The sequence below is a fragment of the Paenibacillus sp. VTT E-133280 genome, assembly GCF_002264385.1.
GTDB lineage: Bacteria > Bacillota > Bacilli > Paenibacillales > Paenibacillaceae > Paenibacillus_AQ > Paenibacillus_AQ nitricinens.
Genome location: NZ_NFUX01000003.1, coordinates 1 through 115343, shown reverse-complemented (window position 1 = coordinate 115343; position 115343 = coordinate 1). Strand labels below are relative to the sequence as shown.

88 protein-coding genes and 2 pseudogenes (1 of these 90 running past the window's edge) are annotated in these 115343 nt (G+C 42.2%); 13 read left to right on the top strand and 77 right to left on the bottom strand.

Features of this window, described 5'->3' with window-relative positions:
• From CA600_RS02420 to CA600_RS02350, 15 genes and pseudogenes are all read right to left on the bottom strand, one after another.
• Window positions 1-372, bottom strand: partial view of a GH39 family glycosyl hydrolase gene (locus CA600_RS02420; protein WP_094868744.1) — the start only. It extends 2160 nt beyond the left edge of the window; the window shows 372 of its 2532 coding nt (coding positions 1-372); the start codon lies at window positions 370-372; the stop codon falls past the left edge of the window.
• A 143-nt stretch (window positions 373-515) separates the two neighbouring features.
• A complete protein-coding gene (locus CA600_RS02415; RefSeq protein ID WP_256989692.1) occupies window positions 516-2363 on the bottom strand; it encodes an ABC transporter ATP-binding protein in 1848 nt (615 codons plus the stop codon).
• The gene (locus CA600_RS02410) at window positions 2350-4089 is read right to left on the bottom strand and encodes an ABC transporter ATP-binding protein (protein ID WP_094868743.1); all 1740 of its coding nucleotides are present in this window, start codon (window positions 4087-4089) and stop codon (window positions 2350-2352) included. The genes CA600_RS02415 and CA600_RS02410 overlap by 14 nt, the downstream gene beginning before the upstream one ends.
• Window positions 4090-4100: 11 nt before the next feature.
• Window positions 4101-4586, bottom strand: coding sequence for a nitroreductase family protein (locus tag CA600_RS02405; RefSeq protein ID WP_094868742.1), 486 nt, complete (start codon window positions 4584-4586; stop codon window positions 4101-4103).
• Window positions 4573-4956, bottom strand: coding sequence for a hypothetical protein (locus tag CA600_RS02400; protein ID WP_094868741.1), 384 nt, complete (start codon window positions 4954-4956; stop codon window positions 4573-4575). Before CA600_RS02400 ends, CA600_RS02405 begins: the two co-directional genes overlap by 14 nt.
• 129 nt (window positions 4957-5085) lie before the next feature.
• On the bottom strand, window positions 5086-6525 hold the full coding sequence (locus CA600_RS02395) for a DUF6179 domain-containing protein (protein ID WP_094868740.1): 1440 nt from the start codon (window positions 6523-6525) through the stop codon (window positions 5086-5088).
• A complete protein-coding gene (locus CA600_RS02390) occupies window positions 6525-6992 on the bottom strand; it encodes a DUF6323 family protein (protein WP_094868739.1) in 468 nt (155 codons plus the stop codon). The genes CA600_RS02395 and CA600_RS02390 overlap by 1 nt, the downstream gene beginning before the upstream one ends.
• A 231-nt stretch (window positions 6993-7223) precedes the next feature.
• Entirely contained in the window at window positions 7224-13829 is a 6606-nt protein-coding gene (locus CA600_RS02385) for a GH92 family glycosyl hydrolase (RefSeq protein ID WP_094868738.1), read from the bottom strand.
• 26 nt (window positions 13830-13855) lie between these two features.
• The gene (locus CA600_RS02380) at window positions 13856-14650 is read right to left on the bottom strand and encodes a carbohydrate ABC transporter permease (RefSeq protein ID WP_373455870.1); all 795 of its coding nucleotides are present in this window, start codon (window positions 14648-14650) and stop codon (window positions 13856-13858) included.
• Between the two features lie 29 nt (window positions 14651-14679).
• A pseudogene (locus CA600_RS02375) lies at window positions 14680-15650 on the bottom strand (carbohydrate ABC transporter permease).
• Between the two features lie 60 nt (window positions 15651-15710).
• Window positions 15711-17021, bottom strand: coding sequence for an ABC transporter substrate-binding protein (locus tag CA600_RS02370; protein WP_373455869.1), 1311 nt, complete (start codon window positions 17019-17021; stop codon window positions 15711-15713).
• Between the two features lie 167 nt (window positions 17022-17188).
• A complete protein-coding gene (locus CA600_RS02365; RefSeq protein WP_094868736.1) occupies window positions 17189-17971 on the bottom strand; it encodes a response regulator transcription factor in 783 nt (260 codons plus the stop codon).
• A 17-nt stretch (window positions 17972-17988) separates the two neighbouring features.
• Window positions 17989-19314, bottom strand: coding sequence for an extracellular solute-binding protein (locus CA600_RS02360; protein ID WP_094868735.1), 1326 nt, complete (start codon window positions 19312-19314; stop codon window positions 17989-17991).
• Between the two features lie 24 nt (window positions 19315-19338).
• Window positions 19339-21120 (bottom strand): sensor histidine kinase, encoded by a 1782-nt coding sequence (locus tag CA600_RS02355; RefSeq protein WP_094868734.1) that lies wholly within the window; start codon window positions 21118-21120, stop codon window positions 19339-19341.
• 140 nt (window positions 21121-21260) lie between these two features.
• Window positions 21261-21902 carry a formylglycine-generating enzyme family protein gene (locus CA600_RS02350; RefSeq protein WP_179281500.1) on the bottom strand — a complete coding sequence of 214 codons (642 nt, stop codon included), beginning with the start codon at window positions 21900-21902 and terminating at the stop codon, window positions 21261-21263.
• Between the two features lie 185 nt (window positions 21903-22087).
• Here CA600_RS02350 and CA600_RS02345 point away from each other — a divergent pair, with 185 nt between their 5' ends.
• The gene (locus CA600_RS02345) at window positions 22088-22534 is read left to right on the top strand and encodes an OsmC family protein (protein ID WP_094868732.1); all 447 of its coding nucleotides are present in this window, start codon (window positions 22088-22090) and stop codon (window positions 22532-22534) included.
• A gap of 132 nt (window positions 22535-22666) precedes the next feature.
• Window positions 22667-24559: a squalene--hopene cyclase gene (gene shc / locus CA600_RS02340; protein WP_094868731.1), complete on the top strand. Its 1893-nt coding sequence runs from the start codon at window positions 22667-22669 to the stop codon at window positions 24557-24559.
• A 15-nt stretch (window positions 24560-24574) separates the two neighbouring features.
• On the opposite strand, the gene CA600_RS31495 is transcribed toward shc, so the two are convergent.
• The 6 genes from CA600_RS31495 to CA600_RS02310 all read right to left on the bottom strand — a co-directional run bounded on the left by CA600_RS31495 (window position 24575) and on the right by CA600_RS02310 (window position 31050).
• The gene (locus CA600_RS31495) at window positions 24575-24805 is read right to left on the bottom strand and encodes a hypothetical protein (RefSeq protein WP_218832754.1); all 231 of its coding nucleotides are present in this window, start codon (window positions 24803-24805) and stop codon (window positions 24575-24577) included.
• Window positions 24693-24929 (bottom strand): MerR family DNA-binding transcriptional regulator, encoded by a 237-nt coding sequence (locus CA600_RS02330; RefSeq protein WP_094868730.1) that lies wholly within the window; start codon window positions 24927-24929, stop codon window positions 24693-24695. Before CA600_RS02330 ends, CA600_RS31495 begins: the two co-directional genes overlap by 113 nt.
• 819 nt (window positions 24930-25748) lie before the next feature.
• Window positions 25749-27305 (bottom strand): stage V sporulation protein B, encoded by a 1557-nt coding sequence (gene spoVB, locus CA600_RS02325; protein ID WP_094868729.1) that lies wholly within the window; start codon window positions 27303-27305, stop codon window positions 25749-25751.
• A 149-nt stretch (window positions 27306-27454) separates the two neighbouring features.
• Window positions 27455-29143, bottom strand: a complete 1689-nt coding sequence (locus CA600_RS02320; RefSeq protein WP_094868728.1) for an ABC transporter substrate-binding protein — start codon at window positions 29141-29143, stop codon at window positions 27455-27457.
• An 89-nt stretch (window positions 29144-29232) separates the two neighbouring features.
• A complete protein-coding gene (locus tag CA600_RS02315) occupies window positions 29233-30099 on the bottom strand; it encodes a carbohydrate ABC transporter permease (protein ID WP_094868798.1) in 867 nt (288 codons plus the stop codon).
• A 21-nt stretch (window positions 30100-30120) separates the two neighbouring features.
• On the bottom strand, window positions 30121-31050 hold the full coding sequence (locus CA600_RS02310) for an ABC transporter permease (protein ID WP_094868797.1): 930 nt from the start codon (window positions 31048-31050) through the stop codon (window positions 30121-30123).
• Window positions 31051-31439: 389 nt separating this feature from the next.
• Between CA600_RS02310 and CA600_RS02305 the strand changes: the two genes are divergently transcribed.
• On the top strand, window positions 31440-32312 hold the full coding sequence (locus CA600_RS02305; protein WP_094868727.1) for an AraC family transcriptional regulator: 873 nt from the start codon (window positions 31440-31442) through the stop codon (window positions 32310-32312).
• A 139-nt stretch (window positions 32313-32451) separates the two neighbouring features.
• On the opposite strand, the gene CA600_RS02300 is transcribed toward CA600_RS02305, so the two are convergent.
• Window positions 32452-35241: a glycoside hydrolase family 3 C-terminal domain-containing protein gene (locus tag CA600_RS02300; protein WP_094868726.1), complete on the bottom strand. Its 2790-nt coding sequence runs from the start codon at window positions 35239-35241 to the stop codon at window positions 32452-32454.
• A 199-nt stretch (window positions 35242-35440) separates the two neighbouring features.
• On the opposite strand from CA600_RS02300, the gene CA600_RS31665 reads away from it, so the two are divergent.
• From CA600_RS31665 to CA600_RS31655, 3 genes and pseudogenes are all read left to right on the top strand, one after another.
• A complete protein-coding gene (locus CA600_RS31665) occupies window positions 35441-35719 on the top strand; it encodes an ArsR/SmtB family transcription factor (RefSeq protein WP_306440370.1) in 279 nt (92 codons plus the stop codon).
• Window positions 35716-35931, top strand: coding sequence for a rhodanese-like domain-containing protein (locus CA600_RS31660; RefSeq protein WP_256989691.1), 216 nt, complete (start codon window positions 35716-35718; stop codon window positions 35929-35931). The genes CA600_RS31665 and CA600_RS31660 overlap by 4 nt, the downstream gene beginning before the upstream one ends.
• Before the next feature lie 58 nt (window positions 35932-35989).
• Window positions 35990-36082: pseudogene (locus CA600_RS31655) on the top strand (hypothetical protein); the annotation flags it as partial.
• Between the two features lie 141 nt (window positions 36083-36223).
• Here the strand turns inward: CA600_RS31655 and CA600_RS02285 are convergent.
• The 8 genes from CA600_RS02285 to CA600_RS02250 all read right to left on the bottom strand — a co-directional run bounded on the left by CA600_RS02285 (window position 36224) and on the right by CA600_RS02250 (window position 51468).
• Entirely contained in the window at window positions 36224-37552 is a 1329-nt protein-coding gene (locus CA600_RS02285) for a family 43 glycosylhydrolase (RefSeq protein ID WP_256989690.1), read from the bottom strand.
• Between the two features lie 37 nt (window positions 37553-37589).
• On the bottom strand, window positions 37590-38432 hold the full coding sequence (locus CA600_RS02280; RefSeq protein WP_094868723.1) for an NAD-dependent epimerase/dehydratase family protein: 843 nt from the start codon (window positions 38430-38432) through the stop codon (window positions 37590-37592).
• 38 nt (window positions 38433-38470) lie between these two features.
• Window positions 38471-39694: an enolase C-terminal domain-like protein gene (locus tag CA600_RS02275; RefSeq protein ID WP_094868722.1), complete on the bottom strand. Its 1224-nt coding sequence runs from the start codon at window positions 39692-39694 to the stop codon at window positions 38471-38473.
• 227 nt (window positions 39695-39921) lie between these two features.
• On the bottom strand, window positions 39922-45882 hold the full coding sequence (locus tag CA600_RS02270) for an S-layer homology domain-containing protein (RefSeq protein ID WP_094868721.1): 5961 nt from the start codon (window positions 45880-45882) through the stop codon (window positions 39922-39924).
• Window positions 45883-45969: 87 nt separating this feature from the next.
• Window positions 45970-47532, bottom strand: coding sequence for an extracellular solute-binding protein (locus tag CA600_RS02265; RefSeq protein ID WP_094868720.1), 1563 nt, complete (start codon window positions 47530-47532; stop codon window positions 45970-45972).
• Window positions 47533-47585: 53 nt separating this feature from the next.
• Window positions 47586-48470: a carbohydrate ABC transporter permease gene (locus tag CA600_RS02260; protein WP_094868719.1), complete on the bottom strand. Its 885-nt coding sequence runs from the start codon at window positions 48468-48470 to the stop codon at window positions 47586-47588.
• Window positions 48471-48526: 56 nt separating this feature from the next.
• On the bottom strand, window positions 48527-49453 hold the full coding sequence (locus tag CA600_RS02255; protein WP_094868718.1) for an ABC transporter permease: 927 nt from the start codon (window positions 49451-49453) through the stop codon (window positions 48527-48529).
• A gap of 209 nt (window positions 49454-49662) precedes the next feature.
• Entirely contained in the window at window positions 49663-51468 is a 1806-nt protein-coding gene (locus CA600_RS02250; protein WP_094868717.1) for a cache domain-containing sensor histidine kinase, read from the bottom strand.
• Between the two features lie 130 nt (window positions 51469-51598).
• Here CA600_RS02250 and CA600_RS02245 point away from each other — a divergent pair, with 130 nt between their 5' ends.
• Window positions 51599-54328 carry an alpha-mannosidase gene (locus CA600_RS02245; RefSeq protein ID WP_256989689.1) on the top strand — a complete coding sequence of 910 codons (2730 nt, stop codon included), beginning with the start codon at window positions 51599-51601 and terminating at the stop codon, window positions 54326-54328.
• Window positions 54329-54390: 62 nt separating this feature from the next.
• Here the strand turns inward: CA600_RS02245 and CA600_RS02240 are convergent, their stop codons facing one another.
• The 8 genes from CA600_RS02240 to CA600_RS02205 all read right to left on the bottom strand — a co-directional run bounded on the left by CA600_RS02240 (window position 54391) and on the right by CA600_RS02205 (window position 63902).
• Window positions 54391-56019 carry a response regulator transcription factor gene (locus CA600_RS02240; RefSeq protein ID WP_094868716.1) on the bottom strand — a complete coding sequence of 543 codons (1629 nt, stop codon included), beginning with the start codon at window positions 56017-56019 and terminating at the stop codon, window positions 54391-54393.
• 221 nt (window positions 56020-56240) lie between these two features.
• Entirely contained in the window at window positions 56241-57719 is a 1479-nt protein-coding gene (locus CA600_RS02235) for an Lsa family ABC-F type ribosomal protection protein (protein WP_094868715.1), read from the bottom strand.
• A gap of 316 nt (window positions 57720-58035) precedes the next feature.
• Window positions 58036-58536: a DinB family protein gene (locus CA600_RS02230; RefSeq protein ID WP_094868714.1), complete on the bottom strand. Its 501-nt coding sequence runs from the start codon at window positions 58534-58536 to the stop codon at window positions 58036-58038.
• 51 nt (window positions 58537-58587) lie between these two features.
• Window positions 58588-59382, bottom strand: coding sequence for a creatininase family protein (locus CA600_RS02225; protein ID WP_256989688.1), 795 nt, complete (start codon window positions 59380-59382; stop codon window positions 58588-58590).
• A 199-nt stretch (window positions 59383-59581) separates the two neighbouring features.
• Window positions 59582-60130, bottom strand: a complete 549-nt coding sequence (locus CA600_RS02220) for a CueP family metal-binding protein (protein WP_094868712.1) — start codon at window positions 60128-60130, stop codon at window positions 59582-59584.
• A gap of 218 nt (window positions 60131-60348) precedes the next feature.
• Window positions 60349-61215, bottom strand: coding sequence for an SDR family oxidoreductase (locus CA600_RS02215; RefSeq protein ID WP_094868711.1), 867 nt, complete (start codon window positions 61213-61215; stop codon window positions 60349-60351).
• 183 nt (window positions 61216-61398) lie between these two features.
• A complete protein-coding gene (locus CA600_RS02210) occupies window positions 61399-63150 on the bottom strand; it encodes a sensor histidine kinase (protein WP_094868710.1) in 1752 nt (583 codons plus the stop codon).
• Complete coding sequence (locus tag CA600_RS02205) at window positions 63147-63902, bottom strand: response regulator transcription factor (protein WP_094868709.1); 756 nt, start codon at window positions 63900-63902, stop codon at window positions 63147-63149. Before CA600_RS02205 ends, CA600_RS02210 begins: the two co-directional genes overlap by 4 nt.
• A gap of 250 nt (window positions 63903-64152) precedes the next feature.
• Between CA600_RS02205 and CA600_RS02200 the strand changes: the two genes are divergently transcribed.
• Window positions 64153-65124, top strand: a complete 972-nt coding sequence (locus CA600_RS02200) for a M23 family metallopeptidase (protein ID WP_256989687.1) — start codon at window positions 64153-64155, stop codon at window positions 65122-65124.
• A 171-nt stretch (window positions 65125-65295) separates the two neighbouring features.
• On the opposite strand, the gene CA600_RS02195 is transcribed toward CA600_RS02200, so the two are convergent.
• A complete protein-coding gene (locus CA600_RS02195; protein WP_094868707.1) occupies window positions 65296-66084 on the bottom strand; it encodes a helix-turn-helix domain-containing protein in 789 nt (262 codons plus the stop codon).
• Window positions 66085-66304: 220 nt separating this feature from the next.
• Between CA600_RS02195 and CA600_RS02190 the strand changes: the two genes are divergently transcribed.
• Window positions 66305-67180, top strand: coding sequence for a deoxyribonuclease IV (locus CA600_RS02190; protein WP_094868706.1), 876 nt, complete (start codon window positions 66305-66307; stop codon window positions 67178-67180).
• Between the two features lie 35 nt (window positions 67181-67215).
• Here the strand turns inward: CA600_RS02190 and CA600_RS02185 are convergent, their stop codons facing one another.
• From CA600_RS02185 to CA600_RS02140, 10 genes are all read right to left on the bottom strand, one after another.
• A complete protein-coding gene (locus CA600_RS02185) occupies window positions 67216-67539 on the bottom strand; it encodes a hypothetical protein (RefSeq protein WP_094868705.1) in 324 nt (107 codons plus the stop codon).
• Between the two features lie 101 nt (window positions 67540-67640).
• Window positions 67641-68861 carry a GNAT family N-acetyltransferase gene (locus tag CA600_RS02180; RefSeq protein WP_094868704.1) on the bottom strand — a complete coding sequence of 407 codons (1221 nt, stop codon included), beginning with the start codon at window positions 68859-68861 and terminating at the stop codon, window positions 67641-67643.
• 113 nt (window positions 68862-68974) lie between these two features.
• Complete coding sequence (gene nhaC / locus CA600_RS02175; RefSeq protein WP_341134726.1) at window positions 68975-70363, bottom strand: Na+/H+ antiporter NhaC; 1389 nt, start codon at window positions 70361-70363, stop codon at window positions 68975-68977.
• A 242-nt stretch (window positions 70364-70605) separates the two neighbouring features.
• The gene (locus CA600_RS02170) at window positions 70606-73122 is read right to left on the bottom strand and encodes a hypothetical protein (protein ID WP_094868702.1); all 2517 of its coding nucleotides are present in this window, start codon (window positions 73120-73122) and stop codon (window positions 70606-70608) included.
• Between the two features lie 22 nt (window positions 73123-73144).
• Window positions 73145-74494 carry an ABC transporter substrate-binding protein gene (locus CA600_RS02165; RefSeq protein ID WP_256989686.1) on the bottom strand — a complete coding sequence of 450 codons (1350 nt, stop codon included), beginning with the start codon at window positions 74492-74494 and terminating at the stop codon, window positions 73145-73147.
• A gap of 38 nt (window positions 74495-74532) precedes the next feature.
• On the bottom strand, window positions 74533-75693 hold the full coding sequence (locus tag CA600_RS02160; RefSeq protein WP_094868701.1) for an efflux RND transporter periplasmic adaptor subunit: 1161 nt from the start codon (window positions 75691-75693) through the stop codon (window positions 74533-74535).
• A gap of 20 nt (window positions 75694-75713) precedes the next feature.
• A complete protein-coding gene (locus CA600_RS02155; RefSeq protein WP_179281498.1) occupies window positions 75714-76547 on the bottom strand; it encodes a carbohydrate ABC transporter permease in 834 nt (277 codons plus the stop codon).
• Window positions 76548-76605: 58 nt separating this feature from the next.
• Window positions 76606-77487 carry a carbohydrate ABC transporter permease gene (locus tag CA600_RS02150; protein WP_179281494.1) on the bottom strand — a complete coding sequence of 294 codons (882 nt, stop codon included), beginning with the start codon at window positions 77485-77487 and terminating at the stop codon, window positions 76606-76608.
• A 154-nt stretch (window positions 77488-77641) separates the two neighbouring features.
• Window positions 77642-79108 (bottom strand): DUF4179 domain-containing protein, encoded by a 1467-nt coding sequence (locus CA600_RS02145; RefSeq protein ID WP_094868699.1) that lies wholly within the window; start codon window positions 79106-79108, stop codon window positions 77642-77644.
• 20 nt (window positions 79109-79128) lie between these two features.
• Window positions 79129-79623: an RNA polymerase sigma factor gene (locus CA600_RS02140; RefSeq protein WP_094868698.1), complete on the bottom strand. Its 495-nt coding sequence runs from the start codon at window positions 79621-79623 to the stop codon at window positions 79129-79131.
• Between the two features lie 184 nt (window positions 79624-79807).
• Here CA600_RS02140 and CA600_RS02135 point away from each other — a divergent pair, with 184 nt between their 5' ends.
• Entirely contained in the window at window positions 79808-80563 is a 756-nt protein-coding gene (locus CA600_RS02135) for a DeoR/GlpR family DNA-binding transcription regulator (protein WP_094868697.1), read from the top strand.
• A 58-nt stretch (window positions 80564-80621) separates the two neighbouring features.
• Here the strand turns inward: CA600_RS02135 and CA600_RS02130 are convergent, their stop codons facing one another.
• From CA600_RS02130 to CA600_RS02115, 4 genes are all read right to left on the bottom strand, one after another.
• Window positions 80622-81695 carry a Gfo/Idh/MocA family protein gene (locus tag CA600_RS02130; RefSeq protein ID WP_094868696.1) on the bottom strand — a complete coding sequence of 358 codons (1074 nt, stop codon included), beginning with the start codon at window positions 81693-81695 and terminating at the stop codon, window positions 80622-80624.
• A gap of 18 nt (window positions 81696-81713) precedes the next feature.
• Window positions 81714-82529 (bottom strand): sugar phosphate isomerase/epimerase family protein, encoded by an 816-nt coding sequence (locus CA600_RS02125; RefSeq protein WP_094868695.1) that lies wholly within the window; start codon window positions 82527-82529, stop codon window positions 81714-81716.
• Window positions 82530-82673: 144 nt separating this feature from the next.
• Window positions 82674-85058, bottom strand: coding sequence for a polyprenyl synthetase family protein (locus tag CA600_RS02120; protein ID WP_094868694.1), 2385 nt, complete (start codon window positions 85056-85058; stop codon window positions 82674-82676).
• 165 nt (window positions 85059-85223) lie between these two features.
• A complete protein-coding gene (locus tag CA600_RS02115; protein ID WP_094868693.1) occupies window positions 85224-86327 on the bottom strand; it encodes a saccharopine dehydrogenase family protein in 1104 nt (367 codons plus the stop codon).
• Window positions 86328-86455: 128 nt separating this feature from the next.
• Between CA600_RS02115 and CA600_RS02110 the strand changes: the two genes are divergently transcribed.
• A complete protein-coding gene (locus CA600_RS02110; RefSeq protein WP_094868692.1) occupies window positions 86456-87541 on the top strand; it encodes a helix-turn-helix transcriptional regulator in 1086 nt (361 codons plus the stop codon).
• A 199-nt stretch (window positions 87542-87740) separates the two neighbouring features.
• On the opposite strand, the gene CA600_RS02105 is transcribed toward CA600_RS02110, so the two are convergent.
• From CA600_RS02105 to CA600_RS02035, 15 genes are all read right to left on the bottom strand, one after another.
• Complete coding sequence (locus tag CA600_RS02105) at window positions 87741-88274, bottom strand: hypothetical protein (protein ID WP_094868691.1); 534 nt, start codon at window positions 88272-88274, stop codon at window positions 87741-87743.
• A 152-nt stretch (window positions 88275-88426) separates the two neighbouring features.
• Complete coding sequence (locus CA600_RS02100) at window positions 88427-88768, bottom strand: DUF1801 domain-containing protein (protein WP_094868690.1); 342 nt, start codon at window positions 88766-88768, stop codon at window positions 88427-88429.
• A gap of 170 nt (window positions 88769-88938) precedes the next feature.
• The gene (locus tag CA600_RS02095) at window positions 88939-92838 is read right to left on the bottom strand and encodes a discoidin domain-containing protein (protein WP_094868689.1); all 3900 of its coding nucleotides are present in this window, start codon (window positions 92836-92838) and stop codon (window positions 88939-88941) included.
• A gap of 311 nt (window positions 92839-93149) precedes the next feature.
• Window positions 93150-93812 (bottom strand): GNAT family N-acetyltransferase, encoded by a 663-nt coding sequence (locus tag CA600_RS02090; RefSeq protein ID WP_179281493.1) that lies wholly within the window; start codon window positions 93810-93812, stop codon window positions 93150-93152.
• 149 nt (window positions 93813-93961) lie between these two features.
• Entirely contained in the window at window positions 93962-94306 is a 345-nt protein-coding gene (locus CA600_RS02085; protein WP_094868687.1) for a DMT family transporter, read from the bottom strand.
• 17 nt (window positions 94307-94323) lie between these two features.
• On the bottom strand, window positions 94324-94650 hold the full coding sequence (locus CA600_RS02080; protein WP_094868686.1) for a DMT family transporter: 327 nt from the start codon (window positions 94648-94650) through the stop codon (window positions 94324-94326).
• A gap of 13 nt (window positions 94651-94663) precedes the next feature.
• On the bottom strand, window positions 94664-95197 hold the full coding sequence (locus CA600_RS02075) for a TetR/AcrR family transcriptional regulator (RefSeq protein ID WP_094868685.1): 534 nt from the start codon (window positions 95195-95197) through the stop codon (window positions 94664-94666).
• Window positions 95198-95286: 89 nt separating this feature from the next.
• Window positions 95287-95763 (bottom strand): GNAT family N-acetyltransferase, encoded by a 477-nt coding sequence (locus tag CA600_RS02070; protein WP_094868684.1) that lies wholly within the window; start codon window positions 95761-95763, stop codon window positions 95287-95289.
• A 45-nt stretch (window positions 95764-95808) separates the two neighbouring features.
• A complete protein-coding gene (locus CA600_RS02065) occupies window positions 95809-96909 on the bottom strand; it encodes a serine hydrolase domain-containing protein (protein WP_179281492.1) in 1101 nt (366 codons plus the stop codon).
• Between the two features lie 136 nt (window positions 96910-97045).
• Window positions 97046-97231 carry a hypothetical protein gene (locus tag CA600_RS31075; protein WP_094868682.1) on the bottom strand — a complete coding sequence of 62 codons (186 nt, stop codon included), beginning with the start codon at window positions 97229-97231 and terminating at the stop codon, window positions 97046-97048.
• Entirely contained in the window at window positions 97228-98532 is a 1305-nt protein-coding gene (locus CA600_RS02055; protein ID WP_094868681.1) for a Ger(x)C family spore germination protein, read from the bottom strand. The genes CA600_RS31075 and CA600_RS02055 overlap by 4 nt, the downstream gene beginning before the upstream one ends.
• On the bottom strand, window positions 98529-99629 hold the full coding sequence (locus CA600_RS02050; RefSeq protein WP_094868680.1) for a GerAB/ArcD/ProY family transporter: 1101 nt from the start codon (window positions 99627-99629) through the stop codon (window positions 98529-98531). Before CA600_RS02050 ends, CA600_RS02055 begins: the two co-directional genes overlap by 4 nt.
• On the bottom strand, window positions 99626-101329 hold the full coding sequence (locus tag CA600_RS02045) for a spore germination protein (RefSeq protein ID WP_179281491.1): 1704 nt from the start codon (window positions 101327-101329) through the stop codon (window positions 99626-99628). Before CA600_RS02045 ends, CA600_RS02050 begins: the two co-directional genes overlap by 4 nt.
• A gap of 168 nt (window positions 101330-101497) precedes the next feature.
• Window positions 101498-102592 carry a phosphotransferase gene (locus tag CA600_RS02040; protein WP_179281490.1) on the bottom strand — a complete coding sequence of 365 codons (1095 nt, stop codon included), beginning with the start codon at window positions 102590-102592 and terminating at the stop codon, window positions 101498-101500.
• A gap of 89 nt (window positions 102593-102681) precedes the next feature.
• Window positions 102682-104238, bottom strand: coding sequence for an ABC-F family ATP-binding cassette domain-containing protein (locus tag CA600_RS02035; protein ID WP_042188035.1), 1557 nt, complete (start codon window positions 104236-104238; stop codon window positions 102682-102684).
• 232 nt (window positions 104239-104470) lie between these two features.
• On the opposite strand from CA600_RS02035, the gene CA600_RS02030 reads away from it, so the two are divergent.
• Entirely contained in the window at window positions 104471-105055 is a 585-nt protein-coding gene (locus CA600_RS02030; protein ID WP_094868677.1) for an AAA family ATPase, read from the top strand.
• Window positions 105056-105235: 180 nt separating this feature from the next.
• Here CA600_RS02030 and CA600_RS02025 read toward each other — a convergent pair whose 3' ends face one another.
• From CA600_RS02025 to CA600_RS02000, 6 genes are all read right to left on the bottom strand, one after another.
• Complete coding sequence (locus tag CA600_RS02025; RefSeq protein ID WP_094868676.1) at window positions 105236-106123, bottom strand: RsiV family protein; 888 nt, start codon at window positions 106121-106123, stop codon at window positions 105236-105238.
• 1 nt (window position 106124) lies between these two features.
• A complete protein-coding gene (locus CA600_RS02020) occupies window positions 106125-106637 on the bottom strand; it encodes an RNA polymerase sigma factor (protein ID WP_094868675.1) in 513 nt (170 codons plus the stop codon).
• Between the two features lie 89 nt (window positions 106638-106726).
• Window positions 106727-108739 carry an acyltransferase family protein gene (locus CA600_RS02015; protein WP_256989685.1) on the bottom strand — a complete coding sequence of 671 codons (2013 nt, stop codon included), beginning with the start codon at window positions 108737-108739 and terminating at the stop codon, window positions 106727-106729.
• 137 nt (window positions 108740-108876) lie between these two features.
• Window positions 108877-109950 (bottom strand): stalk domain-containing protein, encoded by a 1074-nt coding sequence (locus CA600_RS02010; RefSeq protein ID WP_094868674.1) that lies wholly within the window; start codon window positions 109948-109950, stop codon window positions 108877-108879.
• 291 nt (window positions 109951-110241) lie between these two features.
• Window positions 110242-111228 (bottom strand): phosphotransferase enzyme family protein, encoded by a 987-nt coding sequence (locus CA600_RS02005; RefSeq protein WP_094868673.1) that lies wholly within the window; start codon window positions 111226-111228, stop codon window positions 110242-110244.
• Between the two features lie 199 nt (window positions 111229-111427).
• A complete protein-coding gene (locus CA600_RS02000; protein ID WP_094868672.1) occupies window positions 111428-111979 on the bottom strand; it encodes a YdhK family protein in 552 nt (183 codons plus the stop codon).
• A gap of 175 nt (window positions 111980-112154) precedes the next feature.
• Between CA600_RS02000 and sleB the strand changes: the two genes are divergently transcribed.
• Window positions 112155-112793: a spore cortex-lytic enzyme gene (gene sleB, locus CA600_RS01995; RefSeq protein ID WP_094868671.1), complete on the top strand. Its 639-nt coding sequence runs from the start codon at window positions 112155-112157 to the stop codon at window positions 112791-112793.
• Between the two features lie 46 nt (window positions 112794-112839).
• On the opposite strand, the gene CA600_RS31650 is transcribed toward sleB, so the two are convergent.
• From CA600_RS31650 to CA600_RS01980, 3 genes are all read right to left on the bottom strand, one after another.
• The gene (locus tag CA600_RS31650; protein WP_306440369.1) at window positions 112840-113031 is read right to left on the bottom strand and encodes a hypothetical protein; all 192 of its coding nucleotides are present in this window, start codon (window positions 113029-113031) and stop codon (window positions 112840-112842) included.
• A gap of 29 nt (window positions 113032-113060) precedes the next feature.
• Window positions 113061-113594: a GNAT family N-acetyltransferase gene (locus CA600_RS01985; protein ID WP_094868669.1), complete on the bottom strand. Its 534-nt coding sequence runs from the start codon at window positions 113592-113594 to the stop codon at window positions 113061-113063.
• 387 nt (window positions 113595-113981) lie between these two features.
• Window positions 113982-114998: a zinc-dependent alcohol dehydrogenase gene (locus CA600_RS01980; RefSeq protein WP_256989684.1), complete on the bottom strand. Its 1017-nt coding sequence runs from the start codon at window positions 114996-114998 to the stop codon at window positions 113982-113984.
• Window positions 114999-115343: the final 345 nt, after the last annotated feature.

Below are 115343 nucleotides of genomic sequence, written 5' to 3'. Positions count from 1 at the left end.
CATGAGCTGACGCATGTTATCTAAGCCATTTTGCTTCTCAGGACCGGCTTCTGCAGAATAACATTCAAAGCTGATCTTTTCCACATTGTGGATGTGCTGCTTAAGATAGGTTGTAGGGATTTGAAAGGTAGCGATGATATTCTCATCTAATCCGATAACTTCATGCACGTAACACTGGTTAATGAGTAGCATATCCCCTTCTTTAAGCCTATATTGACGGTTTCCGGTCGAAACCTCTAGATTACCAGACAGCACAAAAATCAGCTCCACACTCGTATGCCAATGATTCGGCACAAAGCTGACGCTATGTAAAGAAACATCAAACGGTAGTTTGCCTTCTGTCTCAAGCTGCTCATAGCTGGAATGGCTCACATAATCACTTCCTTGTTTACATTATCTTGTTGTAGCATACAATGTCGCGTTTCGGCGGTCAATTCGATGGTCTGTGGTCACCTCTCTAACAAAAAAACACTGATCCAAGTCAGTGTTTTTTCAACAGCCATATAATTATTTCTTTAAATCGCTCGTTTGAACTGGGTATTGTATAACTCGTAATAGGCGCCCTGCATTGCAAGAAGCTCCTCATGATTTCCTTGCTCAGCAATTCCTCCACCCTGGATCACGAGTATACGATCTGCGTCCTGAATCGTACTAAGCCTGTGGGCAATTACAAAGCTTGTTCGACCCTTCATCAAATTCTTCATTGCCTGTTGAATGTGCATTTCCGTACGTGTGTCTACGCTACTGGTTGCTTCATCAAGAATTAATATGGCAGGATCAGCTAAAATTGCGCGAGCGATTGTTAACAGTTGGCGCTGTCCATGACTAAGATTACTACCTTCTGCATTAAGAAGGGTCTCGTAATCATGCGGCAATCTTTTGATAAAAGCATCCGCATTGGCTAGCCGCGCAGCTTGCTCAATCTCTTGATCGGTCGCATCAAGTCGGCCAAACCGAATATTCTCACGAATGGTTCCCGAGAATACATGCGCATCTTGCAGCACCATCCCTAGCTGACTACGAAGTGAATTTTTATCTACCTCTTGGATGTCACGGCCATCAATCCGGATGGCACCTCCGTTCAAATCATAGAAACGACTCAGCAGGTTAACAATAGTTGTTTTACCTGCTCCTGTTGGGCCAACAAGCGCAATTTTCTCCCCAGGTTTGGCTTCAAACGTAACTCCAGACAGAATCGGTGTATCCAATTTGTAAGCAAAGGAAACGTCCTGGAAAACAACCTCCCCTTTTAGCCTTGGCAGATTCTCACTTTCTTCATCCCCATATTCGGACGGCATCTCCAAAACTTCAAACACACGCTCCGCTCCGGCAATTGCAGATTGGATTAAATTGTACTGGTTAGCAAGATCAGAAATGGGTCTACCGAACTGTTTGGAATAGGTAAGGAAGCTAACGATTATACCTACTGTAGCCATGTTATGGAAGGCCATCCAGCCCCCAACCCCGGCTATGATCGCAAATCCAAGATTATTAATCATGTTCATCACGGGTCCCACTAGTCCAGATACGATTTGTGCCTTAATGCTGACCTTGTTCAGCTCTCCGCTGATTTTGCGGAATCGCTTAACTTCCGCTTCTTCTCTATTGTATTGTTTGACCACTTTTTGTCCGCTGATGGTTTCTTCGATAAACCCGCCCAGTTCACCTAAATGCCGCTGCTGATTTCGAAAATAAGTTCGGCTTAAACCTATAATTTTACGACTAGCCAGTAGTACGAGCGGAATTGTGATTAGTGAAACTACGGTCAAAGGAACGTTCAGCATGAACATTATAACGAGCGAACCGCTTAGCGTAATCAAACTATTTAACAACTGGGTTACACTCTGATTGAGTGTGCTGGATACGCTCTCTATATCGTTCGTTGCCCGGCTCATCAGCTCTCCATTAGCTCGTGTGTCAAAAAACTTAATAGGTAGCTGCTGATACTTGCTGAACAGATCACGACGCAGCTCAAATACGGTATTCTGTGAAACAGATGTCATGACGTATGCTTGCACCCAAGCAACTACACTACCTAACCCATAAATGCCAATAAGTAGAATACAAAACCGCACAAGACCATGATAATCATGCGGAATAACCGCAGTATCAATCGCTTTACCGATGAGATACGGTCCGATCAATGAAAGAAGTGCATTCAACACCGTAAATACATACACAATAATTAACCCGAACCGTTGGCGATTCAAGTAAGTCCAGATGCGTTTAAGCGTACTTGCTTGATTCTTGGCGCGGACGATTGGTACAGCGCCGCCGCGTCCGGGGCCTGATCCCGGTCCTGGGCCGAATCCGCCTGGTCGATTGAAAGGAGTGGTGTTCATGCCGTTATTAGACTTTGACATAAGGCATCTCCTCCCCCTTTATCTGCGACTTCCAGATATCTCTGTATATTTCACTGCTGCTCATAAGTCCATCATGTGTACCTTGTATAGCGATTCGACCGTTTTCTAGAATTAATATGCGGTCCGCATCAATCACAGAGGTGACACGTTGAGCTATTAAAATATTTGTACTGCTATGTAGCCGTGTTTTTAACATTTGTCGAATTCGCGACTCTGTCGCCGCATCAAGGGCGCTAGTACTGTCGTCCATGATTAGGATTGTTGGCTGTATTAACAAAGCCCTTGCAATCGAAAGCCGCTGCTTCTGCCCACCAGACAAGTTAATCCCTCTTTGACCAAGCACTGTATCATAGCCTTCTGGAAGTTCTATAATAAAAAGATGCGCTTCAGCGGCAATTGCTGCTTGTTCCACTTCTTCATCTGTAGCCTCCGGTCTGCCATAGCGGATATTATCCCGGACTGTTCCACTGAACAGAATAGCCTGCTGCATAACATAACCGATCCTGCGACGCAATTGTTCCAAAGAAATTTGCCGAGTGTCGGAACCATCAATCGTAATAGATCCAGAGGATACATCATAAAGACGAGGAATGAGGCTAACCAAGGTTGATTTACCAGCACCAGTGGCTCCAAGGATGGCTACGGTTTCACCTGGCTCAGCAGTGAAATTGATGCGATCTAACACAAGGTTCTCATCCGCAGGGTCATAGGCAAAGGAAACGTTGTCAAATACAATTCGACCGTTAGATATAGCATCTTTCTTAGCATCGGTTACTTCTGTAATCTCGCTGATTGTGGACAACACTTCATTCTCCCGATCTGCGGAGACTTTTGCACGCGAGAAGAATATGAGCATATTACTCAGCATTAACATGGACATCAATAGTTGGGTGATGTAGTTAATAAAGGCGATCAACTGACCTACCGGAAGCGTGCCATTCCAGCTCTGCGCCCCTCCAAACCAAAGGACAGCTACAATACTTGCATTGAGCACTAGCATCATGAGCGGCATATTTAATGACATTAGGCGTACCGCTTTTATCGCAGTCTCTGTGTAATCCTTGTTGGCTGTATTAAACCGTTTCTCTTCATGTTTGCCACGAACAAATGCTTTGACTACACGGATGCCCGATAAATTCTCCTGCAATACGGTATTGACTCCGTCTAATTTAGTTTGCATTTTCTCGAACAAAGGAAAAGAAAGTCGAATTAACCCATACAATATGGCAACCAGCAATGGCATGGCAACGACAAGAATGAGCGTCAACGTAGGACTAATCCGGATGGCCATCACCAAACTACCAATCAATAGCAATGGAGATCGGATATTCCGCAAAATCATCTGGACAAAGGTTTGTAGCTGCACCACATCATTTGTTAAACGAGTAATTAACGAACCTGTCTTCAATTGATCCAGATTCTTATTTGAGAATTTCTGAATATGTTCAAACAGATTGATCCGTAAATCATTACCGAAATTTTGAGAGGCGATACTTGAAAAAACGGTACAGCCCACCCCACCCAATAGACCGATCAATGCCACTCCAAGCATGATCAATCCAGTCGAATATATATGTGATACATCCTTCGTCATAATCCCATGATCCACAATGCTCGCCATTAATGTAGGTTGAAGCAAATCCATAGACACTTCGATCATCATCATAAGTGGTGCTAACACAGACCACACCCAATATGGCCTTAAGTAACTCTTAAGTTTCCACATTCCATCACCTTTTAAGATAAATATGTGATTTTTGATTTCATCGGTGTTCTTGGCTTAGCATTTGGAACTTCCTCTGGATATCCAATACCAAATAGTCCAATCACATCGTAATCTTGCGGAACACCTAGAATTTCACGATTATGAGGCAAAGCACCTAAAGAAGCCCAATAGGCACCAACCCCCACTTCATGTGCTGCTAATAAAAAGTTCTGTGCGAAACAAGCGGCAGCCATAACATTCTCGTCACGTTCAAACGCTGTTGCACCAGGTTTAGATAAGATAGCAAGAACGACAGGAGCGCTTCCAAAATTCGTCTTATGCTTTAATTTAGCTCTCGTATCAGGCCCGATAAATAGGAGTTCCCAAGGTTCATTCATACGATGGTTTGGAGCATAACTAGCTGCTTCCAGCCATTTCAATAAATCATCCTCATGAATGGAATCTGCCTTAAATTGCTTAATACTTCTACGTGTTTTAATAAGATCAATGGTTTTCATTTTCAGGATCAATCTCCTCTTTTTTAGTATCGCAAACCGTCTTCTCTTCAGTTGTTACTTCGTGAATCTGAAAAATATGAATAAACTCTTCAATGATCGCTTCTGTTGCCTTCAGTTCACCGCTAATCACTTGCTTGATCGAATCCAGCTCCGGTGTTTGCAGCTGCCGCTGTAAAGTGGCTCGATTCACATTAAGCTTTTCCAAAAATGCTAGAGCTCTGCCGCGACGAAAAGTTTGAGCACTTTTTGGGGGACCATCCATAGAATCCATCCCATGTCTGCCCATATGCTCACGATCTCTATGCTCACCACGGTCTTTTTGTTCCCCATGTTCTCGATGGCCGCGTTTTCCGAAATGTCCATCACGCATATTAAACCCTCCTTTGTTGTATACATATGTATACGAGTCGCTTATGTATACAAATGTATACGTGCAAATGAAATCTGTCAAGTTATTTTGGAACACCATACTTACTTTTAATGTTTGTCTTTGATCAGATCAATAGAAATTAATTTCTTCATAATCAATCATATGGATGAGTTTCTCAATGGATTGAAGTCGATCTGGGCTTAACCTCTGCATAAATTCAATGAAGTGCTTCTTCCATTCCTCTTCGCTTCCGGCATGTTCTGATACCATTGCTTGAAAACTCAAAAATCCGGTCCGCAGATCTTCGTAAAAAACAACCTTAGCCAAGATTGTCAACTCCATGCCGCCGAAAAGTACGAATAACGCTTCATATTCATCTCCGTAAAGACTATCCGATTCAAAAACATCCAAATAATCGTGAAGAGAATTCAGATTGAATTTGATGAGCTGGGCTTTTCTATCTTTCTTATCAATTTGCGTGACGTCAACCAACAATTTTCGTAGTTTAATATCACTCAAGCGATCTTTTAGGTTTAAAGAAAATTCAACAGGTTTAATTCTCTCTTCTTGCTGGGTAATAATGAGTCCCTGCAAACTGCAGGAATTAGCTGCATTGACGATCCGCTGCACCATCTGGTTCCTGTGTAAATTCATGTAATCTTTCATTCTCGGATCGCTGATATTCAGATCATTCAGAAGACTTCTGATTGCTTCGCCAACAATGATATCCACTCGATCTGGAGTCACTTGAGTTAATAACCGTTCTATTTGCTCAAATTGATAAGCCGAAATCTTAACCTGACCTGTATTTCCACCTGATAAAACGGAAAAAACAGCACTATTCAACATCAATTCATAAATATTAAACAATTCGATCCGGTAATCAAATTTACACATTTTTCCAAAACTCTCCAACGTATTGAGAAGATCACCTTGGCTGAACAACTGACAAAATTTCGTTTCCATATACAGACGTTCTAAATATTGTTTAATGTAAAAGACGCCCTGAAAACGCATATCATCGATCGCAAGCGGATAATCAATACTTGCCATAGTATTATGAGCATCAAAGATAATTCTGTATTTCTTCATAAAAATAGGCAAGGATTCATTAATGGTCATATTATAGGCGTCAACCGGAACATTCAGCTTATCTTCTTTGACTAGTTTATAAATTTGTTTCGATTCTTCAAAACATGTACTTACAGTCTCGATTCCTTTTTCATAGCTACTTTGTATATCAACCGTTTTTAGAGAAGTCATTGCCTTCTCTGGAGTTCCCAAGCTAAGGAAATAGGCATCAATTGCGTATAACATGGAAGTTAGAAGACTTTCTGCCGTTTCCGTGGGAACTGAAGAACTCTCTCCTTTAGTGTAGCGTTTGATCAGATTCTGCAGGACGAGCATGAGCCTATTTTGGATGTTGTAAATTTCCTGACGGTTCAGCAATCCATTACGAAGTCCTTCGTTTAATAAGGACACCGTATACTGATTTTGTTTGAGATTCTTTCTTTCAATGATTCCTCGCTCAACTAATGTTTGAAAATCGTTGTAATTCATCGATCCCATTAGTCATCATCCCCTTCAAGAGCCTCATATAGCTGTATCTCACTTCTGAAGACTTCTGCGTACTCCTCAAGCTTACTTTTCAGTAAATTCAGAGAACCTCCGCAATCTCCGTCAAAAAGCTCTCTCATCATCTCGATCATCCTACAGTCACCGATCTTCTCTTCGGTTTCATTTTTTATATAGTAAAAAATTTCGTGAAGCTCATTTAATGTGAAAAGATAGTCGTCTTCATTGATATAGGGAGAAGCGGAAAATAACTCAATGATCTCCTTGGTGACCTCTATACTTAGTTCCACACGTCCATAGTTGTTAAGCACCTGGTTTCTGGTATTCATCATTTGCCGTACTTCATCAGGTGTTAAAATAAGTCCATATTCTTTTGTTTTCTCATTTAGTTCAAGGATCTGAACCACCGCTAGTTCCTCTATAGAAGAATTTAAGGAATTGAATATTCGCGATAAAAACATAATTCCCCTCCCCCCACCACTTTTGCTGAATATCCTTGAGAAAACAGTTAAATGCTCCGAAAACAGTAGTTGACAACACAATAATATTGTGTTATAATATTTAAATTATTTTCGCATATATAATATATTGTTAATTCCTTATTTTGTCAACAAAAACATCACAAAAGAAGACCTCTGAATGTATCAGAAGTCTTCTTTTTTAATGAATTACGCAGCCCATCTTAATAACAGTTAGAAAATTTCCAACAAATTATAGATCACTTGAGCTGCCTCCGCACGAGTCGTAATGCCTTTCGGATCAAAATTGCCTGAATCACGCCCTTGAATCAATCGCAGTGATACAGCCGCATTTACATCATCGGCAGCCCATGCTGCAATTTGCGCTGCATCTGTAAACAAACGGCTTGAACCTTCGGCCTTGCTCCCTTTAACCGCCTCATATGCACGTATGATCATGACAACCATTTCCTCACGCGTTATCTGAGCCGTTGGATCAAATCTGGAAGTACCTTTACCTTTTACAATGCCCTCTGCTACTGCGACCGCGATCGCTTTCGCATACCAATCGGTTGCTTTGATATCTGTAAAAGTTGGTTCACTTGTATCATTTGTTCCCTTCAGCTGGAGCGCTCTGACAATCAGTGCAGTAAATTCAGCACGAGTCACACTGCGCTGTGGCTGGAAGCTAGTCAATGATGTACCCGTAATAATTTGCTTCGCCGCCAATTCTTTAATGATGTTAGCAGCCCAGTGTGTAGAAGGTACATCAGCAAATTTCTTTGTCAGCTCAAGAGCGATATACTTACCAGATTGATTAATCTCGCCAACAATGTTGTTATCAGCGCTTATCCCACTAATATATTCCAGTAATCCATTATTCCCAATCAAGTAAATACCCGTTAATGGCGAAAGGATCGAAGGGTCCAAATGGAACCGAATTGTGATGCGCGGATCGAATTTATCCAGCGTTGTTATGACTCCAGCTTTGCCGATCAGCGCCAGACTCACATCATATCCTTGCCCGGCTGAACGGATATCTGCATTCATCGTATTTTTGCCTGCAGCCATCGCTCCATTCACTTCAGATTGTGTAAGTGACGTCAGCTTTAAAGATATGCTGCTGTTTTGCAGATCCGTTGCACTAAGCTCGCCGCTTAGCTGCTTAAACAGTTTGGCAGGAATAACGATCGTGAAGTTATCCAGCTTCACTTCCAGCTTGCTATCGCCTAGTAGGTTAAAGGTATCGGAAGGAAGTATTAATTCTTTAGTTCCAGCTGGCATCTCAAGAGTTGCAGTTCCGTTGATGGGGACAATTTGTGCCGGCTTAATTGTCACCTCACCTACCTTACCCTTTTCTTCAGTAGGAGGTGTTGTTGTAGATGTATTCCCTCCCGGACTAGGGCTCGAAGGATTTGGATTGGACGGTTCCGGGTTTGAAGGACTGGATTGAACCGTAAAGTTTACTTTATAAAAGAACTTCGTACTGCCGTCTTCTGCTGTTACTTCGATCACCGAAGTTCCCGGCAGGCGATCCGTGGCCGTCACATTCACTGTTGCCTTCGAATCCGTCGGATTGGCGGTTAACGTAGGTACGTTTACAGTACCCGCAGGCAGAACAACTTCATACGTATCCACGCTGCTATCGAATCCTGCCAAGGCTGTACCGTCGATCATAATGCCGCTTAACGTGGCGTCACTGTTTTTCGTTGGCTCCGGTTCTTGCTCCTGGACCGTAAAGTTAATTCTGTAGCTAAGCTTTGTGATGCCGTCTTCCGCTGTTACCTCAATCGTTGTCGTGCCCGGTAAATGATCCGCAGCAGTCACAATCATCGTCGCATTGGGATCATATGTTGTAGCTGTTACCGTAGGAACGATTTCACTACCGGCTGGTAAAATAATATCATAGGTATCCTTGTTGCTGTCGAACTCTTGTAAACCTGTTCCATCCATTGAGATCCCGCTGAGCGTAGCATCTGTTCCATAAGGTACATCTGCTAAATGATAAATCCGAATATCGTCGACGTACCCTCGAAAATCACCGGTATGTCCTGTGGCATTAAATGATATGAGGATTTTGTCGGCAACTTTACCTGCGGCAACCTCTCCGATCTTAGCAGATACGGTATTCCAGGTATCCAGCTTTAATACCTCACCCTGAGCTAGTGGATTCAGAGGGGTTCCATTCTGATCCACTGCGTTTAGATCATGCAGATAAGTTCCATCATCAAACAAGATGTCCATCGAAATATAGGCACTTAGCTCTCTTTTATGCTCAAGCTGTGTAATGGCATCAGGTCCTTCTGGATGAATTCTGTATGTGAGCACCGTGGAGGGCTCAATCACAAATCCAGCTTCGAATACCGGATTATAAGAATAACTAGCTTCGGTAACCGTTACGTTGCCTGAATACAATAAAGCAGAATTCGTTATTCCTTGTTCTTGATCAATATCCACGCTGCCGGCTTTGGATTCCATCCCACCGATATTGCAGCACCATCCATTAACATTGTGTGTTTCTAGCCTGAAGTTGTTCCATGCCGGTAGTATATCTCCTGTTTCCAGCCCTGTTGAGAAGTCTACTTCATGGGGTAGATCATTTCTGCTCCATGCCGTTACAACAACATCAAAGGTCTTAGTCTGACTAACAGCTCCCTTGCTTATTATCACTGTTAAGGTGACTGTTCGATCTGGTTGACCGACATCCGGACGCTTTACGACTTCACCCTTATCGCTTAAAACCGAAGTGTCAGCGCTGCTCCAGGTAAGTGTCGTTCCCTGCATACCAAATTTCGGAAGCTCAATTCCTGTTGTGATATGACTTACATCCCCGAGCTGTAATGAGGTCATTGCGATAGCAACCGCGTTCTCATCACTCACATCATTGCCTAAAAGCTCGATTTCGGCCAATGCTGTACTAGTTCCACCGTTCGTTTCTGTAATCTCTAACTGGTAGCGAGAGTACTCTGCTTCACCAGTGATTGCAAAAGCACGCGTATATTGGCGCCACTGGAAGCTTTCATCCTTTCTAGCATCAAGGGTGTCCCAAGTGACCCCATCGTTTGAACCTTTGAGCACCCAGCTCTTGGGATCGCTCTTTTCGCTTCCGAGGCCGGAAGAAGTCAAGGTATACATACTAATCTTCTCTGGACCTGCGGTAAATTGATATTGAATAGTAGGATTTGTGCTATTAATCGATACCGTGCTGGCTGAATTATTGTCAAACAAATTCTTCAGAGAAACCGTAGAGGTTCCAGCATTATCCGTGACCTTCCCTAAACCTTGGGAAATCAACTTATCAGTACGATCACGTATAGGACGTGGTACGTCAGTGCCAGTGGTGAGTGATGGTGAAGCATTATCATCTCCACTCCCCCACTTCGAAGGCGTTGCACCCATATCGAAATCAAGTGTTGCACCATTTAATAGGTCGGAATGGAGCAGATAGTTTTTGCTGTAATCCACTCCGTTGAGCTTTAAGCTCTGCACATATTTATGGGTATTACTATTGTTTGGAGCATTAATAACGATTTGCTTACCATTTTCCAGATTGATCGTTGCTTTTTTAAATAAAGGTGCTCCAATCGCATATTCTGGACTTCCCATCTTCAACGGATAGAAGCCCATCGCACTGAAAATATACCATGCCGACATTTCACCGTTATCTTCATCTCCAGCATAACCTTGACCGATCTCACTGCCGATATATAACCGGTCAAGCACTTCTCGAACCTTCTCCTGTGTCTTCCATGGCTCCCCGGCATCGTTGTACATATAAGGAATATGATGGGATGGTTGATTACTATGTCCGTACTGCCCCATCCTTACATCTCTTGCTTCTCTCATTTCATGTATTAAACCGCCGTATGTTCCCGGGTATTTCGCCGTTTCTGGAGTGCTGAAGAATTCATCCAGCTTGTTGCTTAGTTCTTCTTTACCACCATATAAATTGGCTAGTCCCTGCCCATCTTGGGGCACATGAAAGGCCATATTCCAGCCATTCGTTTCGGTGTAGTCTCCTGAGCCTCCGCCCCAAGCTTCTGGATTGAAGCTAGCTGCCGTATCTCTCCATTCCCCATTACTAGAACGTCCATTAAAAAAGCCCAGATTAGGATTAAACATATTGACATAGTTTTGAGCGCGATTGATGTAATATTGATAATCGTCTTTGTAATGAGCGTTATAGGGATCAGAGGTATCATTTTTCTCGGCTAACGCTTTAGCCAGATTAGCAATCCCGAAATCATTGATATATCCGTCCATCGCCCAAGACATGGCTTCTCCCAGATTGTTATAACTCGTATATCCATTAAATACAGAGGTATTCATCCCTTTGCGTCCTACATTAGCGTTAGGAGCGTTGGTAGCCGCATCCCTAAGCGCAGCCTGATAGAAGCTCTGCACGTCAAAATCTGTAGCCCCTTTCAAATACGAATCAGCAAAAGCAACATCCGCACTGGTGCCCACCATAATGTTCGCATAACCCGGAGAGGACCATCTGGAGATCCAGCCACCGTCTTTATATTGCTGAACGAATCCATCGATTAGTTCGCTATCCTTAGATGGGGTCAGCAATGCGTAAGCTGGCCAAGTTGTGCGGTAAGTATCCCAGAAGCCATTATTCACAAAAGCTTTCCCTTCAACTATCGGAGCACAGGTTTCCGTCTCAGTACTTCCACTACAAGTTCCCGTTGCAGATTGGTTAGCATGCTTGTATATTGGATTCCCAGCACTGCCAACGTTCTCATATGCAGAGTTCGGCCATAAGTAGAGTCGATATAGATTGGAGTATAAAGTTACTAACTGATCCTCCGTTGCTCCTTCAACCTGAATGATTCCAAGCAGCTGATCCCACTGCGTTTGTGCTTTCTCTTTAATCTTGTCAAAGGAGTCTTGAGCTGTAATCTCTTGATTTAAGTTGTTTTTTGCTTGTTCTACGCTAAGTAGTGAAGAGGCGATTCTCATCTCCACAACCTTATCGGTTGTAGTATCAAATTTATAGTAACGAGATACGTTAGCTCCTCCACCGTTTGCGGTAGGATTTCCTTTGGCTACTACAGGCTTATCGAATGTTGCATAATAAAACATACGTGTAGCGCCATTAGAATTGCCACTCTTTTGATCTGAATAACCTTGAATCGATCCATCCGCATTTAGAGTCATTCCACCACTATTGCTTTGATTATCAAATATCAGGTTGGAGCTGTTGCCTGTAAAAGTAAACCGGAACATCGCAGCGTGATCTGTAGGTGTAAACTCCGTTTTGATACCGTTTTCAAAAGTAACTCCGTAATAATATGGTTTCGCTGTTTCATTAGCATGTTTAAATTCCAGTTGCCGTGTTGTACGATTCGCGCTAGGTGTACCTGCCGTATCGGATGGCATGACCTGGAAGGTCTGACGATCACCCATCCAAGGACTTGGCTCATGGCTCATCGCAAAGGCTTGAATAACAGGTAGATTGTTGGCACTATTATTCAGGTTATAGGCATAAGCCCAATCTGATCCGGCATCTGTTTTTGGAATCCAAAAGTTAAAGCCATGCGGGACAGCAACAGCCGGAATATTATTGCCTCTAGAGAAGGAGCCGTTCGATTGTGTCCCTCTAAGAATATTTACATATTCTGAAAGTCGTGAGTGAGAGCTCTCAACGGGATTCCCTTCAATTTTAATATCGTCAATCGTTCCTTTAAACCCTGTTCCTTTTTCAGCAGCGGGATTATCGTAAGCGATCAGTATCCGTTGGATGGTTTTTCCGGCAGCTACATCGCCGATCTTAGCGCTTTTGAAATTCCACTGGTTATTATATAACGTTTTAGACTTCCCTTGATCTTGAGGATTGAGTTTGATTCCATGCTGGTCTACCGCACCTAGCTCATGCAAATAGGTCCCGTCTGCGAAGAATAAATCTACCGATGTATAGGTGCTCGTATATAACGTCTGATCTTTATCTGTAAACTCCGGCGCAATATAATAGGAGAGTTCTGTAGAAGGAGTTACTAGGATATCTGTATCGTAAATTTTATTGTACGCATATGCTCTTCCGTTCACGGTATTCGTACCAGAGATTGTGATCGCTTTTAAACCCGTCCAACCCGTACTTGTTTTAGAGGTATATAGGCTTGTCGGGCCGTTAGTAACAGAAGCTTTCATGTCTACGGAGACTGGCTCTGGCTGGTCTATTCCATTAGATAAAGCTATTTCCGCTAGCTGCAACAAGCTTTCCCCATTATTTTTGGTAATATCGAACTTATAATATAAATATGGAGTAATTTGATTTGGAATATCATAGATTTGACGTTGGTAACGGTTCGGAAAACTCACATCCGTTCGCGTATCTAATAATGTCCATGTCGCATCATCATTAGAGCCATAGAGTTTCCAATCTTTCGGGTCTCTCCCATTCGCATCATTAGCTGAGGTTAAGGCATATTTGGTTATGGTATCTGCTGCCTGCAATTTGAACTTTATCCAACCGGTTGAGGTTCTGGTCAGCCACTTGGTTGTTTCTGTACCATCTATCAATTTATCTTTCGTTTCGTTGGGAGGATTTTCACCGTTAACCTGAACATCCACTATATTTTTTGTAATATCCCCTTGAATTCCTGTAAAAGGTAGATTTCCATCCACACCAAAAGTCATTTTTTCCTTATTTGCGTTTAGTTCTGTGGTATTCTCAATGGGCTTCACGTCACTGGCTTCAAAAGAACTGAAGAAATTCGTAGCATCAACAGTGGGCGCAGCATTGGCTATTTCGATCGGTGAAATGGGAATACTCCCTATCAGTAAAGAGACTGTAGAAGCAATAGTGAACAAAACCCTAAATCGGCGTTTATTCATGTACACAACCCTCCAATGAAGAAATATCAGCCTTTAATTGAACCCGCAAGCAATCCCTTAATAAAGTATCTTCCTAGGAAAATATAAACCAGCAACGTCGGCAACGCGGCAAGTAACGCACCTGCCATCTGCACATTCCACTCCACAATCTGGCTTCCGGACAAGTTTTGTAGAGCCACCATGATGGGTTGCTGCTTCTGCGATGTGAGCGTGACCGCGAACAAAAACTCGTTCCATACACTCGTAAACTGCCATATTCCCACCACCACGAAACCGGAAATCGACAGCGGGAAGATTACATTTTTATAGATTCCGAAAAAGCCATTGCCATCAATTTGCGCTGCTTCCAACAATTCGTTAGGAATGCCTACGTAGAAATTGCGGAACATCAATGTACAAATCGGCAACCCGTATACCACATGCACAAGAATCAAACCCGGAATTGTATTATAGAGCTCAATCGATTGCAGAAACTGAATTAATGGAATGAGAATACTTTGATAGGGAATAAACATACCGAATAACATTAATGCGAAGAGAACATCTGAGCCTTTAAAACGCCACTTAGAAAGCACATAACCATTCATTGAACCCAATAAAGAGGAGATTAATGTTGCGGGAATGGCCAAATAAAAGCTGTTGATCAGATTCGGAATGAGCTTATTGTAAGCTTCACGATAACCCGAGAAATTTAGTGCAGAAGGCAACTTCCACATTTGATCCAATGTAATTTCATTCAAGCTTTTGATACTCGTAACCAGCATGACATAAACGGGAACCAGAAAGACCGCAGCAAGCACAGTTAATAGGATATATTTCATGGTTCGATTGAACCGTGACTTGGCCATGGTTAAGGTCTCTCCTTTCTGAAACCGGAAATTAAATAAGGGACAATGAAGAGAGAGACAAACAGCAGCATAATAATCGCGATTCCTGCACCCTGAGCGTAATGATTCCCTCTGAAGGTGGTCTCGAACATATACATACCGGGAACATCGGTAACGAACATAGCTCCTGGGCCTGTCATCGCATAGATTAAGTCAAATATTTTCAGAGAGATATGTGCCAAGATAATAATCAAGCTCATAGAGATGGGTTTCAACTGAGGAATAATCACTTTGCGGAAAATTTGCCCTTCTGTGGCGCCATCCACCCGTGCCGCTTCGCGCAAGTCATCAGAGATCGCCCGTAAGCCAGCCAAATACATCGCCATGGCAAATCCCGTCATTTGCCAGACGGCAGCGATCACAACAGCGATTACTGCGATCGGCAATCCAAATTGAATTTGTCCTAGATGTAAAGAAGGAATGATGGTTGTACTTACATACCAGTTGGGTACATCTTTAAGCCCTAACCCACTAAGGATCAGATTGACTCCGGTTTTAGGAGAAAGGATCCACTGCCAGACCACGCCTGTAACGATAAAAGATAATGACATTGGAAAAATAAATACATTTCGGAAAAAGGCTTCCCCATGAATTTTCGAATCTACCATTCTAGCAAGAAAAAGACCCGTGAACATGATAAGGCAATAAATAGTACTGTGAATGCCAACGTATTCCGTAAATCAGACTGAAAACGGAAATCCTGAAACAAAAAACGATAATTATCAAGGCCAATAAAATGATTAGTCTTCACCAATGTATTCCAGTCAGTCAGAGATACAAAAGCCGTTCTGCCGATAAATCCGTATACAAAGATACCAATAACAATCAATGAGGGCAAAATCATTAGAATAGGAAGACTTTTCGTGAGATTCCAGCCTCTACGAGGCTTGGGGGAAGGCTGAATAGGAAGCTCGGCAGTTGTTATTTCACTCATATCTTCACTCCTAAGAAGGAGGGCCAGGAACGCAAGCAGAACGTCCTGACCCTTACTGTTCTACTTGATTTCTGTGCTTTGCGCCTGCTTCAGAGCTTTTAAGGCCTGATCGACATCTCCATTCGTTACGAAAATATTAACGACCTGATTAGCTTGTGTGGTGAAGCCTTCTGGCGCAGCAGAACCGTGCGCCATACTAGGAGCTAGTTTACTAACTTTGAAATCCTCGATCGTCTGTTGCCCATAAACATCATATTTGTTTTTGTCAGCATCGATCCGTGCAGGTATGGAGCCCTTCAGCGGATTAAACACATCCTGGCCTTCGACAGAACCTAGAACTTTTAACCACTCTTTCGCCGACGCTTCATTCTTAGCACCCTTAGGGATCGCGAATGTGTCAGTGATGACCATAAACATGCCTGATGTATTAGGCGTCGGCGTCCAGCCAAAATCTTTGTTTGCTGTTAGTTGAAGATCTGTGGTGAAGTAACCTTTCGCCCAGTCCCCCATAATGTTCATGGCAGCATCCCCTTTAGCAACCAATTGGGCGGCATCCTGCCAGTTCCGTGCAGCGTGATCGTTGTTGATATAGGTCATCATTTTCTTAAATGTCTCTAAAGAGCTCTTAACCTTAGCGTCGTCAAAAGAAAGTTCTCCCGTCCATAGTTGCTTGTAGCCGTCTGCCCCGAGTTCTCCAAGCAGGATATTCTCGAACACCATTGTTGCTGTCCACGGTTCTTTATCCCCTAGAGCAAGCGGCACAATTCCTTTTGCTTTAAGCGCATCCGCAACTGCAAAGAATTCATCAAAGGTGGTTGGAGCTTTCAAATTGTTGTCGTCAAATATTTTTTTGTTATAGAACACTACATTTCCCCGATGGATATTAACGGGCACCGAGTAGATATTCCCATCCTGACTGACAAGATCAATCAGATCTTTCGGGAACTTATCCATCCAGCCTTCTGACGCGTACAAATCGTTAAGAGGAATTACTTTGTCGGCTGCTACCCAACCGGAGTTTAGCTCCGAGCCGCCATGAACCTGGAAGGCATCCGGTGGATCTCCGCCTTGCATTCGACTGGCGAGCACTGCTTTGGCATTCGTTCCTGCTCCACCAGATACCGCTGAGTTAAGCACTTCAATATCCGGCTGCTTACCTTGAAACTCTTTGATCAGACCTTTAAGACCCGCTTCTTCCCCTGCTCCGGTCCACCAGCTGAAAATTTCAACCTGCTTTTTTTCTTCAGGTTTAGCCGGTGCAGGAGTGGATTCCACTTTAGATGAGGTTGATTCTGGAGATGGAGATGGCGAAGCGGAAGATGATTGATTCGAATTGCCGCCACCACAACCCGACAGCAGCATACCGCCCATGGCTACAGTTGTAAGCATTAGACCCAGTTTGCGTTTCACTTGATTACCCCTTTCAATCCACCGTATTGTAAACGCTTTACACTACTCATATTAATGGATTGAAAGGATTGAAATAATGTGGTGATTCTATCTTTTCTTCCGCTTTTTCACCCTAAGTCCCCCCGGCTCTATGCATTTCTTTTTCTGTAATCTCCTGGTGACATGCCTGCATTCTTCTGAAACCATTCACTGAAGTAACGTGGATTGGGATAACCAACGGCTTCTCCAATCTGATAAATTTTCAAATTGCTGTCGACCAGCATTGCATATGCTTTGTCCATTCTAATTCGGGATAAATAGTCGCTGAACACTTGCCCGCTCTCTTGACGAAATAAGCGACTGAGATAATTGGGAGTCACGAACAGCTCCCCCGCTATATGTGACAATGAAATATCTTCCGCATAATGTACTTGGATAAATTGCAGGGCTTTTTTGATTAGATAAGAGCTGGGTTCCTCTACCGGTTCAACTGCCGTAAGCGCAGATGATTCCTCGCCATCCTGCTTGCACAAGGCTTTAGCCTTCATAAGAGCGATTTCAATTTCTTCCACATCCGCGGGCTTAAGCAGGTAATCCACAGCTCCCAGTCGCAAGGCCTCCTGAGCATATTTAAAATCTCCATAACCACTGAGGAAAATAACCTTAATCTGTGATAATTTACTGGAGGGATCATTCCTCGCCTTCTCGCGTAACCGAGCTACCAGCTCAAGACCTGTCATATTGGGCATACGAATATCGGACAGAAGGATATCGGTCGAATCTTTTTCCAGATAATCTAGCGCTTCATTTCCATCTTGAAAAACTTTGACCAACTCAATACCAAGCTTCTCCCATTCGATATGCTCACTTAATCCTTCACGAATCCAAGCCTCATCATCGATAATCATTGCCCGACATGTTGTATTAGTCATTTATGCTCCACCTCTAATTATTTATTGGCACGTGCGCCCAATCGACGCAATTCAATCGCTGCCTCCCGAAAAGCATCCTTTGGCTCCTCATAAAGTGTTACGATTTTGGCCAAAGCCCTTTCCACGGTATCCACCATAGCTGGATAATAGGTAATCGATGGTTCATTCTTGGCCCATTTCATCGAATCTAGAATTAATGCGAAATCTGGACGTTTCTCTTGAAGATTAGGATCACTGAGCAGTGAACGTCTGGCAGGTACACCCCCGGCAAGCGTATAAATTCGTCCACCCCGTTTACCCGTAGAATAATCGATAAACTTCCACGCCAAATCCTTATTGTTGGAACTGGAATTCATCGCCATGGTCCAGCCATGCTGGAATGGGATATGTTTTACTACTCCCTGCTCATCTCTCATTCCAGGAAGCAAAGCAACTTTAATGACATCTTTATAACGACTATCGCTCGACTTGATCATTGGGTAAGACGAATTCCAATATGGAGCAGCCATCGCAACTTCTCCAGATAACAGCGCATCTCTTGTTTTAACGAAATCCCAAGATAACAAATCGTCAGGAATAATTTTCTCGCGAATAAGACGTGCCAGATAATCACCAGCTTGGATCGAAGATTTCGAATCCAGCAGCACTTCTCCGCTATCCTCATCCAGAAAGTCACCACCAAATGACCACAACAGGGAGGCGAAAATTTTCGACCTCTCCTCCGGCACAATGGCCGGCATGACTAACCCCCACTTTGTCGGCGATTGTTGATTCTCAAGCTGCGAGAAGTTCCTTGCAAGCTCATATACTTCATCCCAAGTTTCAGGGGGATTAGGGATCAAATCACTGCGGTAATATAAAAAATGTGTACTGATATCCGTAGGCAGCGCATAGATAGAATCCTGATATTTATAGACAGCCAAAAAATCATTCAGGTCCATTCCTTCTGGATCTGTTCTCTGTGCTTGATAGATGTAATTATCCAGCGGTACGATCGCTTTAGCTGACGCGAACTGTGCGATTGAAGTATTGGGCACGAATACGATATCGAAATCGTCCGAGCCCGCTAGCAATTGGGTTCCTACAAACGTGAAATAACCCTCTCGCCCCAATTCAACAAAATCAACCTTTATGCCCGTTTCTTCCTCAAACGGTGTGAGGAGCTGGCGTAATGCTGCGGACTCAGTGCCCGTACGGATCAACACTTTGATTCTTTTGGAGGGTTCCTGAAGTACTGCTGTAACATCCGTGTCCAAGTCCAGAAGAATCAATCCACTAAACGCCCATACAAGCAACAGTATAAAAGAAATAATAATTAACCTATTAAATTTCCAGCGGCTCACGTTTCCAACTCCTCTGTATCCGAATTAATGATATTCTTCGAAAGGAATACATATGGTCACCACTGTTCCTTCAACCTCGTCTGCTTCGATTTGTAATCCGAATTCCGGGCCAAATGCTAAAGAGATGCGTTTCTGTACGTTCCGCAGCCCTAAATGTTCACTGTTGGCATGATCAAATTGCAGCTTCACATGCTCCATATCGATTTTCTCACCTGTGTTGTGTATCGCAATATAGACGCGGTTCTCCTGCTTGAATGTCCTGATCGTTACTTTTCCACCTCCGCCAATCTTGGATATGCCATGTTCAAGCGCATTCTCAACAATTGGCTGTAAAATTAACGGCATAATCCGGCTATTCAAAGTCTCAGGATCTAAAGTGATCTCGTACTGCAGCTTGTCACGGTAACGGAAGGACTGGATCAACAAATAATTTTCAATATGATCCATCTCCTTCTGCACTGTTGTCCATTCTGACTCCGCATTTAATGTGAACCGGAAAAATCGACCCAGTGCGGTGACAAGCTTGCTGATGGAATCGGCTTTATACTTTTTAGACATCCAATAAATGGTATCCAAAGTATTGTACAGAAAGTGGGGTTGAATCTGCATCTGTAGTGCTTGAAGTAGAGCCTCGCGTTTTTCCTTCTCCTGCTGCTCATTCTCTTGAATAAGTTGTTGAATCCGAAGCATTAACCGATTAAAATTTCGCTGCAGAATGCTGATTTCCTGAATGGAGCCCTGAATCTCTTCTACATGCAATTGATCAAAGGAAAGAAACGGCATCAGCTTGGCCAGCTTAATTACAGGCCTTGAGATCGCAGTGGCCATTAGAATTGAAATAATAGTGAAAATAAGCGCTCCAAGCCCACCCATGACCAGCAAATATTGTAGAATTTTAAGATTGGGTCGCATCAGCTCTTCAAGTGGAACCACTGCAGTCATCTTCCATCCACTAACGGTTGACGTATCGTAGGCCATCAGCCATTTTTGAGAAAACTTCACGACTCCCGTCCCTTGCAAGGAAGAAGAATTTACAGCTTCAGCAATATCAGGCTCATCAAGCAAAGGTGAACGCTGCTGATAGATCTCATCTCCATTTGCATCGGATACGATTAAAGTCCCTGTTGAGCCAATCTGGATATTATCCAAATTCTCCTCAATAAAACGATCGTTTAATTGTATAAAAAGGTATCCCCGCACTTCGGATGTATTACTGTCGATTATCTGTCGCGCTGCAGTAACTGAGTTTCGTACCGGCGTATCGAAGCCATTTTTGCCCCTGTAGATAGCCCATTCATCACTGTACCAGCTCATTTGCAAGGGATGCTTTTGAACTTCCTCTACGATATGTTGATAGTTATCGATATTGACTTGTGAGTAATTTTGAAAGGCGCTGTCAGATGAAAATACGGTTTTGTTAGGGGTAATCAAATATACGGCGCGAATAAGATCCAATCGACCTCTGAACAGGTCGGAATAGACCAGTTCTTTGAACTTCTGATTCGCTTCCATAAGCAGATAAGGGGTATTGTATGAGGCATCCAGAAAATCGAGCGAATGTTGATAAAGCAGCGGCCAGGTAAGTCTATCAATTTCCGTAAGATCCGACTCAAGCACCCGCTGGGTCTGACTGACCGTTTGCAGTAAGTATTGACTAACTTGCTTCTGATAGATTTCATTTTCTTTCTCGTAGATGATATAGGTGATTACAACCAAAGGAAACAACATAAGGAGCAAAAAAACAGTAAGCAACATCGTTCGGATAGAAATAGGCCTATTAAGTAAAAAGATAGTCGCTCCCTCCATTTTATCCAGCTAAAATGTAATCGCTTCCAATAGTACAACTTTTAAATAGTTTTCTCAACACAGGATTTTGTCGGATATTGACTTGTTTTCATATATGCAAAAAAAACCCTTATCTTCAATGCTGAGATAAAGGATCTTCCTTAAAGTTCATAAGATCGTGCAAGACGAAATCCAAGATCATCTACACTAAATGTTGGATGGCTGCGACGACGACATGTAGCTCCACAACCCCTGGCTTCCTCAGCCCAGCTCCCTCCTCGAAAAATGCGATAGGAGCCATACACTTGTTCATCATATAAATCCCAGCACCACTCCCAAACATTCCCTAGCATATCGTAAAGTCCCCATGCATTCGCTTCTTTCGTCCCTACTGTATGGCGTTCGCCCTCTGAATTATCATGATACCAAGCAATCTTATCAAGCTCTCCGTATTGATAACTAGTTGTGCCTGCTTTACATGCATATTGCCACTCTGCTTCTGTTGGAAGTCGATAGCCATCAGATGCCTTATCCCAAATAATATGTTCTCCATCATCGCTACTAACATAAGCTTCTTTCAAACCAGCCCTGCGGGAGAATTGATTACAAAAGGAAATGGCATCATGCCAAGAAATATTGACAATGGGCTTTAGCTCTCCGGTTACAGCGTTGTTAGTTATAACATTATACAGATCCATAGTTACAGGAAAAGGCGCTAGAAGAAACGGCTTTATCTCTGCTCTCCAGCTACTTTTAACTCGATCGTCCCTTAGTTCTACTTCTCCTGCTGGAATTCTAGCCATGGGATAATCCAAGTCACTATTCATATCAGCCGACACTTTATCTACCTCCAATAAAATAATCAAGTATTGACAGGGTGTAAAGAATAGAATTATAATCTAAACAATTCCTAGAAAAATACTATGAATTAAACAATATTCCAAGGATCTACTCTTAATTGGTTTCCCAGAAGAAGGAGTGTAGACAAATGCCAAATGTTCAAACTTTCAAAGCTACTGCACATTTACAAGATGGGGTTAGGGTCATTACTAAAGCAAGACAATTCGAGCTTGTCATCGACGAACCACAAAATCTTGGGGGCACCGATACAGGCATGAATCCTGTTGAAGCTTTGCTTGCTTCTTTAGGGGCCTGCCAATCCATTGTGGCACGAGTTTATGCCTCTAAATTTGAGGTAGAGCTTGAAGATTTCAGAGTAGATGTTGAAGGTGATTTGGATCTCGATGGATTCTTCAACCGTTCTGATGTTCGCCCTGGCTATTCAGATATTCGCTATACATTCTACATAAAGACCCCATCCCCTGCCGAGAAGGTCGAACAATTTGTACAATTTCTAGAGAGCAAATGCCCTGTAGGTGACACCATTGCTGCTCCGGTGAATCTCAAGCTGAACCGAATCGTGATTGAAAATTAATCAAACCATTGATTAGCTATCATAATTTATAGGACTGTGAGGTTGCATAAGCAACTTTACAGTCCTTTTTCATTTCACTCTCTCTTCCATCATATAATACTAAAAATGAAGGACTGCGGAGGTACCTAAGGAATGAATCCTATACTGAGCACAGTAGATAATGAGATCGAGCGTTTAACAGCATTCCTGATTGATCAACAGCAGCAAGATGGATCTTGGCATTTTTGTTTTGAGAATGGGATCGTTATCGATGCGTATATCATCATCCTCTTTCGGATATTGAATGTGCAGAATGAAGATCTGATCCGACAGCTACATGATCGTATTCTTGCGGAGCAACAGTCCGCTGGATTCTGGAAATTGTATAAAGATGAAAAAGACGGAAACTTATCTACCTCGGTTGAAGCTTATTACGCCCTTCTCTACTCTGGGTACAGTAAAGTGACAGATGAGCCGATATTGCGTGCTAAGCATTATATTCAATCCAAAGGTGGGATTGGAAAAGTTACTAGCATCCTAACTAGAGTCATTCTCGCAGCTACAGGACAGAGCAAATGGCCTTTATCAATCTCTTCGATACCGTTGGAGGTACTGTTATTCCCAACTTATTTTTCTATTAACTATTTCGAGTTCTCCGGCTATTCAAGAGTACATCTCACGCCAATGCTGATTATGGCCGATCGGCGTTTCTCGATCTCAACCGCTAATGCTCCTGATCTGTCTAATCTCATTGACACTCGTATTGAAGAAGATGAACCAGCTCCTCGGGGATATGAGGAAATGAATGACGTTATTCAATCTGGACTAAGCCGACTTCTTGGAAGTCCCCGTTACATTCACGAAGCCGCCCGTGCCAAAGCAGAACAGTTCATGCTCCAGCGAATTGAATCTGACGGAACCCTTTATAGTTATGCAACCAGTACAATTCTTATGGTGTTTGCATTGCTGGCTCTGGACTATGATCAGCAGCATCCTCTGATTACGAATGCTATTCATGGACTTACCTCAATGCAGTGCCGTTCTGACGCTAAAACAACGATACAAAACTCTCCGTCCACAGTGTGGGATACGGCTCTAATTTCCTATGTTTTACAGGAGGCTGAAATACCCGATATTCATGTCGCTATTAGACAGGCTGCTTCGTATCTACTGTCCAGACAGCAGTATAAAACTGCCGATTGGAGCATCCATAATCCGGATACGATTCCTGGAGGATGGGGATTTTCCGAGTCCAATACGATCAATCCAGATGTAGATGACACGACTGCAGCGTTGCGGGCCATCCGAAGCTTAGCAGTTACCCAAACAACTTATCAGGAATCTTGGAATCGCGGACTGAATTGGGCCCTATCCATGCAGAATAATGACGGTGGCTGGCCAGCATTCGAAAAAAACACCAATAAAGAAATGCTTACTTGGCTCGCAATCGATGGCGCTAAATCTGCTGCTATTGATCCCTCAGAAGCGGATCTTACCGGGCGTACCTTGGAGTATCTTGGAAACTTCGCCGAACTAGATATGCGACACAAATTCATTAAACGAGGTGCCAAATGGCTGACCCAACATCAGGAGAAGGATGGCTCATGGTACGGAAGATGGGGCGTTTGTTATATTTATGGGACTTGGGCTGCCTTAACAGGAATGCGGGCCGTTGGCCTGCCTCCTGAACATGATGCATTGCAAAAAGGAGCAAATTGGCTCCTTAGCATCCAAAACTCGGATGGGGGTTGGGGGGAATCTTGTCACAGTGATCGGTTATTGCGATATGTACCATTGGGTGAAAGCACCCCTTCTCAAACGGCTTGGGCGCTTGACGCACTCATCGCTGTTCAGCCAGAACCAACACCTGCAGTAAATCGAGGCATTAAAAAGCTTATCGCATCTATACGCGAAGACGATTGGAAAAGCTCTTATCCGACAGGAGCCGGTCTTCCCGGTAATTTTTATTCCAATTATCACAGTTACCGTTATATCTGGCCTTTACTCACACTGAGTCACTACAGAACGAAATACGGTCAAGAATAACACAGAGTTCTATAACTAGTCTTGATCTGCTCCACTTCTTAACTGTCTTATTAAAGCTTGAATCGCCCCCATGTGCAGCCCTTCATGCAAAATCGTTCTTATCAGTACCTGTTCAATAGTATGCATCCCCATTTCAGTAGGAGCGAACTCTTCCTCTAGGCGATCTTGATACAGCTCCTGAATGACATGTGGCTGTTGCCGCAAAAGCGGAATGAGTTGAGTGATAGTGTTGACCCGTACCCTCACGTTCTCCAGACGGCATGAGCCCTATGCTCTCATAATATCGAATCGTTCGTGGAGTTACTCCAGCTCGTTTGGTTAGTTCTCCAATTCTCATACGAGTATTCAAATTATTCACCTCTATAAACATGATGTTTACGTTACATTCAGAGTAGAGATTCCATGTATGGAGGTGTCAATAGATCTAACTTTAGATAGTAAAAAGACAATCTGGTAGTGTTCTGGTTGCGTTCTTCAGTACTAGAGAATCTCTGCCTGATGTTTCGATTTGCGGCGGCTTTCTGGAGTGTATGCAGCAAGTACTATTTGACTGTAGCTAGGCTCTGAATAGTTGATGAACCCGGGCAAGTAACTGTATTCTGTACAACTATTCCGTATGCAAGTAGACAACTTCGGACTTTAACTGTATTTTATACAACTAAAATCGAGTGAATTCACCTATTTGGCTGTAAATCAGGAGAATAGTTGTATGAAGTACACTTATATCCATTCGTTGAGCGATTTAAAGGATTATAGTTGTACTAAATACAGCTAAACGTCTCGCTCATCTCACTTTCACCCTCTGCTCCCGTCAGCTCACCAAAACGTTTCATAGAAACGTTGAGCTTCTCTTATTTCATCGCCTTAGTCAGCTAATGGACCCATCTGCTGTTTGGAAAGCAGCATTCCAGCCAAGTAGATCAGTGATAAAACACAGTGACACGGCGGTACGCCGAGCCCATCTTTTATAAGCACTGGTGTAAGTCGTCAGATTTAATGGGTTGTGAAGGGTTACTTGGGTAGTGAACTTTTCTGGCACTTGGCTGAACGATGGTATCAACCAGTGGTGTGCTGTCACGTCACATGCATTCTTTTATCGCCTGCAGCGAATTTGCCATCTGCATATTCATTCATTCATCAGCAGCATTACTCGATTTACATTGGTGCGCGAACCCGAAACTACTCTCTTTCAAGAAACAGGTGTAATCGTTGGAGGCTTCGCTGCTCTTTCCCAAGCATGGGTGACTTGCAATGTTGCTGCGTAGGTGATCAACGAAACGAATAGCGCTCCGGATAGTTCAAGGAACTGCCCCAGAGCCATTCGTTCCAGAATACCGTGAGCCGTCAACCCGCAGATCGTCATGACAATCCCTCCTGCACCCACCTTGAATACAATGCGAAAATCAAAATAAAATCCGATCGTTCCTGCCACAGACAAAAAATTCAACAGTGTCAGAAGCATGAGTCCCAGTCCGAACCCTATAGCAACCCCTTGGATTCCAATATTAGAACCGAGAACAAAGATCGTAATCACTTCAAAAACATTCGTAAGAATATGGTTCCACATGACGGTTGAGGCTTTCCCCAAACCAAGCAGAATCGCTTGCAATGGCGCTCCAAAATAATAAAGTAAAAACAAGGGTGCAATCAGCCTTAGCAGCTCACCTGCTTCTGGCGAATGATAGATCATAGTAGTTAATGGTACAGCCCATAAGTACAGGATGATTGTACATGGGAGACCTACAATAAGCGCCGATCGCATAGCCATATCCATCCGACTATGCATAAGCTTACTATTATTGCTCACACTCGCTTCGCTTATTGCCGGTATTAATGCAGTGGACAACGATTGTGTGAAGAAGCTGGGAAGAAACAACATCGGGAGAGCATATCCCGCCAGAAGTCCGAATTGCTTGGTCGCCATCTCAACACCTACACCAAACAGGACTAGACTTTTCGTAATCAGCAGTGGGAGAAACGCATGATAGATGGAATGAATAAAACCGCTGCCTGTCATCGGTAAGCCGATGCGCAGCAGATCTCTCAACGTACTGTCTCCCTTGGGTGAAAGACTTGATGGAGGCGGTGGGGAGGTTTTGATCTTCCCTCGATTTGCCCATTTGAAGACAGAAAACAAATAGAGCAAACCAAAACCTTCGCCGATCACGGAAGCCGCCATAGCGCCCGCAGCTGCATAGACAATCCCATAAGGCAGCAAAACGTTGACAACACCGATAATGACAATGATTTGCGCCAAATTCTCAATAATATCCGAAAAGGCCAGCGGGTTCATGTTCTGTTTCCCACGAAAATAACCTTTCAGTACAGCTGACATCGCAATAATTGGAATGATCGGCGTTATAGCGACCATAGCATAATACGCCCGCTGATCGGCTAGAAAAACCGACGCGATCCATTTGGAACCAAATAGAGCCACCAAAGTTAGTATAATGCTCAACGTACCCGTAATACTTAAGGATACTGTGAGAATACGCTTCACTCGCGCTTCATCCTGCTTAACCTCAGCTTCTGAGACAAGCTTTGAAATCGCAACAGGTAGCCCCAGCTCTGTCAGCGTAATAAACAAGGGAAGCAGTGGATGAGCAATCATAAGCAGCCCTACCCCCTCGGCTCCCAAGAAACGTGCCAGCAAGACGCCATTCAAAAATCCGAGCCCTTTTGTAAAAAATGCCGACACGGTTAAAATGAACGTTCCACGAATAAAGCTTTGTTTACGCATCGCCATTTCTACGCATCTCCACCTATGGTTTGTCCTGTCCTACTTTCTAACTTATTCGAACAAACGCTAGGACATGCAGACAAGTATTTGTAAAGTATATAATCTGCAAAAAGCCCGACACACCAACTATGGTGTATCGGGCTTTTCCTCATATTTTAGTATCCGAGCAGACTCTTGGTTTTGTTGAAAATTTCATTAGCCATTTCTGCGTAACGTGAACTTCCATTAGCTTCTGTAGCTGAAACATAGGCATCCCATTTCGATAGGCTCTCCTGACCTGTTATGAATTTCAAGGTCATCGTACTAACATAGTCCATTAAAGGGGTTGAAATCAGGTTCATTTCCTCACTCTCGTCAGGCGTACCCATGATAGGTGGTGCGATAGCACGTGGCTCACGAGTGGCAAAAATCCGGTCATTATAGTCTTTTTCTCCTGGTGTCATTTTGGATAACTTCAATTTGGAGGAACCTCCATAAGCGAATACCCCGCCGCCAAATCCGAAATCAACATTCAGTTTCTTCGTTGCGGTATCGTCATTTAATCCATTATACGAAACATCCGGATTCAGCTTGATGGTGCCATCAGCATCTTTGGTATAAGTCTCTCCTTCAACCCCCCATAAGCTGAGCGTCTGCCCTTCATCGGAGTACCATAACCAATCTACAAAACGAAGCATTTTAATAAAATTCTCTTCGCCAAGATCCTTTAAAGCGTTCTGACTGATCATAACGCCGTTTTCTAGTCGGGAGGTTTCGATTTGCAGCTGCCCTTTTGGTCCACCTGGTTGAACAATCATATACAGATCACTGTTCGGGTCCTGCATTTTGGTTTTAAAATCAGCCAGCAGCTGGTAATTGCCGTTAATCACAAAGCTGTCGCCTTTAAAAAACTTAGAGCGGGCAGTATCATCTTCTTGTGTAAAGGACTCTGGATCCATAAGCCCCTCATTAATCAGTTTATTAAAATAGGTCAAATAATCTTTAAACTCATTCGTGGAGTTGGCAAAATAAAATTCCTTTTTAGCCTCATCAAACTTCATTCCGTTCGCAAGTCCCCAGCCGCCAGTTACACCATATGGAACAGCAGCAATATTCAGCGTAGATTTCCCTTGGAATTGATCAGAGAATACATAGTCCTTACCTGTATACGCTTTCACTTTCTTCAGTGCTTCATAGAAATCTTCATATGTCCATTTGCCTTCTTCTGCTTCTACATCTACCCCTGCTGCTTTAAAAATATCTTTACGAATGATGTAGGAATAACCACCACCAGCTACTTCCCAAAGACCAGGCAATACATAATATTTTCCGTCCGCTTGCAATTTGACTTTCAGATCTTCTTCGAGATTCCACTGCTTAACAGCCTTCATGTAATTAGGCATATACTGTACCCAATCACTTATGGCTACAATTTGCCCACTAGGAATAAAGGCAGCTTCCTCATAAGTTTTTGGGATAATATAAGGGGCGTCTCCACTATTGACTAACAGTGACTTTTGATTTTCATATTCAGAACGGGCGGTTATAGATAAGTCGAAGCTTACGTTTGTTTTTTCCTTGATCGCACTCCATAGCCTCCAATCTTCTTTATACGGATAACCTTCATTGTCACTAAACATCATTGAGTAGGTCACAGGTTCATTAGAATTAAATGTTTGATCCTCTCCAAATTTGTAATCCAGTGTCGCTTCTTTATCAGGAGTATTCTCTGCTGTATTATTTGCCGATGCTGAAGGAGGTGGAGATGCATTGTTTTTCTCATTACTTGAGCACCCCGTCATACCAAATGCTAACACTAGCGCCATAGTGACCCCTAAAAATTTACTGCTTCTTGTTTTATTCATCCCTAACCTCCTAAAAAAATTTGTGAACGAGAGCTTACTTGGTAAACTTGGACTCTATCTTTGATCTATATCCAGGAAGTAAATCCCCGTTACCCTTTTACAGAACCGATCATCATCCCTTGCACGAAGTACTTTTGCACAAACGGATAGATACAAAGGATCGGCAATGAGGTGAGAACCATAGCTGCTGACTTCACAGTTGCTGCAATCTGATTGGCGGTTTCGGAGGTTGCTCCGACCTCGGTTGGACTGATGGCGTTCTCAATAATTTGCCGTAAATATAATGCCACTGGCCATTTATCCTTTGATTGCAGGTACAGTGAAGGACCGAACCAGTTATTCCAAATGCCTACCATCACAAACAGCACCATCGTTGCTATAATCGGCTTGGACAAAGGCAATGTTATTCTCATAAAAATTCCGTAAATATCCAGACCATCCACTTTAGCCGCTTCTTCCAGCTCATTAGGCAAACTTGCGAAAAAGGTCTTCATCAAAATGACATTAAAAGCGCTGATCGCTCCAGGAATTACAATTGCCCAGATGGAATCCCTCATGCCTAAGGTTTTGGCAATCAAAATGTAGTTAGGGATCAGACCCCCTCCGAAATACATCGTAAAGAGCACAAAGGGAATGAAGAACTTATTCATGCGCAATTTATCCTTGGAGAGTGGATAGGCTAAAATAGCGGTAGCCGTCACTGAAATCAATGTCCCAACAACCGAATACAGAATGGTATTGCCGTAATACTTAAAAAAGTCAGGCTTACTCAAAATGATCTCATACGTTTTGGTTGTGAAGCCTACCGGATAGAAGCTAACCTTACCCGCATATACGGCGGCTTCCGAGCTAAACGACTGAGCTATCAAATAGACAAATGGATATAGGGTGAAAAATACAACAATCGCCATTATGAATCCGTTTACAATAGTAAATGTACGAGAGGATATGAACATCTTCACGCCAAGCTCTCCTTTCTACCACAAACTCGAGTTTGTAGTTTTTTTCGAAATTTGGTTTGCGATTGTAACCAGGATCAAGCCGATAACGCCTTCAAATAACCCGACGGCTGTAGCAAAACTGAAATTACCACCGGTAATCCCCATTCGATATACATAAGTAGAAATAACATCTGCTGTTTCATAGGTCAGCGGATTGTACAATAGCAAGATTTTCTCGAAATTGGAACCTAAGATCCCGCCAATATCCAGAATAAGTAGCGTCATAATGGTTGGTAGAATACCGGGAATCGTTACATGAAGCGCCAGCCGAAAACGGCTTGCTCCATCGATTTTAGCCGCTTCGTACAGTTCGGTATTAATGCTGGTCATAGCTGCTAAATAAAGAATCGTCCCCCACCCTAACCCCTGCCAAATCCCTGATGTGACGTAGATCGTCGGAAACCATTGCGGCAACGAGATAAAGGCTATTTTACTAAAGCCCAGATTAGCCAGCAGCGCGTTGATTGGTCCATTTAAAGACACCATTTCCTTGATCATGCCTGCCACAATAACCATCGAAATAAAATGCGGTAGATAGGATATGGTCTGCACGAGTTTCTTCACCCGCATGCGCACCAGCTCATTTAGAAGCAGAGCGAAGATGAGAGTTAACGGAAATCTGAAACATAAATAAGTGACACTCAATACCAAGTCATTCTTAAATGCTCTCCAAAAGGTAGGATCATTCATGAATTTGCGGAAATAGGATAACCCTACCCATTCCGAGCCAAATAAATTGGGTCCCCCTCTGTATTTTCGAAAGGCAATTACATTCCCCAGCATCGGCGCATATTTGAAGATGAGAAAATAGAGTACGGGTATAACCAGAAACGAATACAGCTTCCATTCCTTTCTGACGTGCATCCAAAGTGAGCTTGTGTGCACTGCCTTGTTTCCGACTGCCATGACATCGCCACTTTCCTTTTTATAATGTATATTCGTTGTTAGCTGAACTGAGTGTTCAATTAGCCGATTCTCAGCTACATAACAGGATGCCAATCCTTCAAAATCAATAAGGTCGGTCATCATTAGTTCTGTTGTTGTATAAATCTCATCCTCCTCATTAAAGAAATATTATGAAATAAATAGATAATTTACCAATAACGTGTTATTATTTTGAATGCGGTTTCAATGGCTTTATTATATCGGCTTTATTTTTACTGTTCTTCGTGAATTTTGCTTTTGACTGATCAAATATTGCTAAAATACACAATCCGTTATGAATGTCTTTTACGAAATCTTTGATTTGATTAGAATCTATCAAATGATTTGAACAACGAAAGGACGGGATACTGATGATCGAAACGCTGCATGGAGCGATGGAAACAGTCTCCTATAACGAGCATTTCGGAATTCGTATTTATTTAAATCAAGAAGCTGAGAATTACCCCATCCATTGGCATACCGCCGCTGAGGTCATCATGCCCCTCGAAAATACTTATACCGCCGTCATCGACAGCACCGAGTATAAGCTTAATTCGGGTGATATTCTCATCATTCCCTCGGGGCAGCTACATCAGCTCTATGCACCTGAGTCCGGTAAACGGCTCATCATGCAGTTTGATTGCTCCATACTTTTCAACCTAAATGGCTTAGACTCTACTTTTCATTTGCTTCGCCCATGCTTAGTTATTACAGCGGAACAGAATAAGGAGCTACATGGTTCACTCAAACCCCTGCTGTTGAATCTGATGAATGAGTATTTTAGCCAATATCTGTTTAAGGAAGCTGCGGCATATTCCATACTGGTTCATTTTTTTGTCGTTTTAGGACGAAATTTCATGGGTAAGGAGCGTCACTTTTATCATGTAAAACAGCAAAATCAGCATAAATACATTGATAGGCTTCTACAAGTCTGCAATTTTATTAATGAGCACTGTACGGAGAACATTCAGGTGGAAGAACTCGCAGAGATTGCTGGGTTTAGCAAATATCACTTTATGCGTTTATTCAAACAATTCATGGGAATGTCCTATTACAGCTATATCAACCAGCATCGCATCATGCATGCAGAGAAGCTGCTTATCGATCCGAATTTATCTATTATGGAAATTGCCATGAATTCCGGATTTGAGAGTCTTCCCACCTTTAACCGCGTGTTCAAAAATTACAAAAAATGCACGCCAACAGAATACAAAGGTCTTTACGGAAATCATTCACAGCATTAATGACGTGACCTACTCCCATCAGAAGTGGTTACTAGCGGTTCCATGCAACAATAGGTACAACAAAAAAACCGCGAAAAATATCGCGGTTTTTAGAAATAAACGGTATTAACGATCTATCTAATAATAAAACACGTGATACCTAGTCGACTTTATTGAATTCAATCCAATCGATCTGCAAACCTGGTTTGATGAACTCTAATTTCATATCATAAAGACCTGCTTCAAGCTCAACTTTCACAAGCTTTTGTCTAATCCATTGACCTTCAGTACCATTCGTTTGAATGGTTGTCATCAATTGATCATTCACAGACACATTGCATGCACTTTGAGCCAGTTCAGGTTCGGTTGACATGATATGCACCAGGATACGGTATTGACCAGCCTGTTCTACTTTAAAGCTAGTCGATCCTTCTACGACAGGTTTAACCTGTGGATTTTGAGATAACGATTGAGCTTGTTGTTCAGAAAGTGAAGGATTAGCTTTGAAGGACTCCACTGTTTCTACGATTTCCTGTTTTCTCGAGAATACAGGTGCATTCATGATAAACTCACAAATGTTTTTAGCAGAACGTTGCAGCTCTCCACGGGTTAACGTACCATTTTCCAAGGACTCAATGGTGTTATCATTCCATCCGTTAATTTCCGCACCATAGTTAGGTACAACCATATAGAGGTCGTTTTGTGCACGAATCATCCAGTTTGTAAATTTACGATCTGCTGGTCCGCCATTAACGACATCATTCATGATCGCCCACCAGTCTGTCATTACAATCCCTTTAAAGCCCCACTCCCCGCGAAGGATCGTGGTGTTCAAATCATAATTAGAAGCCGCCCAATGTCCGTTAACTGGATTATAGGAAGTCATGATAGAATTCGAACCGCCCTGCTTCACCGCGATTTCAAAACCTTTTAAATAAATCTCACGAAGCGCACGTTCAGACACTACGGCGTTTACCTTACTGCGGTGCTTCTCCTGATTATTACAAGCGAAATGCTTCATCGTAGCGGTAGAGCCGCCTTTCAGAATACCGCGAGTACATGCAGCAGCAAACACTCCAGAGATCAACGGATCTTCTGAAAAATACTCAAAGTTACGCCCATTAAGCGGACTGCGTCGGATATTAAGGCCAGGTCCAAGCAAGGAATCAACGTTATTTCTTAACAATTCTTGTCCTTCCAGAACATAAAGTTCTTCGACCAAATCCGCATTCCATGTAGCTGCAAGAAGTGTTCCGATGGCAACTTGAGTCGCCTTAGCACCGCTATCCATACGAATCCCTGAAGGACCATCAGCTGTAGCTGCAACCGGAATTCCGAGATTAAATAAACTGTCACTTACGCCTCCAAATGCAGAGGCCGTTCCCGGTGTAACTAAAGGACTGCTCATGCCTTCGCCCCGTACAATTGCAGCCAAATCCTCATCGCTGAGCTGGGCAATAAAGGCTTCCATACTAACCTTCTGTTCATATACGTCTCTTAATTTATATCCTTTATTACCTGTTTGTGAGATCGTCTCTGGAAGATTAGTTTCAATTCGCTCAGCTAACGAAATCTTACGTTTAGGAACTTCAACATAAACAATCTCGTACGAACCGTCCGACTTCTGAGTGCCTGGCATCATTCTCGTGAAGCTTTCTGTAGGCGCAAGAGCTTCTTGCAGTTGCTCCACAACTTGAAGAGTTTCTACAACGTAGCCATCTTTACCCTCAACGCCGACTGCTACCACTTGTTTAACACTAGTTCCCACATACAAGCGGTATGTACCTTCTTCGAGAACATAGGCAGAAGCATGCCCTGTCACGCCTGCGTCATCATAAGATGCCATCGACTGAGCTGAGAAACTCACGGTAAGGCGCTGAGCTTCACCTGGTTCAAGGACTTTTGTCTTACCGAATGACACCAGAGCTTTAACTGGTTTACCGAGCTTACCTTGCGGAGCTTCATAATAGACCTGAACAACCTCTTTACCAGCAAAGGTAGTTCCTGTATTGGTAACGGTTACGCCGATTTCAATGTAAGACTCGCCTTCTTTGGTCATCAATTTAGCTTCTTCTGGCTCGATACTAAAAGTTGTATAAGATAAACCATAACCAAATTCAAATTGAACCTTATCTGGGCAAAATGTCTCGAAGTAACGATATCCTACATAGATATCTTCCTGATACAAGTTCATAAATTCGTTTCCGTAATTCTGTGTTGACGGGTAATCATTGATGGAATATGCGATTGTATCCGTCAGTTTACCACTAGGAGTTACCTCTCCAGACAGCACATCTGCAATCGCATTTCCGCCTTCCATACCACCCTGCCATGAATAAATCACAGTTGAAATCGGATATTTATAGCTTTCATCGTTCATCCAGTTCATATCAATAATGTTGGAAACATTCAGAACAACGATCGTTTGCTCAAAATATGTAGTTACTTGCTTCAGCATTGCCTTTTCATCATTCGTTAGTTGATAACTACCCGGAGCGTCGGCATTATCCTGATCTTCTCCTGCTGTACGTCCGATTACAATGACAGCCTTGTTGGATTTGTTTCTAGCCTCGGATACCAATACATCGTTCAAAGACATTTCCTTCTGATGCCAAGGTTCTGCAGCCCATGCGCCTCCACCGTTGTCAAATGGATTCTGCTCAATCCACTTTTCATAAACCGCTGCCAGTTCTTCGTTAACTGTAAAGTTCTTCTTAGTGCGAAGACCATCCAATAAATTGGTCGTATAAGTAACATGGACACTACCGCCGGAACCTGTACCACTTCGATAATAATTCACTTGGGATCTGCCAAAAATCGCAACATTATCGCCTGCGCCAAGCGGTAAAACCTGATTGTCATTCTTCAGCAGCACTGCACCTTCTGCGGCTACTGTCCGGCTAAATTCTGCAAAACCTTCTAATGGAATTCCCACATTCTGTGTGCTCAACTTATTTCCTCCTGTTGTTCAATTCTATAGGTTGTTTCTTGAAATCTTCATTCCTTTAATAACATGCTAACAATGCATCTATATCATTATAGTACATTGGAAAACTGGAATATATATAATAATTAACTTTATTAATATAATAATTTTAGTTTAGACCATTCACTAATTTAATAACGAGTAATTCACAAAGCAAAAATTAATTGACTATATATCTCAAAGTCCAAAATCCGTAAAAGGTTTAGCTAAAAATACGCAAATGACGGTTGCTAATGTTTCGCAGCATTTACAGACACTACACAACGCAAAGCTAGTAAGTTTCAAGAAGCAAGGAAATTTTGTTTTTTATGAATTAGCTGACTCTTCGATAATTGATTTCATACGCACGTTGCATAGTTTATCTGAGAAACAATTAGTTCAAGTACAACTAATTCAAAAGAATTTCAAAACAAGCATTTTCAGATGGATGGATTGTCTTTGATCGAATTGAAAAACCGTATGGATAATGGTGAAGTTTTGCTGCTGGATGTAAGACCGAAGGAAGAATATGATGAGGAACATATTCCAGGGGCTATATCTATTCCTATTGAAGAATTAAAAGAGAAGCTTGTATCCTTACCTTCAAATTGTGATGCAGTCGCTTATTGTAGAGGACCTTACTGTTATTATCCGTGGAGGCAATCGAATTATTAACAACAAAAGGGGGTTAATGCTTTTCGCTTGGAACAAAGGTCCAAGATTAGAACGAATTCATACAGCTTCTATCAATAAAAAGAGCGTTATTATTAGAGCCACTGTAATGGTCTTAACACAAATTATTATGATCGCAATTATGACAATGACTGGTGGTGGCCTCCTTGCTTTATTCCTGATTCCGGTCGTTCTGTCATCCCGAAATTTTAAATAATAACAAAGGGTGATCTCAAGCACGCTATGAGATTATCCTTTGTTATTTAGCGGTCCTGTTTTTTGAATAGCATTCGTTTTATCCTAAGAGTGGGCTAACTGTAATTTGATTAAGACTAATTTCGCCATGGCCACCACTAATTTTGAGCGTATTGATAGCACCCGGCAATAAATTCACTGTAATATTCGTATTTCTACTAAATTCCTGAGAACCACCTGTGGATAGGGCATTCAGGAGGGAATAATCCTTATCATTGACGTATAATCTCACTTTTGCCAGGCGTTCACGCGTAGCATATTGAAGTTCTATAGACGCTCTTCCCCCTTCACCTCCATCTACATTATTGATGAGAACGTAAGAACCTTCTGTTTGTAAGTGGCTCACCACCTGCTGACCCGATGCCAGTGTCTGTATTTCTGCTCCTCCAAAAACGATTCCCTCGGCTGCAGGATACGTCTTAAGATAAGGATTCGCTTCCGGTGCAGCTCCAAGCGAAGAGACGCCCTCTTTGGTCTGGATAACCGTCTTGATCGTACCGTCTTCGTTAAATTCTAGGTAATCGATACACACACTGCGCAGATTGCCTTCTCCAGAAATGGCTTGATTATGATAGAACAAATACCATTTCCCCTTGAACTCCACCACAGATCCATGCGTTGTTGAACAACCGGTCGGCTCCAGAAAGATTCCTCTGTACGTCCACGGACCTAACGGATTCTCACTGGTTGCGTATCTCATTCGATTATTGTTTTCTAAGTTATCGGCATAGGTGAGGTAGTACAGATTCTTTCTTTTAAATACCCAGGCTGCTTCATGAAAATCTTCTAGTCCTTCCATTTCGGTCATTCCATTCTTCAGAGACAACATATCCTCACTCAATTCCCCACCTAGACATACACTGCCCCCGCCGTAATACATATAGGCGCTATCCTCTTCGTCCACTATTACACATGGATCAATCAAGGCGAACCCGCCAAGCCCCGGAATATATCCCTGATCCTTAAAATCACTGGCTGGCTTCTTGCTGGTCGCTACCCCAATTTTCCACGAATCATTCCAATTTGAACCACTTGGATGAGGATAATAGAAATAGTAGGTTCCGTTCTTGTACGCACAGTCTGGAGCCCACATGAAACCGCCTTCAGGTCTGCCCCAAGAGACATCATCCGAACTAAGAATTTCGCCTTCATCCAACCAATTAACCATGTCCTGAGAGGAGAAAACATGATATCTGTCCATAAGATCACAACCTCTGGCCGGGTCCATATCATGAGATGCGTAAATATAAATCTTGCCATCCTTCCAGACATGGGCTGATGGATCTGCTGTATAGATAGACGTAATTACAGGGTTCAAGGATGTTTTCTGATTCGTTTCGACATATAGTTCTTGCTTGTTGTAAGTCACGCCAAATACCTCCTGAAATTTGTTTTTTGATTGGATGTTACTCTAACTCTGTATTAGACCATGAGTATTTTGGTTGCCAAGACAGGAGCTGTTTAGCTAAAGCATTACTAACGATAGCCTCTCTATCTAGGAATGGCTTACGCAAATCTACGACTTCAGGGTAGAAGCTCTTCAGCAGCTCTTCCGTTGTCCGGTCACTTAATGTATCATCTCCAGTGATATTCAGATGAATGGCTCCATTAAGCTTCGCATCTAAAGCGGCCATACAAGCGCTAACTGCATCGCGAATATCAATATAACTCCATAAAATATGTTTAAATGTCTCCGGTTTGGCTATCGCTAAATGTCGATAATCTCCTGGGCCAGTGATCATTGAGAATCGGAGTGAGGTCACCTGCATACCATTTCTCCGGTGAAACATTTCGGAGGTCAGTTCGTTGACAACCTTGGAGAGACCATAACATTCCTGCGGGAGCTGGGGATGATCTTCATCTACTGGAAAATAGTGCGGAGAGAATGGTTGTGGAGCCCAGGCAAACCCGTAAGAGGACTCACTAGAGCCCATAACTACTTTTCGAATACCCAAGAGTGAAGCCGCTTCCAGCACATGATATCCAGCCACCGTATTATTCGCATAAATATAAGCGTGTGGATAATGAATCGGAGCAGGTATAGCTGCCAAATGAACGATAGCGTCGACGCCTTCTAGCGATCCCACCACTTGCCCGAAATCATTTAGATCGACTTTAACCTGCTTACAACGGATTCGATCTGACAGATGATTATCTAATGACACGACATTATAATGCTGCTCTTGGAGCATCCCGATCACTTGAGAGCCGAGTTTGCCCCCTCCACCCGTAACTGCAATAGTGTTCATTTCAATATACCTCCTTTATCAGCTTTTTTTCTCTGAATCTAAGGGCGAACCAACGTTCCGTCCGCTTTGCGGTCCAGAGGATAAGGCCGATGATATGAACTAGAATTCCATTGTTCTCTGAGAAGAGATTTAGCCATCACTTCATCGATATCAATACCGAGTCCCGGTTTGTCAGAGGGGTACAGATACCCACGATGTCTGATGATATGACCTGGAAAAGCCTCTAACTCCTTCTCCTTGAAATGATTGATTTCCTGAATGCCGAAATTCCAGACTGCCATATCCAGATGCACTGCAGCGGCCTGGTTCACCGGATCATTCTCGCCACCTTCTTGCCAGGCTGTACGGACGCCGTAGATTTCACCCAGTGCAGCTATTTTACGACATGCGCTGATGCCACCTGCCTTGGAGACTCGTACCCGAATAAAATCAATCAGCTTCTCTTGCATAAGTCCTGTCCATTCCTGCGGATTCACGAACAACTCCCCTACCGCCTGCGGTGTGGCGCTCTGTTGTCGAAGCTGACGGTACCAGCCCATCTGCTCGGGTGCAAGTGCATCCTCTAAATAGAAAAGACTATATGGCTCTAAACGTTTTGAAAGTTGGATCGCATGGATAGGTGAAAGATGCTCATGAACATCATGCGTAAACTGAACCCCTGAACCAAATTCCACACGGAGCTTCTCGAACATGTCAGGAATGGTAGTCAGATAAGCATGCTCGTCAAATACAGGACCACTGCTCCAAGGATAGACTGGGAGGTTCGCTTCCTTTCCGCTAACAAAACCACCGCCTCCGTATCCTCCCATCTGGACGCGGATCACGGTGTATCCTTCTTCTATAAATTTATGAACCTCTTCCTTAAGCTCTGTGATATCGGCACCACCCGCATGGCCATAACAAGGCACCGCCGAACGACAGGCACCGCCCAGTAACTGATAGACTGGCAGCTTCGCTTCCTTGCCTTTGATATCCCACAAGGCCATATCAATGCCACCGATAGCCGTGTTCATAATCGCACCATTTCTCCAATAGCCGCTCATATGCATGAGATGCCAAAGATCTTCAATATTTGCCGGGTCACGACCCACAAGTAGTGGTGCAAGCAGTTGTTCAACCACTTGAACTACAGCCTCGGGATTGTACAAATCTGATGCGGAACCAACTCCGTACAAACCGTCCTGATCCGTCGTTACTTTCACAATAGTCCAGCTTCCATCGTGTCTAGTGCGGATGCATTTTATTCCTGTTATTTTTGCCATGATTTCACCATCCCCTTATGTGTCGCTTCTATTTTAATGCAATCATCGACACTTCCAAACGGGGCGTTATTAAACTTTCCATCCCATTTCTATCCTCTTATTTAATTGTAGAATGGCAGAAAGCAAAAAGCGTCCCAGACTGTCGTTAAACAACAGCTCAGGACGCCTTTTTAATTATCAGAAGCTTTATAATTACTCGGCTTCCTTTGCTATGGCAAATACTGACTTCACTTTAAGTTATAAATCCGATACAGAAGGACTGCGGTTTCCGCACGGGTTAGCTTACCTGAAGGATTCAGATGACTACCACTTCCTTGTAACAAACCTGCCTCTACTAACATGTTCATACTGGTATGCGCGTAACCGGAAATGTGACTCTCATCTTTAAAGCTGCTCAGTTTGACTTCCCCTAGTGGTGTCAGGAGTAACTCTTTGAGTTTCAAAGCTCGAACAATGAAGACGGCTGCATCTTCCCGACTAATGATCGCATCTGGCATAAATCTTCCGGTACCGACTCCGGTTGCAATACCCAGCGCTTTAGCCGTTTCAACTGCCTCGGCATAGTAAGCACTTGGGTCCACATCACTGAACGGTGTTGCTTCTGAGACGCTTAGACCCAATGTATCCACAAGCAGCTTCACAAAGTCGGCCCGTTTTATAGGTGCTGCCGGTTGAAAGGCTGTGTTTGAAACCCCTTGTATAATCCCTTTAGCTGCTAATTGCTCTATAGCATCCTGTGCCCACGGTACATTCTCTAAATCTGTGAAGGATAGAACATTGAACGATACCACATATTGCCCCAGATCCTGCACCTTAAAGACTACAGCACCCTCTTTATATTTTGCACCGGGTACAACCTTTGTCTTCATATCCTGAAGAATTTGTAAGATGCCTAGACTGGAAGATTTATTGACCTCGCTCGCTGGGAGGTTATAGGGAATCGCCAATGTAAGCAAAGAATTCTTATCACTCCAAGAAACGATTTTGCCACCTGAAACAATTGTAAGTTCTACTGCTGGAAGTTTATCCAGCTTATCCTGAATGTCTTTACTCCATTTCATACGGTCTGCATTTCGCAGATAGAAAGTAACCGTCGAATCGAGATCTTTTCGGATAGATGCCAGTAAGTTGCCCGGTAGGTAAAGAGTACCTGTTGGCAGTACAAGCTCGAGTGTTTGCTCTGCAGTACCACTCGCTACGAATGTTGAAGGCAATTCAATACCATATCCTACAGCCCCATTAACTGCTGTTACCTGAACCGCTACCTGCTTTACTCCATTTTTATCAGTTCTTGCTTGTGCGAATGCTCTGGCAAGCTCTTCCGCTGTGACTACAGCGTTAGCACTTTTCGATAAGGGATCAAGAACTGGTAAGATCTTCACTTCAACAATACCATCGGCTCGTAGAGTGATTGATACGTTATTACTAGGCTTAGGGGTAGCGGATGGCACTGGTGCTGGTGTTTCTGTGCCAGGTCCTGGTGTTGGCTTCACGGGATCTGGATCAGGTTTACTCGGCACTCCGATAGCTGCCAATCTGGCAATCAAAGCCGTCTTCACCATTCCTGCAGGTAGCAGGCTTACAAAATTAGCAGCCGAATCTTGTCGTGTGGTATCCTTGTGAATCTCCGCTTGAGCAACCTGTGCCGTAGCAGACTGGATAAGTAAATCTGAATAATCACGATTCAACAGGATCAGTTCTCCATACAACGCAGCATCCTTACTAGAGCCAATCCCCTGATTGTACTCCATGAACCCCGAACGCCCTGCTCCATCGTTTTCATTGATCAATACCGTAAAACCAATTACATCTGAGGGTGAGAACGTATAACCAGCTTTGTGTAGTTCACTAAACGGAAGCGTCAGTTTATAAGTCGTCTGATGATTCGCCTCGTCACGAGTGATATCCGCCTGAACGTTATTCAGCGCTCCAGTCTGTACGCCCTCTGGTGCTCTCCATCTCCATTTGCTGACATTACCTTGGTTGTTCAAGGCAAAGCCTAATTCACTCACATTTTTACTGGATGAACCGTCCTTCTTGGACAGGTCTATACCAAGCTGTAAACTATCACCTTGCCAAATATCTCCGCCATTCCAGGTCTGTGCATGCACATCATCCTGAACTACAATAGTTGTGTACAAATTCTGTGCATCCCAATTTACATTGGCTTGTGCGCTGAGATCGTCTATGCCCTTCCATTGCCCGCCGACACTGGAATATTGGTCGATGCTCGACAATGTTATGGTCGGAGCAACCGCCGATTCCACTCCATGATGCTCGGCAAATGATTGCGCCAATCGGACAGAGGTTGTGTAAGTATAGCCATCATCCAGTGTAACGCGGTATTTCAGCGTATCACTCGACAAGTAAGGGAGCTCCATTTCCAAAGACTGCCCTAAAGCAATTTCTTTGAAGCGGACAGGTTTGAACCTGCCGGCATAAACGAAAGGCTGTAGCAACTCAATGCGCCCACTCAGCGCCTGTTCACTGGTCACATTAGTCACAGTTAGCACGCTGTTCGCTTTTTCCGGTTCGTCAGCATGAAATGGAGTTCTCTTAAGACTTAGTGCAACCGGAACCAGATTGGTGCCAAACACTTTATTTACGGCTTCGTTAACAAATTGCATGCCACCCTTAAAAATATTGTTCGTAATTACAAGTTTATCAATATCAGGTCCAGCATAAACATGCGTAGTACGTGGCTGCTGGAAGTAAGAATTATACAGCGTAGTATCACCACCTAGAGCATTAATCCCCCGCTCTCCGACAGTCGTGAAGTTCGCTTGTTGAATTCGAACCTTTCCAGCATGAACATCGATCGAACGAGTGGTGTCTCCCCACATAGAGGTGTTGAATAACGTCACTTTGGAATCGAAATCTTCGCCGATTACCACATAAACTTTATCAGAGGTGCTCATGGATACGAGCTCAGTATTGATTAGAGACAGTCCCGCAGGCCCAGCACTGTCAATCACCGCCCCTTTTTTACTTCCATCCGTTCCGTGACCGATAACAATCGCTTCAGGACCAAAGCCATTCTGCTCCTCGAAATGAATACCATACATAGAGCCGTACACAAATGTGTTAAAGATGGTTTCCTGCTTCACATGTCCGACGCGAAATGCATCCAGATTATCCTTCTGAAAGTTCCAGACTTTGTTGAAGTCAGCATCATTGGCCGGGTGATTCGGGTAATTGTTTCTTCCGTAATAATGCGGGTTGAATTGGACATTGCGAACCATGCCCCCCTCTGCTCCACCACCGATGTATATCCCTTCTTTTAGAGGAGAACCGGCAACATAATCAATATAATGTCCACTCGTATCATAGCTGCCAAAGTCGATGCCTTGATAGGAGTTGATCAAGGTAGTATTGATGGCGTACACGCCATGACCTTTCCCTTGGATCGTCCAAGAATAAGGCTTTACAGTGTTCCAATCCTGCTGGTCATAATATACTGACAAGCCTCTGACCCCGGAGGAAGCCTCCAATGTGATCAGTGGTGCTCCTTGCGGATCATTCTCCCCATAATTGGTGAACAGTACCGTTCCGCCACCAATCGTGTGGTGAGGCACATCCCAAGAACCCCGCAGCTCCACTCCACTTGGTATCGTAATTGCCGAATTCACGCGATAGATCCCAGCCGGTAAGTAAACTGTACCTCCTCCAGCTAGTTTCGCATCATTTAAAGCTTGCTGCAGAATCGACGAGACATCGCTTTGTCCGCTTTTATCTGCCCCATAAGGCTGATCTGTTATATTGTATAATTCCACAGTTGTAGGTTTCGGTTGTTGAGCCAAATCGAGAGAGGCTACTTCAGGCAACGTCTCCAGATTGTATTTCTCATCCCAATGAATATTCAATTGCGCGGCGTCGCTCTCATTTTGCACCTGCAGCTTACCTTGATACCCAGAATTGATTGCATTCAGTTCTGCTGCAGTTCCTTGTAACAAAACATGATGTGTTGGTTTGGCAAAAGTAGATTGGCCAAGGATAAGTGAACCGGCCTTTGCTGTAATCGCGTATCCACCAGATTGGTCATCCCAATTCTCAAAACTGCTGTTCTCGAAAGAAAGTACACCTGTTCCATCGTTAAGAACTGCTTGATGGGGATTACCACCTACGGTTACTTTATTGAATTGAACGATAGATCGAAAGCCGGTTGTAGCGTGAATTGCTACTGGGTTCTCTCCCGCATCCGCCTTGAAGCTGCTATCAGAGATCAACAAGCCATAATCATTGACACCTTCAATTTTGAGTGCGGTCTCACTGTTCTCAATATTGATTTTGTAGAGCTGCGCATTTGCAGTTTCTAGACTGTCGGTTCGAGTTGTCATGCGCAGACCTGTCTTGAAGCCGGACAAGAATACATCAGACATGTATTCCCAGTCGGAGCGTCCCATAACAATCCCTTCGGCATGAGCAACAAGATATTCTGTTAACGTATTCTTTTGAGGCGATCCCGCCAGTCCTGAACCAGACCAATAATCTGGAGCTAGACGAAGATGTTCTATGCGTCCGATATCCGTTGTGAAATCAAGGAAAACCCCTGTATTTAAAACAGTGCCATATACATTTTTAATATAATGAAGCTCATTCCAGATCGGTCCGATCTTGATACCCTTATAAGCGTTAACTAAGGTCACGTTCTGAATCGTTGCACTATCGCCCGAAAGCTGCTCAAACGTCCATGGATATCCTGACGGATGTATAGCTGATTGTTCCGGGTACCAAATCGATAGATTAGTTACTCCACTGGAAGGAGAAAGCTGAATGAAGCTAGGTGCTTCCTCTTCTCCCTTGCCACCATAGACATCCAGAATGGTCCCCTTCACTTCCTTGTTAACATCATCGGGGCTTATCCAATCCCCGCGAAGTGTAACTCCGGTAGGAATGATTAGACTCCCATTCATCCTGTAATGTCCTTCCGGTGCAAAAACAACGCCACCTCCACGATTGCCTGCTGCATTCAGTGCATCTTGAAAGGCCTGCGTATCATCTTTTATCCCATCCCCTTTAGCGCCAAAATCCTTCACATTACTATCAGCAATAACGACATCCTGTGTTGTGTAATTAGTAGAATATACTTTAGTCTGCGCATCTATTGCTGTTCTCAATGTTTTGTTGATTGTCACTGAGGAGAGATAGAGCTCAGGATTATTGGCTGGAGCCCCTGCTCCACTTACACCAATTCGAAAGTCTGCACCATTCGTGCCATTCGCAAAGTACGCATCGTTTAACTTAAACGTATAGCTTTTCCAGCTATTCGTATTCTTGTAAGTGTACAATGGAGCATCTTTGAATGGGGCTGATTCCGCATCATACTGCAGCACCATGCTTCCATTGCCGCGATCATAATAATCTACGGTAACGAATACATCTTGCGTTTTGTTCTGAAATAAATAGTCATCATTTACATTGAAATAGAAATAGAAAATATTCTGCCCCGGATCACTGGCACTCACGGACTGGTTGGTCTGCCAATAGTCTTTACCATCCAGAATTCCCGTTTGTAATCCCGAAGCAGGCCCATCACCGGGTAATGCCGTAACTCCGTCGGATACCACTTGATTTCCCAGCTTGATGCTAACGCCATTTCGTGAATTCGCTTTCAGCTTCTTTGTAACCGTAACCGCAGCAACCTTTAAATCTCGGTTAGAGGCTGCATCTATCCCTCCACCTTCAACACTAAGCCGCATATCCGTACCGTTAGTTCCATTTGCGAACCGGATATCTTTTAAAGTGAACGTTTTGCTCTTCCAGGTCTTGGAGTCGCCATACTGATATACTTCTCCATCCTTGAACGCCGCAGACTGCGCATCGTACTGCAGTAGGAACTTCCCATTGCCTTCATCATAATAATCAACGGTAACATCTACATCATAATCATCACTGTTGTACAAGAATTCATCAGCTACATCTAGATAGATGTAGCTAGTTGCCAGATCTTTTCCTGTCTCCCAATAAGTGACCCCAGAAACTGTTCCGGTCTTCAGACCAGCTGGCGAGTCCCCAGCTCTAGCAGTAATACCATTCTCCATAGGTATTTCTCCTAAGCTGATATGCACGGATTCGGATTCGGCCTTCGCTGAGTTTAGCGGAAATTGAATACAGGACACAAAGAGCAGAATCGCTAATATTCGGGATAGCTGTACGCTGAGCTTTGACCGGGATTGATGTATACGCAAGTAACGCACCTCCAAGGATTATTAGTTGTTCATTTCAAAAAAAGAGGAAGCCCGCCGATGAAGGCGGCTTCCCCTTTGCCCTAAACCTTATTTTTTGGCAGCAAGATAAGCGTCTATTTGTTTCTGAGTTTCGGTAATAATTTTATCTAGTCCGTTTTTCTTTTGAGTCTCCACATAATCGGCTACAGCTTTATTAACGTCTTTCACCATCCCGTATTCAATCGGTCTGCTGAGCTCATCGGTGGCTTGATCGCGTTTAGCTATTTCATTCTTCATAGCGTCTTCGGCAATAAACAATCCATCGATAGGCGAATTCACATTGTTAGGCTGATTAGCAAAATCGGCTTCCTTTACCCAGAAATCTTTAGCATAGGTTGTAGTTGGGCGCATGAATTGTGGTTTCCAGAATGCCCATTGTCCACCCCACTCCATGTAATTGCTCGTAGAAGACTGCATGCCTTCTGGATAATCCGCTGCTTCACCGTTCAGCTCATAGGTTTTGCCTTCGATACCATATTGCAACAAATCATACAGCGTCTGATCGGTCTCCACCATATCGAGGAAACGCAGAACCCGGTCTGGATGTTTGGAGTTCACATTGATGGCAACAACATTGGCGAGCGCTGTTCGGTTAACATATTTCTTGTCTGGATACATAAGTGACATTCCTTGTTTATAGTTGGCATCGGAAAAGCCTGGATCTGCGTAAGCCCATTCATGAGAGGTTACCGTAAAGAGCAATTTACCATTTCTCCATTGATCCTCCGCACCTTCTTTATCGATCATAGCGTCTCTGTTGATCAGTTTGTCGTCATACCATTTTTTCGCCAAAAGTGAAGCTTCGAGGAAGAACGGCTGTTGTTCAACAGATTGAATAGTAATTTTCGGATCACTCAGATAGAAGCCTAACCCATGGAAGTTGAGATCAACCCATTCATCGCGGATATAATACAAAGATAGTGGTGTAGTACGGGAAAGCTTCTCGTTCGGGTAAGCCTTTTTCAGCTCACGAAGCAGATTGTCGACATCTTCAATCGTTTGAATCGAATCCGGAGCGATGTTAATGCCAGCTTTTTCAGCCAGATCTGAACGCCAACCGGCAAATTTACGTTCATTCATTTTCATTGTCCATGGAAGTCCTACGATTTGTCCGTTAACCGTTGCAGCTCCTAATGTTCCTTGTTCGAGGTACTTCTTCTCAAGGTTAGGTGCGTACTTTGGAAGCAGATCATTCAAGGCCATGTAAGAGCCTTTCGCCGCCATTTGCTTATAGGAGAGCCAATCTCCATCAAAGTTCATATCCCAGTTGTCCCCGGATGCGGCCATGACTAGCATTTTTTCCTTAAAGTCTCCAAACGGAATGAAATTCACAGAGAACTTTACGTTTAGACCTTTGGATTTCACATAATCGCTGATCTTGGACCAAACCTCGTCTGTGGCTGCTTTTTTATCCCCACCAAAATAGAATTTGAGTGTAACCTCATCTTCACCTTTCGCGGTTTCTGTGTTAGTGCTAGTGTTGTTGTCTTTACTTTGATTTCCATCATTGGACGACGTATTTCCACCACTTGAGCTACATGCGGACATAATCAGTCCTAGCAATAGCGTTGCTATCAGGACGATCTGAAATCTACCCATGCGTTTGCGCATCCTAATCTCCCCTTATACCTTTAATTTATACTATACGACATTCGTCGACATAGTTAACCTTTAACTGCTCCAACCATAAGTCCTTTAACAAAATAACGCTGCAGAAATGGATACAAGAAAATGATAGGTCCGATAGTTATGACCGTCAGCGCCATTTTGATAGACTCGGAAGGAATCTGAGCAGAAATTCGCTGCATCGCAGCCGCATTTCCGGAGTTCTTCAAGAAATCGACATTGGAGATCAGTGTGCGTAGCAGCAATTGTAGTGGCTGAAGTTCCTGTTTATCTACGAACATTAACCCGAGGAACCAGTCGTTCCAATATCCGAGAGCTACGAACAGCCCAACGGTCGCTAGAACGGGTAGAGCAAGTGGCATGATCAGCCTGGAGTAGATTCGGAATTCACCCGCACCGTCCATTTTTGCCGATTCATGCAAATCCTCAGGAATGGAGAGCATAAAGTTTCGAATAAGAAACATGTTGAAGGCATTGCCCAGAGAAGGAAGAATAAGTGCCCATATCGTATCTTTCAAATGCAGATATCTGACAATGACGATATACCAAGGCACTAATCCCCCACTAAAGAGCATGGTGATGATGACAAAGATGGAGAGAATATTCCTATATTTAAAAGAACGTCTTGCCATTACGTAAGCACCCATGCTAGTCAAGAAGAGTGACAAAGCAGTTCCGACAACAGTGACGAATGTGCTGACTCCGTACGCCTCAAAAATCCGATTGGAGCCAAGAAGCAAAATACGATAGGAATCAAACGTTATCGTCTTGGGCCAAATAGAATAGCCGTACTGCATAATATCTTTTTCTGTGCTCAGTGAGCCTGCGATGACCATGAGGAACGGAAACAGGCAGGCCAGACTGAATAGACCGATTACCAGAGCAATTAAAAACTGGCTGAGTGAAAATTTTCTGGCTAACATTGTGTCGGATGACCTCCTTAGAATTGAATGTATCTATACTTCGGGACAACTGACCTTTAGAATATCGCTGAGTCTTTGTCGATCTTCCGTGCGGCATAGTTACTGCTAAGTACGAGGAAGAAAGCAACAAAGGACTGTAGGAAGCCCGCAGCGGAAGCCATCCCAATATCACCCGATTTCCGTAAGCTCCGATAGACGAAGGTGTCAATAACATCTGTGGTTGGGAAGAGCAGCGAAGCGTCTCCTACCATGGCATAGAACATCCCGAAATCTGCATTCATAATTCTTCCAACCGCCAGTAATGTCAGGATAATAATTGTTGGTCGCAGCATCGGAATACTAATGTATCTAATTTGCTGCCATCTCGACGCTCCATCAATGGAAGCAGCTTCATAATAGGAACTGTCAATAGAGGTTAGCGCGGCCAAATAGATAATTGTGCCATAACCAGTGATTTTCCAGCGGGCAGCAATGGTTAAGATCGCCGGCCATAATTCATCCCGACTATAGAAGTCAATCGGTTGTAGATGTAGGTACTCCAGGAAGCGATTAATTGCTCCAGTCTCATAATTCATCAGATTATAAGCGAATACACCTACGACAATCCATGAGATAAAGAAAGGTAAAAAGGTTAAGGATTGCGTAATTCTTTTGAAATACTTATTGCGCATTTCATTCAGCAGTAGTGCAAACCCTACTTCAAATACGAGCCCTACTACTATGAAAAGTGCATTCAGGAGAATCGTGTTTCGAATGGCTCGAAAAGCCACCGGAGAAGAGAATACATAGTCAAAGTTGCTGAATAGCGGGTCCATCCAATCACTTCCGAAAATTCCTTTGGAGAAATCAAAATTTTTGAAGGCGATTACAAGACCAGCCAGCGGTAGATAGTTAAAGAGCAAGAACAGTACCCCGACGGGTAAGAACATGAGCAGCAAGGTGCGATTTTTGTACAGTTCCTTGAACACTCCGTTTAGTTTCATATCGATTTCCCTTTCGCTGTTTGGATAATTTAATTGTAAAAGAGTGGATATGCACTTACTATGAGTCAATCTTGCACTTTGTTGATTCATTTTTATCCTGATCACCGAGATACGTGATCAACAGTCTAAAAATAAAAGTAGCGATTCTCCGAGAAGGGAGAATCGCTACTATATAAGATTTTAACGATTTAATAGGTCTAGCAGCTCGATTAATGGGTATCATCTGTTTTGGACAGTTCTTCGCCTACCTTCATGGGATGGCGCAACAAAATACGGGTTCCCCCTTCTGTACCGATCTGAATCTGGAGCTTATACTCAGACCCAAAATACAGCTTCAAACGGTCATTCACATTTCTTAACCCTACACCTCGACGAGTTGTTGTATACATTTCCTCCTCCGCATCATCATGATCCAATTCATCAATGATACTCTGTGGAATGCCCTTTCCGTTATCTGCAATCTCGATGATCATATCTTCCTCTTCACGCCTAGCAGACACAATGATCTTCCCCTTCTCAAAGTCACTCCGCACACTATGTTGGATCGCATTTTCTACAAGTGGTTGTAGCAGCAAGCGAAGGAATGGGAAATCTAGCAAATCTTCATCTAAGGAATATAATATACGGATCGTTTTGCCCATACGGCCCTGCTCGATGAGCACATAAGCTTTCACTTGCTCTATCTCACGCCGCAGTGTAGTGATCTCCTTCCCTTGATTCAAACTCAACCGCAGGAGATTCCCAAGTGCAGATACCATTTCACTAATATCGCTGCGCCCGTGGTTCTCTGCCTTCCAGCGAATTGATTCAAGTGTATTATAGAGAAAATGTGGGTTGATCTGATGGCTCAGAACCTGAAACTCCAGTGCCTTTTTCTTTCGCTCGGAACGCCAAGCTTCTTGGATCAATACATCAATTCGTTGAACAAGGCTGCCAACCCCTCGATATAACCAGCCTACTTCATCTCTTCTTGGCGAAGTTAACGCTTCTGTTTGGAAATTCCCCTCCTCCATTCTCCGCATCAGCCTTACCAGACGTGCGATAGGTTGAGTGAAATACACTGTAATGTAGAAGACAACGGCAAAACAGCAGATGAGATAAATAATCAAGAAGATGATCAGCAAACGAGTCATTTCGTCACTTGATCCAGACAGTTCTTTCAATAACGTCAGACTGACAATCGCCCAAGGCTCACTGTCCAAGCTGACGTAAGTAGTAAGATACTTGTGCCCGTCAATCTTAAGCGTCTGTGAGCCCTGCGAGTTCTGTTGAAGATGGGAGACGAATGAATTCGAAGGGAATTGCTTGCCTGCCCATTCATTGGAGGAGGAGTCATAATAAATGGTGCCATCCCGATTCATCAGCAGCAGCTTCTGATTTTTCAATTGCTCGGTGGGTGAGAAATAACGCTTCAAATGATCCTCTGAAATTTCTGTCACGACCATACCTCTGGGCTTCCGATCAAAGAGACCTGTAAAGCGCTTGATATACCCTAATAAAGGACGACCATATTTGCCTTGCTGTGGCATAAATAATTCCCACATTGGACCTACAGTTCCTTGTGACCGTTTAAACCATTCCTCTGACGTAATATTCGCCGCTTCTCCCAATGTATTCATATAAGAAGGATAAAGCGAAGGATTTATCGGATAGACCCGCACTCGGAAGGCATCGATTTGTGGAGTAGCCTGATAGAGTACAGTAAGCAGATTAACAGTGAAGTCCTCTTCTTCAGCAGGATTAGCTGGTGGATCAATCAGTAGATCTTGTACTCGTTTGTTGCCGATTAGAGTATTGACCTGATCATTAAGTGTATTCAGATAAATCTCAAAATTGTTGGTTGCTTGCTGGAGATAGCTCAGTGAAATCTTCGTATTCGTGTTTGTGATACCCTCAATAGACTTGATATGTGCAAAGTAAGCGAAAATAAGAAACGGCACAATAATGATCATTAAAAATACCAATATTATACGGTTCCTTAACGATGCGCCCAAACGCAGAGTGAACCGATTCATAACATTTCCTCCTTCCAGGCATATCGACAATAATCCCCGCGAAAATTTGCGATTCACTCATTGTGGTAAAAAATGCATTTACTATAATTAGGCTGTAGCGTTCATCATCTAATGGAAAAGAGGAAACGTATTGACTGGAGCTAGCAAAACCGTTGTACATGTCATTTCTCACACTCACTGGGATAGGGAATGGTATATGCCCTATGAAGCCCATCACGTTAAGCTTATTGAAACTATAGATTCCTTGATCGACACATTTGAATCCGACCCGGATTTTAAAAGCTTCTATTTAGATGGACAAACCATTGTAGTGGAGGATTATTTGCAGGTTTATCCGGAGAAGCGTGAAATGATCCAAAAACTGTGCGATGATGGCAAGCTCTCCCTCGGGCCATGGTACATTCTTCAAGACGAATTCCTAACGAGCGGTGAAGCGAATGTTCGCAACCTGCAAATCGGACATCGTGATGCAAGGACATTCGGTCCCATCTCTAAGATCGGCTACTTCCCGGATTCTTTTGGCAATATGGGTCAAGCTGCGCAGATTCTTCAGCAAGCTGGTATCGATACGGCCGTCTTCGGCAGAGGGGTAAAAGCCACGGGTTTCAACAATCGTGTGGAAGAAACCTCTGACCAAGAATCTCCTTACTCTGAGCTGATCTGGCAATCCCCTGATGGCTCCAAAGTGCTTGGTATTCTCTTTGCGAATTGGTACAACAACGGCATGGAAATTCCTGTAGATCCTGACACAGCTAAAAGCTACTGGGATCATCGTCTTGCACGTGCCAGACAATACGCCTCCACCCGGCACTTACTGCTCATGAACGGCTGTGATCACCAGCCCATCCAAACCGATCTTTCTGAAGCTTTACGGGTTGCGCGTGATTTATATCCAGACTGCGAATTCATTCATTCTAATTATGATGATTATGTAAAAGCCATTAAAGAGGAGCTTCCCGATGACTTAACCCTAACTACAGGAGAGCTTCGCGGGCAACATACAGATGGCTGGTACTCCCTAGTGAATACTGCTTCAGCGAGGATATACATCAAGCAGCTTAACCAACAGAACCAGACGTTGCTTGAAAAAATAGCTGAGCCACTAGCCGCACTCGCACACGGATTAGGCAAACCTTATCCCCATGGTCTACTGCAATATGCCTGGAAGACTCTCATGCAGAACCATCCGCATGACAGCATTTGCGGCTGCAGCGTAGATGAGGTCTACCATGAGATGAAGACTCGGTTTGCAAAAAGCATGGAGGTCGGTTCAGCTCTCATAACTGACAGCGCCAGATTCATTAGTGCTAAGGTCGACACCTCTATCTTCGCATCATTTGGAGAAGACGCCATTCCGTTCGTAGTTTATAATACTAGCGGCTATTCTAGCAGCAGCGTAGTGACCTTGGAAATTGAGTGGTCTCACCGTTTCTTCAATCAAAGTGAAGACCCAAGTGCCATATTCAAGCAAGTCTCGGACAGAACGCATGGCGAGGGCTACCTGGTCAACTCCCAAGGTGATCGATTAGACTGCACTGTTGAAGATCTGGGGGTACGCTTCGGTTACGAGCTGCCAAACGATAAATTCAGACAGCCTTATATGGCCCGTGCATTACGGCTAACCTTTGAGACAAAATCGCTTCCTGCCCTAGGACTGGCAACTTTTTCTTGGATTCCCACAAAGGATTCAGCGATACCAAAGACTTTATCAGGCACTATGATCACCGAAGACTTCACTATAGAGAATGAATATCTTCGAATCCGCGTGGCAGAAGATGGAAGCTTCTCTATGTTCGATAAAACCAGTGAACAGCTATACAGCGGTCTGGGTGTATACGAGGATGTCGGTGACATAGGCAATGAATACATTTTCAAACAACCCGAAGGTGATGTAGCCATAACTACACGCGGCATCCCTGCGGAGATTCACCTAACGGAGAATACCCCTTACAGAGCTGCTTTTGAAATCAGACATACCCTAGAAGTTCCGGTCTCAGCCGATGAACAGCTTCAGCAGGAAGTAGAAACCATGGTTGAGTTCCGGCAGCGGAAGTCAGTCCGGTCACAGCAGCTTGTCACTCTGAATATTGTGACCTGCATCAGTCTGCAGCGTGAAGGTCATTCCTTGCAAGTGCATACTCGTATCGACAATACTGCAAAGGATCATCGTCTCCGTGTTCTGCTACCATCTGGGGTTAAGGCAGCGCACCATTATGCCGATTCTGTCTTTGAAGTCGCCGAGCGCGAGACTGTACCTGCACCTGAATGGGAGAACCCAAGCAACTGCCAGCATATGCAGTCGTTTGTGGATGTACATGCTAATGAACGCGGCTTGACTGCATCTGGTAAAGGTCTGAACGAGTATGAGGTGTTGCAGGATGAAGAAGGTACTATTGCCCTAACACTCCTTCGTTCGATAGGTGAACTTGGCGACTGGGGCGTCTTCCATACCCCTGACGCTCAGTGCCTTGGCGTTAATGTAGCAGAGTGGAGCCTTATCCCGCATAGCGGAGGTGACAACCGCTTCGCGGCCTACCGTGAAGCCTACCGTTTTGCTGTTCCCGTCACTACTGTTCAGACAGGGATTCATGAAGGAACACTTCCTCCTGTGCACAGTTTTCTGGCATGGGAAAGTAAAGAAATAGCTTTTTCCAGCTTAAAAATCAATGAAGATAATGGAGATCTAATGGCACGCTGGTACAATCTCGCTGACACACCCTCCGATCTAAGTATTCATTCCCATGTGAATGCCAATCTGTACCTCAGCAACATTCTGGAGGAGAAAACATCCGTCGTTCAGTCACAACCACTTCCGGTAAGTAAGGCAGGGATTGTAACCATAGGGATCACGAATTCTTAAGTCTTAACACTCGTAAATATCCCAGGCAACCCGATTCTACTGAACCGAGTCGCCTGGATTCTTTATTCTTCAGCAATTCCAAGCTGTCTTCTGAAATCCTTAGGTGTGCAGCCTACCTGTTTCTTGAAAAGCTTTGAGAAATGCACCGGGTCTTTGTAGCCGACCTGATAGGAAATTTGATAAATTTTAAACTTCACATCGTATAGCATTTCTTTTGCCTTTTTAATACGAATATCTGTTAAGTATTCGAGAAAGGTCATATGCAGTTCTTTCTTAAATAACTTACTAAGCCAAACCGGAGTTACGTGAACCGCAGAAGCTACAATTTGCAGCGTTAGGCTTTCAGCATAATCACGGTGTAAAATCTTCTCAGCTTCGCTAACAATTTGGCTGGGTGTATGCGAAAGCTTTCGAAAGTCGGCAGCAATCTCATGCAGAAAGATCTCTGTTTGTTCACGAAGCGCCTGCAGAGTATCGTATTGCTCCAACAGCTCCCAAACTGCGATAGGATTATTTTTCCAACTCTTAAGAACGGTTCCCTCCGCTCCCCGCCGGAACACTTCGAACAGCCATTCGAAAATTTTCTGCTGGATATCCCTTAGTTGTGTAAGATGCCAAGACTGTATCATCTCTATGAAGTTATCCATCGCTTTTGTTATATCATCATCCGAACCATATCGAACCAAATCAAGCATTTCTTCCGGGTTCTGAAGTGACAAGTTATCACTCTCACCGTCGTAAAATAGTCCTTGCTCAGTGAATAATCTGTTACCCCCATAAACCGCCTTTTGCTCCATTACACTTACAGCCTCAATATACATATGGTGCAAGTTTCTTGTATTGCCCGGTTTAGTCAGCATTCCTGCACTAGCAGTGATTTTGACAAAATCATTGATTCTTTGAATGAAGAGCTGTGCCATGCCCTGTGCGATATCCGAATGCTCCTGCGAAAGGCTCCCCAGCACAATAATCCAGCGGTTATAACGGTCCTTATAGAGAGCAGAAGGATGGGCGTATTCCTCTTCAAGCGTCTGATGTAACACATTACTAATCCCGAATAGAATCAGTTCCTTCTCATGCGGATTTTTATTCTCTATCGCTTTTAAATTATCAGCCTCAACGACAATCAACATCGTGGGCTCCTTTAGCATCCATTCAAGCTCCAATGTTTGAAGACGGTGGTATCTACGCATTTCAAGATTAGGGTCATAAACCTGCTCAATCATTTCCTTTAATAATTCCTCGCGCATTGTGGAGATGGCGAAGACCGCCTGATTCTTAAGCATTTGCCGGTTCCGATGATCCATCTCCTTTTTATTGATGTTCTCTATCGATTTATCTACCATTTTACCTAGTTCATCCAAATTAATTGGTTTCAAAATATAATCGCATACCCCTATTTTCATGGCCTGCTTGACCAGTTCAAAATCATCATAACCACTTACAATAATCTTCTCAGGCTTATACTCCTCTTCGGCAGATAAGGCGCTAAGGAATTCCAGACCAGACATGCGGTTCATCTTGATATCTGTAATAATCAGAGCGGGCCTGATCTCAAGTGCCGTACGTAAAGCCACATCACCATCATCCGCAACAAGAACCTCTGTAATATTGTAATTCTCCCAATGAAAGCGATTCCGTAATCCTTCACGAATCTCATATTCATCATCCACTATAAGTACACTAAGCATCTGATCTCCCTCCTGACTCACTTGGATGTACAACAATTTCTTTTGGAAATTATAGTCTTTAGTTTCATAGTACTCGACACGAGTTAGGATTGCACGGAGGTAATCCATAACTTTTATAGGGGGATATTAACTTGCTTTTTTAAATGCGCAGCGTTTGTAAAATAATACAAAAAAGCCGACAGATAAACTCTGTCGACTTCCCCTTCATTTCTTCATTTGTATTAAAGTTCAACGATCTTCGTAGCAACATTGTTGCAAAATTCCCGATCATGCTCCACAAAAACAAGAGTCGGCGTGTATTCAAGCAACAGTTCTTCAATTTGCATCCGTGAAATGACATCAATAAAATTAAGCGGTTCATCCCAAATGTACAAATGAGCTTTCTCACTAAGACTTTTGGCAATCAGTACTTTTTTCTTTTGACCACCGCTGTAAGTGGATATGTCTTTATCAAATTGGATTCTAGAAAAATCAAGCTTTCGTAGAATAGATTTAAACAGACTTTCATCGATTCCATTCTCTCTGGCATAATCCGTTAAATCCCCCTGAAGATTAGAAGTGTCTTGGGATACGTAAGAAATGGTAAGCTGATTATCCTTTATGAGAGTGCCTGTGAAATCTATATCCTCGTCACACATCAATTTGATGATACTTGATTTTCCTGAGCCGTTTTTACCCGAAAGCGCAATCCGCTCACCCTGCTCGATAGTGAAGCTTACATCTGAACATACCCTTTTTCCACCGTAAAAAATCGAAATATGGTCTAGCTCAGCAAGTTGACGTTTATGATAGGCAAGCTGTGTAATCTCTAAATTCTCAGAATTTTCGATATTTTTAAGAAGCTTAGACTTTTCATTGATCGCAGAATTTTGTCTTTGCTCAATGGCTTTAGAGCGTTTCATCATTTTAGCGGCCTTGTGTCCAATGTAGCCTTTATCTACCTTTGAGCCGGAATTTCTCGTTCCGTTTTTTGTTTTTTCCACTTCATGTGACCAGTTGCCTGTCCGTTTAGAAGAAGCAGACAAGCGTTTAATATCTCTTCTGAGTTTCTCGTCCTCTGCTAGCTCAAAGTTATCTTGTCTGACTTTATTATCCCACCAGCTTGAAAAATTTCCTTTTTGGATCTCAATATTAGTCTTATTTATGGACAAAATATGGTCTACACAATTATCAAGAAAAGATCTGTCGTGAGAGACCAGAATATATCCACTTTTCGTATTGAGATAATCACTGACCAGTTTTCTAGCCGTCATATCTAAATGATTGGTAGGTTCATCGATCAACAGGAAGCTATTTTCTTTAATGAAGAGAGTGGCTAACAGCACTTTCGTCTGCTCTCCGTTAGACAATGAGTCAAAGGGCCGATATAACACATCTTCAGACACCTTTAATAATGAAAGTTCACGCAGTAATTTCCAATGAACATATTCCGGGAAAATCCCGCAGATCACATCCAGAGTATTAAGCTCCTTGTTATCCACTTGAAAAGGGAAATATTCAAAACTGACATGCGCAGAGATATTTCCGCTGTATTCATATTTTCCTAGTAATAAACTCAAAAAGGTGGTCTTTCCTCTACCGTTTCTTCCGGTAAATCCTAATTTCCAATCCGTATCGATTTGAAAGTTAACATTCTCAAAGATGTTATCGTAGCTGCCTTCATAGGCAAAGGTTAGATTGGTAACATTTATTAATGACATATAAGTATCCTCCTGTATAAAAAAATAAAAGCCACAAGAAAGTTACTTTCTTGTGACTCAAATAAATACAGCAAATCTAGCCCCTAATGGAGTTAGATAAGGATATATTGTTCGAGTGAAAAGAAGTAGTAACTTTCTTGCATACAAAAAATAAAACAAACGAAATAAACCGTTTTTGTTGTTTTATTCATCATGTGTCGCAAGAATAATTACTACACTATACTTTTCAACTCCGATCATTAATTTGTATCCATGTTATCATGCCGATTTGTTTTTTTCAACTTTCCGATCCTTAACGCATTAAGAAATTCATTCGTTAGGCGTTCGCTAATTCATCTGCCGAGGGGCCGTAAAGGCCCGGAACTGGTATATTTAGAAGTCGGAAATATACCCCAAGCTGTGCCCGGTGGTGAATCATGTGATTCAATCCGATGGTACGAAGCGCGACTGCCCGTGTCTGACGGCGGATAACCGCTGTGCCATTACGCAGTGTCCACTCCTCACCAAGTGTCTCTACATTGCTATCAGCTATTAATTTTTCGATCTCGTGAGCTCTCATGTCGAACTCTTGCAGAACTGCGGCTGGGCTCTCCAGCGCTTCTCGACGATATGATACAGATGCTAAATCAAACTCCGAGTGAAGAAGAATGGCTGATTGCCAGTTTAGCAGATTGACGAGATGTGTGGATAGCCCACCGAGACTCATTGACTTTTCGTGTGGTTTCCATGTCATATGCTCCTGCGTCAGCTTCTCCAGCATACGACGCGTACCTGCTAACTCCTGCAAGACATCCCCAATGATCAGATCTTTATCCATTCCTCTATCTCCTCTCAAAAATGAAGTACCCACTAAGTTTATCATAGAGCATCACCCTTGAGTTTTTCGATGATACCCTTCTTCAAGGATTTCTCGTAAGCCTTGAGTTCTTTTTTGAATGAATGTATTCCAAAATACTTTACCTTTTTCAGCTAATTCTTCGTTAGTATAATTTCCTTCTTCAAACTTTCCCCAACAACCATCCTGTGTTAACTTTTCCCATCCTAAATAATCTGCATACATCCGGTTTTCTGAAGGGATATCTGAGCCCATTGAATTGATCTTAACCAACTCAGGACAGAGCCACATAGCAGTACAAACGGATAATAATCCTCCATGCATCTCATTTAAATTTTCTAAGCCTGCCGCTTCAACGGCCTCTTCCCATGCATTATGATTATTATGATTTGCGGTAATTAAAATAATCTGAGGGTACTTATAGTTGATTTGTTTAACAAATGCTCCCTCCCAATAGGATCCACCATGTCCTGTACATACCAAGAACTTTCTAAAGCCTTGTCTTATTAAATTACAAATAATTTCTTCTAACATGGTTGTTAAAATAATTGGACTTACTGTAACCGTTCCTTTGAAATTCGCATGTTCTTCAGAGGTATTGAACGGTAAAGTAGGTAACACGTAAGCATTTAATTCTCTCCCGTAAGCATCTGCATATAACTCTGCAATAAGCGTATCCAAATGCATAGGTAAACTGGGTCCAAATTGCTCCGTTGCCCCTACTGATAGAACAACTGTATCAATCCCACTATTAGATAATTCCAATGTTGTATTCTTAAAACTAAGCATAATAGCACTCCCTATAAAAGCTCGAATCTTGATATCCATCAGATTATACCATTTCCAAGACGTGGAAAATAACTATAAATAAACTATACCTGAAAACCTATATATTCTTGCAGAAGCATAAAAAAAACTCCCATAAATTGAACCTATTAGATCAAGGTTTCATGAAATGGAAGGATTATAAATGGCAGGCCTGATATGGAATTTTTAGAGAAAGTAGCGACTTCGCTGTCTCTGGTGTTTAGATACTCTCTACTAATTGCATGGTCGTTACACATGTATTATCACTCTTAAAAGTGGAAAGTGCGGCTTTCGCTTTTACCCCATCCTGTTCAATCGTTACATTATATTTCTTATCGCGAGGTAACCAAAGATCAATGAAGCCGTTAGATTGAGACTGTATAGTTTGATCCACAATCACGTTGCCCTCAGTGTCTTCGACATATACATTAAACGCTTGTTCTGTTAATTCCCCTTGGCATCCAGTCAAGCTATGTGTTGCACACGGGTGTGTATTCTTAACATATGGTGCGATGGAAACAAAAAACTCATCTTTGGGCAAGTCATATTTGGTTGATTTATTGTTGCTGTCGGTCACAATGAGCTGCTCTGAAGTGATGGAAGCAGAGAGGTCTTTCATGCTGCTTGAGCTATATTGCTGCACCAATTGCTTAACGTTAGCTGTATCGGTTGCTGCAGGAGATTTATTATCGTTTCCCCCCATAAATAAAACTGCCCCTAAAACAACTACAACTACTGCACCAGAAGCCATCCAGATTTTTGTTCTCATTAATATTCAACCCCTTCTCTTCGATTCAATCATTCTCATAACACCAATAGTTCACATATGTTTCCTATTATATCATTATTACATTAACATGAGATCTGACAGAAGCCACGTTATAATAGTGAATTTTCACGAAACCTTTATCATTGATATTAACGATGCACAAAAAAGGCCTCTTCTGGTTATTCACCAAGAAGAGGCCTTTAATCTTGATATATTATTTAAGCTTGCAGACTATTTACTAAATCACGAATGACATCCGCTAACGGAGTGACAGGACGACTCAATACTTTCTCCAGATCGTCACTTACAATATCCAGCCATCCTTCACGAATACCACGCTGAATCGCAACAACAATTGGCAGTGCAGCTTCTGGTACACCGACCTCAGCCATAATTTTCGCATAAGCTTCGTCATCAACTTGCATCACTTTGATTTCTTTACCGATTACGTCACCTATAATCTTTGTCAACTCATCTTGTGTTAAAGGCTTGCCAGACAATTCATAGACCGTATTCTCATGTCCTTCCCCTGTCAGAACATTTGCGGCAGCTTCTGCATAATCGCCTCGTGCAGCCCAGCCAACCTTACCACTCCCAGCAGAAGTTACCCATGGAGCACCTGCTACTGCACCTTGAATCGATCCAACCTCATTTTCCATATACCAGTTGTTACGAAGGAAACTGAAAGGAATTCCTGTAGCTCGAATGGTTTCTTCAGTTACACGATGTACTTCAGCAAGGAACAGCTCGCTCTTCTCTGCATCTCCTACGCTTGTGTAGGCAATAAACCCAACCCCGGCTTTAACAGCTGCATCAACAGCTGCTTTATGTTGGCGAATCCGAGTCTCGTTATCCCCATCTGCAGAAACTATTAACAATCGATCCACACCGGCAAATGCTGTAGCCAGCGTCTCCGGCTGATCAAAGTCACCATGACGGACTTCCACTCCACGCGTTTTAAGATCACTTGCTTTATCTGGATTCCGAACACTAACTACAAGATCTCCTGCGGGTACAGTTTTAAGTAGAGATTCTATTACTAAGGATCCGAATTGACCTGTTGCTCCTGTTATAGCTATTTTCATTTAAATTTCCTCCTCAAATATGAATGATATGATTCCTCTTAATAAACACTAACCTGTAACTATTGTAGTTACATTCTAAAAGGATGTCAACTCCTTTATATTCCTGAACTTATCTCAACCTAATAAATACAAAGAACCCTCGCGGTTTCCGGTTGGAATACAGCGAGGGCTTGAATGGAGAGATCAGCTCCATATTAACTTAATAACCGTTCCTTTACCTACATGACTCTCTACAGCAATCTGACCACCCATGCATTCGATCAATCCTTTGGAGATTGCCATACCGAGTCCAGAGCCGTTGGAGGTAGATGCTGTATCCGTTCCTCGATAATATCGCTCAAATAGCCGAATCATTGTTTCTTCATCCATTCCATCGCCGTCGTCAGCAAATTGAATGATAAATCCGCTGTCCGTCTGATGATGAATAAGCGAGACGGTTAACTTCGTATCCGGCGGGTTATGGAGCAACGCATTCGCAGTTAAATTGTTGACAACTCTTTCCAGCCAAGGTGTGTACAATTGAGCTTTGACTTCGGTTTGTGCAGGCAGATATACAATTCGCTGTTTCCCATAGGCAGGATTAGCAGCAGCTTGTTCTAGAGCTTGTTGCATCCAAGTGTTCAATTCAACTCCCATGGTCTCCGGTGGTTTAATTCCTGTCTTTAAACGATAGGTCATCGCAAGATCACTGATCAACATGTCCATATGGGCTGATTTATCTAACATCGTTGTTGTAAACTTCTGAACTTCCTCTTTCGACCAATCATATGACGGTTCGGCCAGTAAATGAGCATATCCTGTGATAGAGGATAATGGAGTTTTCAAATCATGGGTAACACCCGCGATCCATTCCTCTCGTAAGCTTTCCGTCTCCTCACGCAACACTTGATCTCTCTTCAAGGTTGCTGATAATTTCTCAATGGAATCCATCACATCAGCAAAAACACGATATCTTCGCCTCCATTTACCGATGGGTGTTCGACTGCGACGAAGGCCTTTACGATCCGTTGGTTCTGTATAAATGGCATTTCCAATGGAATCGAGCCATACGAGCATATGCAGCATTGGCGCACCAAAACGATGGGCTTGCCATAACGAGAGTAGTATAAACGCGATTAATAAAGCGATAAGCATAGCAACCGAGCCGATGATCACGACCTTAACCTCTTCTGGAACCCGCATTGTTTTTCCTGAATCTGCTCCCTTGATATTAGGCTCTCCGATGATCCAAGTACGACCTGACTCCTTATCAAAAGAAGATAGAACATGGTAGCCATATCGATCACTGTACATGGTTCTAAGCGCAAGCTCTTGAACGGAATACTCCGTGGGAATCATATTAGGTCTGTTATACGAAAGTAATTCCTTGCCTGATGAATCTATAAGCTGGACATAAGCTTGAGCAGATTTAATCTCTTTTTTTAGATCATCAGGAATTTCCGGCAACTCTTTCGCATCGACGGATGAATCTTCCTTTATTTTCTTTAATAAAGGATCTAATACATTAGGTGCACCATATACCAGTGTGTACTGTTTACCATTCTTTTCTTGAATCCATAAAGCGAGCTGATAAGGAAATGGCTGAGCCCCCATCCAGTAAGAAACTATTTCACCAGGACCATATTGTGTAGGTACATCTTTGGGTGTATTATAGGCACTCTCAACCTGCCCATCTTCATTAAGACTTTGAAGCCAGCCTTTATTTTTCTTCACTTGCTCCAGTAAGCTTGGGGAAAATTGAATACCGTTCTCATCAATCTTAGAAGATTCAACCAATTGCTCTAGACCCACATTAGCAAAATCACGCGTCAAACTGATATCAAGAAACCGCAGCAAGATCCAAGTTAGCGTCACAGCAGATATAGCGAGAACCACCACGCCAGTAATTGCAAGCTGAAGTACAAATTTTAACGTTAGTCGGCGTTTGATATTCATGGCATAGACAACCCTTGGCGTTCCACTTTAACCAGCTTGTAGCCAAGGCCTCTAACATTAACGATAAATTTCGGGTCAGACGGGTCTGCTTCTATACGTTCTCTAATGCGGTGAATATGCACCATGACCGTGTTATCGTCACTTAACGCTTCTTCCCCCCAAACCCTTTCATATAATTCGCTTTTGCTGAAGATTTGATTGGGATGTTTACATAAGAACAAAAGCAGTTGAAATACAAGTGCCGGACAAGAGACCGACTCCCCCTCAACGAGTAGCTCTCCTGCTGTCTCATCGAGTTTAAACCTCCCATAATCGTAAACGGTCGCAGATTTATTGTGAACGGTCTCTGCTTTCTTTTCAGCACTGAAATGGGCGGGCGAGCTTAAATATCTCCGCAGTTGTGCTCTAATGCGAGCTACCACTTCAAGTGGATTAAAGGGTTTGGTGATATAATCATCGCCACCTATAGCAAATCCAGTCAGCTTATCAAAATCAGAGGTTCGAGCTGTAAGAAATAGGATGGGTGCGTCCGTCGTCTGCCGGATAAATGGACAGATTTCGATTCCGCTGCGTCCTGGCAACATCACATCCAATACAATCAAATCATATTTATGGGCTTCGCAGGCACTCAAAGCCTCTTCACCCGTCACCGCTGTATCAATATTCAGAAAACCTTCCTTGCGCAGCACTGTCTCCATAATCTCCAAAAGCGATTGCTCATCATCCACAAGTAAAATCGAAGCTTCATTCATTGTGTAATTCCCTTTCCAAATAACCGATGTTTTTATCATCATAGCATGATTTTTCTCGCGATCAATCGCACTTTCCTTAACGGAAGCTTAATTCGTGTTCGTAGATTTCCAAAAAAGTTAAGAACGAATTCATACAAAGTTTCAGAAGCGCTAAGACTGGGTTGCTACAATTTCACTATGGGAGGCGATAAACATCGATAAAAGCGCTAAGAAAATTACAAATAAACCTGGGGTGTCAGCAAAAACAATCATGGCGATAGGATCACTTACCTTACTATTAACAGCATGTGGAGGAGGAAAAGGGGATATTAATAATGCAAAAATGGAGCAAACATCCAGTTCAGCCGTAACATCAAACGAAACCGTATTCCTGCCAGATGATCTTCCTAAGTTACTGCTTAAAGGGAACTATAAAGAAATGTACGCTCAATTTAGCCAGTCTTTGAAAGATGAGGTAAGTGAAACGGAATTAGCTGAGACTGCTAAGGAATTTACTAAGGATATCCAGTCACTGAATCAAGCTTCTGACATGCAGCTTAATGGATTTGATCGTCGCACATGGGTGAGCGATGCAGGCAATAAGGGACTTATCGGAATGTTTGATCCGGATGGAACCATTTCATTAATTCAGATTCAAGAGCTTACATCCTCCCCTGAAACCGATACAAAGCTTAGTAAGCATGAATACGCATTGCCCTTCCAAGGTGACTGGTATGTATTTTGGGGTGGAGAGAATGTCCTCGTAAATTATCATTATGAAGTAGAGATCCAGCGTTACGCCTATGATTTCATCCAAGCCAAGGAACACTATTCTTATAAAGGGGACCCGCTGAAAAACAAAAGCTATTATGCCTTTGGAAAAAATATTGTTGCACCAGCGGATGGTACAGTTGTGTCGGTAGTGAATGATATTAAAGATAATGAACCCGTCGGTGTCATGAACCCTAATCAGGCAACCGGAAATAACGTGGTCATCGATCACGGTGGCGAATACAGCCATTTAGCCCATCTTAAGAAAGGATCGATTACAGTAAAGCCAGGCGATAAAGTCAAAAAAGGTGATGTCATTGGGCTAACAGGTAACTCAGGCAACACTAGTGAGCCCCATTTGCATTTTCAAATCTCTGACGGAGTGAATTTGTTCACCTCTCATTCTATCCCTGTTAGGTGGGAGAACGGATTGAAACCAATACAAGGTGAGACGATTGCCGCTACTGAATAGCGATCTTTCGTATAAGCCAATCGCTTCTGCGGCTTCTTGCACAGTTCTCATGCTTTCAGGCAGCTCAATAACTTGGTTAGCATGAACCAATAGAGACAACATTGCGGAGCCATTAAATTATAAAACCTCGTCAGCATTTTCCCTGACGAGGCATATTTTTCACCAAGCTTATTATTCGGCCAACTTCTTTTTGATTTTTCTCCAGAAGCCGTCATTTCTCTGATTAACATGTTTCTCATTATAGATCAGCAGACTATAAGAGGACCACAGTGTAGATGTTCGAATAATTACATATGCGCCCATAGCGATCAAAATGACGCAAATTGGATAATAAGGGACTAAAACGCCTTCAGAGATCCCCTTTTTCTCCAGCAAAAAGCCCATTCCGCCTACCGCTAACATACCAGCACCCACAATACTCATAGTTACATACCTACTATTTAATCTATTCAAACGTTCCGTCAATTGTTTCACATAACCTTGATCCAACATCAGCGCCTCTTTATCCAGCACATGGTACCTTTCGTCGTTCTTCAATATGGCGGACACAAGAATAACAATACCCCCTGCCGCCAACAAAATGATAATAAGAAAGGAATAAATGACGGGTTCCTTTCTAAGCATGAAATACGGCAAAAAAGCCATAATTAATAGGCACACGCCTGTCGCAATGCGATTGGATGACTTTTGCTGATGAATCAAATACCCTTCCGCCATCTCTTGACTGACATAATACCCACGCTCTTCAACACCGCCCTTCACCTCGCCCTCCTTTAGCAAATAATCGATGGACACATCGAATAAGTTACCAATCATAAGCAGCTTTTCGGTTTCAGGGAACCCTTGTCCGTTTTCCCACTTGCTGACTGCCTGTCTAGACGTGCACAGCTTTTCAGCCAGCATTTCCTGGGAATAACCTTTTTCTTTTCTAAGTTGCAACAATTTTTCGCTAAAAGACATTGGCTTACTCTCCTTTGCTAAATATTACCTTTATTATAGAAAAACAATAGAGTAAAGGCTATATGATTGAGGTTGCGTTTGCGCCACTTGCAGTTGCAAATGCGTAATAAGCTACAATACATAACATTAGGGCATTTTACAAATGTTAATAGATATATAATGACATCAATTAATGACTAAAATTAATCTACTTCTCTAAAGAAAGGAAGGTTTAAATCTGATGTCTTTACTCCTTGGGTCACATGTATCCATGACTGGACCAAAGATGCTCCTTCGGGCTAGCGAAGAGGCATCATCTTATGGAGCGACCACCTTCCTGATATATACCGGAGCACCTCATAATACACGTCGCAAACCCATTGAAGCCTTGAATATTGAAGCTGGCCAAGCTCACATGTGCGCTAACGGCATTTCAAATATTGTGGTACATGCTCCGTTTATTGTGAACTTAGGGAATACGATATCGTCTCAGGTCTTCGAGCACAGTATAGAGTTTCTTCAATCCGAAATTATAAGAACGGAAGCTTTAGGCTCTACGCAAATTGTCCTACATCCCGGTTCCCATGTTGGTGCGGGTTCAGAGGCTGGAATCTCGCGGATCATAGAAGGCTTGAATGAAGTGTTAGCCGATAAACGAAATGTTCAGGTTTCATTAGAGACGATGGCGGGAAAAGGCAGCGAGTGCGGAGTCACTTTTGAGGAACTTGCAGCTATTATTGATGGAGTGACTCACAATGAGCGATTATCGATTTGTTTGGATACTTGCCATATCCACGACGCTGGTTATAATGTGAAGGAGGATTTTGATGGCATCTTAGATCAATTTGATCGCGTAATTGGAATAGAGCGCCTGAAGGTCATTCACGTAAATGATTCCAAGAATATTATGGGCTCGCGAAAAGACAGGCACGAAAATATTGGACACGGATATATTGGCCTTCGGGCATTACGATATGTAGTCCACCATCCTCAACTATCGACCATTCCCAAACTTCTAGAGACCCCCTCCATCGGTGAAAAGAAGTATGTCAACGCACCCTATAAGCATGAAATCTCATTGTTAAGAGGGGAGACTGATGAGCCGATAAAAAAATAAAAACCGCATACAAAATGCAGTTTTTATATCCTTATTTATTCTTCTATAGAATTATTCACAACAGATGTGGTTTCGTTCGCTTGAACCTTTTTTAGAGAGTTTTTCTTAGCGGTTAACTCTTTTGAAAGATCAGATTGTGTACGGTTTAAGTTCTTTACCTCATCGTTCAACTTTTTGATTCGCGACATTTTACTGCTCAAATCCGTGTGAGACTTACTAAATTTCATATCCTGTTCTAATTGATTAATTTTGAATTTTGATTTTTCTTTTTTGTTCTGCGTGTTTTTGATCTTGCTTTCAAGCTCCGTAATTTCTTGCTGTAATTTAGTGATCATTGGTTTATTAAAATTAATTGCCATTCTTACACCTCATATCATATTGTGTTGCTGAGAGATTATTCTACTATAAAAAGAACAAAAAAGCACACTCCTTAGAGTATGCTTCAAAGGTTCGTGCCCTTTTAAAAATAATCAGAGAAATATGGATGCTCTGGTCTAATCAGTCCTTCAAGTAAATGGATCGTGACTTCATCCGTCTGAATACGGCCGATTCGAGCCAGGTAGGTTGGCCGCTTATAGCCCATTAACATGGTTGTTAAGGTAGGAATATCAAGCGTAAGCGAAGGATTTAACCCTCCTTCTTGCAGGCTCCCCTTCCCTTCTCTATCTACGGATAAAGTAAATGTCCCTCGATTCCATTCAAGCATCGGATCACTCAGATTAAAAACAAGCTCACAGTCCTTATCCTGTCGTTTAAAAGGATACTGTTCAATAAATAAACGAACATCCACAATTCGCGCCATAAAATAGGGAGCAATCGTCTCCTTGATATCCCCATCATCTAATAGGAATGACAACGGTTCACCTTTATAAATATCCCCTTTAACCAGCTTAATCATCGAAAAATGCGCACTAATAAAATTCCACAAACCCGTTCGAGCCTCTTCAACAATGTATACCATCTCTTTGATATAAAATATTTCTTCGGCGACCCAATATAACAAGTACCCCATGGGTTCATCGTTGTTATTGTAATAAATACCAACCGTCATATCATCCAAATCCCACCGCAGATATTCTTCCCATGCTAGCTCATTACGAATCATCGCCCCATGATGCTGTACGGCAAACTGATCATAAATCACTTTGATGTCTGGATGCTCAATGGTTACGCGTTCCACATTTCCTGGGACGTTCCTCATTTTTGGCAACTGGGTATCCGGTACTTCAAATGAGATTTTATCGGTAATGATTTCCCAGCCTTTTCTTCTATAATAAGGGATTGAATACGGAAAAAGATAAGATATCGATTGTTTACGATCCCGCATTTTAGTTAAAGCATGAAGCATTAGCTTATTCATTAGACCCAAATTGGCATATTCGGGATAGGTTCCAACACCCGTTAGCCCACCCATCTCATAGATATGCCCAAAAATATTCACCTGAAATGGGTATACAGCTAACTGAGAAATGAGCTTGTCTCCATCAAACCAACCTACAACATCAGCATACTTAAGAACTGGCAACTTTGCCTGAGTGATTTCACGGTTCTCCCAGCCAAAGATTTGCAGATCGCGATTGGTCACCTGAAATACATAACGTAGTAGATTATTAAATTGCTCTGCGTGCTTGGTTTCGACATTGGCTAATCTGATTCGATCTTGTAACTTACTGCGACTCACTGTTATTACCTCCGATAAATAGTCCACTTTTTCAGCTTAGAACACTAGCTTGATCACATTGACTCAACGCATAGTATTCTTTATATACGTTGAATCAATGCATATGGTGTCCATTATCTTGAGATTTCTTTATCCACACCCAGTGAGTTCTTTTGCAGTTTAGGGATCAAAGCATAAGCAAATGTGATGAATGGACTTAACCATAAGAAGGTTGCATAAGGTGCATATTCTATAACAGGTACACCCAGAGTCACTGCGAAGAAGGCGCCACTAACACCCCATGGAATCAATGGATTAACTAATGTTCCACAATCCTCTAGCGTCCGGGACAGTGTTCTCGCTGGAATGCCTCGGCGATTATATTCATCTTTGAACATTTGCCCCGGCAATAGGATCGAAAGATACTGTTCACCCGTCATGCCGTTTACCGCAATGGAGGATGCTCCGCTCATAAGAACAATGCTGCTTTTACGCTTAAGGGGTTGAATGAGTTTACGGAAAAAAGCCTCGATCACACCGCAATGCTGAATCAAACCACCTAAAGATAAGGCAATTAAGATTAAGGATACAGACCACATCATCGATTGCATCCCTCCGCGATTGACAATGGAAGCAACCATTTCATTCCCGATATTACTGTTATATCCGTTCTGCATCACACTAAACCAGACATCGATTTCTGTCTGCTGCTGAACGAAAGCCGTCACAAGAAGACCACTTATTATTCCGACAATTAACGTAGGCAGGATCGGCACCCGCTTGATCGAACAAGCAATGACAGCTATAGGAGATAGCAGCGTTAACCAATGAATATGGAAACCATCTTGTAAAGCAAGTTTAATGTCCGTAATCGAGGTTAAGTCGATTGAGTTGCCCTTTGGTGCGAACAAGAAAAAGATTGTAGTTATAACAAGCGCTGGTAACGTTGTGTAGACCATGTTACGAATATGTGTAAATAAAGGGATGCCGGCTACTGCGGGAGCAAAATTCGTGGTATCGGAAAGTGGCGACATTTTATCACCAAAACAAGCCCCACTGATAATCGCTCCAGCAGCCAAAGTTGGGGAAATCCCCGTAGTTACTGCAATACCCATTAAAGCAACACCGATCGTGCTTACTGTCGTAAATGAGCTTCCAGTGAACATCGAGACGATGATCGTGACATATAATGCGCTCACCGCAAAATAATTCGGATTAATATAATCCATACCATAATATAAAAGCGAAGGCACTGTCCCGCTCATCATCCATACCGCAATCAGAATTCCGATCAGCATGAGGATTAGAATTGGCATGATGGCCGTTTGTATCCCTTGAATAATGGCAGATTCGATCTTTTTCCAAGAGAACCCAAACATCCCTAATAAGACGGCCGTGCCTATTGTAGTTACGAGAAGCGGCAGATGCGGCTCCGCTTTCAATAGAAAGATGGATACAAATAGAAGTGCGAGAATAAAAATGATGATGATCATGCTTTTTGAGAAACTAAGCTGACGTTCCATGACAATAATGCTCCTTAACATTGTATTGGGATAATAATAATGATTAATCGCTTCCTCACTTTCAAGCTTTTTTGCTTTTTGGCATTGAAGCGCAGAGGTAATCTTAACGAAAAGAATGAGGACAGTCAATGTAAAGAACATACATTGAAGGAATTTCCATAAAAAGTTCATAAAAATATAAAAAAGTGCTGGCTATTATGCCAACACTTTTGACTTTTTTCTTAACCCAGCTTCCTACAATTTTAATTGCCTGAGCTACCATTACTATTAGAGTTTTTCGGTTCTGCTGAAATGTAAGTTAACGGATAGGACTGACCCCCTAGTAACATCCTATGACCCTGGAATTCATCATATAGATTGATACGAATGCTTCCTCCCCTTAATATTTTGTGGAAGTTACTATTAAATGAGGCTAAGTATGATTTATTCTTACCCATTGGCAAATCTGCCCCCAGTTCCAAAGTCTTTTCCATGGATTGTCCGTAAGGGTCAATGAGTTCTAAGACTAACTTATGTTCATAGTGACCTGCTTCAAAATCTTCTTTCTCGGATAAGCTATAGTTTACAACTACATCTAATGTGCCTTTCTCTTCAGTAATCGTCCCCGCTGCATTGGCAACCGATAAGTTGTAAGGGAATAGATCGACACTTGTTAGATTATTGTGTGGGATTACTGTATTAGGAGTAAGTGCTAATTTAACACTATTAATAAATCCAGTGGATGTCCCCCCTAAATCTGTAAGCTTGCCGTCAGCAATCCCTTCCCCAATATAAAGCATAAGATCGGATGTACTCACTCCTTGCGGAAGTTTACTCCAGATAGTAACCAAATTTTTACCATTTGGGCTTGTTGGAGTTATCGATTGGCTAACCACCGCCTTGAAAAATTGGTTATCAGGTGTCTTGTAATAAGCCACAAGCTGTGCCTGTTTTGACTGGCGCGGCTCTTCGTTAATCATTTCCAGTTCCGTATAGATCAAGTTAGAACTATTTTCATTATAAGTGGTTGTCCGGCGCTCGCTAACTTTTGCTTTTTTGCTTAACGAGTTCATTTGATGAGTTTCACCTACAGAAATTGTATGAATTACATTATTTAGCGAACTTGTATTCATAGAGAGAAACTTCGTAACTTCATCTCCTGAGGTGGCCTGCAGTACAATCTTTAGCTGATTGAAACTATAAGTATATGGAACTTTCGCTATCACATAGATCTCTGTTGCTTCATTAGGAGCAAGCGACGTTTGCGTATTTGTGGTCACGATCTGGGCTGAGCTGCTCAGATCACTCATTCCTGCTTTGACTATAGCTTTGAGAGAAGGTAACTGTACTGAGGTTAAGCCGGTGTTACGGATGCTTATATTAGTTACGATTTGATCCGTATCATCCCATGGTAACCGCTGATAGGAGACCAGCTTCACCATAAATTTTCCGTACCTGTTCTGGACCGTATACTCTTGACCCATCAGATTATTGTTCTCCAGAGAATAAGGGATGTTAAACTGCGCAGTTGGAAAAATAACCTTGTCATCAACAGAGGGCTCCGTCCATTGCAACTGCAGCTTACCTTGATTAAGTTCTAATGGCACGTCCGCATTAAGATTGATAATTTTCTCTTCAAGCGGTTTCAATGTTACATTTTCAAGTGCTTTTGAATCTACCGGAATACTAAATCCTTCAGCAGCTTTAACCGTAAGCTCGTATGCAGGTAGCGTGATAGCTTTATTTCCAAAATTCTTAAGACGGAACTCAAGATTCCATTTCGCGGAATCATTTTCCGAATATACAGAAGCACTCTTCAATTGCATTTCAACGGTGTTATTCTTAATAGAAATCTTCTTAACAGCATAATTAGCCACAGCCAAGTCAGAAGTTGTTACTGCAGGAAGCTTGAAAGATTTAACTGGAAGCATTATTTTCAAAGTTTCATCTTCTTGCGCGAATTGCAATATCATTTGTTCAGTCTTCATATAAGAAGGAACTTCCGTTAAATAGTAAACCGTCTTCTTCTCTTGAGACTGTACATTGAAACTGCCACTGACGTTCTCCAGCTTAAGATCGAACACCGAACCACCGGCCGATTTCAGGTATGCTTTATAAGCGGTGTCGCTGAGCACTTTTTTACCCAAATTCGTAAAACTAACGCCTACTCTCATATAGATTTTCCCATTCATCTTAAGCCTTTGCAGACTTTCTGCTCTGATGTTTACTAGCAGATTTTCCATAGTGATTTCCTTGCTCTGACCTTGAGGAACGACAGCTGAATAACTAGCTGGAATGGTAAATACACCTAGCTTTTTCTGATAATCCTGGCTACTGAAATCCCAAGTAAATAGGGTTACTTTAGTACCGTTTAATCGTGTGGACTTTCCAATATTCACGTAATACGTGACGATTTGGCTACTATTAGGAGGTATGATTTTTTTGGTGACCTCTCTCGTGATAGGTTTGCCTTGAATGACTGATCCACCATTTGTAGTAACCCTAGAGAAATAATCAACGTGAGCTACACTATTGCTGCTACCATTGCTATAACTAAGTGTATATATAAGTATATTACCGCTCGGTTGCTCTAAAATATCCATATCTATCAGCTTCACGTTGACATTACTTTTCAAAGCTATTGAACCAAGTTTGTCAAAAATGAATACCGCTGCGTCTGAAACTCCTGTCGATGCTGCGTATGTGCCGTTTGCAAGAGATTGGCTAAACATCATTGCACTGAGCAGAACTGCAGCATATGACTTTAATCGTTTGTACATGAGTTCCCCCTCCCTTAAACCGTTACTCGTTCAAATACGTCGTCGCCCGGTTTTGAATCAGCTTGGCGACCTCATCGGCTGACTTCTGACCGCTGAAGAAGGCGGGCGATTCATCTCCGATCATTCGCACGACTTTTCCGTCAATCCGCGTGAAATACCCCGCAGACCGCATGAACTGTTCGTACTGGGCGAACTGCTCAGCGGAAACTTGCGGCTTTTTTCCGCTTGGAAGCTTATAGGTACCAGCGTTCACCTGCTTCTGAACGTCCCTCAGTTCGTTCTCGTTTACCGAGTCCAACATCGAGAATCCGTAATCTTCCCTTTCCTTCATCGATTGCACTTCCTCAGACAACAGGAATGAGATGAATTTCCAAGCCTCATCCTTCACCGGAGAATTGTCCCTAATCGCAAGCTGAACGCTAGGGGCGAGCCTCGTACCCACCGTTCCGGCTTGCGGCTTCCCGATCAGCTTCGGATTCGCGAAATAATAGTGAATTTCATCGATCAAATTGCCTGGTGAACTCAACACGGTAGAGTAAAACAACTGGCGGCCGACTTCGGCCGGCTCGGCGGTCGCGATGCCGTCGTCGTACATCTTCTTGACCTGCTGCATGGCAGCGACGAATTTTGGGGAGTCGAAGGAAGCTTTTTTCCCCGAGACGTCCACAAAATTGGCATAGCCGTCGACGACGATTTCCCACAGTATCAAATCCGGCGGTTCGTTAGCCAAAGCGTAGCGTCGGTCCATGCCGCTTTCGCTCTCTTTACACATCAAGCCCTTCGCGACCTCGGCGAATTCGGCCCACGTCCACCGGCTGTCGTCGATACTCTCGTCGGCCAGTAGATTTCCGTCGCCAATAAACCCTCTCATGAAGTACCCGAGCGGTATGGCGTATAAGTCACCGTCCGTCTTAAATACTTTGAGCTTTGCTTGCAGGTCGACACCACTCAGCGACGTGTCTTGTTTCAACAACTCGTTCATATTTGCGATAAGCTTTTTGCTTGCATATGATTCGAACGGCAGCTCTGCCACTTCGAGAATGTCCGCTCCCTTGCCCGATAACAGCTCCGTATTCGTCGTTTTCGTATACTTCTCGTAATCTCCGGGCTTCCAGTCTTCTTCCGCTTTTTTCACGGCTTGAATTTGCAGGTCGATGTCCGGGTATTTCTCTTCGAATCTTTTTTCCGCCGCTTCAAAGAAGGAACTCGACTCCCGTACCGAAAAATTCACGACGGTTTTTCCTTCTGCCGAGACGGGTTTTCCCTGATCGTTCGTCCCGGACTCGCTTCCCGAATTACTACAGGCGGCCGTCGCAAGCATAGCCATCCCCATCGCCAACATCCCCAGCTTGTTACTCTTCATTTTGATCATTTGATTTTCTCCTCCTATTTTCTCGTTGATATGATTTCTTATTGCAGTCGAACTCGGTTCCCGTCTTCAAGAGGTTCACTACTTTCCAGAATAATTGAATCCTCCACATAGAGGACATCCGATTGAATCATCGTTTCTTTCTCGTTCTTTTCACTGGAATGAATACGAACTTTCTTAGCGACAAAAACATTGCCTAATGCCCCCCGCTGCTCGTCAACTTTATAGACAAACAAACCTTCGCGATCCTCATGAATAGCTTCTTTGGATAGGAGTAATCCCTCTTGGAGTGATCGTTTCTCGAATTTGACCCGAGCCTGTTCACCCCCTTTAAGTTCTAGATCAACGACTTTGATTCTCAAAGCCTTTTGAGGAATGGTTTGTGTCTTCCCCGAATCATTACTAGAAGAGCTATCAATACGTGACTCTGAATTCACAATTTCTTCGATGGAGCCACTTATGGTCTGGGCCTCTTGTCCATGGCTCATATCGACATCGACCTCTACCTTTTCTCCAGCAGAAATCCCTAAACTAGATAAATGTGCAGAATCCATAATAATATCCAATCTGTAACCCTGACTGCTGTTCGATACAATAACTTCCGGTTCTCCCAATGAAGTTAATCCTTCAACGGCATTCAGTTTTGAAATTAATCCATCAAACGGAGAAAATAGTTGTTTTTCGCTTGTTAGATGATTTTTTAATCCGCTGATCTTATTTTCCTGGGCTAAGATATCTAACTTACCTTTTTCGATATCACGTCTTGCATTTCGAATTTTGAATTCATCCTCTTCCAGCGCGGACTGGATGTACTGGTCTTGTCTATTCTGTTGATCAATTTTCAGCTTTTCCAAATTAGTTATTTCATCTTTCAATTCTTGCTCAGCCGTTTTGCTCTCATAGATAATAAGCTTTTGTCCCTTTTCTACACGCTGACCTTCTTTCACAAGAATTTGTTGCACCTTCAGTCCGGTTGTATTCGAAAGCTTAGCTTCAGCGAGTGGATGCAATATCCCACTAGCTTCAATCGTAAGTAACAGATTACCCTTTGTTGGTTTTTCAGTTCTTACTTTCGGCAACGTCAAAGACTGTATAGTGTTACTGAATACTGTGAAAAACAATAACAATCCCATAAAAACCATGAAGACGACTTGAATATTTCGTTTACGTCTACGATCAGTCGGCTCTATACCTAACTCCATATCCCGTCATTCTCCTCCAATCAACCTTTGATACCAGACAATTGAATGCCTTCAATAAAATACGATTCCGCATATAAAAATAGCATCACCATTGGAGCCATGTATAGTATGGATGCAGCAAAAGCAATGCCCCGCTCTTCTTCATTGATCCTCGATAAAAACACTGACAAGGGCTGCTTAAACGGATCTTCTAGAAAGATTAGCGGCTGCTCCACCATATTCCAATAATCAACGAACAATAATATAACGAGTGCTGCCAGACCTGGCTTAATCATCGGAATAATAATCTTGTAAAAAATCAAAAAATGTCCTGCACCATCCATTTTGCTCGCTTCGATATACGCGTAAGGTATATCCAGCATGAATTGTCTGAGCATAAAAACACCAAACGCTGCGAAAATTCCTGGTAATATAATCGCATATGAACTATCTAATATGCCTAGCTTATCCGCCATAATATAGTTCGGTACCAGCGTCACTTGGAAAGGCATAAGCATCGTTAGGACATAGATAAGAAACAAAGGATCTCGCCCCCGGAATTTCAGCTTAGAGAAAGCATAGGCAGCGAGTGCTGCTACCAATGTTTGTCCTGCAATGATGGGTACAACCAAGAATACTGAGTTCCAGAACATCGTCAGATATTTAGGGTTGTCTAGGAAAACCTTAGCATACTGCTCCAAGGACACTTGATCCGGCAGTAATTTTAAATTCACAAAGATAGCTTCTCTCCCTTCAATTACTTCGTTCATCTGCCCGATAGATCCATAATTGATCTCAATTTCTTTCTCTGTCATAAGCGAATTTGTGAATGTGATCACAATCGGGAATAATAATATGATAGCAATAACAGCCATGACGAGTGTTAATGCCCCTTTTCGTAACACTTTGACAACTGGCACAACCTTTTCACCCCTATTCCATGAATTGTCGATGCCTCCGCTCAATTGCAAACAATCCCAACACGATCAATAAAATACAACCAAACATTAAGGTCGCCGCGGCAGTCAGCTTCTGTACATCGAGTGTCATGAACATATTGTTCATATAATGCTGCAGTATGTAAATGCTGTCATGCGGATAATCACCTGCGATCAAATACGTTTCACGAAACACTTTAAATGAATTAATGATCGACATGATGACCACAAAAAACATCGAAGAGGTTAGATAGACCAGTGTAATACTGCGAAACTGGCGTAAGGGTCCAGCACCTTCAATTTGAGCCGTTTCATAATAATCCTTAGGAATTTGCTGCAATCCCGCTAAGAATAGAATCACGTTATAGCCTATGTTCTTCCATAAATAAACAACAATGATTACATTTCTAGCTGCATCCGTCTTCATCCAATCCACACGTTCGATACCGAAGTTGTTCAGCCAGGCGTTAAGCGAGCCATTCCAATCGAAAAGTATCTGCCAGATCAGAATGATAGAGACGACAGGTACGACAAGCGGCAACACATAGCCAGTCCTAAGCCAATTCCGAAAATATGTATTTTTATTCAATAACATCGCTAATCCTAACGATAGTACAAGAATTAGCGGAACACTTATCGCGCTAAAATAAAATGTATTGGACGCTGCTTTACGGAAGGAATCGCTCTTTAATAACTCTCGGTAATTATCAAACCCTACAAAATGGCCCTCTATCGTGCTGTCCATAAAAGAATAGAATACGCCCATTACAAACGGTATAAGGTAAAACATCGCAAATCCGATACCGCTTGGTGCAAGGAACATCATTGCCGCTGAGATATCCTTACGGAGCCATTTCTTTATACTTGGGTTTATCATCCTTTCAGTAACCTCCTTCATGCACTTAGAATAAGAAAAACTTCTTAAAAACAAGTACGGTATATATTAAGTATTTCTTAAATTTCAAAGTGTGAAGTCTCTGCGATCACAAAAAAACCGTTGATAGATTTATCAACGGATGATTCATTGCTTCCTAATTCTTCGAGTATAACTCCACAGCCTGCGTATCCTTAATTGGATTTGAATATTTCTCTAACGTTATCGTTAATGGCTGAGGATAGTTCTTCGCTTCCGCGCCAAAATTATATCCAAACTCGTTCACGGCTGACCCATCCTTAGAAGTCGTATAGCTGCTGAAGCTGTTTGTGGAAGGTTCTCTATGATGTACCTTCCCTTTTGCGTCAGTAAAAGTCTCAGCAAGTCTAGTAGAGCGTTCTAAATATTGAGCATTCTCAATATTACGTCTTAGGAGGATTTCTCCTTCCTCTACGTTATTCTCTGGAGTTGGCGTGACTAACTCAAGTCCAGTTCCGGGCGCTTGAATAAGCTGATACTTGTTTAGATCCACGACAATTTTCATCTGGTCCTTTTCGACTGCCGAAATCCCAAAAGTCTTCAACGACACTGAATCTGGCTGACTGCCCTTACTATGTTTGAACACTAACGTGAACTTGGAGTTGTCCGAATAGATTTCGGAATTGTCAGCGTTGATGGTATCCGGGTAATACAACTTATCAGTGATGTCCCCTTTTTTACTAATCAGCACAGGATTAATCAATTGGAAAATCTGTTTATCATTATTCTGATCATACTCCAGATCTACATAGGTGCTTAGCGGAGTATACTGAACTCCAGTGACTTTAATCTTTTGTCCATCCACGGTCAGCGTTCCTTCTGTATTCAGAATCCGTTCTTGTGCTTTGAGCATGTCAGGATCAAGCTCGAAAGCAACATCAAGGCTAGTCCGATACTTATTAGTACTGGATAGGAGTGCCTTATCTGAAGTTTCGGTAAGAATTATATTATAGTTTACTTTCTTAGGATATTTAATTGCTGGTGAAAGATTAGTGGAGTATATAAAATCCATAGACTGTCCAGGTTGAATTCGGCTTTCACTAGCGAGCATACTTAATGATGCACCTTTGTGAAGTGACGACTCCTTTATCCCTTCAAATTGAAGTCCAAAATCAGCGTGTATAACTACTTCGTCTGTATTGTTCTGAACACTGTATAGGACATACACCTTCCGTCCATCGGTAACGGCACCTGTCACATCTATTCGGTATCCCTTGTTTACCGCACTCTGACCTACAGGCATCACGAGATTCTGTTCAAGAGCACTGGCAAGTGCAGAATCTAATCTGGAGAATGTGCGATAAGCTTTGAAATCATTCGTAAGCTTAGTGCTAGCCGATTGTACTGAAGGTTGCAGCATTTCCTTATCCGGTAATCCGATTGTTGAATATGTAAATAGAAATGCAACTGCTGCAGCTGCAATCACGCCCATTCCTGTAGTATAGATCCGTCGCTTTTCTCGTTTTTTCCCCTCCGTAATTCCCTTTCTCATAGCGTTGTAGATTTTCATCTCCTGCATCGTTTCGACATTCTGTTGTACTTCATCAATGTTCTTACGAAGCATCCATTCTTCTTTTTCTGTCATTCCGTTCACCTCCAATATTACTATAGATAGCTCCGAAGCTGTTTGAGTCCCTCTCGCAGCCAAGTCTTAATGGTACCTTCTGGTCGTTTTAGCACTTTGGCAATTTCGATAGTGGTCATGTCATGGTAATATTTAAGCGTTACGACATGCCGATACTTAGGCTTTATCCGATTCATCGCACGCTCTAGATCAATTCGATCATTACTTTTCATTTCCCGAGCCGCTTTCTCAATGATCTTTTCCGTAGGCACCACACGTTTTTTACGCCGAAGCTCATCCATACAGCAATTGATCGTTATTCGAATAAGCCAAGGTGTGAAGGACTGCTCATCCTTTAATTTTTTGCGTTTCATCCATGCTCTGCATGACGCTTCTTGGATCACTTCCAGCGTATCAGCCTCTGTTCGCAGATAACTATAGGCTATGGCATACATTTTTCGATGCTCCACATATAAACGACTAAAAAAAGCCTCTTCATCCATTTGCGCAAAATCTACCATTCTGATCTCATCCATTGTGTTTTCCACCTTCCACCACCCCCTCTGTCTTTATTCAGGAAGGAACATCCCCCTCATATCATATAAGTAAGACGGAGTTGACCGTAAAAACGATTGATTTTTTTCAAATTTATTTGTTATGTTGTAAAATAGTAACGTTATGTATATCCTTGAAAGCATTTTTGTGAAAGAAGGTGAATCGGTGCTAAAAGCTGACAGACAGGCATACATCCTGAAAAAAGTAGAGACGGAAGGCCGCGTTGTTGTCCAAGAATTAACACAAGAATTAAATGTAACCGAAGATACCATTCGAAAAGACTTACAAAGCCTGTCGAAGATGGGACTTCTCAAGCGAATTCATGGGGGAGCCCATAGCCTTATCAGCGACATGAAGGATTTCAATTCACGTGTAGAATTAAATAGCCAGACCAAAACGGAGTTAGCGAAACGAGCTTGCACTCTTATTGAGAATTCTAAGGTTATCTTTATTGATGGCGGATCTACGAATCTAAAAGTAGCTGAGAACATCCCAGAGTTTTTTGATGGAAGAATTATTACCAATTCCCCTTCGATTGCGTTATCGCTGTGCCGGTTGTCAAAAGCAAGTGTAACCTTGTTAGGTGGCGATCTTGATAAAAAGAACCAAGTTTTATTCGGAGCCTCAACACTTAGAGCGATTCAGCAAATTCATTTGGATTTAACCATCCTTGGCGTATCCACGCTGGATTCCAAAGTGGGCATAACCGTTCCCTCTTATGAAGAATCCATTATTAAGAATCAACTTTTTGAACAGTCCTCTATGGTTATCGCTATAGCTACGAAAGAGAAGCTGGAGAAAATATCAACTTTCTTTGTAGCCAATGTATCCTCATTAGACTATTTAATCACTGAAAATACAGTAGATCATAAGATTATTGATACCTATCAAAGACTTGGCGTTAACGTGGTTACAGTATAGACTATTCCTAATAATGCACAAAAAAAAGATGAACACCATTGAAGATTGTGCTCATCTTTTACAAATAACCAGAAACGTCACTCAGGTAAATTGTATTACCAGTCTTAACCGATTCTTCAACCGCCAGCATCGCTCGCAGGGTAGCCAACCCATCCTCAATCGTCGCCCCTACACCGGGCTTATGATGCAAAACAGAATCTGCGAAACCTTCAATCTGTAATCTATAAAAATGACCATCTGCTCCGAGCAGTCTGTGATAGCTGTTATCACTAGCTTTAAAAATTTCTACATCACTTGATTTTAGAGTCCAAGGATTATAAGTCTTGCCCATTACAGATCCAAACTCCCCATAAATTTGAAATCCTTCATGCCAATCCATCCGAACCGCAATGGTCAAATCCAATTGGGCTACAAAGCCACTTTCGAACTCCGCAGTAATAAACCAGCAATAAGCACCGAACTTTTGTGTATTCCACGCCTTAACACTTACAATATTCCCACCTAGATATCTTGCGGTATCAAACAAATGGCTTCCATGACCTAACATATAATAACGTTCCTTATTCGCTTTTGGATCTCCAGCCGGTCTCTTCATTTTGTTACCGGAGATGATTACTGGCTGAACATTCTCGGTGACCGTATATCGATAGGTGGAATCACAATACCAAGCTTTTAGGCCAATAATCTCACCCATTTCATGATCAACAAATTCTTTTGCAGCCACTATACCAGGGTCAAATCTCTTCATATTTCCCACTTGCACTCTGAGATCCGTATGATCCACAAGTTCTTTTAATTCCTCCGCTTCTTCGATCGATACACCCAAAGGTTTTTCTACCAAGACATGTTTCCCTGCTCGTACGGCTTGTTTTGCAGCCTCCACATGAAATTGATCCGCTATTCCGATAACTACAGCATCAACGTTAGGGTCTGCCAGCATTTGCTCATAGTCCGTATAAACCTTATCCGGTTCATATATAGCATTCATTCTTTGGAGTAAATATTCATCCACATCACAGATCGCATATAGATTAGCATTACGTGATCTTTTAATGGAATCAAAATGAGCCGCCTGAGAAATCTGACCACAGCCTAGCACCCCAATATTCAACAATTTCGTTTCCTTATTCATATATTTAGTCCCCCTATTCTACCTAAGGTAATTCAAAGCATGCTTTACGTCATCTACCTCTAACCCATGCATAATAACGGGCCCTTCATAAGTCTTACTTAATTCATTTAGATATTCTCTTAAAGGCAAGTTCCCTTTCCCCACAGCTGCAAAAATGATCTTCTCTTCGGTGACTAAAGCATCTTTGCAATGGGCAATGGCTATGTAATCCTTCAGCGCGGTTAACGTTTTTTCGATTTTACCAAGGAGATCTTTATGATCCTTTGGAGTTACAAGATTTGCCGCATCGTACAGAAGCTTAAGATAAGGTGTATCCAGATTTCTCAGTAGTCTTAAAGCATCCTCTGCCGTACTCACCACATTGGCTTGTTCGGGTTCAAATACTAAAGTCACTTGATTGGCTTCGGCAATTTCAAGCATCCAGGCAAGACTATCATGCAATAGTGACCATGCTCTCTCTGTATGATTCTCCGGATGAGGACTCCAAAAATCTTCTTGATTCAAACTTCCTGTAGAAATAGAAACAAACGGCACCGCTAATGCTGCTGCAGCTTCAACTACATTGTTAAAACATTGCTGGTTCTCGGCTTTCTTCCCTTCATTCAGCTCCAGCGCATTAAAAGTCCCTGAGATCACAGCAATGCTAACCCCACTGTTCATGGTTGCTTCTTTGATTTGAAGGATGATCTCCTGAGTAATTTCTTTAGGTAAGCTCGCCAACCCTACGTTAGCAAAATTGAATTGAACCGTACTCATCCCTTGGGCTTTGATTTTGTGTAAGGCGGTCTCCAGATCATCGTTCAAATATATTTTCGAGAAAATTCCCAGCTTCACAAGTTACACCTCCTTCACCCCTTCTTCAATCTATCATACACTCAAAAACAATTACAAACAATAAAAATCAATTAGTTTAATTAAGTGAAAAATAACAAAAAAATTAAAAAAGTGCTGGCAATCAAGCCAACACTTCATAATCAATTATCGATTTCGATTAATCATATAGTTCAATAAATGCTTTAGAAAAGCAATATTACGAGGAATCTCCTTCAATGCTTCCATGGCGAGACAGTAGTGCTCCCACATCTCTTTTCGCGCACCATCTGCCCCAAGGATCGATACAAATGTCGAATTGTTATTCTCCACATCCTGACCGATCGGCTTGCCTAATAAATGATGATCCCCTTCCAAATCAAGCAAATCATCTTTAATCTGAAAAGCAATTCCCGCATGGTAGGCAAATTTTTTCAGAGACTGAATTTCTGACCCCTGCACCTGAGCAAGAATAGCTGGCATCACTAGTGAAGCTTCAAAGGCAATTCCAGTCTTATAGAAACAAATCATATTTAATTGCTCTAGTGTCAGCGTTTGTCCCTTAGAATTCAAATCCATCGCCTGCCCCATACAAGTATCTCCTGCTTTTTGGGCTGAATATTGCATTAAGGCAAGCACAGCTTTAGCATCAAAAGAATGAAGTGACGCCTGTTCCTCGATCGACTTCTGAATCAAAAACAGACCGGTTAATTCCGCCGTGGAGCTATTGTACACTTCGTGCAGCGTTGCACGACCTCTTCGGGTTGAGGCATTATCCTGGGACGGAAGATCATCGAAGATTAGGGAAGCCGTATGCATATATTCCAAAGATCGAAGAAGCGGTACAATTGCCGATTCATCAAGACCATATTCGTTAACGCCCATGACCCATGTTAATATAGGCCTTATGCGCTTGCCATCTCCTTCTAGACTATAGTTAGCCGCATCAATAAGCAGTTCTTTCATGGCTGGTGTCTCGTCTGGCTTGAATATCAGCAATTGGTTATTGACTTGATCACGGACCTTTTGAATCGTTTCTCGAAACTCCACTTTTTCCTTCTTACTGTTTTTTAAATTCAAAAGCAACTGGTCCCGAAGTAGTTTATCAAAAAAATCCACATCGTCCGCTTTCTGCACCAACTGCTGTACAAGTCGATTAAATTCTGGTTGACCCGAAGCGAAGATCTCCATGATCTCTTTATACTTTTCAATACCTACACGTTCTTTACAGCGCTTGAGACCATTGATGGCTCGATCTAATATGACCTCACGGGTTTTAGGATCAGATTGATACACCGTGTGTATTAAATGGGAGATGACCGTCCAGTATAGTTCAAAAGGGTTGATCAGATCTGAACGTTGACCACGGTATTTTAAATAATATGTATAGGGAGTTACCGCTCCCATTTCCATATCATCAAACATATCCGCAAAATCATCCGCGAGCTGATTGTAAAGCCCATAGAAGAAAGTACGTTGATCAAATCCGTCATCGGTTGGAGCACTAATTACGGATCGGACAATTAAACGGGAAGAAGAGGATTTTAAAATGATGGGTATAAAAAGTTCTTCATTACTGTATTCAGGGTTAGATAGATTCTTCATACGATCCAACTCCTGGGAATGAAAAAACACAAAGGACTGCTCGAAGAATGTATTCTGCATTTCTGGCCGCTGATATCCCCTAATATACTCAAAAGCCTCCTTGAGCTCCGAATGTACAAATCGAAGGAACGGTATATTCTCTCCGGACCATTCACCCAATTCCGGCACAACTCTATTAAGGATCGCCATGCGTATCATTTGAGAATATTGTTCTTTCTCAGGGTCGGTTAAGACACTGGAATCAAGAAGATCATCAATAAATGGATAAGTTAAGCCATACGAATAACCAAGCCTAATTGCTTCACCAATTCTTGCGGCCCGCTCCACAGCCGATACTTTATCATCCATCTCTTCCATCACATGAAGAATTACTCCTATGATGATCTTTATCAATTTGCGCTGCGCTTGCTCAGGATTCATTTCCTTCGGAAGATGTGCTGACACCTGCTTAAGTTTGTCTATCACCCAAATCGTAGCAGTTTCAACGCCTTCCTTCTGAGCCCAACGATAAATCCCCGTAAAACTCATAAAATCTGACTGATCCCCCGAATTGGACGAACCCGGATGAATCATCTGATTTCTAATGTCGGCAACCATACGCTTAATTCGGATTTGTGTGTTCGGTGCATCCAAAGCTTGCCCCAGATCTCTCATATAAAGATAAGAAACGCTTCGATCCAAATAATCTTCCAATTTACCGGTTTGATTCAGCCATCCTAGATATCTATGGTAATCCTTAGAATCAGGTTTCCTTTTTCCTCTAGATAAAAAGGACAACCATGAACGACGATGAATGTGATTCTTCTTCCACAACCGAAAATCTTCAGTTAAGGTAGTCACGTAAGTTTTTTCTTTGAACTGTTCACGAAGAGATGTAAAATACTGAGCTGCCTTCCGCTCAGCGATCGGGTATGCTGTATCCGCGTGATCTGTAAATTCTTCATTCATAGGTGATGACCTCAACTTCTCTTTTTGTTAACATGACCCATTAGGAAATCAGAATTTCTTCCTGAATGAAATGTTCATCAGTTAATACGGTCAAAACGCTCTTCGGTTACGAAAAAGAAGCCTGACTCATCAAGCTTCTTTCAATTTTTCTATACACAAATTATTCTATTTTGATTTATCTGTATTATGCTCCTTTACTTGGATGTCCAGCGATAGAGCTGCTCCTAATTCCTTTTGAACATAAGCTAGATCTGTGATCTGCTCAATATGATATATACCTCCCGGAAATGGTGAATCATACAGTAGCTTTGAGACTGCTGCAGTCACTTTTGCCGTAACGATGGATTGATTTTTCCCTTGCAGCAAAAGATCAGCAAACATGGGCTTCCCCTCACGATTTGTTCCACGAGCCTCAACCTTGATCGCGAACCGGTCACTACCTAAATGGAACCTCTCCATGGCGCGAACAATTGACCTATTCACCCCGCCTGTCTTCAGTAAACGAACGGCTTTTGTTATTTTAACTAATGCCAGTATTTTGGTAACAACGGCCGAATCTAGACAGAAACGTGTGGAGATGGACGATGCTTTGAGCGTTCGGGCAAGTGTCTGTTGATCTGAGAAGGGGAAACGATACGCATAATGACTCTTTAAATTATCGCCAAAATGATACGATTTGCGGTCAGTGAAACTCTCCACCTCTACTAGACGATTATCCTGCTTCACTTCGAACGTTTCTCCTAAACTATTCACCGTCCATTCGATCGCTGCCTTCCCATGAGAATCACCAAGTCCGAGCATAATTGCGATTTCGATTTCTTCCGTTTGTTCTATCTGTCTTTCAGCTTCAAGTGCCATAAGATTGGTAATACCGGGTGCAAGCCCTACACTAAGAACAGCACTAGACCCATGTTGTGCAGCCAGCTCACGATATGCCTCAATTTGAGATAAAAACGGACCGCTCGCAGATACATCTACATAATGCGTTCCACTGCGAAAGCAAGCTTTTACAAAATCCGTATTCGTTTGATCCAAACACATAATAACTAGTTTCACTCGATCTAGTAAATGTGCAGGTAACGGCTTATTGATATCTAACTGCAACGGCTTAACTTTACCGTGTGTTGATTGACTGAACTGCTCTGCTTTTTCAAGACTTCTCCCGGCAGCAAATACTTTACCTGGGTACTTCTTCTCTAATATTTCACATATCGTACGCCCTACATGTCCATAACCACCAACGACAACAATATCTTCTTTTTCCTGCATTTTATCACCGCATCCTATATAATAGAGTTAATTAATAATCATTCTCAATTATACGGATTTCGCTTTCGTTCACTATCCCACAAATGTGGGGGTTCGTTATACTACATTCATGACTAGAGGTCTGCCCAATGAACACTAATAAACATTTCAGTCAAATAAAGAAACGAATCATTAAGCTAGGAATGGTTACTGATTCATCACATCACTACCGTACTTCCTTGCTGTCTCTTTTACGTGAAGCTGTTCCTTTTGATGCTGCTTGCTGTACTCATGTTGATCCACAGACATTGCTTTCTACGGGTGCAGTTACGGAAGATCATGTGGAGTCCATTCATCCCCACTTGTTCCAGAATGAATATGGTGAGGAGGATGTGAACAGCTATGAGCAAATGGTTAATCACAAACTTCTTGTCGCTACATTATACGAAGCAACCGAGCAGCAACCCGAGCGAAGCGCTAGATATCGAAAGGTTTTGAATCCAGCAGGTTTTGGGGATGAACTACGTGCAGTGCTAATTCTTGGAGAAGCATGTTGGGGGTATTTGACGTTGTACAGGAAAGCGGAGCAATCAAAGTTCTTACCAGAAGAATATGACTGGATCGCCTCGCTCATCCCTCTCATTGCCACCAGAATACGTGCTTTCAGTCTTGAGCTTCCTGAGCGAGATGAGACTTGGCTTGATAATCATTATGGTTCCGGCATTGCTGTTCTATCTGATCAATTTGCTCTTCTCTCCTCCAATCCCACAGCGGATCGCTGGTTAGATAAACTTCGATCATTGGAAAAGATCGATGCTCATATCCTGCCACGGCCAATCCGTGCGGTTAGCACGCAAGCGCTCAACAGCCCCTCCGAATCAACGGGTCCTGCTAAGGTATGTATCCGTACGAATGAGGGTCCGTATTTAGTCATTCGGGCAAGCCGTCTTCACGCTTCCGACGGTCAGTTCCAGTGTGCTATTTCATTCGAACCCGCACGTCCAGCTGACATGCTTCCAATCATTGCTGAAGCATATCGTTTGACGGAACGCGAGCAGCAGCTATTACACGGTGTAATTCGCGGATTATCCACTAAAGAATTGGCTTCTGCTTTACATATTTCCGCATACACCGTTCAGGATCATTTAAAGTCTATTTTCAACAAGTCAGGAGTTAGTAGCCGTAGAGAACTTATTTGGTATTTGCATTCACGCTACAATATTATAGAAGCCTAGGCTGCTAAACTTTAGTCCAATGGCTGACTGACAAGCATATGATATAAACCATAGATACTACAGCTATTTAACACTTGAGATGAACATTATTTTTCAGAGAGCAAAATAAAAAAGTACCCTCTCTATCCGTTTAGATGAACGACCGGAGTGGGAACTTTTAAATGAAAACCTTATGCTCTGATCAAGTTACATAACGTTATTACTTCGTATCTATAGATATAGATAACGTCCCATTAGATTCAACTAAAGAAATTTTGGCGTTATCCGTCTGCCATACCTTACGAAAGTTTGTATCTTCGCCATCTTTTTCCGTATCTGTGGTGTTCTCTTCACTGTTAGTGGCAGGCTCTCCAAGCTGTTGCGTAATCTCTTCTGTTAATTCTTCCCTGCTAGCTTGTTCAAAATGAATAGTCTCTCCAATCACTTTTCCAGAGTCATCGTAGGAGACCTGAAGAGTTGCCTCGTGATTCACAATCTTCTCATCATATTCCCGTGATATAAGGGTAGCCTTCGTACCTTCATTATTAGGTGCTCCTTCGCCGAGTAATTGGACAACTTCAGCATCCTCTTTTCCAATCAGTGTGGCTAATGAGTCAAGCTTATAGCTGCTCTCAGCTCCACTTGGTGCAGTAGTTGGAGGTGGAAGCTGAGATTTATCTGGTACTGGTTTTGAGCATGCACCAAGGGCAAAGGCCATAAGCAGTAACAAACAAGTTTGCTTTAATTTCTTCATGGGTTTCATTCCCTTCCTTGCTAGCTATTGATGTATTTTTCACAATTTATTCAACGATTATGTATGGATGGAGCAAATTCCACACAAAAAAAGACGATATCCCATGAAGTCAACTGACTTTGAGACACCGTCCTACATCATGAAACTATTCATTAAAGAGAAACTGAGGCTTGGCCGACCCAATTCACTAATTGAGCTATGTCCACGGTATCCCCTTTACGCAGTTTCAGTGTTTTTCTCTCCTGGGGGCCTTCAAATATCCCTTCTGGAAACACGAGCTCATTCGTATTAAAAATAACAAAGCTTACCGCATCTTTCGAAGTTGAAATAGCTGCTGCGTACTTACCATTTTTCAAAAAATGAGGCTTCTTATACTGAATTCGTTCCTGTACATCTGGGATTGCTTGGTGAACAACCTCTCGAAGATTAGTAGATAACTCCACCTGCCATGGTTCTTTTAACCCTTCAATAAAATCGATGACTTCCTGATTCATTATTCATCTCTCCTTTATGTACATAACAGTTAAAATTTTAGCATGTTTTCTACTACCATTTATTTCTTGCTCATTAAGTCAAAACCCTTCTGCGTGATTGTTAATTTCCACTAGCTACAAAATAAGAAAAAAAGGGAAAAGTTCCGAAGAACTCTTCCCTCAGGCTATCGTTAATGGATCGTTAGATTAAAACCACTCTGAATATAATTCAGGTTCGGGTTAGCAATATTCGTTGTTGTTAGGTTGTTAAACGTTGCTGAACCATTCCCTGTGTAGGTGTAGATGGCCGAACCCTGATGTGGCCCGGAAAAACGTGAAGTGGTAATTCCATCCAAGCCGGTACCATTAATATTGATGTTGTTGAATACGATATTCTCAAATCCACCACCATAACCGAACTGAATCGCATCGCGTTGTGTATTGATGATATCGATGTTGGTGAAGGTCACGTTCTTGATGGCATCATTTGAAGCTTCCAAATCAATAGCTCCACGCTCTCCACCATACAGATCTTTACTTGTACCACTTGTAATAATCGTAGTATCGGAGAAAACAATGCCCGCATTATTCTGGAAATGGTAGCCAGGGAACACGGTGTTCATCCGTATACCAGAACCACCTACAGTGTCAATGATGTAGTTGTGATCAGCCTTATGACCACCGCCTCCAAAGAATGCTATAGCTGCTGCACGCCAGTTATTCTCAATGGTGTTATACGAGAACGTATTATTCACACCTGCCGGAGCACCATTCGTATTACTGGTCCATACTGCAAGACCATCGTCACCATTATTACGTACATTGGTGTTTCGAACAATGGAATTGCTAGTGCCTTGGGAGTAGTTGATGCCATCGGCTAGATTGTTCCGAATCCGGCTGTTTTCAACCACAAGCCCACTGGCATAGATAGCAGGTGTATGTGCATAGTCGCCTACCCACATACCACATTCAAAGTGTTCTACCCAGACATCATGGATGATTGAATTGGTTCCGAAGTTATCCATAAATCCTTTGTAAATCGCATTTTGCCCATACCGGGATCGCAAATTCGAATTCATATACACATTACTAAAATCTAGCTTGCCGCTAATACGGAGTGAAATACCGCCACCTGCCGCATTAGGGTTGGTAAACTGGATGTTCGTATGCCAGATACCAGCACCCGTAACCGTAAAGTTGTTGATCATATTGCTGGCAGAACCGATTTCCCACATGCTGCTAAGATTGAATGTTCCGGCAGGAATATACATGCTCTTCCCGCTAGCAACTGCTGCATTCACCGTTGCTTTAAAGGCTGCAAGATCGTCTTGACCATCATTAGGTACTGCACCATAATCTGTCACCGACACGGAGTTAGCCGGACGAGCGACTGCCGTAGGAACGGGTTCGATTTCGAGGAAATCAACACCATATTCCAGGCTATCACCATTGTTCTTCTGTATCCGTATGTTATCTCCAGGTTGCAGAGGGGTATCTAATTTCCAGTGTACTTCATCAAATCGGAAGAGTGGACGCCCAGCACTAGGAGCATCACCAGGCATATCGCCTGAGAAATACTGCCAGCTGTAATAGGATGTTAACGATACCGTTTTGACTTTTACTCCATTAACATATACGTCAAGTGAACCATTCAATCCCATACCATCCGATGAGTCAGGCATCGTAAATCTCATAGTCACACCCGCGCCGCCTTGCCCCTGTCTGACCGTCCATCCTATGTTCGATCCATTCGAAGGAAGGGCTACATAACGCTGACCAGACGCTTCTGAAGCAGTTAGGGCTTGATCAAACGTAGGTGCAGTTTTTAGTATAGCCCCCCCGCCGAGAGTAGCATCTTCAGTATCATACCGACTATAAGGCATGCTTGCACCACGTAAAGCATACACAACCAGATTAGTCGTGCTTACATTGTTTGCTTGCTTAGCTGTTACTTCATTCGCATCCACTTCCAAGGTAGTGGTTACAGTGTAATTGCCGTTGACAGCTGTCCATGTCCCTGGAATCGTGACGTTAATGGAAGCACCTGAAGCTAGGGTCCCGGTATAAGATCCATTAAAGGTTTGGATCGTGGAGCCTGCTGAGTTCTTAAGGGCTACTGTAATACCATGAGCACCGCTTGCAGATGCAATAGTCCCTTGATTCTTAAGATTTACATTAAAAGCTACTGTACTATTAGCAACTGGATTACTTGGGGTCCATGAAACTACACCCACTAAGTCAGAGCTGGATACTGGTGCGATAACAAGCGATGTGGGATTCGAATAGCTGTTATTCCCTTCGTTCTGCTCGAAAATCAAATTGCTCTCATCTACTTTAGCGCTCAGAGCATAGGTCGCTGCGGCTTTGGCTCCAGCATTTAATGTCATTGAGGCTGTTGTCGAAGCGCCTGCAGCTAGTAAACCTACTGGAGCAGAACCGACTAGCTCATTGTTTAAGTAGAAATTTACAGTTGTTGCTCCGGAGCTAGCATTTCCATTATTCTTAACCACTGCATTTAAAGTAATTGCACTTGTCTCGACCGGAGATGCAGGTGACCAAGACATTCCCGTTATCATTAGATCAGGATTTGCCCCAGGTGATCCGAATACTTGAAACTCCGCAATTTGCCCCGCTGGAGCGCCAGAGTTCGAAGTAATATTCAACTGCAGACGTTTAACCGTTGCCGTAACCGGTATAGTTACTGTATTGCCTGAAGCTGGATTAAATGTATACGATTGAGCCGATACCAAATTACCGAAGGTAGTCGTGTCTTGATTGTGACCGAGTACTTGAATCGTTTGCGTGCGAGTGCTCCAAGCAGAAGATGGATTCAGCTTCAATACGATTGACGTAATGTTGTGGTTCGCGCCTAAGTCGAGCGTAAGCGAGCTTGGATTGCTGCCACCTTCCCAGTACGTACTTGTGTCGTTATCATTCGCATTTGTTGCTACGAACGTTTGTGTACTGGAAGAAGCGTTAATCGTCTTGCCGACAGCAATATTACTCCCAGGAGCAGGTGTCGGTGTGACCGCCGGTGTTGGTGTCGGCGTTGCTGTTGGTGTGACTGTTGGCGTTGGTGTTGGCGTTGGCGTTGGTGTTGGTGTTGCCGACGGTGTTGGTGTGGCTGTCGGTGTCGGAGTAGGTGTTGCAGGAGGTGTTGTTGTCGTCGACGCTACTGTGATTTGGTCAAGATTAACGTTACCAGAATCACCAGCATCATATTTATATGCGATGGTGTTGTTACCCGCATTCAGATTAAGAACTTCCACTTTAGTGCTCCATGAATCCCAATTTGCCAGGTTAGATAGGGAGGTCTGACTAGTTTTGGTACCATTGACATAAATGCTGATTGTCTTTGCACTGCCACTTGCATTAGCGTATTTCAATGTCACCTCACGACTACCTGCTGCTGGCACGTTAACCGTGAATGTCGTTGTTGCACCTTGTGTCAAATATCCATCCACGAAGCCCGTACCGGAGTATCCGGCATGATCTGTGTTCACTTTAGCTCCTCCAGATAGTGAAGCAGATTCAGCTTCATAAGTGCCGGAAGGCGTTGGAGTTGGAGTAGGACCACTAGTGCCGTAAATCTCGAATTCGGACAGCTGCGCTGCCGGCCAGACGGTGTTGTTCGTTACATTCAGACGAACGTAACGCGTACTGGTTGAGGCAAAGTCGATTGTAACACTGTTACCTAGCACTGAGGGGTTAAATTCATAACTCGCAGACCCTACAATGTTAGTAAACGTTGAACCGTTGGTGCTACCTTGAACGGCCAGTGTTTGCGTCCGTGTCTCCCAACCCGCAGGGAGCTTAAGAACGATTTGATCAATATTCGTATTTGTCCCTAAATCGACCTGAATCCATTGCGGAAATGCATTATTTGTACTTTCCCAATACGTGCTTTGATTACTGTCTTTAACATTATCAGGACTATACGTTTGAGATTGACCGCTCGCTGTTACATTTTTGCCGAGTGCCAGGTTTGGTCCTCCGGAGGCAGAAACAAAATTAAACGGACCCGCAGCCAAGAATATACTTGAAATCAGCATGGATACTACTAGGGACCATACAACATACTTGTTACGCATTTTAATGTTAATCCTCCTCAAATATGTTAGATTCTCAGTAATACACGAACCTATCAGAGTGCCCGAATGATAGCGTTTACAAATAAAGTCATCTCAGAGCACATTAAACAGAACCACACCCTCCCTTCGCTTTCAGACACTTTCATTATAGAGAAGTGAGCCTACAGCTATAAGATGTAATTCTACGGAAAAGGTAAGTGATACCATTATCACAAAACTATGCGATTTACGGAATCTATGACATCCGCAATTGGTTTCTTGATTCACTCAAAATCAAGAATGCGATATGTAAAAAATACTTATACTTAGGGCTACGAAAATCTGCCTTCGTCTACCGTATCGTCATAGAATTGGCTCTTTGTTTTACTATTCTTTTTAAACTTTCGGAAATGATAACCACATGAGCCGATTTCATTTTGTTTTTTCGTGAAAGATTCGCCAACTACATTAAAATCCTCAACATTACAGACGTTGTCATGATAGTAATCGCCTGCCCCTTTTTCAAAAAGTCTGAACCCGCTTTTTTGAGCGGTTCTGAATGAAGCTGGATTATCAAGCGCTACACTTGCGGTAATGTATTCCAGTGATAATGCTTCAAGTAAATAATCTGACGCTGCCGCGCCCGCTTCCGATGCATATCCCATTTTGGTGTATAGACTTTTCATATACCACCCCATATGCACTTCATAGGAGATCTTTGATGGGTGAACTGAGATGACACCGATTACGTCGCCAGAATATTTTAAGCATATAGCAAATAAATTGCCACGTTCAGGATGTTGATCATCGATAATAAGGCCTTTGTCTTTCACACTTTGAAAGAATGCTAACATTATTTTAATAAAATCAATCGATACGTCACCTTGAAAAAATGGGTGTTTCATGACCTGCTCGTCGTTTTTCATTTCAAATAGCGCCTCTGTATCTTGTTCTATAAGGTCGCGGAGAATCAGCCTTTTGGTTTCAATGTACATTTCATCACCTTTATTCATCATTATTCTGTATATAAATTTTCATCATGAACATCCGATTAATGCAAGTTAAATCATACTTAAAACAAAAATTAAACTAAATAAAAAGACTATCGACAAGTAGAATGTCGACAGCCTGAGCGCCTGTTTTATCAGGCTACTTCTTTTTTTGCAGAAGGTGCATTTAATAAAACTACCCCTCCTACGATTAAAACGATTCCGGCAAACATAAGAATACCAAATGGATCTCCCCACACGACAATGCCCACAATCGCAGTTAGAACAGTACCTACACCCGACCAAATCGCATAAGCTAAGCTTAACGGTAATTCTCTAAGACTTATGGACAAACTATAAAAAGCTATGACAAAGCCAATAATAACCCCGATAGAAGGCAGTAATTGCGTGAAGCCTTCAGACAGTTTCAACATAGTTGTCCCTACGACTTCGCTAGCAATTGCTATACTTAGAGCTATATATCCTACATTTTTTTTCATGCTGCACCCTCCAAATTCTAATGAGCCCCACCAGAGAGCTTCATAACAATTACGCCACCAATGATGAGTAGTAAACCTAATAATTTCTTACGGTTAAAGCTCTCTTTATAAATGAGTACGCCAATTAAGGCTGTCAAAGCTGTACCTACCCCTGACCAAATCGCATAAGCTGTCCCTAATGGAATGGTTTTAAGCGCTAAAGAAAGACTATAAAAAGCGAAACCCATTCCAAGGATGACTCCAATGGAAGGAAGTACCTTTTTAAATCCGTTAGATACTTTTAGCATGGAGCTACCAAATACCTCAAAGATGATCGCTGCTGCAAGCAATACATATGAATTCAAAGATAACCTCTCCTTACTCTGTCATATTTATTAATTTTCGAATGACTTTCTCGCGTAATTCATCATCCAACGCCCCTAATCCGAACATTTCAGAATACCATAAGCCATCTGCTGCCAACCTAACAATAGTAGAAACTACAGGATCAATGCCGTCGTTCTCTATGTTTTGTTGCCATTTGGCATATTGATTTTGAAATTTCTGAAGGATATCCGGATTTGTAAAAAGAGCAGCTGTAAGCGCTGTGCTTATCTCTCCGCCTTCCATACTATCTTCACTCATTACCTCCGTAAATGCTCGGCTCCACTTCCCTTTTTCAACCGTTGCATTCATAGCCCTGTCTTGCAGAGTGGTAAAAAAATCATTTGTTAACTCTTCCACCATCCCTGTTATCAAAGCTTCTTTATTGGGAAAATGGTGCAGTAATCCGCCTTTACTGACTCCAGCTTCTTTAGCCACAGCTTCAAGCGTAAGCTTCTCCACTCCGTTATTTTTCACAATCGTGGATGCAGCGATTAAAATAGTTTTACGTTTAGAATTACTGTTCACGTTGATCACCTCTGTTATTTACTATACCGTCTGGACGGTTTTGTGTCAAATTAAAAATAGCCTGATCATTCAGGCTTATTTCACAAGTATTAGATTAAATCTTTAATATACCAAGCATCACAGGCGAAATGCTCCGAGCCTGCTAAGGGGGCGGGTAAAAGCTTGAATCCATTTTTCGTATAAAAACGGTTAGCTCCATGCATGTTCTGTAATGTCTCTAAATAACATTTGCTATAATGAAGCTTAGCAAAATCCAGAGCCGTATGTAAGAGTTCGGAAGATATCCCACTACCTCTAACGGACTGAGATAGGTACATTTTTTGCAACTCACATATGTTCCCCTCATTCCCGAAAGGTGCAATTCCGCAGCCTCCTAATACTTCCCCGTCCTTTTCAACAATCCAATAAGCCCGATTCTCGCTTTGATTGTAATATTCATATAAATGACTTAAGCTGTCATCTTCCCACGCAAGCCCTGCTCTGTTCCCGCCAAACTCAATCAGGCAGTTCCTAATGATCTGTTCAATTGTGCGATTATCGTTCATATGTATGCGTCTGATGTTCATCTTTAAATTTCCTCCAAGCCGTTCTGATTCATTCGTGATTATACATTATTCTGATTCTAACACATTTAAAAGAAGATCCAATAATTCTGATGTTTGGACACCTTCCACATTGCTAAGTATAATAACTGCTGTTCCCTTAGAAATATCCCTATAGATAAACGATGAAAATCCATTGATCGCTCCGCCATGTGCGTAAATCAAGCCTTCTGCATCATTTATTCCCCATCCCAATCCATAGCCATTTTTCTCCGAGGTACGCATTGCCCTCCATGAACCAGCATTAATAACTTTTCCTTCTTCAAGCCCTTGGATCCATTTATACAAATCATTCGTTGTAGAATAGATTCCCCCTGCTGCATAAGGTACTGTCATGTCAATATCCATTGCCGGGTACCTTTCGGTAGCTTCCCAATATCCTGAGGCAATATCATCTGTAATTCTATCTTTTTTTAAGTATCCAGATCTCCCCATCCCTAATGGCGACATGATATGATCCTCGATAAACTGACTATAAGATTGGCCACTTACATTTTCAATAACAGCCCCAAGTAGTATATATCCTGAATTACTATAAGCGAATTGGCTTCCGGGTTCGAATTCCAATGGTTTATTTAAGAATTTAGCGATATTCTCTGAGACACTTACCGGGATATCCATCGTGCTTATGAAATCTGGAAATGCTGTTAAGTTCGGAATTCCTGCGGTATGGGTTAATAATTGGTAGAGCGTAACATTTTCATAAGGATAATCTTCAATATACTTTTGAACAGAATCATTAATATTAAGTTTACCCATTTCTTGTAATTGCATGATCGCTGCAGCTGTAAATGCTTTTGTCAAAGAGCCGATTTGGAATACTGTATCTGATCCGTTTAATTGCATGGTCTCTGAGTTGGCCATATTATATCCTTTTGCAATCTTAACCTTGTTATCCTCGACGAGTAATATAGAACCTGAGAACATATTTTCTTCCATAATTTTATCAACTTTTTGTTCAAAGCTTAAAGTCTGCACCACAGGTTCTTCTTGAATCACTACCATATTTTCATCTGGATGAGAATCTACATTACTTATAGTTGAAGAAGAACATGACGAGAGTACAAAAATCAGACAGACGAATAGTAACTTCAATGAGAACCGATTCATAAATAACACACCCTTCATCCCAAATAAAATAATGGTCCAAGCTCTTAATAAGATTGTAAGCTTAAAACACTTCTTATAATAGGCTTTCTATTTCGGTTTTAGTGTTATTATTTTCGGATATGTGAAGTTATGTTTTTTACATGCCTCTCAACAAACTAAAGACCAATGGTAAAAATAACGTGAGACCGGCTAGAATCGCCGCTCCAACCGCACCTCGGTAGTTTTTTTGCTTCCACAGTGTGGGGGTTAGGCTGCCAATGTAAATGCTTCCCCACAAAGAAATGATCCCGAGTATAACGATCTTCATGACTTGAATAATCATTTTACCATTTCATCTCCTTCCACAGCGGGACCCACTTGGTCACCATGTTTTGTCATCGTAAAGTCGATATCTACTTTGTATTTGGTATCCTTGATATGATCACGCCATTTATATCCATACCATTCCTGTAGTGTCGGAAAAGTTGCCCTTAATCGGTTACCAATATGAAAACAATCAACATTCCATTCATACAATGTTTTATCTAGAAGCTTTGAAGCCTGCTGGATCAGCTGCTCTTCCACTGCTTCCTCCAAAATTATTGTGTTTTTGGGTGTAGTGTAATCAACATTTGACATAGAACCTGATAACTCCCCCTCCATATGAGCAATAAATGTAACGTTAATCTGATCGTCTTTCCGCTTTAATTTAAGCTTCGTTTTTTTCTCCGCATTCATATTAAGGGTTACATTGTATTTAGAATCTAATGGATCGTGAAATTCCATGACTGTTTTTTCGAAATCACCACGTAGAATGTTAAGTAATTTCGTTTCCTGAGCGGTGAGATAACCTATCATTTTTTGACCTTTATACACGGCACTGCCAAAAAAATCGATAGGTGTTTCTCCAGTTCTATGAAGATCACCTGCATATATATCGCTAGCAATCGTTTGACGGTCTTTCGATTCTGATGATGCCTCACCCATCTCATGGTTATTGGTATTTTTATCAACACTAGGATGTACTGCGGACAAAATCGTTGTGCCTCCAGTTCCTGGTTGCTCGATATCCATAATAAAATCGTGAAACCGTGAGTTCTTAGGTGTAATTGCTCCAATATTATGGGGGTCCATTTCTAACTCAAACCATAAATCAATATCGTTTTCCATCTTAGGTTTAATATTATTAATGTAAGTTTCTGCGCTCCCTCTTGCCGTAATTACATTGACGGTTCTGCGGAATTCTTCATTTCTTACTACCTCACCTAAAATGGGCATGATCCCTTGCCGAGTGACTCCATCTCCCAGAATAAAAGCTTTAGAATGAATCAAGGTTAATCTTCGCGCTATAAAACTTTGGCTAGTAAGGAGGGCTGCGGAAAGACTAGCACCCTCTTCTGAAAAAATACTAACGATACGATTCTGCCCCGAAGGGCTGTTATCTCCACTATTCATGCCACCGTTCGATTTGGGCATCGCGAGTGCAAACGTATAGATGTAATCATTGTTAGGACCTGGATCAACGCCTATAGCCATAATAAAAGCCATGTTTTCGGGATCGAGTCTATCCCAGCAGCCTGATAACATAGGAACAACTAGCAAAAGAAGAACGTACCTGTTTATGATCCGTTTAAATCCTCTCATGTCTTTTGTCTCCCCATTTTAGTTCTGACTAGACCGACAAACCAAGTGAGCAATGGTAAACCTATAGATAAGATTGAACCATACGTTCGCAAAATTTCACCGTCCCAAGCTACGGCAGCCATCTCGCTTCTAGGTAGTAAAGCAAAAGTATATACAAGGATAGCCAAAGGAAAAATTAATGGTTTAACCTTTGTCAATCGCAATATTTGAGACATTGTTGCTGCAGCACAATATAACCCTATGGCCAATTTAATGACCGCACAAATTAACCAAGCGATAAGAAATACACTTTCTAATCGTTGAATCCACCGACCAAAAATGATCAGACGGCTTACTTCATACATAGGAACGTTAAGTCTAATGGCCGTTGGGTACGGAAACACAAAGAGGTACACGACTGTGGTGCTGAAAAGTATGATCGAGGAGATTGCAATACACCACCAAGCTGCTTTACTACAATCCTTAGCTTTTCGCATTCTGGGGAGCAAAAAACCGAATACAAGCATTTCTGAAAACAAAGAGCTTTTTATGATGCCTAACTTTAGCACATGTGAACGCCCTGTTCCCCAGAAGGGAGACAACGCGTTTACTTCTGAATGCGTAAATAACCCACCTAATAGGATAAGCAGAACACTTCCGATGATTAACCCAATCGTGATCCAGCATAAACGTCCAACAGCCTCAATCCCGGAATGCGCAATGAAAGCAATGGGAATGAGCAATGAGATTTGAATAATGTTCATTGGCGTGCGAGGTAAAATATCAGAGGCCAATAGCTCCGAGAACTCACGCAGGACCAAAAACGTGATCATAAAGAAAAAGCAAAAATATATAAAATTCAAAAAAGTACCGATCCACGCGCCCCAAATCTCTTCCGTTGCTTCAATTAAGGTGGCACCTTGAGAAGCATTGTTAAGCACACCTTTGATGGCCCACCAAGTCAGAGGACAAAGCGCTGAAGCAATGAGAACAATAATCCAGGCAGCAGTACCCCCAAGTTCAGCAAGTGATCTTTGAAAGGGTAAGAATATTTTTGTGATTATAAAAATGATCCCAATGGAAGCAGCTTCTTGAATCCCAATATGATTTTTTTTCATGAGTAAGCACCATCACCCTCTTGATCAGGTGTAGTGGGAACGTCCGTATTTTGAGCATCTGGTTGTTTAAGTCTCTTGCGAGGTCGCACTGATATCGGTCGCTTATTTTGTTTGTACATAGGACTACGTAATAGTGAATTTTCACCAGGATGATGAGGCGTAATCGGAGCAAAACTAGGCACACCAAAATGATTGGATGAAATCCAATCCGTCCACAAAATCATCGACAATAAAACAATCCCAATTAAGCCCATAAACGAAGCGCAGGCCAAAAAAACAAACCGGAGAATACGGGTTGTGAATTGCATGTTATAGTTAGGAATCGTATAGGATGCTAGAGCTGTAGCAGATGTAATGATTACCATGATGGGACTAACGATATTAGCTTGCACCGCCGCTTGTCCCAATATTAAGGCACCCACTATCCCGATCGTTGGACCAATAACGCTGGGAATCCGAACACCAGCTTCGCGAATCAATTCAAACATCGATTCTAACAGGAATGCTTCTGCTGCTACGGGAAGTGGGACAGATTCTCTTGTACTTGCAATCGCCAGAACTAGAGTTGTCGGAATCATCTCCTGATGATAATTTGCAACTGCAACAAATAGAGCAGGCAAATACATGGATAAAAAGAAACCCACCGTCCGAATAATTCTAAGAAAAGAACTATATTGCCAACGAAGATAACTGTCTTCAGCTGTCTGTAAGAACAAGGGAAACTGGCTGGGAACAATTAAAGCGAACGGTGAATTATTCACCATAATACACACATAACCATCTACAATTTGCGTAGTTGCCCGATCCGGCCGCTCTGTACTGAGCAGTCCTGGATAAATGGAGTTTGGTCGATCGTCGATCAGCTGTTCAATCATTCCACTATCACCGATATAATCGATTTTTATAGCAGCGATTCGTCTACGCACCTCGTTTACAAGCTCCGAGTTAGCAATTGATTTCAGATAAATAACCGAAATTTCTGTTCGTGAAATCGTCCCAACAACTCCTGTTTCGACCATTAGATCAGGAGTGTTAAGACGTCTTCGTATCAACGACAGATTTGTTTGCAGATTTTCCGTGAAGCCTACTTGCGACCCAAGGATTACGTTTTCTGTTTTAGGGCTTTCCAAGCCCCTTTCTTCCCTACCCTTAACGTCAATCGTTACCGCTTCATTTAAACCATCAACCATTAGGACTGCTGCACCGTACAGTATCTCCTGAACAATATCCTCCAGGGTTGAGGTTGAACTGATTTGACCATTCCTAAGAATTTCATCCTTGAACATATCAGATTTAAGGGGGAGATCCTCTGGAAACTTGGCCGTTAACAATGGATTAATGACAGTTTCGTATAATAAAAGGGAGTCTACTTGACCATCCATATAAACAACTGTACCCTTTGTTAGATTGGGACCTAGCACAATGGAGCGTATAATCAGCCCCTTACTCTTAGGATAGGAGAATTTTGTTTTCAGCCAATCCATATTCTCCTCCATATCACAAGACATGTTTAGGAGATTATTTGCTCCCTTAACAGGCCTAGCTTGAGGCAAATTCACCTGAGTCTCATTCGTTGACTTATTGTCAATGTTTGTTGTCTCATCTACTTCCCAATGTCTAAGTGAAAAAGAATCACGGGAGTGAGTATCCTGCGATATATCCGCTAGCACGTATTTTTTTAATTTACTCCAGCCATTCATCAATCTCATCTCCTACAACGAATCTTCGATATGGATGAAAGTAGTATTTCTTCCAACCTGTTTAATTATGCGGTTTGAAATGCTGCCGGCAGCTAATTTACATTGTTTATCCATAAAAAAAAGCGATTCATTCATCCATAAAAATCCCGATGAGAATCGCTTTTAACCTTACCTATATGCCTTCAACGTGCTGCATTCTTCTGCCATTTCACGTTGAATATTAATAATTTGTTCCAGCCGGGCAACTCGATCCTGAAGCTTTAAGTAATCAGAGTCAGCACACAGCTGAGTGGATAATGAAAAGTATTGTGGTACTTCCCAGACACTACGTAAAGCAGTGCTTAAACAATAACCATATCTTGCAAGGGATTCGTCCCCCTGCCATCCGCTTGCCTTTAATCCCTTGATATACGAATGGAATAAAGACTCTTTGAATTCCTCGTAACGATCGATAGGAATCACACCAAGACTCATATTTACGCCAAACATTTTACCAAGATCTTCACCTAAACCTGATAAGCTCATAAATTGCCAGTCTATCAAGACTAACTCTCCGTTTTGAGTTAGCAGTATATTCATTTGACTAAGATCCTGATGAGCTAATACTCGCGGCAAGCGATGGAGAGCATTCAAATTATTGTCTATCCGCTTCATGAAGCCTTGGAACCAAGCCCAAAGACTTTGGTCGTTGTCTCTATGTAAATGATGAATATATTCTTCAGGGTTAGGTGCATACATAATACTCGAAGTAGTCCAGGATCTAAGCCAACTTCTACATATCCATTGGTCATTAGGAGTGTTCTTTCCTGAAAGATAAGCTCCATTAAACCGGCCTAACCGTTCAGCGATAATATCAAACTGCTCCTTCGTATGTGCAAATTGCCCTTCAATTCGTTCCATCCATAACCATACAGTACCATCTACTTGCTCCTCAACAAGATAACACTTAGGAGCTTGGATTGAGCCCGGAAGCTCATCCAGAATCTTAGATTCAAAGACTAAGGCTTCTCGCCGCCAGTAATTGTGATGTGCTGGATCCTCTTTTTCTGCACTATCAGACTTAATGATTTTTAATATGATTGACCATGGAAGCTGCTCGTGATTAATTAATGCGATACCCTGAAGATGAAAAATACCCGCTGTTGTAAAGTTAGGTGTTTTATAATCTAAATCCTCGCATGTGAAATTAACTATTTCTACTTCTTGTTCTCCAAAAATTTGTTGAACACTGATGTTAAGCTGATCCATTTTATTCTCTAACACATAGCCCCTCCCATTATCCATAAAAAAGCCTATAAAGCGTAACTGATTCGTTAACACCTCATAGGCTTGTTCAATAAAGAATTGTCTTATTAGAATACTTTTGTTGTCCAGTCTTCGCAATTCCAGATATCCGTCACAATGTCTTGATAAAAATCCGGTTCGTGAGAGATCATGAGAATGCTTCCCTTATATGCTTTCAGCGCACGTTTCAGTTCATCTTTGGCATCGATATCCAAGTGGTTCGTCGGCTCATCCAATACGAGAATGTTGGTCTCACTGTTAATGAGTTTACATAGACGCACTTTAGCTTTTTCTCCACCACTTAGAACAGCAATCTTACTTTCGATATGTTTCGTGGTCAGTCCACATTTGGCAAGGGCAGCACGTACTTCGAATTGTGACAGGGATGGGAATGTATCCCAAATCTCCTCGATACAAGTCTTGTAATTACCTTCCTTCATCTCTTGCTCAAAATAACCAATCTCCTGATGGTATCCACGTTCTACGGAACCGGATAATGCTTGGATTTCGCCTAAGATGCTGCGTAGCAAGGTGGTTTTACCAATCCCGTTCGCACCGACCAACGCAATCTTTTGTCCACGCTCCATTAATAAATTAAGCGGTCTGGACAACGGGGTGTCATATCCGATAACCAATTCTTTAGCTTCGAAAATCATCTTGCCCGCAGTTTTACCTTCTTTAAAGTTAAACTGTGGTTTTGGCTTCTCTTTTGCAATCTCGATGATCTCCATCTTGTCGAGCTTTTTCTGTCTGGACATTGCCATGTTACGAGTAGCCACGCTGGCTTTGTTACGCGCAACGAAGTCTTTCAGCTCTGCAATTTCTTGTTTCTGGCGGTTATAAGCAGATTCAAGCTGTTGTTTTCTCATTTCGTAGACCTGTTGAAATTGCTCATAATCACCCACATAACGGGTCAGCTTTTGATTTTCCATATGGTAGATCAGGTTGATAACGCTGTTCAAGAATGGCATATCATGTGAAATCAGAATAAATGCATTATCATACTCTTGAAGATAACGTCTCAGCCATTCAATATGCTGCTCATCCAGATAGTTCGTAGGCTCATCTAGGAGCAAAATATCTGGTTTTTCAAGCAACAGCTTCGCAAGCAAGATTTTGGTACGCTGACCACCACTAAGATCAGCTACGTCACGATCTAAACCAATATCTGTGATTCCTAGACCGCGCGCGGTTTCTTGTATCTTCGCATCGATCATGTAGAAATCTTGATTTGTAAGCGTATCTTGGATCGTACCAACTTCTTCAAGCAGCTTTTCCAACTCTTCAGGCGACACGTCACCCATTCTGCCGTACATATCATTCATCTCTTGCTCAAGATCAAAGAGGTATTGAAAAGCGCCTCTGAGTACATCTTGAATGGTCATGCCTTTGGTCAACACTGCATGCTGATCGAGGTAGCCAACACGCACCCGCTTGGACCATTCAACTTTACCTTCATCCGGTTGCAGCTTTCCTGTAACAATATTCATAAAAGTGGATTTACCTTCGCCGTTAGCGCCGAATAATCCGATATGCTCGCCTTTTAGAAGACGGAATGAAACATCCTTGAAGATCGCACGATCTCCAAAACCATGACTTAATCCTTCTACATTTAATATGCTCATTTATGGACACCTTTTTCTTATTTTTCTCGCTATATTATAAGCAGGATTACACAAAAACTCAATGGAGAAGCAAAAAAATATCATATTTTGGCCTATAATACGAAATATCTCAGGTAGTCTGTTCCTATCTGTGTGATGGAGATATTGCAGTGGCGATTGCTCACTATCTTTTATATGATAGTATGCAGAGATACATTATGGAGTTGAATTGAGGTTCTAAGGAGAGACAATGATGAACAAACTTGTATTTTTTTTAGGGCCAGCTGGGGCAGGCAAAACGACATTAGCTAAAGCGATCGCTTCCCGGCGTAAAGTACCCTTCTTTGATATGGATATCCTCTTAAGACCAGCGGCAGATGCCATCATGACCTTTCACGGATTGGACCCGGCAGACAGAGACTCCGCCGACTACAAAAGATTATGCCGTGATTTAGGCTACCGGATTACAATGGACGCCGCACTAGACAATATTAGCCTAAATGTAGATGCAATTGTAGTTGGACCATTTACCAAAGAAGCTGCCAATCCTGACTGGATCTGCAGTGAGTTATCTCGAATCGGACGTTCTCTGAAAGATGTTGAGGTCAAAGTTGTTTTGGTCGAACTAGCTGATGAGGAATTGTACCTGAAGCGGATTCAAGATAGACAATCGCCATTAGATGAATGGAAGTTCCAGCATTGGGATGAATTTCGTAAAGCATTTGGAAACCGTAGTGTGAAGTGGCCGCTTCCAAGTTCCAATGTGAAGGTGGTCGATAATTCTAATCCAGACATAACGAAGACTGTGGCTGTGGTGGAGCATTTTATCTACGACTAGGAATGAATTAGCTCTTCAATAATCATTCGTTTACGAGCAAGCATAAACGGCTTCGGCGTCCTTATAAGGACAGTAGTGTTTAAGCGAGAAATATAAGGATAAATTATAGTGTACACTTATACTTTCTTATATTTGAATAAAGACCGGCAAAGAGAGAACTCTCCAGCCGGTCTTTTATTATTACTGAATATACTTCTGACTTACCAGATCCCCTGCTATGACTTCAGTTGGGATCACGAATTCAACAGAACCCATAGAACCTGGAGCTATATCATATTTATTAAACACAATCACAAGCTTGCCATCATCATTGATATAGAAGCTCTGATCTTTTGAAATAGAAGTAAACATATCAGTTGACACTTCATCCCCGTTCTCCGGGATCCAATACACAATATCGGGGTCAGCCTTCATTTGTGCAATCATCTGCTCTTTAATATTTTGGCTAATCCGCTCAATGTATTGCTCATCCTTAAATAACATTGGCAATGTAATAAGGATTTGGTTCACTTTGTCTATCGTATCAAAAGCAACTTCCTCAGAAGAAGAACCTGACGTTTCTACAACATATCTTCCAATGGAGAAAATACGATCATTGTCTGTTTTGACTTCATAATTCGTGTCCAGACCCAAATGACCTCCGCCCTGCTTCTTCAACTGTTCAATCTCAGATTGGAACTTTTCGTAGAGTGCCTTATTCTCGCTCAAATACTTCTGGTTTAATCCAAGCTCGAGATCCTTGTTCTCCATATTCGTAACGGCAGGAACTTTGATATTGGCATCGTAGTTATCCTCCGCTACTATATATTCTTTAATGGTTAGCACTTTAATGAGTCGATCGACACCTGGAATGGCAGATAATGCACTCGCCACGGTTATACTAGTGTTAATCGCAATCAAAAAGACAATAGCAGCAACACTCACACTGGCAAACCATTTATATTTCAACCGTTTTTTTCTTCTTTCTTTAAGTGATTGCTTCAGAGAGCGATTCACTATTAAATCTAATTGTTCTGGAATAGGAACCTCGCTATATTCCTTATGTAAATCTTTTAAATGGTCTACCATCTTACATAATCTCCTTTGAGGCTTCATCCTTCAGTTTCACCCGCAATAACTGAAGTGCCTGATACAGTCTTGTTTTTATCGTATTGTTGTTCTCGTTTAGAACTTCCGCCACTTCACTAATCTTCATATCTTCAAAGTATCTCAATACGATCACGCTTCGGTATTTCGCCGGCAGATCTTCAAGGGTTCTTTTCAAATCTATATCCGAGTAAACATCCTCTGCACCAGGACAATAGACATCTATCATCTCTGGCTCCATCGTCTGGACCTTTTTATTTCTGCGCAGAAAGTCTAGCGAAGTATTCACGACAATACGGTAAAACCAGCTTTTCACGGCATCAGGATTCTTCAACAACTCAAGATTATCCATCGCTTTATAAATGGAATCCTGAACAATATCAAGAGCATCCTCTTTGTTTTTGACATAGCTGTAGGCGAGTCTGTAGACATTCTCTTTGTTTTCGATGATACAATTGGTTAGTATTTTTTCGGTTTTCCTATTCAACTTAAACATTGTAGATTATCCTTCTCTGTTTGTTATCTAGTGTTGTAATAGGTGTAAGACGTTTAGCGAGTTCAAAAAGTTTGGAGAATTAATTATTTTTATTCACTATCCAAAGCTTTCGCGAGAAGTAAGGCGTAATACTTAGAACCCTCAGGCTTCAGATGCACGCCGTCTTCGTAGAAATAATCGTCTTTCCCTTCACTAGCAGAGTACCAGTCTACTACGGTCGTATTACTATATTCACTGGAAACTTTTGAAATGTTGTGATTCACATTATTTTCCCACTTCCTTGGGACACGTGTATTGACCAAAAGAATCTGCTCAGCATCACTTAGTGAATCCAGGAGATTACGTAACTGCTTTGAACTAAAAGATCCGTTAGTCCCCAGCTCAATGATCACCTTTTTACCTAACCGGCCTTGAGCTTTAAGCTGATCCACTACCTCCTGAGCTTTCGCCATCTGACGACCAATTTCGCCCTCGATGACAATGCCAGGTACTTTCTTTGAGAGGTATGGTGCTACGTCCAAAATGACAGAATCTCCAATGGCCGTAACGTCATTCCCAGCTTGACTCTTCACAGCCACAGGTTTTTTTTCTTCGGGAACAGTTTTGTTCACATCTGATTCAGGCTTAGACACTTCTTTATTAATAGTTCCCACTTTAGGATCAGGTTTGTTCACTTCAGGTTCGGATGTAGCTGTTGTCATGGCTGGTAAGGATGGTTTATCAGTTTCACTCTTGTCTATCGCTTTGCGATCTTTGGGATCATCCTTTATTCCCGAATCTTGTTGTTCTTGCTGTTGCAGCTGTTGTTGTTCATACTGCATATCTGCCGATTCGATCGCAGACGTATCCGATCCAGCATTTAACAAATAGCCTTTACATGCAATAGGGATAAGAATCACAGCAATAATAGCCATTAAGAAGCCTGGACGAAGACCACCCCGTCGTTTTACACTGATGTTCTTCCAAGTTTCCTTAAGTGAACCTCGACGAATAGGCTCCTCTACATACTTATATGATAATGCTGCTAGAAGAAAACTTACTCCTACCTGAACGATAATACGAAGTATGCCGCTTTCTTCAGTACTCACATTCGGACTGCTAAGGATAATAACTGGAAAATGCCATATGTACAAGCTATATGATCGCAACCCGATCCAACGCAAAGGTTTACAGCCTACGATCGATCCCAGGCGGCTAGCAGGATGAGCGAGTACAGCAATAACTACTGCAGCAATCAAAGAAATCACTAGAAACCCACCACGGTAAAGCAAATCATCAAACTCATTAACCTGATTAAAAAGGACTAACAATAGTATGAGTCCTAATCCCCCAACAATATCAAGCATACGCCGAGCCGGTTCTGAGACCTTATCATTAAGTTTCTGACTTGGCCAAGCAACTGCAAGTGCTGCTCCAATGAGAAGCGCAAATACGCGAGTATCCGTTCCATAATACACTCTACTTGGGTCTGTGCCCGGTACGTAGATCAATGCCATTGCTAAGGCTGAGACTGCAGCGCAAGCCATAATCCATGCAATAAGCTTACCTCGCCGACGAGCGATTTTCATCACGAGGATGAGAGCTATTGGCCATAGAATATAAAACTGCCCTTCAATAGAAAGCGACCATAAATGTCCGATCGGAGATGGTGGGCCAAAGCTTTCAAAATAGGACATATTATGAAATATTAGCCACCAGTTGTTGAAGTAAAATAAGGAAGACATAAAGTCACCCTTGAGCCCAAACAATCTTGATGGTTCTATAATTAAAAGCCATATGGCAACCACAAAAAGCATGACGACCATCGCAGGCAACAGCCTCCGCGCCCTACGAACCCAAAAGTCTAAAAGGTTCAGTCTTCGGTGCCGCTCCCACTGGGTAATGATTTGGTCAGTTATGAGATATCCTGAGATAACAAAAAATATTCCAACGCCGAGAAGTCCACCCTCAGCCCATTTCAGATTCAAATGATATGCGATTACAGCGAGTACTGATAAAGCCCTCAGACCATCAATTCCTGGCACATAACGCCTGCCGCCTACAGATTGTATAGAAGACTGGCTCCTCATATTATTTCTGAAAAGCTTCGTGTTGTCTTTCATTATGTTTCAGTCCTTACCGTCGATTTATCGTTCCATTAGTAAGACGCTGTAAACGCATGAAAAGTTCTGTAAACAAGTGAAAATGTTATTAATTAAAAAAGATATCTGGCAGAGAAATCTGCCAGATATCTTTTCTATTAAATACCCTGCACTTCAATCTGTAGAATATCTGTTACAAATTGGACAGGGACATACGTTTTATTGTCTTGAAGCACTGGAGCAGTGCCTAATGCTTTAGGAGCCATTTTTGCTATAAAATAAGAATCTTTGTTAATAGAAACACTCGTCCACTGTGCTCCCTTCATTAACTCAGATGTTTTGGTAGATTGATTCCACTTCAATTGAAAGTTTAATTGATTGGCTAAATCACGTAATGATAGCATCAGCACACCTTGCTTGTTAGTGAAATTGGGGATTTTTTTCAAATCAAGCTTAGCTGCGTCCGTGGAATTACTATTCAAGCTGAAACGAAACTCTGGTGATCCTACATATCCAGGTGCAATACTATATTTAGGGAAGACAACCACTAATTCACCTTTATCGATATAAAATGACTGCTCGACTGAAGTTCCTTTGTACTCTTCCAAAAAATACTTGTCAGTATCTTTTTTAATCTCCGCAAGAATATCTGCATCGAGCTTCTCTTTGTAGTTAGCACCGAGCAGATCTGAAAGAGTAACCAGTTGTGCCTCAGCTACATTTCTCACATTATAAGTATCAATCCGCGGCATGCTGGTTCCACCTTCAGAGCCTTCAGTAATAACCGTCAAGGAAATAACACCTGCTGGATTACCTGTTCCATCTGACTTCAGTTCATAAGCGATATTAAGAGTGTAGGGATGGTAGTCTTTATTATCTGCTTGTGCTTTTTTACCCATTTCAGCGGCGTCATGCTCCCATTGTGCCAAATCCTTTTCAGCATGAGACAAAATAATATCATTCAGCTCATCTTGGTATTGCTTGTCCAGCATGCCTGTTAGTTGTGGCACTTTAATATCAGCAATTAGATATTTACTTGTTGTGCTAAGAACTTTTTCTTGGATCTTAACGCCAGTAAGCGCTGGGGTCGTAGATTGCACCATTGAAGAAACACTAGCTGCTACTGATGTGGATGCCATCACATGAACCGGTAAGGAAGCTAAGCTCACCCCCATAATTGCCGCACATCCAACTGCACTCATTTTAAATAGATTTTTTGTTGTTTTGTTCATATCTCGTCATCCTCCATCTCTATTTATAAGTGCCTTCCGATGACACTCATTAGCTAGGACGCAGGGGGACCTCTAAAAAGTTTGCTGATTTTCTAATTTAAATAAAATTTCTTCTACTTCTGTACCCTGAAACTCTACGTAAAAAGGCTGGACAGCATCATTTAGACAATACTCTAGCCGCAGTCTGAGGTTTTTCCATGTGAGCATATTCATTGCTTGTTCTATGGAGAAAAAGCCCACTTCCAAGCTTCGAAATATACTTTGGAGGTGTCATATCGGTTACCTCCGTCATTAAAGCTCTAAACAAGCTTTGTCATTTAAAGCATCGTGGATATTGCGGGCAAGCCACACTCTATTCTCCTCACGTTGTGACTCCGAAAACTCTTGAAATAACAATAGCACTAATTCCAGTCGACGCTTCTCAATAAAGAGCGGGAGCTCTTCTAGCCACTTATTGTCGAGCGCATACTCTCGATTATACCCCTTCATAAAGGACTTCAACATGGCTGCCGCAAGACCAGAAGTTCTACTCTGCTCTACTTCCAGTTTGCTCCAATCCCCAAAGATAGTCGAATAATAAACGGCAATGGCAATATCATGCACCATATAGTCGTATCCGCAATCATCAAAGTCAAACACGGTGATCTGCCCCTCATGCACGAAAAAATTACCCGGATGCAAATCACGGTGACATAGTCCATAACCTTCTCGATGCCGCGGCAACTGGTTAATGTGATCATTTATTTGAAGCAACTTTTCAAAAAGCTGCTGTTCAACAATACCAAAGTTAGCAAAGTCAAACTCTAGCTTACCCTGATGTGGTCTTGCCAGAACACTCTCCGGACGCTCGTATTGCAGAGCTAAAGCATGCATTCTTCCTGTTACCTCACCCCATTGCTCAAAAAGATTTGTTCCCCAATAGGGATCGGAAGCATTAACATGACCACCAGGAGCTTTCTCCATTACACAGATCATAAATCTTTCCCCATCTTTGACTAGCGTTTGTACCAAACTACCATCCTGAAAGGGAATGGGGGGAGCCAGTTGCACTCCATGCTTTGCAAGATGATCCATAAAGTCAAGTTCAGAGATAACCATCTCCTGCTCCTGATGAGAATGATGAGTTACACGTAAAATAAATTCATGAGCATCTTTTGGAAAGCTATAAACAACATTTTCAAACCCACCAATATACTTTATCGTTGTCCAATCTACTTGAATCTGTTGTGCAGCTTGCTTAAGCATCTCTTCATCGAATTTCACCTGCCAGTTAGGCATTTAATCACCCTCCTACCTTCTAAAGAAAATACCATTTAAATGGAATGTTTTACAAAGTTGTGTTTTATAAAGATATTTTAACACTTCACTACCCATAAAAGAACAATCAAAAAGGTAGGAGCAGCCTAGACCTTTAACAAAGTCTATGACTGTTCCTACCTTATTTTTTTCATTACTTATGGACTTAAATTTATTTTGGTTACTTTTTAGCCGAAAGCTCATCTTCCGTTACCCATTTATGATTTTTCACTTTATCTCCACCCGTAGTCGGTGTGTAATCAATCATATATACCGTAGTGTGTTCAGCCGCGTTAATTTGAGCGGTTGCACCTTTCATATCTTTCATATGGTCAGCTTCCATTACAACTTCTGAGCCGGATTCATAGGGTTTGTCGGCTGCTTTTTTGATTTCTTCATGAATAATCCACTTGTGGTTTGTAACTGGCATTCCACCTGTTGTAGGTCTATAAGAAATCATATAGGCTGTAGTATCATATGCTCCAACTATCGTTGCTGTTGCCCCTTTCATACCTTCCATATGATCCGTTTGGATAATCGCTTTACTTCCTATTTCAAAAGCAGGATGCTCTGCCACTTTCAAATTATCGGGTACTTCACTTGAACTAGAGTGTGCGGTATGTTCCATTTTTCTATCGTTTGAAGACATTTTATTGCCATAGCTATTGTCATTACCACATGCGCTTAGAGTAAGTGCAGCTGCGATTATGAATAGAAATATTTGCTTTTTCATATATAAAACCTCCGAAGTTGATGTGCCTCTGATTATTCATTTACCCATTTCATAAGATCACAAACCGAATGAAGTATTTTTAAAAATATAAAGTGATTATTAGATTACCAATAAATGAGTGTTGTCTCAGTTATTGAAGGTTATTTATAATGTTTTCTGAAAGGAGGCTACTACAATGAAGACTAAAATATTCACTTTGTTGCTTCTTTTGGGTCTGGTAAGCATGGCTACGATCGGTACGGCTAGTGCTGCTCCGGTATTAACCGTAGGGAATTCTTCTGGAGATGTGTGGGATCTTCAGTATCGGTTAAAAACTCTGGATTTCTATACTCAGCCTTTAGATGGTGTATATGGATCACAAACGAAGGCTGCCGTTGCTAAATTTCAAAAGGCCTACGGATTAAATGCCGATGGAGTTACTGGTTCAAAAACTTGGAATTCTCTTAAAAAATATACGCTTAATATTGAGGAAATGGATATTCTGGCGAAAGTCATTTACAGTGAATCCCGCGGTGAGCCTTATAAAGGTCAAGTCGCAGTTGGCGCTGTAGTTATGAATCGCATACAATCAAGTCAATTCCCAGACAATATTAAAGACGTTGTATTTCAAAAAGGCGCATTTACAGCCGTATCTGACGGTCAATACTGGCTTACTCCAAACCGGACCGCCTATTTAGCTGCTCTTGATGCTGTCCGAGGTTGGGACCCAACAAACCATTCAATCTATTATTTCAATCCTGATACAGCTACTAGTGCATGGATCTGGACTCGTCCTCAGAACTTAAAAATTGGTAAACATATATTTGCGAGTTAATCCTTCGAATAAATGTAATAGCAGGTCAACCACTACGGTTGACCTGCTATTTTTTACTATAAACGATTTTCTTAATACTATCCTTAGAAAGACAGTATTCACCTGAGAGCTGGTCGACGGTTGCACCAGCAGCAAACCTCAGGCAGATCTCAATATTTCTTGATTTCAAATATTTTCTACTCCCTGACTTCTCGCCCCATTTTATATGTAATTCTTCAGGCTTTGAAACGTAGACCATACCACCATTTATAATCGATTTGATTAGCTTTATCCATTACAAAAATTAAAAATCATCTTTAATTCATCATCAAAAGACTTCTTACATTCTTCTTGAAAGCTATTACCAGTATATTTTTTTAGTGTCTTTCTCCAAAAATGCTGGGCTCTCCTATTTGTAGCTGTGGGATTGGTTTGTAGCTCCCATTTTCCAATATGAAGATTAAATACCTCCTTAGCCGCACGTTCAGCGATTCCCGTACCTCGGAAGGGGCGCAGGATAAAGAATTCGTTTAAATAAAATTCACAACCTGGTGATGTATGAGGTGGTGTGGCAACTAATGCAAAGCCAGCAGGAATACCATCCTCTTTTATTAAATAAGGATATAAAATCCCCGGCTTCTCCCACCATATGTCGAAGACTTTGTTCTGTTCATTCAGCGTCTGTGTTTCATTATCCTCGTATACCCCGTATTGATTAGGAAGGTTCCCCCATATCTCTGATAGATCGTGTAAGTATAGTGGGTAGAGATTGTTAATCATAAACTTCGTTGTGCTGTCAGTTAATGTTACGGTGATCTTCATTTCATTCACTCCTTCCCATCGAATGCTTGGATGTATTTATGGCGATCACTTAAATAACGTTCTGTGTAGTTATCTTTTGTATAATCCTTAAGCACTTTTCGCCAGAAAGCTATGGCAGGTTTATTATTTTCCATTTGAATTGTAGAATTGATAAAGATTAGTCAATGCCTCTTTATCTTCAAACGTTACTGGAACAAGATTAATTTCCATCATACCTCCACGTTTTTTTCTAATTTCACTTCTATACTCAGTATAATTACGACCACACTCCAGTAATATGCCATGTTCAATTAGAATTAAATTTTATATAAAGTCTTTATTTTCTAAAATAAAAAGAATTCACCTGAGTTTTACACTCAAATGAACTCCAATATTATTAACTGATGGTTAAGTAAGATCTACAATAACCTTGATCGTTTCTTTTGCTGCAATCGCTTTATCGAAGGCGGCTTGAATATCCTCTAATTTATAAGTCTGTGTCACCATAGTAGAGATATTCGTTTTCTTGTCGTTAATATGTTCAATTACCTTTACAATATCTTCATGTGTGTATCCACTAGCTCCAACTATGTTAACTTCTTTACTCATCACTTGAGCAAGGCTTATAGGTACTTCATTTTTATAAACGGCAATGATTGCAATTCTTGCTTGTGGCTTTACAATCTGCATCACTTGTTCAAATAATATTGGAGCGCCCGCTGCGTCCACAAAAGCATCTACATTGGGTACACTAACACCGTATACGTTCACTTCGCCGAAGTGTTTGATTAAACCCTCTGCTAATGTTTCAGTCGACGTATTAACTGTTAATGCGCCTAATTCTTTTGCTTTATCCAACCGCCAGTTGTCAATATCCACTACGCAAACATCTTTAATGCCTTCACCAATTAATCCTGCAGCTGCAGATAAGCCAATAGGACCCGCACCTAGAACTACGATTTTTTCACCTAGTTTGGGCAGTACGCTAAAAGCGCCATGGAAGCCTACGCTCATGGGTTCCATTAATACAGCCTCTGTTGCCGAAACGGAATCATCAAATTCATAAAGATTATAATTTAGTGCTGCATCTTCAATTAAGACATATTGTGAAAAGGCTCCTACCTCCAACGAATAACGGCGACCTGCACGTTTTGCAGTAATTGGATTCACACCTACACGCATGCCAACTTTCAAATCGCTTTCCGCATCAGAACCTAACAGGGCGATTTCACCAAACATTTCATGTCCAAACTCTGAGCCGAAACGAATACCCATTTCAGAGCCTGCTTTCACTATATTAATATCTGTACCACAAATTCCACCCGCTAAAATACGAATCAACGCATCTTTTGCTCCAACTTGAGGTATTGGACGCTCTTCTATCCCCACACTATTTTGACCGTGATAAATGCCGACTTTCATCATTCATTAACACTCCTTATTACTATCTATTACTTTCAATACTTCATGGTAGTAGTTATTAAGGAGTTAAGCAATCTACAAAAATACTGAAAGCGTTAATAAAGCAACAGTTGATTCAAACAGATGTACTTGCCACAATTCAGTTGTCAGATGAGTAGCTCTGCGTAGCAAAAATATCTGGATAAATTGTTAATCCAACCCTTATAGTCATTAAAATCGTTTATAATTAATTTATGTTCAAGTTGATTACCTATCCTAAGTTAATAGGATAGTCATACGCAAAAAGGCATAGTGATGAATCGCCTATGCTATAAGGGTTATAGAGTTTTCAAATACACACTTATGTAT

Coding starts and splice junctions, on each gene's coding strand:
- nhaC (WP_341134726.1), bottom strand. CDS start 70,363: ATGGAACGTCAGCTTAGTTTCTCAAAAAGCATGATCATCATCATTTTT.
- CA600_RS02120 (WP_094868694.1), bottom strand. CDS start 85,058: ATGAATGAAGAATTTACAGATCACGCGGATACAGCATACCCGATCGCT.
- CA600_RS02310 (WP_094868797.1), bottom strand. CDS start 31,050: ATGGCAGTCGGAAACAAGGCAGTGCACACAAGCTCACTTTGGATGCAC.
- CA600_RS02350 (WP_179281500.1), bottom strand. CDS start 21,902: ATGGCTAGAATTCCAGCAGGAGAAGTAGAACTAAGGGACGATCGAGTT.
- CA600_RS02095 (WP_094868689.1), bottom strand. CDS start 92,838: ATGCGTAACAAGTATGTTGTATGGTCCCTAGTAGTATCCATGCTGATT.
- CA600_RS02165 (WP_256989686.1), bottom strand. CDS start 74,494: ATGATCAAAATGAAGAGTAACAAGCTGGGGATGTTGGCGATGGGGATG.
- CA600_RS02115 (WP_094868693.1), bottom strand. CDS start 86,327: ATGCAGGAAAAAGAAGATATTGTTGTCGTTGGTGGTTATGGACATGTA.
- CA600_RS02305 (WP_094868727.1), top strand. CDS start 31,440: ATGATCGAAACGCTGCATGGAGCGATGGAAACAGTCTCCTATAACGAG.
- CA600_RS02260 (WP_094868719.1), bottom strand. CDS start 48,470: ATGTTAGCCAGAAAATTTTCACTCAGCCAGTTTTTAATTGCTCTGGTA.
- CA600_RS01985 (WP_094868669.1), bottom strand. CDS start 113,594: ATGAAGATCACCGTAACATTAACTGACAGCACAACGAAGTTTATGATT.
- CA600_RS02015 (WP_256989685.1), bottom strand. CDS start 108,739: ATGAAAGACAACACGAAGCTTTTCAGAAATAATATGAGGAGCCAGTCT.
- CA600_RS02185 (WP_094868705.1), bottom strand. CDS start 67,539: ATGGCAATTAATTTTAATAAACCAATGATCACTAAATTACAGCAAGAA.
- shc (WP_094868731.1), top strand. CDS start 22,667: ATGAATCCTATACTGAGCACAGTAGATAATGAGATCGAGCGTTTAACA.
- CA600_RS02315 (WP_094868798.1), bottom strand. CDS start 30,099: ATGTTCATATCCTCTCGTACATTTACTATTGTAAACGGATTCATAATG.
- CA600_RS02090 (WP_179281493.1), bottom strand. CDS start 93,812: ATGTACATTGAAACCAAAAGGCTGATTCTCCGCGACCTTATAGAACAA.
- CA600_RS31075 (WP_094868682.1), bottom strand. CDS start 97,231: ATGATTATTCAAGTCATGAAGATCGTTATACTCGGGATCATTTCTTTG.
- CA600_RS02155 (WP_179281498.1), bottom strand. CDS start 76,547: ATGGCTGTTATTGCTATCATATTATTATTCCCGATTGTGATCACATTC.
- CA600_RS02235 (WP_094868715.1), bottom strand. CDS start 57,719: ATGTCATTAATAAATGTTACCAATCTAACCTTTGCCTATGAAGGCAGC.
- CA600_RS02070 (WP_094868684.1), bottom strand. CDS start 95,763: ATGAACATCAGACGCATACATATGAACGATAATCGCACAATTGAACAG.
- CA600_RS02110 (WP_094868692.1), top strand. CDS start 86,456: ATGAACACTAATAAACATTTCAGTCAAATAAAGAAACGAATCATTAAG.
- CA600_RS02415 (WP_256989692.1), bottom strand. CDS start 2,363: ATGTCAAAGTCTAATAACGGCATGAACACCACTCCTTTCAATCGACCA.
- CA600_RS02050 (WP_094868680.1), bottom strand. CDS start 99,629: ATGAAAAAAAATCATATTGGGATTCAAGAAGCTGCTTCCATTGGGATC.
- CA600_RS02215 (WP_094868711.1), bottom strand. CDS start 61,215: ATGAAAATAGCTATAACAGGAGCAACAGGTCAATTCGGATCCTTAGTA.
- CA600_RS02035 (WP_042188035.1), bottom strand. CDS start 104,238: ATGAGCATATTAAATGTAGAAGGATTAAGTCATGGTTTTGGAGATCGT.
- CA600_RS02055 (WP_094868681.1), bottom strand. CDS start 98,532: ATGAGAGGATTTAAACGGATCATAAACAGGTACGTTCTTCTTTTGCTA.
- CA600_RS02170 (WP_094868702.1), bottom strand. CDS start 73,122: ATGTACAAACGATTAAAGTCATATGCTGCAGTTCTGCTCAGTGCAATG.
- CA600_RS02275 (WP_094868722.1), bottom strand. CDS start 39,694: ATGGCAAAAATAACAGGAATAAAATGCATCCGCACTAGACACGATGGA.
- CA600_RS02130 (WP_094868696.1), bottom strand. CDS start 81,695: ATGAATAAGGAAACGAAATTGTTGAATATTGGGGTGCTAGGCTGTGGT.
- CA600_RS02025 (WP_094868676.1), bottom strand. CDS start 106,123: ATGGTAGACCATTTAAAAGATTTACATAAGGAATATAGCGAGGTTCCT.
- CA600_RS02210 (WP_094868710.1), bottom strand. CDS start 63,150: ATGAATATCAAACGCCGACTAACGTTAAAATTTGTACTTCAGCTTGCA.
- CA600_RS02230 (WP_094868714.1), bottom strand. CDS start 58,536: ATGGATAAAGATCTGATCATTGGGGATGTCTTGCAGGAGTTAGCAGGT.
- CA600_RS02205 (WP_094868709.1), bottom strand. CDS start 63,902: ATGAATGAAGCTTCGATTTTACTTGTGGATGATGAGCAATCGCTTTTG.
- sleB (WP_094868671.1), top strand. CDS start 112,155: ATGAAGACTAAAATATTCACTTTGTTGCTTCTTTTGGGTCTGGTAAGC.
- CA600_RS02385 (WP_094868738.1), bottom strand. CDS start 13,829: ATGAATAAACGCCGATTTAGGGTTTTGTTCACTATTGCTTCTACAGTC.
- CA600_RS02160 (WP_094868701.1), bottom strand. CDS start 75,693: ATGGAGTTAGGTATAGAGCCGACTGATCGTAGACGTAAACGAAATATT.
- CA600_RS02020 (WP_094868675.1), bottom strand. CDS start 106,637: ATGTTTAAGTTGAATAGGAAAACCGAAAAAATACTAACCAATTGTATC.
- CA600_RS02280 (WP_094868723.1), bottom strand. CDS start 38,432: ATGAACACTATTGCAGTTACGGGTGGAGGGGGCAAACTCGGCTCTCAA.
- CA600_RS02380 (WP_373455870.1), bottom strand. CDS start 14,650: ATGAAATATATCCTATTAACTGTGCTTGCTGCGGTCTTTCTGGTTCCC.
- CA600_RS02225 (WP_256989688.1), bottom strand. CDS start 59,382: ATGGATATCAAGATTCGAGCTTTTATAGGGAGTGCTATTATGCTTAGT.
- CA600_RS02320 (WP_094868728.1), bottom strand. CDS start 29,143: ATGAATAAAACAAGAAGCAGTAAATTTTTAGGGGTCACTATGGCGCTA.
- CA600_RS02065 (WP_179281492.1), bottom strand. CDS start 96,909: ATGAATCGGTTCTCATTGAAGTTACTATTCGTCTGTCTGATTTTTGTA.
- CA600_RS02390 (WP_094868739.1), bottom strand. CDS start 6,992: ATGTTTTTATCGCGAATATTCAATTCCTTAAATTCTTCTATAGAGGAA.
- CA600_RS02240 (WP_094868716.1), bottom strand. CDS start 56,019: ATGCTTAGTGTACTTATAGTGGATGATGAATATGAGATTCGTGAAGGA.
- CA600_RS02200 (WP_256989687.1), top strand. CDS start 64,153: ATGGCGATAGGATCACTTACCTTACTATTAACAGCATGTGGAGGAGGA.
- CA600_RS02370 (WP_373455869.1), bottom strand. CDS start 17,021: ATGGGCGGTATGCTGCTGTCGGGTTGTGGTGGCGGCAATTCGAATCAA.
- CA600_RS01980 (WP_256989684.1), bottom strand. CDS start 114,998: ATGATGAAAGTCGGCATTTATCACGGTCAAAATAGTGTGGGGATAGAA.
- CA600_RS02220 (WP_094868712.1), bottom strand. CDS start 60,130: ATGAGAACAAAAATCTGGATGGCTTCTGGTGCAGTAGTTGTAGTTGTT.
- CA600_RS02405 (WP_094868742.1), bottom strand. CDS start 4,586: ATGAAAACCATTGATCTTATTAAAACACGTAGAAGTATTAAGCAATTT.
- CA600_RS02030 (WP_094868677.1), top strand. CDS start 104,471: ATGAACAAACTTGTATTTTTTTTAGGGCCAGCTGGGGCAGGCAAAACG.
- CA600_RS02145 (WP_094868699.1), bottom strand. CDS start 79,108: ATGACAGAAAAAGAAGAATGGATGCTTCGTAAGAACATTGATGAAGTA.
- CA600_RS02345 (WP_094868732.1), top strand. CDS start 22,088: ATGCCAAATGTTCAAACTTTCAAAGCTACTGCACATTTACAAGATGGG.
- CA600_RS02395 (WP_094868740.1), bottom strand. CDS start 6,525: ATGGGATCGATGAATTACAACGATTTTCAAACATTAGTTGAGCGAGGA.
- CA600_RS02265 (WP_094868720.1), bottom strand. CDS start 47,532: ATGCGCAAACGCATGGGTAGATTTCAGATCGTCCTGATAGCAACGCTA.
- CA600_RS02365 (WP_094868736.1), bottom strand. CDS start 17,971: ATGACTAATACAACATGTCGGGCAATGATTATCGATGATGAGGCTTGG.
- CA600_RS02355 (WP_094868734.1), bottom strand. CDS start 21,120: ATGGAGGGAGCGACTATCTTTTTACTTAATAGGCCTATTTCTATCCGA.
- CA600_RS02140 (WP_094868698.1), bottom strand. CDS start 79,623: ATGGATGAGATCAGAATGGTAGATTTTGCGCAAATGGATGAAGAGGCT.
- CA600_RS02085 (WP_094868687.1), bottom strand. CDS start 94,306: ATGAAAAAAAATGTAGGATATATAGCTCTAAGTATAGCAATTGCTAGC.
- CA600_RS02045 (WP_179281491.1), bottom strand. CDS start 101,329: ATGAATGGCTGGAGTAAATTAAAAAAATACGTGCTAGCGGATATATCG.
- CA600_RS02400 (WP_094868741.1), bottom strand. CDS start 4,956: ATGCGTGATGGACATTTCGGAAAACGCGGCCATCGAGAACATGGGGAA.
- CA600_RS02255 (WP_094868718.1), bottom strand. CDS start 49,453: ATGAAACTAAACGGAGTGTTCAAGGAACTGTACAAAAATCGCACCTTG.
- CA600_RS02250 (WP_094868717.1), bottom strand. CDS start 51,468: ATGAATCGGTTCACTCTGCGTTTGGGCGCATCGTTAAGGAACCGTATA.
- CA600_RS02190 (WP_094868706.1), top strand. CDS start 66,305: ATGTCTTTACTCCTTGGGTCACATGTATCCATGACTGGACCAAAGATG.
- CA600_RS02330 (WP_094868730.1), bottom strand. CDS start 24,929: ATGTTTATAGAGGTGAATAATTTGAATACTCGTATGAGAATTGGAGAA.
- CA600_RS02100 (WP_094868690.1), bottom strand. CDS start 88,768: ATGAATCAGGAAGTCATCGATTTTATTGAAGGGTTAAAAGAACCATGG.
- CA600_RS02005 (WP_094868673.1), bottom strand. CDS start 111,228: ATGCCTAACTGGCAGGTGAAATTCGATGAAGAGATGCTTAAGCAAGCT.
- CA600_RS02195 (WP_094868707.1), bottom strand. CDS start 66,084: ATGTCTTTTAGCGAAAAATTGTTGCAACTTAGAAAAGAAAAAGGTTAT.
- CA600_RS02000 (WP_094868672.1), bottom strand. CDS start 111,979: ATGAAAAAGCAAATATTTCTATTCATAATCGCAGCTGCACTTACTCTA.
- CA600_RS02410 (WP_094868743.1), bottom strand. CDS start 4,089: ATGTGGAAACTTAAGAGTTACTTAAGGCCATATTGGGTGTGGTCTGTG.
- CA600_RS02105 (WP_094868691.1), bottom strand. CDS start 88,274: ATGAAGAAATTAAAGCAAACTTGTTTGTTACTGCTTATGGCCTTTGCC.
- CA600_RS02150 (WP_179281494.1), bottom strand. CDS start 77,487: ATGATAAACCCAAGTATAAAGAAATGGCTCCGTAAGGATATCTCAGCG.
- spoVB (WP_094868729.1), bottom strand. CDS start 27,305: ATGGCGATGCGTAAACAAAGCTTTATTCGTGGAACGTTCATTTTAACC.
- CA600_RS31650 (WP_306440369.1), bottom strand. CDS start 113,031: ATGGTCTACGTTTCAAAGCCTGAAGAATTACATATAAAATGGGGCGAG.
- CA600_RS02010 (WP_094868674.1), bottom strand. CDS start 109,950: ATGAACAAAACAACAAAAAATCTATTTAAAATGAGTGCAGTTGGATGT.